This window comes from Corynebacterium sp. 11A (assembly GCF_008930935.1).
In the GTDB taxonomy this organism is placed as follows: domain Bacteria; phylum Actinomycetota; class Actinomycetes; order Mycobacteriales; family Mycobacteriaceae; genus Corynebacterium; species Corynebacterium megadyptis.
In genome coordinates, this window is the sequence record NZ_PQMR01000003.1 from 115,344 (window position 1) to 214,381 (window position 99,038).

Here is a 99,038-nt window from a genome sequence, read left to right on the forward strand (position 1 = left end):
ACGTAGAGATCGCCGGCCGGCCCGCCGCCGTGTCCGACCTCGCCCTGGCCGGCCATGCGAATGCGCATGCCGTCGGCGATGCCCTGCGGAATAGACACCACGAGATCGCGGCGCTTGCGCACCCGCCCCTCGCCCGAGCACTCCGAGCAGGGATCCTTGATGATCTCGCCGAAGCCTTGGCAAGCGCGGCAGGGGCGGGATGTCATCACATTGCCCAGGATGCTGCGCTGCACCTCTTGGATCTCGCCGCTACCATGACACGTCCCACAGGTCTCGGGCGCGGACTTGGACTCCGAACCGGTGCCCTCGCAGCGATCGCAGAGCACGGCGGTATCGACGGTGATGTCCTTCTTGACGCCGCGGAAGGCCTCCTCTAGGGAGATCTCGGTGCGCAGCAGGGCATCGTTGCCGGGCTGCACCCGCGAGCGCGGGCCGCGGGCGCCCCCGCCGGCGCCACCGAAGAAGGCTTCGAAGATATCGCCGAAGCCGCCACCGGAGAATCCACCGCCGTAGCCGCCTTGAGCGCGCTGCTCCATCGGGTCCCCGCCCATGTCCACGATGCGGCGTTTCTCGGGATCGAGCAGGACTTCTTGGGCCACCGAGATCTCGCGGAACTTCTCCGCTGCCTCCTCGGTATCGTTGACATCTGGGTGGTACTTGCGGGCCAGCTTGCGATACGCCTTTTTAATCTGCGCATCGCTTGCCGATGAGTCCACGCCCAAGATTCCGTAGTAGTCACGAGCCACGAGTCTTAATCTTTCCCCTAAGTAGTTGTATATTGACAGTGCTCAAACACCGATAGCTTAGTCTCCTCCCCTACAAGGAGAAACTTCACGGGATTATTCCCCGTGATATTCATCCGTGAGCACCCGCGACACATAACTGGCCACGGCCTGCACCTTGGACATGGTGCCGTAGTAATCCATATAGGTCGGCCCCATCACCCCCATGCCACCTAGGCGTTCGCCGGTGCCATAGCCGGTGGCCACCAGCGAGGTGTGCTTCAGCTCCGATTCCTCGTGCTCGCCGCCGATGGAGACACGCACGGAGCCGAGATCGTGGGCATTGGAGAGCAGCTTGAGCACCACCACTTGCTCCTCCAGCGCCTCGAGCACCTCGGGGAGCCCTTGAGGAAAGTCGCCACGGGCGCGGCTGAGATTGGAGGCACCGGCCAAGATGAGGCGATCGGAGGGCGCCTCCACGAGGGTCTCGATGAGCACGGTGGCGCAGGTGATCACGGGAATACGGATGTCGTGCGGCGCATGGGAGGCGAGATCCGCCAGCGCCACCGAGGCATCGGAGAGAGTGTGATTGCCCAGGGCCCGGTTAAGGGCGTGGCGCAGCTGCCCCACTTGTTCCGGCTCGATCACATCCTCGAGCTCCACATTGCGTTGCTCCACCCGGCCGGTATCGGTGATGAGCACGAGCAAGAGCCGCACGGGGCTGAGCAGCACCACCTCGCAGTGCTTGACCCGCGAGACCTGCAGCATCGGCATCTGCACCACCGCCGCTTGGCGGGTGAGTTGGGAGAGCAGCTGTACGGCGCGCCGCAGCACATCTTCAAGATCCACCCCTTCCTCCAGGAAGGAGAGGATGGCGCGCCGCTCGGGCAGCGAGAGCGGTTTGACGTCATGAATAGAGTCCACGAAGCTGCGATAGGCCTTCTCCGTGGGCACGCGCCCCGAGGAGGCGTGCGGCTGGGTGATAAAACCCTCCGATTCCAGCACCGCCATGTCATTGCGGATGGTGGCCGAGGACACCCCGAGGTTATAGCGCTCCACCAGCGACTTCGACCCCACGGGCTCCTGAGAGCTGATGTAATCGGCAACGATCGCGCGCAGCACGCGGACACGCCGCGCATCAGTGGCTGTGGACATGCATCTACCTCTCTCTTAACGCACCAGCCTAGTGCTCCTCCTCCGCGAGCAACAGATCGGCGATGATCCCATCGGCCAAGAGGCGCCCCTGATCACTCAGTCTGAGCCGGTGCTTATCGACGCTCAGTAGCTGGCGATCGACGTAGCGGTCGATCGTCTCCGCAGCAGCCGGGTCCAGCGCGCTCCGCGCTATCCCCTCGCGCATGCGCAGGCCCAGCATAATCTGCTCGGTGTGGCGGTCGCTAGCACTGAGCTGCTCCGTCTCCTGAATCGGCAACTCGGCGCGGCCGAGCCGCTCATAGTAGCGTCGCGGATGCTTGACGTTATAGAAGCGCTGGTCGCCGATATGCGAGTGCGCCCCAGGCCCAGCGCCCCACCAGTCGGCATCGCTCCAGTAGCCGATATTGTGCCGGCACTCCCCGCCCGGGCGGGCCCAATTGGACACCTCATACCAGTCGAGCCCGGCCGCTTCGAGGCCCTGGGAGATGAGCTCATAGCGGCGGGCCATCACATCATCGTCGGGTGCCGGCAGCTGCCCGGTGCGCACCAGCCGACCCATCTTGGTGTTGGGTTCCACGATCAGCGCATAGGCAGAGACGTGGTCCACCCCGGCGCCCAGGATCGTCTCCAGCGTGAGGCGCACATCATCATCCGTTTCGCCCGGGGTGCCGTAGATCATGTCGAGGTTCACGTGCTCGAAGCCGGCGGCGTGCGCCTGCTCCGCTGCCGTGGCGGCACGTCCTGGGGTGTGGGTGCGATCGAGGGTCGCCAGCACCGATTCGCTGGCGGATTGCATCCCCAAAGACACGCGGGTGAAACCGCCCGCGCGCAGCTGCTCGAAATAGCGGGCCGAGGTGGATTCCGGATTGGACTCGGTGGTGATCTCCGCATCGGGGGCGAGATCATAGTGCTGGCGGATTATGCCCAGAATGGAGACGAGTTTCTCCGCGCCGAGCAGCGAGGGCGTGCCCCCACCGATAAAGACCGTGTCCACCACGCGATGGCTGGTGGCGGCGGCCGAGAGCTCCAGCTCGATGGCCAATGCCTGGAGATAGGACTCCGGGGAGGAGGCGCTACCGAGCTCGCCCGGGGTGTAGGTATTGAAATCGCAATATCCACAGCGCGTGGCGCAAAAGGGCACGTGAATATACACGCCAAAGGTGCTCATGGCTGCTCTCATGCACCCCGGTCGCTGGCGTGCATGCGGCGACGCACCGAGGCCACCACGCCGTCGATCCACGCCCGCTCGGCGAGAAACTCGGGCGGGTGGGAGCCGCGGGCAGCCGCGGCATAGGACGGGTGGGCGCGGGCGACGGTCTCCAGCCAGCCCTCGGCGCAGGCGTGCACCAGCCGGCGGGTGCGGGTGAACATGGTGGCTAGGCTCACGCTCTCAAGGTCTGCGGCGGCGCAGGCAGTCTGGTCCAGCTCCCATTCCACAATCGCGGCGAGCTGCTGGGTGGCCAGTTCGGTGCGACCCTGCATGGCGTTGCTCAGCGCCGGCACCGACATCGGGCTGGATAGCGCGAAGGAGGTGGAGAGCAGGTGGGCGTCGACAAGCTGCGGGCGCGCATACCGCTCCGTGCGCTTGCTAGATTCCCACACGCCCATGGACCCGGCGCGCAGCCCGCTGATGAGAGCCTGGCGGATGCCGTAGAGCTCCGAGACCACCACGCGGGCGTCGTTGATGGCTTCCACCGCGATCTCGTCGAATTCGAGGAGGCATTCCTCCACGAGCTCGGCGTCCCAGTCGGTGATGGCTTCGGCGATGTGCTCGATGTATTCGGCCACTTCATCGCCGATGTTGTACATCTCTTGAGTGAGCTCTTTGAGGCGCAGCTTGGCGTCAAGTAGCTCCACGTGCTGCTCCTTTACTCGCTGGGACGGGCGGGGTGTCATCTGCGCGTACGACTTTAAGCCAGTTCTAAGAAAAAAGGGGGATGCCTCGCCGGGTGTGGCCCGATGGAGACATCCGCCCTAGGTAGTCCTGCGGCTAGTTCGTGCGGTAGAGCACGTCGATCTCTTCCGAGAAGCGCCGCACCACCACGTTGCGCTTGACCTTCAAGGTGGGAGTGAGCTCGTTTTCCTCTTCCTTGAGGTCCCGGTCCAGGATGTAGAACTTCTTGATCGCCTCGGCGTGCGAGACCATCATATTCGCGGAGTTGATCGCGTCCTGGATTTCGGCGCGGAGCATGGGATCAAGGGCCACATCCTTCACGGACTTGGAGAGCGGGATATTGCGCTGCGCCTTGAAGTGCTCGAAGGCCTCCGGCTCCAGGGTGATGAGCACGCCGACGAAGGGCTTGCCATCGCCCACCACCAGCGCCTGGGAGATCAGCGGGTGGGAACGCAGCTGATCCTCCAGCGGGCCGGGCGAGATATTCTTGCCGCCAGCGGTGACAATGAGATCCTTCTTGCGCCCGGTGATCTCGATGTGGCCGGATTCGTAGATCTCGCCGAGGTCGCCGGTGTTGAACCAGCCATCCTCGTCGAAAGACTCGCGATTGGCCTCCTCATTATTCCAGTAGCCGCGGAAGAGGGTCTGCCCCTTAAACATCACCTCGCCCTCCGAGGACAGCCGTGCGGACACGCCGCCGACAGGGCGGCCGACGGTGCCGATGATGTTGTCATCAAAGTTCACCGCGGCGGCGGCGGTGAGCTCGGTGAGACCATAGCCCTCGTACACCGTGACGCCGATGCCGCGGTAGAAGTGCAAGAGATCCCGGTCCATGGCGGCGCCGCCGGAGATGCAATAGCGCACCGAATTACCGAGGGCGGCGCGGAGCTTGGAATAGACCAGCTTGTCATAGGTGGCGTGCCGCCACTGCAGGGTCTTGCTGGGGCCTTCCTCGGTATCGAGGGCCTTGGAGTATTCGCGGGCGGTCTTTTCCGCCTTCTCAAAGATCGCATCCTTGATCGGGCCGGCCTGCTTGGCGTTGAGCGCGGCGCCGTTGCGCACCTTCTCGAACACGCGCGGCACGCCCAAGATGAGATGCGGGCGGGAGCGCTGGAACTCCACCGGCAGAGTGGAGAAATCGGACCAGTGGCTCTGGGTGGCGCCCGAGATCACCACGCCCAAAGACACAGCGCGGGAGAACACGTGGGCCAGCGGCAGGAAGGTGAGCACCCGATTGCCTGGGGCGGCCACCTGGCCGATGGGGTGCGTGAGCAAGGCATAGGCCTCGGCCAGCCAGTTGTGGTGCGTCAGCATGCAGCCCTTGGGGCGGCCGGTGGTGCCGGAGGTGTAGACCAAGGAGGCGAGATCCTCGGAGCGGGTCTCGGCGATACGCTTGTCCACCTCGGCGTCGTCCACCTCGCGGCCTTCAAACATGATGGTGTCCACGGCGGAGGCATTAATTTCTAGGATGCGGCGCAGCTTCGAAGCCGAGCCGGACAGCCGCGGCACACCATTCTCATCCACCAGCAGGTTACGCATGAGTGCGGTGTGCTCTTGGGATTCGGTAAAGGCGAATACCGCGCCGGAATCCTCAATAATCCACTGCACTTGGCTGAGCGAGGAAGAGCCATAAATCGGCACCGACACGGCGCCGGCCGCCCAAATAGCGAAATCGATGAGCGTCCACTCATAGCGGGTCTCGCAGAGCAGGGCCACGCGATCACCCTTCTGCACTCCATTGGCAATCAAGCCCTTGGCCACCGCATAGACTTCCTCCGCAAATTCCTGGCCGGTGACATTAACCCATTCAAAGTTCTGCGGCCGGGTAAACATAATGCCGTAAGGGCGGGAGCGGGCGGTCTCCAGCATGGCGCTCAGGCATGTGTCGTGCTCGCCGATGCTGTACTTCGCGGGGGTGGAGTACTCATTCACCATGCTTATTGTGGACCTTTCTATCAACCGGGCGGCAACGCCCATGCCTATTTTGAAGAAACCTTCACGTTGTAAGCTACCCGCCCCCACTGGCCGAGCGCACATAGCTCGATAACGATAGCGCGCAATTATTGCACGATCCTCAGCGGTCAATGGCACTATGGTTCCTGTGAGCTCTAGAGACGAACTTCGTAATTTAGCCAGTACCCTGAGCGTTGCTACGCACTACACCGCTAACGACGGTTCCGTGGTGGAGGTCAGCGAGGACACCCTCGTCTCCATCATTGGGGCCTTAGGTTATGAGCTGTCCGCCGACGCCTCTGAGCAGGAGTTAGCGCAGTTACGCGCCCGCGTGGAGGATGCGGAAGCCACGCGCCCTTTGCCGCGCTGCGTGGTGGCCCGGGAAGGGGATCGCCACTTCTTTAATGTGCACGTGCACGATGGTGCCGCGGCCGATGTGCGGATCCTGCTCGAAGAGGGCGGCGAGGTGCGCCCTCGCCAGGAGGATAACTGGACTCCCCCGCGCATCGTCGACGGCTGCGCCTGGGGCGAGGCTACCTTCTCTACCCCCGATGATCTCCCCTTAGGCTGGCATACGCTGCAGCTGCGTTCCGAGGATATCGAGGAGGAGTGCCAGCTGGTGGTTACCCCCACCACGCTGAGCACCACCGCCTCTTTGCGCGAGCAGCCCTGTAGCGGCGTGATGGCGCAGCTCTATTCGGTGCGTTCCGCCGACTCATGGGGGATCGGCGATTTCCATGATCTGGGTACCCTCGCCGAGGTGCTCGCGACGCATGCCGACGCCGACTACGTACTGGTCAATCCGCTGCACGCGGCCGAGCCTTTCCCGCCGGTGGAGGATTCCCCCTATCTGCCCACCACCCGGCGCTTCATGAACCCGATCTATCTGCACATCGAATCCATTCCGGAGTATCAGGCCCTCGATGCCCAAACCCAGGCCGAGATCCAGCAGCTAGCCGCGCCGCTGAAGGAGCTCAACCACTCGGGCGGGCTCATTGATCGCAATCCAATCTACGCCACCAAGCTGCAGGTACTGCGCGAGCTCTATAACACTCCGCACTCCCCCGAGCGCGAGCAACAATTCCGCGAGTATGTGGAGATGGAGGGCCAGGGCCTCATCGACTTCTCCCTGTGGTGCGCCGAACAGGATCTCGCCGCCGAGGCAGAGCACGCCGCGCAGAATGGCAACCACGCTCTGAGCGAGGAGCCGATGGAGGTGGCCGCCTTCTATGCCTGGGTGCAATGGCTCTGCGATGCCCAGATGCGTCAGGCGCATCGACGCGCCCTCGACGCCGGCATGAGCATCGGCATCATGGCGGATCTCGCCGTCGGGGTACACCCCGGTGGCGCCGATGCCCACACCCTCGCCGAGGTGCTGGCCCCGCAGGCGTCGGTGGGCGCCCCACCGGACGCCTATAACCAGCAGGGGCAGGACTGGTCCCAGCCGCCGTGGGATCCCTTCAAGCTGGCGGAGTCCGGCTATGCGGCCTGGCGCGATATGCTGCGCACGATTCTGCGCCACAGCGGCGGCATCCGCATCGATCACATTCTGGGCTTGTTCCGCCTGTGGTGGATCCCCCGCATGCAGGCGCCCACCCAGGGCACCTATGTGCGCTTCGACTACAACGCCCTGGTCGGCATCCTGGTTCTTGAGGCCGAGCGCGCCGGGGCCGTGGTGATCGGCGAGGATCTCGGCACCTTCGAGTCCTGGGTGCAGGATGTGCTCGCCGCGCGCGGCATCATGGGCACCTCTATTTTGTGGTTCGAGTCCGAGCTCGAAGGCGGCGGCCCGCGCCTGCCCGAGCACTACCGCGAGCTGTGTCTGACCTCGGTCACCACCCACGATCTGCCTCCCACCGCCGGCTATCTGGCCGGCACCCACGTGGAGCTACGGGATCAGCTGGGATTGTTCAGCCGTTCCAAGGAAGAGGAAAACGCCGAGGATCTGGCGTGGCAGAACGAGGTGCTGGAGCGCGTCCGCGAGCGGGGCTACTTCCGCGGGCACAGCCCTGTCGAAACCTTCCTGGGCGCCGAGCGCGGCGAGCGCGGACCGCTGGTGGATTTGGTGGCCGCCCTGCACCGCTATGTGGCCGCCACCCCCTCGCTTCTCACCTGCACCGCGCTGGTGGACTTGGTGGGCGATAAGGCGGTTCAGAACCAGCCGGGCACCACGAAGGAGCAGTACCCCAACTGGTGTGTGCCGCTGCGAAATGCCGCCGGCGAGCCGGTCCTTATCGAGGATCTAGCGGACGCGGAGTTCTTCCGCACCATCGCCGCAGCGGCGTCCCGTTAGAGATGGCCGAGTAGCGCCATCACCACGACGAACAGCAGCAGCGCGATGAGTGCGAGCGTGACCCGCGACTTGCCATAGGTACTGCGCGGGCGGCGACGGGGCTTATTCTTCATTCGGTGGTGGGCTCTTTCCAGGCGACGGGTTCTTGGTTCATCACGATCTTAGTACCCCGCGCCGCCGGGCCCGGCCGGACGGCCGCGCTGCCGCTGCGGGTAGTGTCCTCGGCGTGCACGCGGGCGTGAATACGCGAGCCCGCTATATCGATCAGGCGTAAGAGCACCACCGCCCCGACCCCGCAGAGAAATAGCGTGACGGTGGTGACCACGGGCGCCTGCAGCCACACGGGCAAGGAGACGATCCACTGGCCGAGCTCATTGGTGATCTCAACGTAGATCTCTCGCAGCGCATCCATGGCTATGTAGTTTAGCGGGTCGCTCCCGCCAGGCCGCGCCGCTGGAGGAGCGGCTGGATATCCTTCTCGCGGCCGCGCAGCGTGGTGAAGGCCTCAGTGAAATCGCGGGAGGCGCCGCGCGAGAGCACCAGCTCCCTAAAACGTTGCCCCGCCGCGCGCACCGAGGCGGCATCGACGCCGCTGGGGCCATCCTCGCTGCGCTCGGCATCGACGGCGGCGCCCACCTCCTTGAACCACTCGAAGCCATCGGCGTCGAGGGCCTCCGCCCAGAGATAGGAGTAGTAGCCCGCCGAGTAGCCACCGGCGAAGATGTGGTTGAAATAGCGGGTCTGATAGCGCGGGGCGAGGTGCTCCACCTCTAGCCCGGCGTCGCTCAGCGCAGCGCGCTCGAATTCGGCGACGGCCTCCGGGGTGGCGGCGATCTTTTCGGCCGCGGCGGCGCTGAGGCTGTGCCAGGCGTAATCGATAATCGCGGCGCCCAGGTATTCGCTGGTGGCAAAGCCCTGGCCGAAGGTGCGGGAGGCGTGGATCGCGGCGACGAGTTCTGCGGGAATGACCTCGCCGGTGACGTGGTGGCGGGCGTAGTTGTCCAGCACCACCGGCTCCAGCGCCCAGTTCTCGTTGATCTGGGAGGGGAACTCCACATAGTCGCGGGGCACGCTCGTGCCGGAGAAGCTGGGATAGCGCACCTGAGAGAGCAGCCCGTGCAGGCCGTGGCCAAACTCGTGGAAGAGGGTGGTCACTTCGTCCATGCTGAGCAGCGCCTCGGAGCCATCGGCCGGCTTGGTGATATTCAAAACATTGATCACCACTGGCTTGGTGCCGAGCAGCTCCGATTGCTCGACGAAGCCGGACATCCACGCCCCGCCGCGCTTGGAGGGACGGGCATAGTAGTCGGTGAGCAGCAGGCCGATGCCGGTGCCATCGCTATCGCGCACCTCCCACACCTGCACATCCTCGTGATAGCCGCGCAGGTCCTCGCGTGGGTGCACGGTGATGCCATAGAGGCGCTCGGCGGCGAAGAACACGCCCTTTTCCACCACGCTGCGCAGCGGGAAGTACTCGCGCAGCTGGGACTCGTCGAGGGCGTAGTCCTGCTCGCGCAGCTTATTTTCCCAATAGGGCCAATCGGCGGCGGTGATCTCCTCGCCGCCGGCCACATCTTGGATGCGCTTGTACTCGCCATGCGCGTTGGCTGCCGCGGCCGGAGCGAGATCCCGCAGCAGGGTCCACACCGCGGCGGTATCGGGGGCGGTTTCTTCTTCCACCACCAGCTCGGCGTGGCTGCGGTAGCCGAGCAGCTCGGCCTTGCGCGCCCGCAGCTGAGCCATGCGCACCGCCACGGGGGTGGTGGATTCCACGCCGCGGGCCAGCGAGGCCTCATAGACGCGGCGGCGCGACTCCGGCCGCTCGAGCTGCGCCTGCACAGACTGCACGCTCGGCAGGTTCAGGTGCAGCACATAGCTGCCATCCTCTTCGCGCGCCGAGGCAATCGCCGAGGCCGAAAGCCCAGCGAGCTCCTCCTCGGAGTCGAAGGTGACGGCGAGCTTCTGGGTATCGCTGAGCAGCTGGGAGCCGAAACGCTCCGAGAGCGCGGACAGCTCGCGGTTGAGCTCGGCCAGCTCCGCTTTCTTCTCCGCATCGAGGGTGGCGCCGGAGCGGGCAAAAAGCCGCAGATAGTACTCGTGCAGCCGGCGGGACTCCTCATCCTCCGGTACCTCGGCATCGCGCACCAGCTGGTAGAGCTCGGTGTTCTGGATGATGGCGTCGCGATGCGCAGCCAACTCTGGGGCCAGCTCCGCGGCTAGCTCGAGCATCTCCTCAGTGGAATCGGTATTACACAGATTGAAAAAGACCGACTCCACGCGGGCGAGATCGCGCCCCGAGGCCTCGAGCCGCTCTACCACGTCTTCCCAGCCCTCGCTGCGGAGAATCTCGCGGATCTCCTCCTCGTGCCGGCGCATGGCCTCAGCAAACGCGGGGCGAAAGTGCTCGAAACGGATGGCTGCGAAATCGGGCAGCTGATAGTCCAGAGTGGAGGGGGACAGCAGCGGATTGTACTCAGCGGTAGATGTCATAGCCGCCAATAGTAACGAAGACTATCAATAAGGAGCACGCCGGCGAGGCGGCGTCGATAGGCGCCCGCCACTGCTTTTCTTGGGGAAAACACTAGCCCCTGCGATAGCATGGACACCCATGAGTGAGAACACGATCACCGTATCGACTCCTGCGGGACAAATCCGCGGGACGGTCTACGAGGACGGGGTGGCCGAATTCTGCGGTATCCCCCACGTGCACTACGAGCAGCCCTTTGACTTCCCCGAGCGGGCCGACGCCGCCACCGACGTCATCGATGCCACCACCCCACGCCAGCGCCCGGTCGGGCTAAGCGTGATCGCCCCCGTGTCCACGATGCCGCGCGCGGACCATGAGGTGCCCGCCGATCTCCCGGTGATCGCCTATGTGCACGGCGGGCGCTACGAATCCGACCACTATGACGGCTCGTGGTATCGCTCCCACGCCTTCGCCCACTCGGGGGCCATCGTGGTCTCTATCGGCTACCGCATGCGGCTCGAGGGCTTCGCCCAGTTCCGCGCCGATGAGAGCTTTGCCTACCGCGGGGTCAGCGATGTGCAGCTGGGGCTCGACTGGATCCAGCGCTGCATCGAATCCTTCGGCGGCGACCCGACCAATGTCACCCTGGTGGGCCAGTCCGCCGGGGCCGGCATCGCATTGTGGCTGGCCCGGCGCGACCACTACACCGGCACCTTTCGCCGGCTGGTGGCGATGTCGCCCGGTTATCCGCCGCAGGATTTCTTCGCCCGCCGCGGCTGGCTGCGCAGCGCCCTTGGCGCCCCCATCACCCAGACCTCGCTGAATAACCTGGCGGCGCGCAAGCCCGAGAAGCTGGCCAAGGGCTATGCCTCGCTGCGGCGACGCTATTTTTATGGCCCCGCAGTGGGCCCCTATCCCTTCATCCCCGGCGAGCTGGCGGATGTGGATATTCTGCTCACCTACACCGAGCACGAGATGTATCTCGAGCCCAGCGCCGCATGGATGGATGAGCACGCGCCCTGGCTGGCGAAGCTCGGGATACGGCTGCTGGCCGGGCAATTCCTGCTGCATAACGCCCGCAGCTATCTGCACTGGGCGGATACGCACTACCCGAGGCAGGTGGCGCGCCGCTTCGCCTCCGATTCCTCTATTACCCGCTGGGTGCAGGCCGCGACAGAGCGCGAGTCCGGCTCCACGTGGCTGCTGCAATTCGCCGGCGATGCTGAGAACGGGGCACCGGCGCTGCACTGCGTGGATCTGCTTCTCGCCTTCGACATGCTGGAGCATTCCTCCCCCATGGCCTCCACCTTCGCCGCGGGCGCGCCGCAGCGGCTGGCCCCGCGGGCCGACCAGGTGCACCAGCTGCTGGTGGACTTCGTCCACGGCCAGCGCCCCTCCTGGCCCTGCCATGAGCCCGGCCGCGGCAACCGGGCGGCGCTGTCGCTGTCCTTAAGCGATCCCGCCGCGCCGCCGCAGGTGGTCAGCGACCCGCTCTACGGGGTACGCGTGCACTTCCGGCTACCGGTGCAGCAGCGCACAGCGGCCCGGCGCGAGGCCTGGGAATAAGCGCAGTGGCCTGCGGATACTAGCCCCGCGGGCGGCGGCAGGCTGTGGATAGAAAAACCCCTTATGCACAGCCTTGCTCGCATCCTGGCCTGCGGGCGCCCACGGCGGGACTCGGGCATTTAGTCTGCGGATACATCACTCATCCGCTTGCTAGTACACCCACCTCAGGAGATTTCCCATGGCCAGCTCACTCGACACCATCAAAGACAAAATCCAGAAAATCCTCAGCCAGGCCCGCGATCGCGCGGGCACCGAGGAAGGCGATATCTACTTCGCCAAAGCCTTCGAGCTCATGGCGCGCTACGAGCTCGACGAGCGCGACCTCGACACCGAGGATCCCAGCGATACCGTCAGCCATATGCATATCGAGTTCGGCGGCGCCTATACAGATATGCAAAGCACGCTGCTCATGGCGATTGCCCGCTCCCTGCACTGCGAGGGTTTTGTCTACTCCACCTATCGCTCGGTGAAAGTCGGCGAGGCTGTGGTCTTTGGCCGCCTCCGGCACCTCGAGCGGGTATCGACCCTCTACACCCTCATCAACCCGATCATGCTGGTGCGGGCCAGCACACTCCGCCACGATTCCCGCAGCGGCGGCTATTCCTCCACGGTGACGCTGCGCCGCAGTTTCATGCGCGGCTTCATCACCATGATCTCCAGCCGTCTTGCCGCCGCCGAGGAGCAGGCCGCCGAGTCCTCCAGCAGCTATGAGCTGGCGCTTATCGACGACGCCTCCCTGGCGCGCGCCGCCCGTGCCGAATTTATCGGCGATGCCTCCCTAAGCACCCGCAGCGCCGAGGGCCGGACCTTCGATCCCCATGCCTACTCCCGCGGCATGGACGAAGCGACGGCCACCGACATCGGCCAGCAACGCATTCGCCGACGGGCCGCCCTCGAAGCCTAAAGGGTAGCCGCTGCCGCGCGCGCCGGGAGTTTTCTCTAATCTGGTCTGTATGGCTGAAGACCCTTTGAAACTCGCACACCAGGAGCCCGCCGCTGAAACGGAAGTGGATGCGGAAGGCTATGTCGTAGAACCTTCCTCCGAGGACTATGCCACCCCGAAAATGGCCGAGAATAGCCTCGAACCGGGATGGTACAAGGAGGCCGTCTTCTACGAGGTGCTCGTCCGCGCCTTCCATGACTCCACAAATTCCGGCTCCGGTGACCTCCAGGGTCTGATCTCCAAGCTGGATTATTTGGAGTGGCTGGGCGTGGACTGCCTCTGGCTTCCGCCCTTCTATGACTCCCCGCTGCGCGATGGCGGCTACGATATCCGCAACTTCCGCGAGGTGCTGCCCGAGTTCGGCACGGTGGACGATTTCGTGGAGCTGGTGGATAAGGCCCACAAGCGCGGTATCCGCATCATTACTGATTTGGTGATGAACCACACCTCGGACCAGCACCCGTGGTTTGTGGAGTCCCGCAAGGACCCAGAAGGGCCCTATGGGGATTTCTATGTGTGGAGCGATTCCGACAAGAAATACGCCGATGCCCGCATCATCTTCGTCGACACCGAGACCTCCAACTGGAGCTGGGATCCGGAGCGCGAGCAGTATTATTGGCACCGCTTCTTCTCCCACCAGCCGGATCTCAACTACGAAAACCCCGAGGTCCAGGAAGCCATGCTGGATGTGCTGCGCTTCTGGCTCGACCTCGGCTTGGACGGATTCCGCCTCGATGCGGTGCCCTATCTCTTCGAGGAAGAGGGCACCAACTGCGAGAACCTGCCCAAAACCCACGAATTCCTCAAGCGCTGCCGCGAGGTCATCGACGAGGAGTACCCGGGCCGGGTGCTGCTCGCGGAGGCCAATCAATGGCCGGCCGATGTGGTGGAGTATTTCGGCGAGCCCGTCGAGGGCGATGAGTGCCATATGGCCTTCCACTTCCCCCTCATGCCGCGCATCTTCATGGCGGTGCGACGCGAGTCTCGTCGCCCCATTTCCGAGATCCTCCAGGACACCCCCTCCATTCCGTCCTCGGCGCAGTGGGGTATCTTCCTGCGCAACCACGACGAGCTGACGCTCGAGATGGTGACGGACGAGGAACGCGCCTTCATGTACGAGCAATTCGCCAAGGAGCCGCGCATGAAGGCGAATGTGGGTATTCGCCGCCGCCTCGCCCCGCTGCTCGAGGGCGATCGCAACCAGCTGGAACTCTTCACCGGCCTGCTGCTCTCTCTGCCCGGCTCCCCGGTGCTCTACTACGGCGATGAGATCGGCATGGGCGATAACATCTGGCTCGGCGACCGCGATGGCGTGCGCACCCCCATGCAGTGGAGCAGCGACCGCAATGGTGGTTTCTCCAAGGCCGATCCGGAGCGGCTCTATCTGCCAGTCATCCAGAACTCCCAATACGGCTACGATGCCCTCAACGTGGAGGCCCAGATGGCCGGGGAGAACTCGCTGCTGCACTGGACCCGCAATCTGATTCAGACCCGCAAGCAGCACTCCGCCTTCGGCTTCGGCGAGTTCACCGAGGTGCCCGCCAAGAACTTCGCCATCCTCAGCTATCTGCTGCGCGATGAGAAGGAAACCCTGCTGTGCGTGAACAATATGTCGCGTCGCCCGCAGGCCGTCTCCCTCGACCTCTCCGAGTTCGCCGGCCGCGTGCCGGTGGAGCTCAGCGGTGGCGAGCACTTCCCCGAGATCACCGAGCAGCCCTGGGTGGTCACCCTAGCCCCGCACGGATTCTTCTGGTTCGAACTCACCGATCCCAACGCTTAGGAGCTGATCATGGATTCCGCACTCGCAACCATGCTGGCCGCCCAGCGCTTCTATGGCGCAAAATCCGAGCCCATCACCGATATTGAGGTGGTGCATACCGCCCCGCTCACGGGCAGCGACGCGATCAGATGGGTGGTGGCACGGGTGCACCGAGCGAGCGGCTCCGATCTGTATCAGTTGCTTCTCGACGAGAACAACGCCGATGTGCTCGCCCAGCCGGCCTATGCGGCCCGCATGGGTGAGCTCATCACCAGCGACTCCCTGCCCGGCGGCGGCGCGGTCCACGCAGTGCCTGGTGCCACCCAGCCGCTGCTGCCGGCTGGGGCACTCGGCCGCGTGATCGAGGGCGAACAGTCCAATACCTCCATCATCTTCGGCGAGACGGTGATCGTGAAGTTCTTCCGCAAGCTCGCCGGCGGCATAAACCCCGATGTGGAGCTCTTGGCGGGGCTCTCGGAGCACCACTGCGGCCATATTGCCCCCCTGCGGGGCTATCTCACCCACGAGATCGAGGGCGAGACAATGATCACCGGCATGGTGCAGGACTTTGTGCACCACGCCACCGATGGCTGGGTTGATGCCCTCGCTGCGGTCCGCGAGGGCGCAGACTTCTCTGACTCCGCCCGTAACCTCGGGGTTGCCACCTCCGAGGTGCACCAGCTGCTGGCTCGTCATTTCGGCACGGAGACCGTGCCCGGTTCCCAGGTAGCACAGGCCCTCAGTAGCCGTTTGGAGGATGTGCTGGCTCAGGTTCCCGATCTTGCTCCCTTCGCCGAGAAGGCGCGTGCGGTGTATCAGCGCCTGCAGGATCTCGAGGTGCCGGTGCAGCGGGTCCACGGCGATCTCCACCTGGGACAAACCCTGAAACAGGGCGAGAACTATATTCTCATTGACTTCGAGGGCGAGCCCGCCCGGCCGCTGGCGGAACGTCGGCGCATGGACAGCCCGCTGCGGGATCTCGCGGGGCTGATCCGCTCTCTCGACTACGCCGCCAATTTCGAGCACGCCGGCACCGCGGACACCCGCCAGATGTGGTCTGATACCGCCACCGCTTCCCTGCTGGATGGCTATCACTTCGAGCCGAGCAACCAAGACAACTTCGATATTTTGGATGCTTTCGTGCTCGATAAGGCGCTCTACGAGGTGGCCTATGAGGCCAATAACCGCCCCGACTGGATGTGGCTGCCGCTGGGTGCGGTCCGTTCTATCGCCGGCTAGCTCCGGCCACTAGCAGGGACAGCCCAGTGCCTCGCGGAGCGCTCGGTGGCTGAGCTGATCCACCATCCACGGGCTGAAGGCAAAGCCGGTGGCATCCACCGCGGCCGCCAGCTCGGCTGGGGTGGCCCAGCCATAGGAATCGACCTCGGAAGGGGCGGGCTGCAGCTGGGAGGTGGCGTCGATACGCGCAATGTAGACGGGGCAGAACTCGTGCTCCACGATGCCGCTGGAATCCACCGCACGATAAGAATAGGTGGGTAATACCTGCTCGATCCCGTGCAGCCCCTCAATCCCGAGCTCATAGCGGGCGCGGCGCGCGATCGCCTCCACAGCATCCTCACCGGGTGCGGGATGCCCACAAAAACTATTGGTCCACACCCCCGGCCACGTGGCCTTGCTCAGCGCCCGACGAGTGAGCAACACCCTCCCCTGCGCATCCTGGACATAGCAGGAAAAGGCCAGATGATAGGGGGTGTCCGTGCTGTGCACCTCGGATTTCAGTGCGGTGCCGATGGGCTGATTGTGACTATCAAGCACAACCACGAGTTCGGGGGCGTTCATACTCACCCACCATAGCGGCTAGGCACACCCTGTCGTGCACATGCACAATAGAGGCCATGGTTTGTCACTTCCTCGATAATGAGACGCTGCGCCGCCGAGGCACCCGCAAGTGGAATACCTATGACTCGGCACTGCTGCCACTGTGGATCGCCGAATCTGACTTCTCTACCCACCCCGATGTGATCAATGCACTGCGGCAGGCGGTGGAGCGCGAAGCCTTCGGCTACCCCTTGCAGGTTGAGGGCGTAAAAGAAGGCATGAGCGCCTTCTATCGCCAGCGCTATGGCTGGGCGCCCGAACCGGAACAGGTGGAGGTCACCGCCGACGTGGTCCGCTCGGTGCAGCTGGCCATTGAGCTGCTCAGCTCACCCGAGGACGCCATCATCGTGCCCGTGCCGGCCTATATGCCCTTCCTCGAGCTGCCGCGGATCACCGGCCGCGAGATGCTGTGTATCGACGCAGACCCCCAACCCAGCCTGGAGCAGATTCGGCAGGCCCACGCCCGCGGTGGCCGGGTGCTCATTCTCTGCTCCCCGCATAATCCCCTAGGCGTGATCTATGAACGCGAGTACTTGGTGCAACTCACCGATCTCGCGGCGGAACTCGGCATGCTCGTGATCGTGGACGAGATCCACGCCCCCATCTGCTACGAGCGCCCCTATGTGCCGGTGGCCTCGGTGAGCGAGAACGCCCGCCGGGTGTGCGTGACTGCCACCGCCACCTCGAAGGCATGGAATATCGCTGGGCTGAAATGTGCCCAAATGTATTTCACCAACCCAGAACACCAGGCAGCCTTTCAAGCGGCGGGGCCGCTGGTCACCGACGGCTACTCCACGCTTGGCCTCGTCGGCGCCGCGGCCGCCTATACCGCCTCCACCGACTACCTCGATGAGCAGCTGGAGCTGCTCCGTCGCAACCGCGATTATCTGCTCCACGCCCTGCCGGAGGCCCTTCCTGGAATCCGAGCCAGCGCCCCCGAGGCCACCTATTTGATGTGGCTCGACTTCAGCGACACCGCTCTCGCTGTAGGGGAGCACACGGCCGCCGAGTACCTCGAACACCACTGCCGCGTGGTGCTCAACGATGGCGCCACCTTCGCCCCCGCTGCACGCTATGCGCACTGCGCCAGGTTGAACTTCGCTACCCCACCGGAGAACCTCGAGACCTTCGTGGAACTGCTGCGTCAGGCACAGTGACGTTGAGCACGCAGCACATACCGAAGAACGAGTGGTAGGACCAGTACTGCTAGGCTGCTGAGTCGATAGCTCACATTCTGTCTAGAAAGCTTTCTCCGATGTCTGACTCCGCTCGCTCGGCTGTGCAATCCACGGCAGTGTTCGCCACCCTCACCACGGCGACACTCATGCTGTTCTCGATGTTCTTTGGTGCCGGCAACCTCATTTTCCCGCCTATTCTCGGCGCCCAAGCCGGCACCCACTTCGCCCCCGCTATCCTTGGCTTCCTCGCAGCTGGGGTAGCCCTGCCTGTGGTATCCATGATCGCGGTAGTGATTTCCGGCGAGGACGTATTGGACTTGTCGCGCCAGGCGGGTCGGATTTTCGGTGTGATCTTCCCCGTGCTCATCTATCTCTCCATCGGCGCGTTTTACGCCGTGCCACGCACCGCGGTGGTGAGCTACTCCACCGCCTTCTCCCCGGTATTCGGCGTGGACTCCCGCGCCGCCACCGTGGCCTTTTCCGCGGCGTACTTCGTGGTGGTCTGGCTCATGTGTTACCGCGAAACCGGTCTGATTGATCGCATCGGCAAGTGGCTCACCCCCGTGCTCCTCATTCTGCTTGCGCTCATGGTGGTTATGGCTCTCCGCCAGCTCGACCCTACTGGCGTGGCTACCGCCGAGAAGTTCGCCGAGCATCCTGGCCCCACTGGGCTGATCGAAGGCTATCTGACCATGGACTCGGTGGCCGCTCTCGCCTTCGGTATTGTGGTGATCTCCGCGCTGCGCGAAAAGGGCCTGGGCTCCCCTGATGGCATGGGCCTGAAGCGGGGCGCGATCATCGCCGCTGTGGGCGCCGGAGTACTGCTCGGCGCGGTCTATATCGCCCTCGGAATGGTGGGCCGCGTCGTACCCAACCCCGAGCAGTACGAGGACGGTGCCGCGATCCTCACCGATATCGCCTATGTGACCATGGGGCAGCCCGGTCGCGTGATCTTCGGCATGGTGGTGCTGCTGGCGTGCATCGGTACCGCCGCCGGCCTCATCGGCTCCACCTCTGGGTTCTTTCACCGCCTGCTGCCGGCCGTGAGCTATCAGAAGTGGGTGCTGGTATTCACCCTTATCTCCTTCGCCGTGTCTACGGTGGGCCTGCAGTCCGTGTTGGCGATCGCTGGCCCCATCATCGGCTTCCTCTACCCGCCCGCTATCACCTTGGTGGCCATCACGCTGCTGGCGCCGCTGTGGAAGCATCGTCGCCTGTTCTACACCTTCCGTCTCGGTGTGTGGGGCGCGGTGGTGTGGTCGCTGCTGGCCTCCCTGTCCTCTGTGGGCGTGGCCAGCGAGAGCATCGAGCGTCTCCTCGGATGGGCGCCGATGCATGAGCAACAGCTCGGCTGGGTGCTGCCGGTCCTCGCCCTCATCATCGTGGGGCTCATCCTCGATAGCACCCTCACGCCGCGCCACCGCACGCCCGTTCCGGCCAGCGAGACGGTGGTACCCGCCTAGGCGATCTTGCCGATCTTATTCACCTCGAGCTGCGGATTATTCTCGCGGAGGCTATCCGCCAGCTCATAGGCGGTCGGCCGGCTGCCACGGGGCAGGCGCACACAATAATCACGCAAAATCGTGGGCACCTCATGGGCCAGCTGGTGTGTATCCACCCGCTGTTCGATGTGCGCCGGCACCAGCGTCATGTAGGTGGTAATCGCCCCATCGCGATTCTCCGACCAAATGTCTACGCGGCGCAGCTGATCACGGTGAAAGCTCACCCCCGAGGCGGGGATCGTGATCATGCGTCCCACGATCACTCGCCGCCGGCGGGCGTGAAAGACGAAGCGGATAAATTGCAACAGCGTGCTGACCACCCCCACGATCGGTAGAGCGGCCGCTACCCCATAGAGGGTGCGGAGAGTCTTGTGGGTTTCCGAGGCCCATGCCCCCAGCAACGCCGCCCCGATCAGGCCGAGAACAAGCACAAACACCACGCACAGCGCGGTGGTTTTCGAGCGCAGGATCGCCCCGCCACTCATCCGCACCGCAATGATGTCTCGGTCTGTGCCGCGTCGTGCCGCTGGTTGTCCTGCCTCAGTCATGGGGCTCATTCTAGGCAGGCGACCACCAGTAGCCGCGTTTCAACCCGCGCCTGCACCGATCCCCCGCATTCCTGAGAACGCCGCTCAGCCGACTAGCCTGTGCAAGTATGAATCTCCCCTCTCGCCGCTCGCGGCGCGACCGCACGGCCTCTCGGACCGCCGCGCTCGCCACGGCACTCGCCGTGGGAGTCAGCGGCTGCAGCGCCGGCTCCACCGCAGTGCAGGTGGGCCGCGTGGCTGGGGCAAACGATATCGTGGTGGCTGCCTCGGCTTCGCCTGTCTCCCTCGACTTCACCACCAACTCCGGCGCGGCCATCCCCGGCGCGCTGATGAGCAACGTGTATGAAACCTTGGTGCGCATCGACGATGACGGCCAGATTGTGCCCTGGCTGGCTACCTCCTGGGAGGTCTCGGAGGATGGGCGCAGCTACACCTTCACCCTGCGCGATGATGTCACCTTTTCCAATGGCGATGCCTTTAACGCCGAGACGGTGAAGTTTTCCATCGACCGCGTCCGCTCCGAGGCGTGGAGCAATGGGTTGAAGAAGAAGATGGACATCGTCGAATCCGTCGAGGTGCTCAGCCCCACCGAGGTCTCGGTGCAGCTGGCGGCGTCGTCGAATCAATGGCTGTGGGATATGGCCACCCTCGTGGGGGCGATGATGACGCCCTCGGCCATGGATACCCTCGCCAGCGCCCCCGTGGGCACGGGCCCCTATGAGGTGGAGAACTTTGCTATCGGCCACTCCATTTCTTTTCGGGCCCGGGATGACTACTGGGGCCCGGCCCCGCAGAACCAGGGCGCCGCGATCCGCTATTTCGCCGATGCGGTGGCGGCCATGAACGCGTTGCGCTCCGGAGACGTGGATGTGGTCTATTCCATGCAATCGCCCGAGCTGCTCCATACTTTCGACCCCACCCGCTATACGGTCGAGGTGGGCACCACCAATGGCGAAGTGCTGTTGTCGATGAACAACAACCGCGCCCCCTTCAATGATGTCCGCGTGCGCCAAGCGGTGATGTATGGCATCGACCGCCAGGCCGTGATTGACACCGCATGGGACGGCCACGGTATCGACACCGGCGGCGCCCCGGTGCCGCCCACGGATCCCTGGTATGAAGCCTCCACCCGCTATCCCTTCGACCCGGAGCGTGCGCGGCAGCTCCTCGCCGAGGCGGGGATCGATGAGAGCAATAACCACGTGGTCTTCTCCGTTCCCTCGCTGCCCTATGCGGTGGCGGCGAGTGAGATCGTGGTCTCGCAGCTGCGCGGTATTGGATTGGATGTGAGCATCCGCTCCACCGAGTTCCCAGCGGTGTGGCTAAACGAGGTGCTCAAGCAGCAGGATTATGACATGTCGCTGGTGATGCACATCGAGCCGCGCGATATTCCGCAGCTTTTTGGCAATCCCGAGTACTATTTGGGCTTTGATTCGCCCGAGGTGCGCGCCCTGCTGGAGAAGGCCGATCGCGGCACTGCCCAGGAGCAGGTGCGCTATATGAAAGAGGCGGTCGATCAGATCATGGCCGAGGCCGGCGCCGATACCCTCTTTAATTTCCCGAATATTGTGGTCACCGACCGCGCGGTCAGTGGCGTGCGCGCCGATCAGATCACCGAGGGCCTCGAGCTGGCCACGATGCACCGAGCCCCTGATGATGGGGAGTCTGGAAAGGAGCGCCGCTAATGTTTCGACTGCTCCTGCGCGCCGGCCTGCGCTTTGTGCTCACCGCGCTTGTGGCCTCCGTGGTGATTTTCGCGCTGCTGCGGCTGATCCCCGGCGATCCGGCCGCCATTGCGCTCGGCGTCAATGCCACTGATGAGCTCATCCGCCAGAAGCAGGCCGAGCTCGGCACTGATCGCCCGCTGCTGCTGCAGTATCTGACCTGGATTGGCGGGTTTTTCACCGGCCACTGGGGAGTGTCCATGCAATCGGACGAGGACATCACCCCCATCGTGTGGGACCGGCTGCAGGTGAGCCTGATCCTCATGGGCTGCTCGATGACACTGGCGCTCATGATCGCCGTGCCGCTGGGAATGTGGGCCGCTATTCGACGCCACCGCGCGGACGGAGTAGCCATCACCGCACTGAGCCAAGTGGGGGTGGCCGTGCCGAGCTTTCTCGCCGGCATCCTCTTGGTCACGATCGTCTCGGTGCGCTGGGGGCTGCTGCCCGCTAATGGTTGGGTGCCACCCAATGCCGATCCTGCGGGGTTCATCGCTCGGCTCATCCTGCCCACTATGGCGCTGGCCAGCGTGCAGGCGGCCATTATGACCCGCTATGTGCGCTCCGCCGTGCTCGATGTGCTGCACCAGGATTTCATGCGCACCGCCCTCGCCAAGGGCATGACCGTCTGGCAGGCGATGCGCGCTCATGGGCTGCGCAATGCCGCCCTGCCGGTGGTGACGGTCACCGGGCTGCAGATGGCGGCGCTGATCGTGGGCGCGGTCGTGATTGAGCGCGTTTTCGTGCTGCCCGGGGTGGGAAGCTATCTCCTCGACGCGGTCAGCGGCCGGGATCTCACTGCGGTGCAATCCGTGGTGATGGTGCTCGTGCTCATCACCCTGCTCACCACCTTTATCGTCGACCTGTCCTATAGCCTTCTCGATCCGCGCATCCGCGCCGGTCGCTAACACCGGGAGGGAAAGAAGAGATGCACACAGAATCTCCGGATGCGGGCGGCGTCCGCACGCGGCAGCGCAAGCGTCCACCGGCCAGTCTGCTCATCGGCGGCGGCATCGTGGCGGCGGTGGTGCTCACCGCGCTCATCGCGCTGGTGTGGACCCCCTTCGATCCGATCCACGCGGTGCCCGAGGAGCGGCTGCTCGGCCCCAACGCGCAGCACTGGCTGGGTACTGATCGCTATGGCCGAGACGTGGCGGCACAGCTGATGGCTGGGGCGCACATCACCCTCGCCGTGGGCGTGGTGGCGGTGGGCATCGGCATGCTCTGTGGAGTACCGCTGGGCATTATCGCCGGCATGCGCGGCGGGACGGTAGATGCGCTGGTAATGCGCGGCGCCGATCTCCTTCTCGCCTTCCCCGCGCTGCTCTTGGCCATCGTGCTCGGCGCGGTATTCGGCACCTCCACGTGGTCGGCGATGGCGGCCATTGGTATCGCCGCCATCCCTGGGTTTGCCCGCGTCGCCCGCGCCGGAACCCTCAGCGTGCTCTCTCTCGACTTCATCGCCGCCGCCCGGATGTCCCAGGCATCGGGGCGGGCGATCGCGCTGCGGCATGTGCTGCCGAATATCCTCAGCCTCGTGATCGTGCAGGCCTCGGTGGCCTTTGCGCTGGCTATTCTCGCCGAGGCGGCACTGAGCTTCCTCGGCCTCGGCACCCCACCGCCGGAGCCATCGTGGGGCCGGATGCTGCAATCGGCGCAGGCTTCGCTCTATACCGCCCCGCAGCTCGCGTTGTGGCCAGGGCTGGCGATCGCACTGACGGTACTGGGCTTCAACCTGCTCGGCGATGGGCTGCGGGATCTCCTCGACCCTAGGCTGCACTCGACACGAAAGGCCGGCCAATGAGTGAAACGGTGCTGGACGTAGACGATCTTCAGGTGCGCACCCACGATGGGCACCAGCTGCTGCGCGGGGTGAGCTTCAGCATCGCGGCCGGGGAGAAAGTCGGGATCATCGGCGAATCCGGTTCGGGTAAGTCGCTGACCGCGCTGAGCATCATGGGGCTGCACTCCCACACGCTGCACACCAGCGGCAGGATCACGCTGCGCGGCGAGCCGGGCAACCTGGTGGACTACTCCCCCGCCCGCTACGCCAGCCTGCGGGGCCGCCGGATATCCATGGTGTTTCAGGAGCCCATGACGGCACTGAATCCGCTCATGAAGATCGGACCCCAAGTACGCGAGGCCGTGCAGCTGCACCAGCAGGATCTCGATTCCGCCGCCCTGAAGCGGCGCGCCCTGGCGCTGCTGGAGGAGGTGCGCTTGCCCGATCCGGAGACCCTCTACGAGCGCTATCCGCACCAGCTCTCGGGTGGGCAGCGCCAGCGCGTGCTCATCGCCATCGCCCTGGCGAATGATCCCGAGCTCATCGTCTGCGATGAGCCCACCACCGCGCTCGACGCCACGGTGCAAGCCTCCATTCTCGCCACCCTCAACCGCCTCACTCAGCAGCGCGGTACCGCCGTTTTGTTCATCACTCACGATCTCGGCGTGATGGCGCAGATCTGCGAGCGGGTGCTGGTGATGCGCGATGGCGAGATCGTGGAATGCGGCACGACCCAGCAGGTATTGCGCGAGCCCGGCGACTACACCCGCGGACTGGTGGCCGCCTCGGATCTGGCGGCACGCGATTCCCGCGGACACTTGTACACGGTGGACAACGCCGATGAGAGTTATCGCCCAGGCCACGCCTATGCCCAGCCGGGGTTCCCCATCCCAGGCCCAGTGGTGCTGGAGGCTCAGCAGATCTCCCAAAGCTATCGCTCCCGCGGCTGGCGCGCCCGCCAGCGCCGCACCACCCAGGCCTTGGAGCCGCTATCGCTGAGCCTGCGCGCCGGCCAGCGCCTCGGGGTGGTGGGCGAATCCGGCTCGGGCAAGTCCACGCTCTTGAAGCTGCTGGCGGGGCTCGAGTCCAGCCGCAGCGGCGAGATCCTCGTCGATGGGCGTGCCGCCACAGCGCGCACGCTGCAGCAGGTTGCGCAGATCGTATTCCAGGACCCGGCTGCGTCCTTGGATCCTCGGATGCGCATCGGCGAGAGCATTGCCGAACCACTGCGGGCCGCGAGCTTCGGAGCGGCGGAGCGGGCCGCGCGGGTACAGGAGGTGCTGGCTGATGTCGGCCTCGATGCCGAGGTGGCGCAGCGTTATCCCCACGAGTTTTCCGGCGGGCAGCGCCAACGCATCTCTTTGGCGCGCGCCCTTGCCCCGCGACCGCGGATACTGCTGGCCGACGAGCCCGTCTCCGCCCTCGATGTGTCCGCTCGGGCCCAGGTGATCAACCTACTCACCGAGGTGGTGCGCGAGTACCAGCTGGCGTTGGTGTTCGTCTCCCACGATCTCGGCGTGGTGCAGGCCCTGTGCTCGGAGGTGATGGTGCTCAAGCAGGGGCAGCTGATCGAGGAGGGCGCTACCGCCGAGCTCTTCGCCCAGCCCCAGCAGAGCTATACCCGCGCCCTTATCGACGCCGTACCGCGGCTCAGCCCCTAAGCGCCCAAGAGCTGGCCGGCGAGGGCATAGGCGTGATTGGGCCAGTACTCGCGTGGTCGCGGCCGCGGCGAGGCCTCGTTCTGGTGGAAGCAATCGATCACATCCACCCAGCGCGAGGGCCAGGCGTGCATGCCATCGACCGCGCCCAGCAGCGCGCCGGTGATGGCCGCGTTGGTGTCGGTATCTCCTCCCCTGCCCACGGTGCGCACCAGCGACTCCTCGGCGCGCAGTACCGAGGCCAGCTCGTAGACCGCGTTGCCGAAGGCGATGGTGACCCACCCTTCGTGTTCGAGATACTCGGCTGGCGGCGCGTCGCGATGCGCCTCCACCAGCGCCGCTACCTCCGGATAGGATGCGGCCTCGGCCTGAAGAATCTCTAGGGCCTCGGCACGATCCGCGCCGGTGGCTATGATGCGGGCGATGGTGAGCACGTACACGCTCTGAATATCCATGCACAGCGGGTTGATGTGGGTGAGCGAGCATTCTTGACGCGCCCACTCCGCGAGCTGCTCCGCGCCCTGCGGGTCCGCTTCCAGCACCCGGGCGCCAAAGATCCCGAGTGGGCTGACGCGCATGAGGGCGCCATTGGCTTGGGACTCGGGATTCTTGTGGCCGCGATTGAGCGCCGAGGAGCACGTAATGCCGATATCGAAAGGCTCGGATTGTGCCCAGCGTCGATAAGCCGCGGCCACATCCTCGAGCACGAAGGTGCCATTCCGCACCAAGGAGGCGGCAAGGGACAACGCCATCTCGGAATCGTCGGTGGGCTGGCCGGCGCTGAGCCCATAGGTGCCGCCGTCGGCGAGCTGGCGCACCCCATTCGGGTAGTGCGCCTGAATAGACTCCGCGGAGCGGAACTCGACCAAACTACCGAGAGAATCTCCAATTAATTGCCCGTAGAGTGCGCCGCGGGCACGCTGGAGTCGTTGTGTTTTCACCATGACTATAGACCCACCTTCCTCGCAAAATCCTTGACTCTTCGCATTCTAGGACAGCACCCAGACACCAGCCCTGTCCCTCTTCGCCCGCAGCTTCGACTGCGCAGGTATCGGCTACAATCTGGGGCATGAGCATCGCTGTCGTAGGTTCTATCAATGCCGATCTCACCGTGCGCGTGACGCGGCACCCAGCCCCAGGAGAAACGCTTCTCGGGCACAGCAGTACGGTCGCCCCAGGCGGCAAAGGCGCCAATCAGGCGGTGGCCGCGGCCCGGATGGGAGCGCAGGTCCATATGATCGGCGCGGTAGGTACGGATTCCTATGCGGAACCGGCCTGCGCCATCATGCGCGAGAGCGGCATGAGTCAAGAGGGCATCACGAGCGTGGAGGGCCCCACGGGCCTAGCGGTGATCACTGTCGCCGCAGATGGGGAGAACAGCATCGTGGTGGTGCCGGGGGCGAATGCCGCGATGAGCCCAGAACTGGTGGATGACCACGAGGAGCTTATTGCCGCGGCCTCCATCCTGCTGGTGCAGGGCGAGATTCCGGCCGCCGCCATCGAGCGGGCCATCGCTGTGGCCACCCGCCATGGAGTGCGGGTGGTGGTGAATCTGGCGCCCGTGATCGAGATGGATCCCGCGGCGCTGCTGCACGCCGATCCGCTCATCGCCAATGAACACGAGGCGGGGCTGATCGCGCAGCTCTATAAGAAACAGGGCCAGGGCAGCCCAGAGGAGCTGGCGACGCAGCTGCGCGAGGCAGGCTTCGCCAGCGTCATCATCACGTTGGGGGCCGCGGGCGCGCTGGTGGCCACGGCGGAAGGAATCCAGCAGGTGCCCTCCCCACGGGTCGAGGCCGTGGATACCACCGGCTGCGGGGATGCCTGCGCGGGCGCACTCGTCGCGGCGCTGGATGAGGGCGCGGACCTGATCGAGGCCACGGCCCTCGGCTGCCGTGTCGGTGCCTTCGCCGCGACCCGCGCCGGGGCCCAAACCTCGTATCCGAGCGCCGCGGAGGAGCTTCCCTCCTAGCGCTCTAAAGCGCGGGAGTCGAGCTCCCCGTGCCGGGAGCAGTGCGCCACCCAGCCCATGGGCATAATCTGGACGACCATGCGGCGCCCGCAAATCTGGCAGAAGCGCGGCGGCTCGAGCCCGATCTTGGCGCCGCGGCTCAGCTCCGCGAGGCCCTTCTTATTGCGCTCGGCGTTCTCATCCAGCGGCTGGCCCGTATTGGGGTGATAGATCGGTTCCTCGCCGGTGAGAACCGCAATGAGCAGCTCGTCCGAATCAGATCGTCTCATTGAGGGCTCGGATCGGGAGACGCAGCTTGCCCAGCATATCGAGGTCGGTTTCGGCGGGGCGGCCGAGGGTGGTGAGGTAGTTGCCCACGATCACCGCGTTGATACCGCCCAGCAGGCCCTGCTCGGCACCGAGATCACCCAGGGTGAGCTCGCGGCCGCCGGCGAAGCGCAGCGTGGTCTTCGGCAGGGCGAGACGGAAGGCGCCGATGGAACGCAGCGCCTCATTGGCCTCCATGGGCTCCTTGTCGGCGAAGGGGGTGCCGGGGCGAGGATCGAGGAAGTTCATGGGCACCTCGGTGGGATCCACCGAGGCCAGGTTCTGGGCGAACTCGGCGCGCTGCTCGCGGGACTCACCGAGGCCCAAGATGCCACCAGTGCAGACCTCCATGCCCACCTGGCGCACGTTCTTTAGGGTATCGATGCGCTCCTCAAAGGTGTGGGTGGTCACCACCTGCGGGAAGTAGGACTCGCTGGTCTCGAGATTGTGGTTATAGCGGTGCACGCCGGCATCCTTGAGGCGCTGCGCCTGCTCGAGGGTGACCATGCCCACCGAGGCGGCGATCTCGATATCCACCTCGTCCTTGATGGCGTGGGTGGCGTCGATGAGATCATTCATCAGCCGCTCGTCCGGGCCACGCACCGCGGCAACGATGCAGAATTCGCTGGCGCCGGTCTTGCGGGTCTGCTTGGCGGACTCGATCAGCTCGGGAATATCGATGCGGGCGGCACGAACCGGGCTATTGAACATGGCCGACTGGGAGCAGAAGTGGCAATCCTCGGGGCAGCCGCCGGTCTTCAGCGACACAATGCCCTCTACCTCGACTTCGTCGCCACACCACTTCAGGCGCACCTGGTGGGCCAACTCGAGGAGTTCTTCGATCTTCTCATCGGGCAAATTCAGTACTGCGAGGGTCTCCTCATAGTTCAGTCCCTCGCCGCGCTCGAGCACCTTGGTGCGTGCGTGCTCGAGAATAGTGCTCTCATCAAGGGCGCTACCCTGGGCGTCCTGCGTAGCCGTGGTCATAGCTGTACTCCTGTGTCGTGGGCAATAGTTGTTGCATGAGATGAACATCGTTTAGCAACAGATGTGTCAACGATAACACAAGCACTCGAACACTGTTCACCGCTACGTAGCGTCGATAAGCCATGCGCACGGGGGTGAGTTCATGGCCCCGCAGCTAGGTTCACTTCTTAGCAGGCTTTAAGGTAAAAGGCGCATAATTCGCCCTTTCCAGCTTCTTTTCTGAGACAAGGAGAGACGCCACCCGTGGCCACTTCCACCTCCACCGCCGTGCAGCGCACCCATCCTGTTCATCATGTTCCCACCCCCGGCAAACTCGCGGCCCTCGGCCTGCAGCACGTGCTGGCCTTCTACGCAGGCGCGGTGATCGTTCCGCTGCTGATCGCCAGCTCGCTGAACCTAGACGCCGAAACTACCATTCACCTCATCAACGCCGATCTGCTTACCTGCGGTATCGCCACCTTGATTCAGGTGGTGGGCATCGGCAAGCACGTCGGCGTGCGCCTGCCCTTGGTGCAGGGTGTGACCACCACCGCGGTGGCGCCGATTATCGCGATCGGCTTGGGCGTCACCGATGGCGAGGGCGGGGTGGAATCCCTGCCCACCATCTACGGCGCGGTGATCGCCGCCGGCCTCTTCACCTTCTTCGTAGCCCCGCTCTTCGGGCGGCTGCTGCGCTTCTTCCCGCCGGTGGTCACCGGCACTGTGCTGCTGGTGATGGGGACATCCCTGCTGGCGGTGTCGGCCAATGACTTCACCAACTATGCCGAGGGCACGCCCGATCCCCGCGATCTGAGCTATGCCTTCGCCACCCTCGCCGTGATCGTGCTGGTGCAGCGCTTCTTCCGCGGTTTCTTGGGCACGCTCTCGGTACTCTTCGGCCTGGTGCTGGGCACCGCCGCGGCGCTGCTGCTCGGCGACGCTGATCTATCCAAGGTGGGCGACGCCGCCCCGCTGGGCATCACCACCCCCTTCTATTTCGGTATCCCCGATTTCAATGCTGCCGCGATTGTGTCGCTGCTCATCGTCATGGTGATCACCATGGTGGAAACCACCGGCGATGTCTTCGCCACCGGCGAGATCGTGCGCAAGCGCATCGGTAAACCGGATGTGGAGCGCGCCATCCGCGCCGATGGCCTCTCCACCCTGCTCGGCGGTGTGCTCAACTCCTTCCCCTATACCTGCTTCGCCCAAAATGTCGGCCTGGTGCGCATCACGGGCGTGAAATCACGCTGGGTGGCAGCGTCTGCAGCGGGCTTTATGATTCTGCTGGGCCTACTCCCCAAGGCTGGGGCGATCGTGGCCTCCATTCCCGCCCCCGTGCTCGGCGGCGCCTCCTTGGCGCTCTTCGCCAATGTGGCGTGGGTAGGCATGCAGACCATTGGCAAAGCCGATTGGAAAGATGACCGCAATGCCGTGATCGTCACCACCGCCCTCGGTTTGGCCATGCTGGTGACCTTCAAACCCGATATTGCCGAAGCCCTGCCCGAGTGGGCGCGCATCTTCGTCTCCTCCGGCATGACCATCGGCGCGATTACCGCCATCGTGCTCAATATCGTGTTCTTCCACCTCGGGGTGCAGTCCGGTTCGGATGTGGCCCGCCACGATGGCCGCAGGGTCTCGCTGAACACCATCAACGCCATGGATCGAGAGGAGTTTGTGGCCGCCCTTGCCCCACTCTTCAACGAGGAGCAGTGGCCGCTACAACGCGCGTGGGAGGCCCGCCCCTTCGAGGATGTGCAGGCCCTGCGCGAGGCAGTGCAGGTGGCGGTGCTCATGGCCGAGCCAGAAGAGCGCAGCCGCTTGATCGCCGACTACCCCGACATGGCCACTCTGGTGCTCAGCAGTACCGACTCTGAGGACGAACGCCTGAACCAGGCCCGCGGCTCGGTGGGGCTTGGCGAAGCCGATGACGTGGAGACCGAACAGCTGCAGGTGCTGGCCGAGTCCTATCGAGAGAAGTTCGGCATGCCCTGGGTGGCGTGCCTGCGCACCAACGACAGCATCGACACCATCATCGCCGATGGCGTACACCGCCTGGAAAACTCCGAGGCGCAGGAGCTGCGCCGTACCCTCAGCGAAATCGTCGAAATCGCCAACGACCGCTTCGACATGGTGCTTGCCGACGCTAATCCCACGCGTTCCGCTTGGGATCGAAAGTTCACCGACATCGACTAAACCGGCGCATCCCTAGCATGGATACTGACCCTCAGTAGAAGGAGAAGCCCCATGAGCCCGTCTACCCCCGCGCCGCTGACACCCATCAGCGTCGACCCCGCCGTTCTCACCCCGCGTCCCCACTATCGGGTGCTGCTCAGCAGCAAGCCCTCCCCGCAACAGGTGCGCGAGCACCTGCACGAGATCTTTGCTGATCGGCTGCAGACCCGACTCGAGGAGCATGCTGGGCTGGTGTGCGTGCTGGACGGGCAGGTGGAGTACGTACTGAGCGCCCAGAACGCCGCGGATCCCGCGCCCCACTCCCACGCGGTACTCGGGCCCCGCACGCCGCTGTCCAGCGCCACCACACAGCTCGAGGTGCGGGTGCATTCGGATGTGCAGCCGCTGGTGCGCACCCGCGAGTCCCTGCGGGAGCTGAACTATATGCACGCCGAACTTGCCGCCGCCCTGGCCGTGCGGGAGGACGCGGTGGCGGTGTGCCACGTGTTTCGCGGCGCCAGCCGCCCCTTCGCAGTAGATCCGCAGGTGTTTAGCGAGGCAGTGCGTCACGACGTTGTTTCCGCCTACGTCGTGGACCTGATAGTCACCCGCACCGCAGAGGGCACCCAGGGCATGAGCATCGGCATGGTGGAAGCTGGGCACCCAGAGCTGCAGCTGCGTTCGAGCGCTGACCCCAGCGAGGTGTATAACCAGCTGGCCGATGTGTGCCAGTGGGCTCTGGCCCATCAACCCATCGCGGCCGGTGATACCGTGACGGTGCACGCACAGCACTACCGCGCCGTGGACGCCGAGTGGGCGGCGGGGCATCGACCAGCGCTAGAGCTGAATCTTGAGTCGCCCAAAATCGGGGGACGTGACCCTAAACGCGGCTAAGGCCCGAGTACAGTGTGATCTATGTCAAGCTCCTATTTCACCCGCACGAGTGCCACCGAGTTCGTCGCCACGGAACTCACCGCCGGCGCGTGGAATCCCCAAGAGATTCACATAGCGCCCGCACTGGGTCTACTTACCCACATCCTGCAGGAGGATTTCGCTGCCCGGCGGCCCGGCGACACCTTGGATCTCTCCCGCATCAGCTTTGACATTCTTGGCACCGCCCCCATCGGCGAGGTGCGGGTGGATACCGAGGTGATCCGCCCCGGTCGCACCATCGAGTTGGTGCAGGCGCGGCTGATCATCGCCGAGCGCCCCGTGGTCATCGCCCGCGGCTGGTTTTCCGCTGCCTTCGATACCGGCAGCATCGAATCCACCGCATTAAAGCGCATGCCCTCCCGCTACGTCATCCCCAGCTGGAACTTTCTCGAGGCCTGGGAAGGGGCCTTTGTCGATAGCGTGGACGCCCACCGCACGGTGCTCAGCCCCGGCCACGCTCAGGGCTGGCTCTCCTCTCGCACTCCCCTGCTGGAGGGAGTGGAGGTCTCGCCGCTGGTGAAGCTGATGACGGTGATGGACATCGTCAACGGCCTTGTGCTCAAGCACAATCCGAAAGAGGTGGCCTATCCCAATATTGATCTCAGCATCCACCTCTTCCGCTCCCCCGAGGGGCACTGGTTTGGCGCGGACACCACCATGAGCATAGGGCCTGCTGGGCACGGACTCACCCACACCCATTTGCATGATGAGAAGGGCCCGATTGGGGTGTTGTCACAGACGCTGACAGTGCGGCCTTAAAATGCTTGGCTATGACTTCCTCTACGACGCCCGCATCTGGGCAGGCGGCGGAGAAAACAGCCTCCGCCGCCGCGACTCACTCCGGTGGCCCCATGCCACAACGCTCGCTGTTTCCCATCTTCGGTGCCGTGTTCGTCGCGGTCTTCCTGCTCTCTAATATCACCGCCACCAAGGGGGTGACCATCGGCCCACTGGTGACCGACGGTGCCTTCTTCCTCTTCCCCCTCGCCTATGTGATTGGCGATGTGCTCACCGAGTGCTACGGCTTCAAAAACGCCCGCCGGATGATCTTCACCGGCTTCGGCACCGCCGTACTGGCCATTGTCACCTTCTATATCGCCATCTGGCTACCGCCGGCCGACTTCTACGACAATGACGAGGCCTTTGCCACGGTTCTGGGATTGGTGCCGCAGATTGTTGTCGCCTCCCTCGCCGGCTATCTCGTGGGCCAGCTGCTCAACTCCTATGTGCTGGCCACCATGAAAAAGCGCAGCGGGCAGAAGCGGCTCTGGTCGCGCCTGCTCGGCTCCACCGTTGTTGGCGAGCTGGCCGATACCATCATTTTCTGCGCCATCGCCGCCTCCGTCATTGGCATCACCACCTGGGGCGATGCCCTCAACTACACCATTGTCGGCTTCCTGTGGAAGACCGCCATCGAGATCGTGGTCATGCCCATCACCTATGCCGTGATCGCTTGGGTCCGCAAAACCGACCCCACCAGCTGGTAGCCAGCATCCCACCGCGAAAAAACTAAGGGTGCGGGGACAGAGCCTCTGCTCTGGCCTCGCACCCTTCAACGTCGCTAGAGGGGACGCTACTTTCCCTCGTCGGTGGACAGCGCCGCCACGAAGGCTTCCTGCGGCACCGACACCGAACCGATATTCTTCATGCGCTTCTTACCGGCCTTCTGCTTCTCCAGCAGCTTGCGCTTACGCGAAATATCGCCGCCATAGCACTTCGAGAGCACGTCCTTGCGCAGCGCCCGAATATTCTCACGCGCAATCACCTTCGAGCCGATCGCCGCCTGCACCGGCACCTCGAACTGCTGGCGCGGGATCAGCTCCTTGAGCTTCACCGTCATCTTATTGCCATAGGTGCGGGCATGATCGCGGTGCACGATGGCGCTGAAGGCATCCACTGGCTCACCCTGGAGCAGAATATCCACCTTCACCAGATCGGCTTCTTGCTCGCCGGCTTCCTCATAGTTGAGGGAGGCATAGCCCTTGGTGCGGGACTTGAGGGTGTCGAAGAAATCGAAGATGATCTCGCCCAGCGGCATCGTATAGCGCAGCTCGACGCGGTCCTCGGAAAGATAGTCCATCCCGCCGAGCTGGCCGCGCTTGGACTGGCACAGCTCCATGGTGGGGCCGACGAAATCGGCGGGGATGATAATCGTGGTTTTCACGATCGGCTCCCACACCTCCCGCAGCTTGCCCGAAGGCCAATCCGAAGGGTTGTAGACGATGGACTCCTCCCCTGCCTCATCGACCACGCGATAGTTCACGCTCGGCGCGGTGGAGATCAAGTCCAGATCGAACTCGCGCTCGAGGCGATCGCGGGTGATCTCCATGTGCAGCAGGCCGAGGAAGCCGCAGCGGAAGCCGAAGCCCAGCGCCACCGAGGTCTCCGGCTCATAGGTCAACGAGGCATCGTTGAGCTGCAACTTCTCCAGGGCGTCGCGCAGGTCCGGGTATTGCTCCTGCGAGATCGGGAACAGGCCGGAATACACCATCGGCTTGGGCTCTTGATAGCCACGCAGCGGCTTCTCAGCGCCTCCGGTGGCCCAAGTGACGGTGTCACCCACCTTGGACTGACGCACATCCTTCACGCCCGTGATCAAATAGCCCACCTCGCCCGGGCCGAGGCCCTGGCACTTCTTCGCCGTCGGGCTCATCACGCCGATCTCGAGGGTTTCGTGGGTGGCGCCAGTAGACATCATCTTCAGCTTCTGGCGCGGCTCGAGGCGGCCATCAAAGACACGAATATAGGTGACCACACCCCGGTAGGTGTCATAGACCGAATCGAAAATCATGGCGCGCGCCGGCGCGGAATCCGGCATCTCGCTGGCGGGGGCGGGCACCAGCTCGCACACCCTATCCAACAGGGCCTCAACGCCCTCACCGGTCTTGCCGGAAACCCGCAGCACCTCTTCGGGTTCGCACCCAATGATGTGAGCGATTTCGAAGGCGTACTTTTCCGGGTCAGCGGCGGGAAGGTCGATCTTGTTGAGCACAGGGATGATCTCAAGATCGTTCTCCATCGCCAGATAGAGATTCGCCAAGGTTTGGGCTTCAATGCCCTGGGCGGCGTCGACAAGCAAAATTGCGCCCTCACAGGCCTCCAAAGCCCGCGAGACCTCATAGGTGAAGTCCACGTGGCCGGGAGTGTCGATCATCTGCAGCACAATGTTCTCGCCGGCATGCGCGCCGGTGCGCGGCACCCACGGCAAACGCACGTTCTGCGCCTTGATGGTGATACCGCGCTCGCGCTCAATATCCATATTGTCGAGGTACTGATCACGCATATCGCGCGCATCCACCACACCCGTCAGCTGCAGAATACGATCCGCCAGCGTGGACTTGCCGTGATCGATGTGCGCGATGATGCAGAAATTACGGATCTGCGCCGGATCCGTGAACGTAGTTTCCGCACAATTGATAGCCATATCTCAACCTTCCCTGTTTTAGCCCCTCATACCCTACCCGAGCCGTATCGACGCCCACGGCAACGGCGTATAAACTGGGCAAGCATGGGTGACAGACTCGGCGCCATCGCCTCCTCGCTGCGGGATTCGGTGTGCTATGTCGCGGAACAATTCCAGCCCCCCAGCGATGGAGACCTCGACGATACCCTCGCGACGGTACGGGAACGCCTCGGCATATCCGGCACCGAAACCACCGAAGATCTACGCCGTCTGCGCGCCGCCACCTCCGTGCTGGTGCACGACAGCCGCGTGCTTTCCCGCAATATCTACTACGCAGCCGACATGGACGGCCAAGCCGAGCCGGGCGAAGTGGTGTGGGTATGGCTGCGCACCGAACCCACCTCCGAGCCAGAAGACCGCGCCCTCGTGGTGGTGGGGCGCACCCGACAAACCATTTTAGGGCTCCTCATCTCCTCCAACCCCGAACACCAAAACGATCCCTCATGGCTTGATATCGGCTCGGGCAACTGGGATCTCGCCGGCGAGCAGTCTTGGGTGCGCATCGACCGCGTCATCGAAGCCTCCGAGCTAGGAATCCGGCGCCAAGGGGCGATTCTGCCGCGGCGGCGCTTCGGAAAAATCGCCCACCGCCTGCGCTCCGAGTTCGGCTGGAGCTAGCAACTGTTTGGTCGGGCCTTTACCGCCCTGCTAGAGTGTGTCGAGTTGTTCATTTTCGCGCGCGCGGTGCCAGCAGGCAGTATGCCCCGTGGCCGCCGCCGAGCCGGAGTGAGGCATTAGGTGTTCAGTACCTTGAGTTCACCTCCCTGCCCCACGCGTCCGCCCAGATTGGTGCGGGCACGGCTTATACCAGCGCGAACGTGGCTGACAGTGACCATACCGTTTCCGCCAACGATAAAGAGGTTCTAGACCATGGCAAACATTAAGTCTCAGAAGAAGCGCATCCTGACCAACGAGAAGGCTCGTTTGCGCAACAAGTCCGTGCGCTCCGCCGTACGCACCGAGATCCGCAAGTTCCGCGCCGCCGTCGAGTCCGGCGACAAGGCTGCCGCTGAGTCCCAGCTGCGCGTTGCTTCCCGCAAGCTGGACAAGGCTGTGTCCAAGGGCGTGTTCCACCGCAACAACGCTGCGAACAAGAAGTCCAATATGGCTCGCGCCTTCAACAAGATGGAGGGCTAAGTAGCCTTCTGCCTTACCGCGCCACCAGCACTCGCTGGTCTGGCGCGGTTTTTTCATGCCCGCCCTCGTGTGGTCTGGGGCGGGGTATTTGGCGGGGAGGGTGCTCAGCGGGCCAATTCCGCGATGCGACGCACCGCGAATTCCACGGCGTAGTTGGGTTCGAGGCCTTGGCCCTTCACCGCGGCATCGAGCTCGGCCACCACGATGACAGCCTCGCTGACATTGCGGCTGCTCCAGCGGCGGGCAGCCGCGGCCACCTTTTCCACCTTCCACGGCGGCAGGCCCACCACGCGGGCCAGCTCATTGCCGTTGATGCGCCCCCGCACCGAGTACAGCCGGGCGATAGCGCCCACCGAGTTGGCCAATGCCGCAGAGATCAGCACCGGCGACACGCCCAGCTGCAGGGCGCGGCGAGTAGAAGCCACCGCCCGCTCCACACGGCCAGCGCAGGCCAGATCCGCGATATCGAAGCCCGAGACTTCCGCCACCCCGGAATAGAAGACGCGCACCGCTTGTAAGGTGACATCGCCATTGGTGTCAGAGACCAACTGACTCACGGCGCTGGCAAGCTCACGAAGATCCGAGCCCACGCCCTCCAACACGGCCGTGACCACGTCTGGGGTGGGACGCACCCCGTGGGAGCGGAACTCTTTATTAACGAAGCTCGGCAGTTCATTGCGCTTGACCTTGTGGGCCTCGTGCACGGTGGCGATCTTCGCCAGCTTGGTGGCCATCTTTTTCTGCCGTCCGCCGCCAGAATGCACAACGATCAGCGTGATGCCCTCCGCCGGGTCCACGGCCGCCTCGAGCAGCAGCTTCGCGGCCTCCTCCCCTGCCTCATGCGCATGGGTGAACACCACCACCCGCTCCTCGGCGAAGAGGGAGGGACTGAGCAGCTCAATGAGCTCGCTCGTCGTCACCTCACCAGCGCGCAGCTTGGTCACCGGCACTGGGTGGCCGGCCTGCTCAGACACGGCATGGGTAACCGCGCGCTGGGCGCGCTCGGCGAGGAACTCCTCCTCGCCCAGAATGAGGTGCAGGGCTGGTACAGACACGCCCTCCATCATGCCACGCGCCGCCGCGCGGGCAGCAACAGCAGTATCCAGAGCGGATACGGCGGGGAGGCAAGTGAAAGAGGCGGAGGCTGAGCCTCACTACGCCTAGAATCCAACATGGACACAAACTCGCCAAAGAATGAAAACAAAGCACTGAGGCCACACAATCACCTTTGGTGCCAGAATCAACAACGGTGGAGATCGATCTAGAAACCAATTCTCTAGCCATGTACGTCATGCTCATGCAGTAAGCACACGTATAAGCAGTGCGCCCTAGTTACTACTATTGTCTCCAGCTGCGCGTTGTACAGCTGCGATTGCTGCTTACAGGCCAGTGAGAATATAAGGCATGTGACGCTTTTTATCCTCTAAATTAAGAGGTCGATTGCTGGGTACGTCGGTTCAAGACCAAGCTTTCTCTTTTCATTACCTCTAGTGACCCGCATGTGCGGGAAAACACCCCCTAGCGTACTTAGTATCGGCTACACCTGCTCACACCACGCGTGCGGGGAAAACATCCTCTTCTACCTGCTCCGCCACTGGGGGCCAGGTCCATCCCCGCGCGTGTGGGAAAAACTACTGATAGAGCACCGGCCAATCGTAAGCGGCAGGTCCACTCCCGCGCGTGCGGGAAAAACCTGGGCTCTCTCAAGGACAAGATCGTGAACGTGGGTCCACTCCCGCGCGTGCGGGAAAAACGAAAGGACCACCCGATGACTAGTCCCGCCTACGGGTCCACTCCCGCGCGTGCGGGAAAAACCTCTCGCTAGCTTGGCACGTTCACCCCGCCACGGGTCCACTCCCGCGCGTGCGGGAAAAACCGCGGCGCTCACGCTAGCGATCTATACGCATCTTGGTCCACTCCCGCGCGTGCGGGAAAAACGGCGTATCGCCCCGAATGGGGTGCCGGACGAGGGGTCCACTCCCGCGCGTGCGGGAAAAACCGCGGCGCTCACGCTAGCGATCTATACGCATCTTGGTCCACTCCCGCGCGTGCGGGAAAAACGGCGTATCGCCCCGAATGGGGCGCCGGACGAGGGGTCCACTCCCGCGCGTGCGGGAAAAACCGTACCTGCTGAAACTGGCGCTGCGGGAGCATGGGTCCACTCCCGCGCGTGCGGGAAAAACGCGTCCTGTACGTGAACAAGGGATCCTTGGTGGGGTCCACTCCCGCGCGTGCGGGAAAAACTTCGGGAACTGCACCCCCGCCGGGGTGAACGGGGGTCCACTCCCGCGCGTGCGGGAAAAACGTCGCGACGCTATATTGAATGCGCTCAAGTGGAGGTCCACTCCCGCGCGTGCGGGAAAAACCACCACGGCGTGAAGGCGGGCGATCTCGGAGGAGGTCCACTCCCGCGCGTGCGGGAAAAACCCGGTTCGGGTCTGGGGCGCTAGCCCCAGTTACGGTCCACTCCCGCGCGTGCGGGAAAAACGGCTCGCGAGTGAGCCCCGAGTTGCGGAGCATGGGTCCACTCCCGCGCGTGCGGGAAAAACCTGACACCGAGCAGCGACGGCTCTACGACACTGGGTCCACTCCCGCGCGTGCGGGAAAAACTGCCGAAAACCGCTGGTGGCTTCCCGTGGGATGGGTCCACTCCCGCGCGTGCGGGAAAAACGCTCAGCTGGGCGGTACTACAGCTGCGGATGTAGGTCCACTCCCGCGCGTGCGGGAAAAACGCCGCCGACAGCTGGGCGAAGATACCCCAAATCGGTCCACTCCCGCGCGTGCGGGAAAAACCATCAATCGTCAAACTCTGTATTCTCCTCCTCGGGTCCACTCCCGCGCGTGCGGGAAAAACTTACCGGCCCCCTGCGGAGGGGGCTTCGGTGCTTGGTCCACTCCCGCGCGTGCGGGAAAAACCAGCAGCTGCTCAACACAGGCGGGCGGCCCCCAGGTCCACTCCCGCGCGTGCGGGAAAAACCACCATCGTGTTTCAGTCATACACCTAGCCTAGGGTCCACTCCCGCGCGTGCGGGAAAAACTCTCGTGCGATTGCGCTTTCTAGCCACTCGCGGGGTCCACTCCCGCGCGTGCGGGAAAAACCTGCAATAGGCACATCACGCCGCGAACGAGCAGGGTCCACTCCCGCGCGTGCGGGAAAAACCCTCTGCGAACAGCAGGTTTAGCGAGCAAACACGGCGTATAGATTCAACTTCTATTCGCCTTGAACGAACTAAACTACGACCGGTGGAGCAACAGTCTTAAATTTCCCGCGCGTCACCTCCTCCGCCAACAGACCAGAACCACGGTGTCTCCTCGATAGAACCTCTAGAGTCCATAAACTTACTGGATATGTCGGGCGCGGAAGAAACCTCTTTCGGCCTTTGAGGTGCGCCACTCCGTGTTGGGCCAAGGGACGCCCTGACACGGCTATGCCCACGGCAATAGGTAAGTATTCTTCTACTCTTACCGTGTCGGGCGCTGTATCCGAGAGCCGGTCGAGAATATGGTCAGATGCTCCAAGCTCTGGGGAGGTCTGCCATCCTTTACTAGCGTGAAGCATCATCTCAACGCTGACAGGCGGGGCGTCCTGGATACGTTTGAATACGATGCCATTGGCGGCAAGCCACCCTCCAGATAGCTCTGTCTTACCGCCATCTAAAAGCGGCATGTTCGCTGAAAACAGATGCTTACTTACCTTGCTCAAAACCCGGTTTCCCTTGGCTGCGTTGTGGGCACATCTAACTCCATTCCTCAGGTCTGGGATGATGCACCGATGGTTTTTGGTAGTAAGCAGTCCGCTAGTCGCCGAGCGGATGTCCTCTTCCCACCGTTCAAGATCTGGCACAAAAGCCTCGGTGAACCAAGCTGCAATTGCGGGTAGGTCGGATTCTGAAACCCCGTGCAGACGAGGAGCGGCTAGGCCTTCGGGCCAGCTCAATGAAACTCGGCGCCCAGCCACTTCTTCCGCCGCGCAGGCGATTCCGACCGTCGCGTACCATGCGCCAACGCGACTACCTCCGAGTCCGGTTAGGTCAACGAAGGGCTGGGCAGGATCGTCAATATCGTGGGAGGCCTTGTCCAGCAGCGCATCGTCTATCGTCACCGGCCCCAGAGCATGGGGATCCGGTTCCGCAGATGCTTTCCAGTCCGCCAACCGGACCATTGTCTCGGCCCAGGCTAGGAACCACGGATTGTCGCCGCACAAGTCGCGGTAATTGGCCGTTCCACGGTAGCCGTGATGGGACTCAACAAGGTGCGCCACTAGGGGGTTCTCTGGGCAGTAGGCGGCGACAATGCGAGCACCATGGGCAGCATGATCGACTGGGTTAGCGATGTCGCGGGGAAGAGGATTCCGACCGGTGGATTTTGCTAATGGACAATCCCCTGATTGTGCCCCTAGGTATGCCTGAAATGAGGGGTGAGCCTTTCCGAGGTCATGCAGCCCCGCGGCTTGGACGACTGTTTCCTTCAGCTGCGAGGACTCCGCTTTCGAGGGCGCAATGAACTGCTCGGCCAGCCCCGATGTCTGACGGCAATGATCGACGAGTGTCAGAATCCCCGATGAGGTTTCGCGCCGTTTTTGTTGTTCGCGCGGCCGAGAGACCACAAACTTATCGCTAACGCAGACCACCCAACGGTCCAAATATCGTCCAATCTGCTGCGGCGTCATCTCCGCGCATTCTTCGGGAAGTGGAATGATCTCAACCTCCCCAGTGGATGCGTGAACATCCTCGACTGGGGCATCACTGACCCACACTCCCCTATCTGGGAGATATCCCCCTAGGCTGGTATGCAAAACGATCGTTGATCCAGGAGCTATATCCCATAAGGACTGGGGTATGCACCATCCCTCCGCCTTCCGGATCCGTATCTTCTCCAGTCGCTCACGTGTCGTGGTGGTGGGCTCACGCTTGGCTCGCTTGTAGCCGTTGTCAGCATCATCAGTATCGGCCATCTCTCCGTTCCAATGGCCTGCGGCAAGTCCTCGGGCGAGGTGAATCGAAAGTTCAAGCTGCTCACCGCGTGTCGGAGGAGCTGCCTCTAGGATTTCTTCATCAAGTACATCTCTCCACAACACAGCAACAGGAGCTGTCTCCTCCTCTTGGTCTAGGCCACGCAGCCAAAGAGACGTGGCGTGCGGAGCGGGAGCGACGAGCATCAGGGCTGCGTACTCTGCGTCCATCTGTCCCATACGTACTGGCTCCGGCCAAGCGGAGTTGTCACCCAGAACAGCTTCCTTCAAGGAAGGGATACCGCCTAACGAGAAGTCGGCGCCATTAGGTAGCGCCCGCAAGCCACTACAGACGTTGGCTAAGATTTCCTCACCGTAGACCGCTTGGCTTCCTTTGTCTGGGTTTTTCTTCGGCACTACAAGGATCCCCTGCGGGTGGGCTGAACCTCCATAACGGTTGAGTCGACCCATGCGCTGCACGAGCGAGGGCCACGCAGACACCTGGGTGACAAGTAGATCAACCTCAAAATCAACACCCGCCTCGAGGCATTGCGTGGACACGACAAGTTCCCCAGGTTTCGGAGCAAGGTCTTTTTCGTCACGGTCGACCATACGCACACGAGAGGTCACCAGCCGAACATTCGTCTTAGGAAGCTTCTTAGCAAGCGCCGCCGCCACATCGGAGGCTGTCTGCACGGTATTCACGAAGACAATGGAGCGTGAGGTTTCCGTATGGGCGCGCGCAGCCTGTTTTACTAATTCCCTGACGGGAGAAGACGCCGTGCTACACACGATCGAGGCTAAACGCGGTGCATTGTATCTCTCCAGTGCTCCGGAGGTCTCCTGCTCGGGAAGAAACTGGATAGTGTCCTCCGCATCGGGGTCAAGTACATCAACGAGATGGTCGGGAATGGTGGCGCCGAGACACGTCAGCGTCGTGTTTGCCATCGTCGATACTTGCCGAAGTGTGTCGACCATTACGGTCGACAGATGGGGCTCATCGACAACCCACGCAGCATCGTGGCTAATCAACCCAGTGTGAATGATCGCGGTGTTGGGAGTCACGCCGGGAGCATGACCCAATACTCGGAGCACTAGCTGGGTAACGGTGGTGGTGATAATGGTCGCACCACGGGGCCTATCCAGCCACGTCCGGTCGTCACGCCGAGATCCATGAAAACTCGTGACGCCCAGTGGCTCGGCTCCTTCAGCAGCAAGCAGCAATAAGGCATCAGAGACCATGCGAAGGGCCGGTATGGATGGCTCGAGTAATGCCCGTTGCAACTGACGAACGTGAGCGTCCGCCCCGTCGACGACCGCTCGTCGTTCAACAGCATGGACGTAGCGCTGCCCCAGCTGGTGAGGAAAATCTGCGGCCGTGGCGCGGCCAAGCGCCCACACCCAGACGTCCGCTAACGCCGTTTTTCCTAAGCCTGTAGGAACATCAATCATGAGGGGAAGTCGACCCGTGCGAACTGCGTAGTTCGCCGCTTCTTCCTGCCACCGATAAGGCGGCACCCCATGGACTCCATGGAAGAACTCCGCGAAGCTCGGAAACATCGTGGCATCTCCCATTAGTCATCATCTCCTGTGTTAGTGCCAATGTTGCCGACGGGAACAAATAGCGAGTCCGTCGTCAGCGTAGGTCGAGTTTCTGGTGTGGGTGTCTCCACGGTGACCGCGTAAGGAACAAAACCACGTGGATGAAAAGGCATACTCATCGGCGCACAGCCCTTGAGTCTGGGCGAGGTTGATTGATGGCTGAGGAGATGTACTCCCGCCTTCGACGCGTAGTGCTCAAGATAGGCTGCTGCCACTGTTCGGTCGGCGGGACCATAGATGGGTACCGCCGTACGCCAGCGCTGAGACACAGCAAAATAACTGCTCAACCGAGTCCATACTCGACGATCCGCTGGGTCATAACGCAATCCGAGGTTCTCATCCTGCAGCAACCGGTGGGCGGCTGGAATTCCGCGAACGGCTACCCCCATGAGAGCTCCGTTTCCGTGCTCCGGATCCGCGTTTACCAACGGGAAAACATCACCATCACAACCAGCGACAGATCGTACATGGTCCACCGAAGCAGAGATTCTCCTCGTGTCCTTCACCGTCCGGTTAAACGTCAGCGGTATCCACCCGTCGTTATCTGGGTTCTGCGGATCGCGATGATCTGGAAGGTAGGAAACTTGACGTGCGGGCACTGTGGGAACATGAGCTCCAAGCTGATGCTCTTCCTCGAACCTTTTATCCAGTGCTGCCCCGAACCCAGGCTGCCACGTGCGCACCTGGCCGGCTGGGCTCTCCACTCCGACCCACCTCTGGGCGTTTTCTACTGCGCCGGAATCATCGCCTTCTACGACCTTCATGATGCAGCCGTCCATCGACGTGCCGAAGTAGCCGACTGCTGCGGCAGCTTTGTCTAGCAACTCCGCGTGCTCCGAAGAAACATCTACCACGTACGTCACGCGAGTGGCGAGCACCGGTTCTGGAAGCCGGGCGGCTCTTTTCGCCTGCATTTTCGTCAATTGGCCCACAGAAGCAGACTTCCGAGGCAATCCCGAGGGCTTTTTCGCCAAGAATGCATCAGTCCAATCGGCTTCTGGGAGCCGATACTGCCCAGTAAAGATATCCGGCGAGACGCTACGCTCCACCTCTCGAAGGACCGCGCGAATAGCCTCGGTAGTGGAATCAGACAGCTGCGCGTTGTGGCAGCCCGCCACTAAAGCAGAGTAGAGCCGAGCTGGGGACGGTGGCCATTCCCTCTTCCCTTGGCGATCGGTACCGTGAAATGTCGAGTTAAAGTCGACATGGATGGTAATCATTGGCCGCCTCTACTCGTCGGTGGACGACTTCGCTGCAGTAGCCAGAAGTGCGTCTAGTACCACCTGTGCCATGCTCGACGACATACGCAGCTTGATCTTGCGCGCACCGCTGCCCTGCTCTGCCGCCGGCAAGAAGCCCGCCTTAACAGATTCCTCCAGCGCCTCTAGGGTCTCTCGGCGAAGCTCATCTACGTCCACCTCGATACGACGCGCTCCTCGCTGGCCGCGTACACGAAGCCCCCATGCCGGTGGTGCAATCTCGACGAGATCGCATTCGCTACGAATATGCCCGTCGTTTGCGACTAATTCGGTGGCCAGCATAGAGACTCCCAGTGCGGCTCGGATCACGGGTTCTTTGACCTCGTATCGATCGAGCGCTCGCAAGTCGGCTAGGGACACCGACGTCAATGATGCAATGCTCTCGCAGGTGTAGTGAATCGGAACGGAATCACCGGAAGTAATGATGGCGCCCAGACCAAAAGCTGACGGCTGCTTAGGTTTGATCCCCTTTACCTTGGAGTCGGACTCGACGACGGTGAGCTCTCCATCGTCTAGAACCAGTCGAGTACGACCGGAGGCAGGCAGTTTACCGGGCGTTTTGGTGGCGAACACGGGTGATGGTGACGCGCCGGTGCCGATGATTTGGGAGGAAATTGACCGTGCTCGTCGATGGGTGGACGTCGCTCCACTGGCCAACCAGTACCCCCAAATCACTGAGTTCAGGGAGACACCGGCGATCGTAGCGGCCTCTGAAGAAACGATCTCTCGATAGAGATCGGAGCTTGGCTGGGACCAGAGTGCCTTTCCGTTGTCCTCTGTCAAGCTGTAGCGCACCCAGCTATCGATGTGACGGTGCGACAGCTCCCACGAGGATGTCCGCAGCCGCTTCAGGACATCACCTAGCTCTGCTCGACGAGCCTGAGATTCTAGGCTGGGCATATTTTTAATCGCCCTAGCCATTGATTTTTCGACGGCTTCCTCGATGTCACTGTCGGAAGGCGCAGTGATTTCCACTGCGGGCAGCCAAGGATACAACTCAGGATCGTGGTAGATGACTGGCTCAGCACGCGTTGCCTCGCCTGCAACAGACGAGATGACAACCGATGGTGCTGTCCGTCCTGAGTTAGTGAACAAGAAGCCCTCATCATCGGGCAAGAGGACTGGCGCATTCTGGTTGATGCGATACGTGCGGCCGTCGGTGTCACTGGGGTAGACAGCCGGAGCTACCGGCGTGGCCGGTCCGGCCGCCGGCTCAAGCTGGGCGTGACGAACAAGCGAGGGAGATTCAGAACGGAGGATATCCGAAAGCAGAGACATATACAGTGCCTTTCAAGAGTGTGGTTAGTGGATGGGTTGTACGTGAGCGAGGCCCAGGCCGTAGTTGAGGCCTCGCCCGAGACCATGGCTGAGAACGTGATCGAGTTCAGCACCACCTCGGACAGTTGCGGTGATGGTCACTGCGGGAATGATTCCCGTGCGCCCAGCGGTTCGCCTGACATTGAACCTTTCGCTCACTGTCAGATCATCCGGTTCGAGGTTTCGCCGATTGAGGAGATCGAGAGCCCACTCAGGGAGTTCATCTGGAGGAACCGGTACTCTGCGCCCGCGAGGAGAATGTTGTTGGCGAACTTCTGGTGGTAGCGCTCCTCTCTGGGAGCGTGCAACCAGGGCGTTAACAGTTACTTCAAGGTGGTATCGCTGTTCTGGGTCTGTGGCTTGAAGCGTGCTGCGCTCCGCGGACAAGCCCGGTATCTGATGGTTGAGGTCGGGCCGGTGGCGCACGATGAGGTTGCGCCCAGAAACGGCAAAAAGACATCTGGCGTCTGAACGAGGCATCGCCTCGTCCAACTGCCCATCTTCAAAACCGGACATCACAATTCTGTGGAGATCTTTCCTAGTGGCGTGTCTCAGATGGGATGGAAGCCCATACTGTAAGTCCACTCCAATACTGTCTTTGTGGCTCATGGCTTAACCATAGCTAGGCCTGCGGACACGTACTCAGAACTTGAACGCTTTTTCGTATGTACGTTCGCTTTCTCGAATCGACATAAGTCTGGAAGTCCTGCGAAAGACTACCGTCGGTATGCAGGTGTATGGCTAGGACATGATGGAGCTGTTCGGGAGCTCATTGTGTGTGACTTATTTGTTTTTCCACGCGCCGCCGCGCGGGCAGCAACACGAGAAACCAACAACAGGCGAGGACCACCCCCACCACCGAATACGGCCCAGAACCGATCTCAATCACTGCCCAGGGCACGCCGGCAAAGAACTCGGCACACCAGTGAATCCACCACGTACAAGGCTCGATAATTCGCACTGCCACAGCGGCCAGCGCCTCCGCCCGCAGCGCCACTAACACCACAGCGAACAAACCGACGATCGTCACCGGCGCCACCGCTGCGGCCACACACACATTTGCCGCCACCGCCACAGCAGATACCCGCCCCACCATCAAAGCCAGCAGGGGCATAGTCACAATGTCTGCGGCAATCGCCACAGACAATGCTCGGATACACACATCGGGTATAGGCAGCCATGCCAGCCGCGGGTAGAGATACGGGTGTAAGGCCACAATCCCCGCGGTAGCAGCACAGGAGAGGGCAAATCCATAGCTCACCGCCAGATCGCTGTCCCATAGCAACAGCCCCGTTATCGCCACAGCGAGTGCATGCAAAGGTTCAGCCCGAGAGACACTCACTACCGCCACCAACCCCACCACTCCGGTTACGGCCGCTCTTTTCACCGAAGGCTCCGGCCCCACCAGCACCACAAAGGCCACCAGCGCTATGCCCGCGGCCGCGCATTGCCAGCGCGGCCCACAGCCGGCGAGCCGGCATACGATCACGCACGCGGTGGTCACTATGGCCACATTCGCCCCCGAGACCGCCGACAGATGGCTGAGTCCCGTGGCGAGATAGGCTGCGGTTTCCTCCTCGCTTTGCAGGGAGGTATCGCCAAAGACCATGCCGGGGATGAGCCCCACCGAGCGCTGCCCCACGTTCTGCTGCACAATCTCCATGAATCGTGCCCGCACGGCGTGCGCACAGTGGTCCCACCAGCTCGGCTCGCCCACAACACGGCCGTGCTGCAGCCGCGCCACCACGGCGTTCAGCCCGACGCGGGTGTCCTCGTGCAACTGCACGCTGGCGACTACCTGTTCGCCGCGGTGGGGCTGCCAGCGTTCGCACGGGTGAAAGACGGGCAGCTCGGCTGGGTAGCGGGCAAGGCGCAGGCGGGTGAGGCAGGTACTGCCGCCAGATAATTCCGTGCTGCTGACTACTCGGCCGGCAAGCTCGTAGTGGCCGCGGGCCTGGGTTATGGGGTGCTGCTGGATGAGCAGGCGCCGCAGCTGGGCGACGCCACCGTGCACCACGACCGTAGCGGCCAGCAGTAGGGCGCTTCCCGGCGCGCGATACGCCCACGCGGCGGCGACAGCGACCACTCCCAGCACCACGAGGAGCAACGGCCCGTGGTCGGTGGCCACCACCACCCATGTGGATGCCCACGCCATGCAGGCGATCGGGATAAGGCGCAGCTCGATGAAAGCAACGGGAGGGTTCACAAGGTGACCAGGTCCTTTACTGCCTCGAATTTGGCGGAGCCGATTCCTTTGACCTCCAGCAGCTGATCGACGCTCTCAAAAGGCCCGGATGCCTCGCGGTGGGCGATAATCGCTGCGGCGGTTGCTGCCCCCACCCCGGGCAGGGTCTCTAGTGCGGCACTATCGGCGCTATTGAGCGCTACCTTCCCGACCGGCGCAGCGCCCGGTGCGGCGGGGCTGAGTGGGGCTGCGCCGGCGATGGCGAGATCCTCCTCGGGGCCGGGCACATAGAGTTGCTGGCCGTCGCTGAGTTTTTGGGCCAGGTTGATTGCGCTGAGCTGCGCCTCCGGCAGCGGGGCGGCATGGCGGAGCGCATCATCGGTGCGCGCACCTGCAGGCAGGTGCTGTAGCCCGGGATTGGCGACGTGCCCGATCACGGCCACCACGATCTCCTTGGGCTGCTCAGTGGTGGTCTCGTCTTCGTACACCGCCACCGATTCGACCGGCGGCGGGGATGCACTACGGAACTGGGGCACGAGGAATACCCCGCCGAGGAGCAGCAGTACCACGGCGGCGATCAGGCCGTGGCGCGGGCTGAGCCGCAGGCGGGGGTTATCGGGATAGCGGACGTGCAGGAGGTCTTCTTCGCCGGTGGGGCGAGTCAGCTCGCGCAGGCGATCAAGCGGGGAGGCGGAAGTCATGCCCCGCAGGCTAGGTGGCGGGCGAGGTGGCGTCGATAAGCGTGTGGTGCGGGCTGTGGACTACAGCTCGTTTTCCACAGCCAGGGCCTCGATGACGGCGCTGGGGTTGCCACGAGTCACGCTCACCGCTACGGTGCCCGGCCCGGTATGGGTGGCGAGAGCCGGTTCGAGGCGATCCAGCCGCACCGTGGAATCAACGTGGATGCGCTCCACGATGTGAATAGCCAGCTGGCGGGCTGATTCCCGGGCCTCGTGGTGCAGCACCGTCACCACCGCCGGTTCCTCGCAGCAATACAGCTCCACTACCTCAGCGAGCTTCGCTAGCGCCTTGGCCTGTGTGCGGGTTTTCGCGGCGATCTCGATGCGGCCCTGTTTGAGGTGCATGAGCGGCCTGATTGCGAGCGTGGCAGAGAAGAGCACATTGGCAGCCGAGAGACGCCCAGATTTGCGCAGCTCATCGATCTTGTGCACGTAGAACCACACCTCGGAGTGCTCGAGCACCTCCAAAGCAGCGTCATAGCAGGCATCAAGATCGGCGCCCTCGCGGGCTTTGAGGGCAGCGGCAATACAGGCGATGCCAATGGTCGGCCCCAAGGATTCGGTGTCGAGCACGCGGACGCGGCTATCCTCAAATACCCCGGCGGCGGTGACGGCCGCGGACCATGTGGAGGAGATCTCCTTGGACATGTGCAGGGCGAGCACGCCCTCGTCGCCGCCGCGTTCCAGCTGGCGGGCATAGGCGGCCACCAGCTCGAGCGCGGATAGCCCCGCGGTGGTGCGGTCTTTGTCCGAGTGGGTGACATGAATATTCACCACCGTGATGCCGAGCTGCTCGGCGAGCGTGGGCGGCAGGCAGGCGGTGGAGTCGGTGACGATGCGCACCGTCATGGGTTCGTGCTTTCACACACCGTCAGCCCCGGAGTCACACCCACGTTCCATCCCTCGAGGTACCACTGGGCATTGTCCAGATTATCGGGGGTGAAGGACTGCGGCCTAGTGCAACCGGGGGCATAGTGTGGGCGGGCCTGTAGCTGCGCCCAACAGGTATTAGCCACCGTGGAGAGGCGGGAGAATTCCTCGGCTGTGGCAAAACCGAGCAGCGAGCCGGTGAGCGCGTTGATCGTGCCGCCGTGAGCCACAAACAGAATGGACTTCTCTTCCCACTCCTCTACCTCGGCCATGGCTTCATCCACCACGGCCCGAGCACGGGCGGCAACCTCAAGGCGGGTTTCCCCACCCGGCGGCGCCCACGAGACATCATGGCGCCAGCGGGCGCGCGCGCCGGGAGTGGCGGCGTCGATCTCCGCGTGGGTTTTGCCCTGCCACTCACCGAGATGGGTTTCGCGCAGCCGTTCATCGGTGATGAGGGGAACGTCCAGCAGTGTCGCGACTTCCCGCGCCGTATCGTGGGCGCGATGCAGATCAGAGCAGACCACGCGCACGAAGTTCAGCCCCGATAGATAGCGGGCGGCTTGGCGCGCCTGAATCACACCACGCTCGCTGAGCTTCGTGTCGAGCTGACCTTGCATGCGAGCGGTGGCGTTATATTCGGTCTCTCCGTGGCGTAGCAGGACGAGTCGTCGGCCCATCGCGCTAGATTTCGTTCTCGGAAGGATCCTCGCCGGCGAGCGGGATCTGTCCGATGTCGCTGACCTCGCGGATATCCACCTCGTCGCCCCAGTCCTCGGGGCGGGTGAGCGTTTCCAAACCCTCAACATCTACCAGCGGGCAGTCCGCCCAGAGACGGTCGAGGCCGTAGAACTGGCGCTCGGGCCCGCGGAAGATGTGGACCACGATGTCTTCATAATCCAGCAGCGCCCAGCGTCCCTCACGGGTACCTTCGCGGCGCGTGGGGTGGTTCCGGCCAGCCTTGGCCAGCTGGTCCTCCACCTCCTCCACGATGGCGCTGACCTGGCGCTCGTTATCGGCGCTGGCGATCACAAAACACTCAGTAATGGCGAGGCGCTCGGACACATCGATCACGGCGATCTCTTCGGCCAGCTTCTCGCTGGCAGCAAGCGCTGCGATCGACGCGTACTTAATGGCGGATTCTCGTGCTGTCACTTAATAAAACTCCTTTAAAATTCTTCTTCTACCGTAATCTATCGACTGCCCTCGGCGTGAGTTTCCGTGCCTGGGCCGCCCACGCCGCCCTCAACAGCGCCTGCGCCATCATAGGACGGCTGCGATAAACGATCCCGCCCCTCAGGCCGATAAAGCTGCCGCTTGGCTATGTATTGCACCACTCCATCCGGCACAAGGTACCAGACCGGCCGGCCGGCCCGCGCTCGGGCGCGGCAATCGGTGGAGCTGATCGCCATTGCGGGAATTTCCACGATGGACAGGTGCTCATGATCCACTTCGGGAAGAATGTCCTCCTCCAGCTCATAGCCCGGGCGGCTAACCCCCACGAAGTGCGCAAGGTTGAACATCTCCTCCCAGTCCCGCCAGGTGACGATCTTCGCCAAGGCATCCGCGCCGGTAATAAAGAAGAGCTCGGCGCGGGGAAACTGGGCCCGCAGATCATGCAGGGTGTCGATGGTATAGGTGCTCCCACCGCGGTCGATATCCACCCGCGAGGTCGCGAAGCGTGGATTGGAGGCGGTGGCGATCACCGTCATCAGGTAGCGATCCTCCGCATCAGAGACATCGCGCCCGGCTTTTTGCCAGGGCTGGCCGGTGGGCACAAAAAGCACTTGGTCCAGCTGGAAACGATCGGCCACTTCGCTGGCGGCCACGAGGTGGCCGTGGTGAATCGGGTCAAAGGTGCCGCCCATGATTCCGATACGTGCAGGGGCGCTCACGGACGGGTGTGGCCTTCCCCACGCACAATCCACTTGGTGGAGGTCAGCTCCGGCAGCCCCACGGGGCCGCGAGCGTGCAGCTTCTGGGTAGAGATTCCGATCTCCGCGCCGAAGCCGAACTGCTCGCCATCGGTAAAGGCGGTAGAGGCGTTGAGCATCACCGCTGCGGAGTCCACTTCGCGGCCGAAGCGTTCCACCACGCCGCTGTCCTGGGCGGCAATGGCCTCGGTGTGGCCTGAAGAGTGGGCGCGGATGTGCTCGATTGCCCCGGCAACACCTTCCACCACCACGGCAGTGATGTCCATGGAGAGATACTCGGTGTCTAGGTCCTCCTCTGTGGCGGCCACGGCCTCATCATTGAGATCCAGTAGCTGCTCATCGGCGTGCACGCGCACCCCAGCAGCCACAAGGGCGTCGATGATGGCACGACGGCTGGAGGTGTCGAGGGCGGCGTCGATAAGCACGGTCTCGGTTGCGTTGCACACGCTTACCCGACGGGTTTTGCCATTGAGTAGCAAGGCGATGGCCTGCTCCAGATCCGCCGAGGCATCGATATAGAGGTGGCAGTTGCCCGTGCCGGTTTCGATGGTGGGCACCGTGGCACCGGTGACCACGGCATTGATCAGGCCGGCCCCGCCACGCGGGATCACCAGATCCACCAGCCCACGAGCAGTAATAAGTTCAGTAACGCTCTCACGGCTCTCGCAGGGCACAAGCTGCGCGGCGGCACGCGGCAGATCATGCGCGGCGAGCACATCCTGCAGGATGGCCACTAGCGCCCGGTTGGACTCCACCGCGGACTTAGAGCCGCGCAGCAGCGCCACGTTGCCGGATTTCAGGCACAGGCCAAAGGCATCAACGGTGACATTCGGGCGCGCCTCATACACCATGCCAATCACTCCGAGCGGCACCCGCACTTGGCTGAGTACCAGCCCATTCGGCAGGGTGTGGCCACGGGTGATCTCCCCTACGGGATCGCTCAGTGCCGCCACCTGGCGCAGGCCATCGGCGATGCCCGTAATGCGTTCGGTGCTCAGAGCGAGGCGGTCGAGCAGCGCCTCCGAGGTGCCGGCGGCGCGTTCCCGTTCAAGGTCGCGCTCATTGGCGGCAATAATCTCCTCGGCGCGCTCTTCGAGGGCCGCGGCGGCAGCCAGCAGCACCTCATCCTTCGCTGGGGTGCGCAGCTGCGCGATGGTCGTGCTTGCCTCACGCGCGGCGCGGGCTAGTTCCAAAGTCGTTGTATCTGCGTTCATAGCTCACAACTCTAGCGTGCACTGACGCTTGACGACGCCATCTCGCAACCACAGCAGCGTGGCAGGCCACTAATAGCCCTGATCCACCGTCACCTCGGTGGGCATGGTCTCCCCCGCCTGATAGGCGGTGAAATTCTCCACGATCTGGGGCGCGATGAGCCGGCGAATCGAGTCCTTCGTATTGGCGGTGTGGGGGGTGATCACCACCTGCTCCATCGCCCACAGGGGGTGGCCATCCGGCAGCGGCTCCGGCTCCGTCACATCGAGTCCGGCGCCGGCGATCTCCCCGCGCTTTAGGGCATCCACTAGGGCATCGCTATCTACGAGCGGGCCGCGGCCAACGTTGATGAGCACCGCATGCTCGGGCATGAGCTTTAAGGTGCGCTCGTTGATCATGTGGTGGGTGTCGTCTGTGAGCGGGGCGGCGAGAATCACCGCGTCCGAGGAAGCCAGCACCTCATCGCGATGCTCCGAGGAATAGGTCTTATCGGCCCCCTCCACGGGATTGCCTGAATTATTGACCGCGAGGACAGTGCAGCCGAAGCCTTTGAGCATGGGCACCAGCTCGCGACCGATACCGCCGGCGCCGATGATGCTCACGGTGCTGTCAAAGAGCCAGCGGGTGGCGCTATCCACCTCTTTCTGGCAGCTCCACGACTGGGCGCGGGCCACCGGGGTGTGCTGGTGCAATTGGGCCAGCAAGAGCGCCACGGCGGACTCCGCCACTGGGCGGGCGAAGGTGCCGGAGCAATTAGAGTAGCGGCGCGATCCATCGATAACACCATGCGTGAAGTAGGCATCAATACCGGCGAGCCCAAACTGCACCCACTTCACGGAGTCGGGCAGCTCGGGAAAATCCTCGGCCGAACCGTTGTACACGAGCAGCTCTGCCTCGGAGAGATCGTCGGTCAATTCACCACCGACGGCAGCGAGTTGTTCTTCTACGGTGTCCCAGTGCGTAGGTCCCATTGCATATTTCATGCACCCCACCCTACGCATGTGAGGAATAGCTCGACAGGTAATCCGCGTGGATCACCGGTCGCTTCATTCCTTCCGGCAGCTCGTGGGTGTGCTTGCCCAGCATTCCATGCAGGGTCTTAGCATCATAGGAGACCTCACCGCGGGCAATGGTGGTGCCCTTGGGGTCCTGGATTTCCACGATGTCGCCGGAGCGGAACTCGCCATCCACCTCGGTTATGCCCACTGCCAAAAGCGAGGAACCGCCACGCTGCACCACGCGCGCCGCCCCCTCGTCTACGCGCACCACGCCAGAGACATCCGCGGCATAGAGCGCCCAGAAGTTCCAGGCTTTCAAGCGTCCCTGCTCAGGGTGGAACACCGTTCCCACCTGGGCGGAGGCGAGTGCCGGGCCGATGTTATCGGCGCTGGCGAGCAGGACGGGGATACCACCGCGGGAAGCGAGCCGGGCAGCCGATACCTTGGAGGCCATGCCGCCGGTACCCACCTTGCCGCCATCGCCGGCTACAACCCCGGCGAGATCCTCCGGCCCGGTGACATCGGAGACAAACTGTGCTCCGGGCTCGGTGGGGTTGCGGTCATAGAGGCCATCCACATCCGAGAGCAGCACCAGCGCATCAGCCCTGATGAGGTGGGCGACGATCGCGGCCAGGCGATCATTATCGCCGAAGCGCAGCTCGGAGGTAGCCACCGTATCGTTTTCGTTGATGATGGGCACACAGCGCAGCTGCCGCAGCCGCTCCACGGTGCGCTGAGCGTTGCGGGCGCGGGAACGCTCAGCTGCGTCGGAGGCGGTGAGCAGTACCTGGCCGGTAGTGCGGCCATAGCGGGCGAAGGAGCGACCCCACTGATAGGCCAAGTGCACCTGGCCCACCGAGGCGGCGGCCTGCTTGGTGGCCAGATCTCCCGGCCGGCTTTTTAGGCCCATGGGGGCCATGCCGGCGGCCACTGCACCGGAACTGACGATAATCACATCGGTGCCAGCCTCCATGCGGGCTTGGCAGGCATCCACGAAACGGTTGATCTTCTCCGCCGAGACCGCATAGTTCTCGTCTGTCACCGAGGAGCTGCCCAGCTTGACCACGATCTTCTTGGCCTTGGCAATCTCCCCACGCAGTCCTTCTCCAGCGGGTTCGTCGAGCACCGTCTCCGGTATCCCAGCGGGCGGAAACTCAGCCGGCGGGGTGTCCTGCAGGGCATAGGGGGTAGTGGGCAGCAGTGTATCTTCGTTCATCTATTCCTAACCCTCCCAGCGGTCGCGGGAGGCTTCTTCGTCACCAAAGTCGAACTCATCGATCAGGCCGCGGCGCGCTTGGGAGGCGCGCTTACGCTCTGCGGCGGTAGAACGGGTGGAGCGCCCAATGCGGGCATCGGTGCCACGGGCGGTAGCTGGGGAACCGGTGTCACTGACTCCAGCGGTGGTCAGCGGCTCCCACTCGAAGGTGATCTCACCAATGGTCACCTCGGCCCCCTCGCGGGCGCCCATCTTATACAAGGCATCCTCCACACCCAACTTGGCCAGACGATCCGCGAGATAGCCCACCGCCTCGTCGTTCTCGAAGTCGGTTTGCTGAATCCAGCGGCGCGGCTTCTCGCCCAGCACCTCGTAGCCGCCGGGGTTATTCGGATCGGCCACCACGCGGAAATCATCCTTCTTATGGGCGTCCACCGCAACGGGGCGCACCACGGTGCGCTGTTGGCGCTGCTTCGGATGCTTCTTCCGGTGCTCCTTCACCAGCTCCATGAGGCGATAGCGCAGCGGGTCGAGGCCCTGATGCGCCACGGCGGAGATGATAAACACCGGCCAGCCGAAGGCCTCGCAGAGATCCTCCATCACAAACTCGGCCAGCTCCCGCGCCTCGGGGATATCGGCCTTGTTCAAGATGATTACGCGGGGGCGTTCGCGCAGATCGCCCAAGCCGGTGTCATGATCGAGCACCGACTGGTAGGCGGCCAGCTCATTCTCCAGCGCCTCGATATCTGAAACCGGATCGCGCCCAGGCTCGAGCGTGGCAAGGTCCACCACATGGGCGAGCACGGCGGTGCGTTCAATATGGCGCAAAAAGTCGAGGCCAAGGCCCTTGCCCTCGGAGGCGCCCGGGATCAGCCCCGGCACATCCGCGATAGTGAAGGAATCATTGCCCATGTCTACCACCCCGAGATTGGGCTGCAGGGTGGTAAAGGGGTAATCACCAATCTTGGGCCGTGCCGCGGAGAGCACCGAGATCAACGACGACTTACCGGCAGAGGGAAAGCCCACGAGTCCCACGTCTGCCATGGACTTGAGCTCTAGGATCAGATCGCGTTGCTCCCCTGGCTCACCCTTCAGCGCAAAACCCGGGGCCTTGCGCTGCTTATTAGCCAGCGCCGCATTGCCGAGACCACCGAAGCCGCCCGAGGCGGCCACGAAGCGGGTACCCACGGCCACCAGATCCGCCAGCACCTCTCCGTCCTCATTGAGCACGACGGTGCCCGGCGGCACCTCGAGCACGAGGTCCTCACCGCGGGCGCCATTGCGGTGATCGCCAGCGCCATTGTTGCCGCGGGAAGCCTTCAGGTGGGGGCGATAGTGGAAATCGAGCAGGGTGTGGGCTTGGTCAGAGACCTCAAGGATGATGTCTCCGCCGTGCCCGCCATTGCCGCCGTCCGGCCCACCGAGAGGCTTGAACTTTTCGCGGTGCACAGAAGCACAGCCATGCCCGCCGTCACCAGCCTGCAGGTGCAGCACAACGCGGTCTACGAAACGGTTCATGTGGTCCTTTAGATCGAGGAAGATTAAGCACCTGATTGTAACTCACAGCCGCAGCAATCCACACGATCCCCGTTGCGGAGAGCACGCGCGACACCTCCAGCCTGCCCTAGCGCCGCGAGTAGCCTACCGGAGAATGATTAAAGCCGCCTGCCTCCCCGTGCGGGGAAACAAGCGGCCTAGATCTCAAGCTCTACAAGCTTTAGGCAGCTTCGGTCGGAACGATGTTCACCATGCGACGGTTGCGCTTGGTGGTGAACTCGACGGAGCCTGCTGCAAGAGCGAACAGGGTGTCGTCGCCACCGCGGCCGACGTTCTCGCCGGGGTGGAACTTGGTGCCGCGCTGACGGATGAGGATCTCGCCTGCGTTCACCTTCTGGCCGCCGAAGCGCTTCACGCCGAGGCGCTTTGCTTCGGAGTCACGACCGTTGCTGGAGCTGGATGCACCCTTCTTGTGTGCCATGACGGTTTTTCTCCTTTAAGCCTTCTCGGCCTACTTGATGCCGCTAATCTTGATAACGGTCAGGTTCTGACGGTGACCCTGACGCTTCATGTAACGGCTCTTGTTCTTGTACTTCAGGTTACGGATCTTCGGGCCCTTGACGTGCTCGATAATCTCCGCGGAAACTTCCACCTTGGCAAGCTTGTCGGCGTCGGTGGTCACATCGGCGCCGTCGACGAGAAGAACCGGGGTGAGAGCCACGGACGAACCCGGCTCACCCTCGATCTTCTCGACCTTGACGAGGTCACCTTCGGCAACCTTGTACTGCTTGCCGCCGGTCTTGACGATCGCGTACATAGGAGGGCTACCCCTTTTTCTAAAAACTCGGCTCGGGCACTCGAGGCGCCCGATTTAAGGACTTGTACTTTATTTCATGCTGAACGCACTGCGAACAGCGACTGTCCAAGACTACCTTTATCGGCTAGCAAAACACAAACCGCTACTTTTTGTTTGTGCTCCGGCGTGTCGCGCGGCGCCTCCGACCCTTGCTTGTCGACGCCGCCTGGCGCTTCTCCGGCTGTCGCTTCTCGGACTGGCGCTTCTCCGACGCCTGCTCCCGCGCGGGTGCCTGCTCCGCACGGCTGTTCTTGCGCACCACCCGGCGACGACCACGCCGCCGGCGCGGGGAGGAGTCCTCGGATTCGTCCTTATCCGCGTGCTGCTGCGACTCGGATGGGGCCGGCTCGGACTGCGGGGCGGGGCTACGGCTCTCCTCGGAGCGAGCGCCCCGAGTGGAGCTACGGCGCCTGCCGCCGCGGCTGCGCCGCGAGGACGGGCGACGGGAGCCATCACCGGAGTCGCGTGAGTCACGCGAGTCCGCTGCCTCCTCGGCCTCCTCGGCCTTATCAGCGCTAGGCTGGGTAGGCACGAAGTCCTCTCGCTTGGGCGCGTGATCCGAGCGGGAGTTCCCGCGGGTAGCACGCTTGCGGCGCGGGGAGCGTTCGAACTCCGCCATGGCCTCGTCGAAGCTGGCTGGGGTGTAGTCCGCGCCCGAGGGCTCGTCCGGGTCTTCCGCATCGGCGGTGTGGACCGCCTTGGCGGCGATGGCCTGCACATCCTCGGCGCTGCTCTCTTCGGCACGCTTCTTCTCGGAGCGCTTCTTCTTAGCAGGCTCCTCAGCCTGGGCAGAGTCCTTATTATCGGCAGAACGCTTCGTGTTCGTGCGCTTGGTGCTGCGGCGACGGCCGCGGCGCTGACGCTTCTCGGATTTCTCTTCGCGCTCAGCGTTCTCCGCCGAGTCCTCCGCGTTATCCGCTTGGGAATTGAGCGAGATGACGGCGTCGGCAAGCTCCTCGATGCTCTTCTCCGACTCCTCCTCGCGGTGCATCGCGAGGGCTGCGGGGTGCGAAGCCGGATCGTGGGAGGAGTGCTTCTTGTCTTGCTTGTCGTTCTTCTCGTTCTTCTCGCGACGCTCGGAGCGATCGGACTTATCGCCGCGGCGGCGAGGCTTGTGCGCCGGCTGCTCGCTCTGCTCGACCGGGTCGGTGTGAATAATCAGGCCACGGCCATCACAGTGCTCACACTCGGTGGCGAAGGTATCAAGCAGACCGGTACCCAGCTTCTTGCGGGTCATCTGCACCAGACCCAGCGAGGTCACCTCGGACACCTGGTGGCGGGTACGGTCCCGGCCCAGTGCCTCCTTGAGGCGGCGCAACACGAGATCCTGGTTCTCGGGCAGGACCATATCGATGAAGTCCACCACGATCATGCCGCCGAGGTCACGCAGCCGCATTTGGCGCACGATCTCCTCCGCAGCCTCGAGGTTGTTCTGGGTGACGGTTTCCTCGAGGTTGCCGCCGGTGCCGGTGAACTTTCCGGTGTTCACATCCACCACGGTCATGGCTTCGGTGCGATCGATCACTAGAGTGCCGCCAGACGGCAGCCACACCTTGCGGGAGAGGGCCTTGGAGAGCTGCTCATCCACGCGGTAGTGCTCGAAGGCATCCACCCCACCGTGCTTGTTGGGGTCATACTTTTCCATGCGGTCCTCCAGGTCGGAGGCCACGGAGTGCACATAGGCGTATACGGTGTTCCACGCCTTCGAACCATCCACCACGAGGTGGGAGAAGTCTTCATTGAAGAGGTCGCGGATCACCTTCACCAGCATGTTGGGCTCTTCATACATGGCGACTGGCTTCGCGCCCTTGGAGGACTTCTCCTTCTTGGTGCGCTCATCGATCTGCTCCCACTGGGCGTGCAGGCGGGCCACATCAGCAGCGATGGCCTCCTCGCTCACCCCTTCCGCAGCGGTGCGGATGATGGCCCCACCTTGCTCGGGAACAACGCGCTTGAGAATATCCTTCAGCCGTGCCCGTTCCGGGGCGGGCAGCTTGCGGGAAATACCTGCAGTACGACCACCCGGGACATACACCAAGAATCGACCGGCCAGCGAGATCTGGGTGGAGAGGCGTGCACCCTTGTGCCCGATCGGGTCCTTCACTACCTGCACGAGCACCTGATCGCCGCTCTTGAGAGCGTGTTCGATGGTGCGACGACGCCCGCCGAGGCCGGCGGCGCGCCAATCCACTTCACCGGCGTAGAGCACACCATTGCGGCCCTTGCCGATGTCGATGAACGCGGCCTCCATGCTGGGCAGCACATTTTGGACGCGGCCCAAATAAATATTGCCCACCATCGAGGACTGGGTATCGGAGGTCACAAAATGTTCCACCAGCATGCCGTCTTCCAGCACGCCCACCTGCGTCACCCGCCCTGGGTGATCGGTGCGCTCCTTTTCCCGCACCACCATGGTGCGCTCCACGGACTCGCGACGCGCCAAGAACTCGGCCTCGCTGACGATGTGGCGTTCATTCTTGCGCGCTTCTCGACGCTCACTCCGGCGGCGACGCTGCGCCTCCAAACGGGTCGAGCCCTTGATGGCCTTGGGTTCATCAATCGGTTCGGGATCGGCGTCCTTCTGCGGCGACTTCTTGGACTTTGCCGGCTTATCCTCGCGCTTGTCCTCATTCGACTTGCGGGACTTGCGCTCGCGCGGCTTGTCCTCGCGGCGAGGCTTCTCCTTCTCCGCAGCAGGTGCGGCCTCCTCCGGCGCAGCGGCGTCGACGGCGGGAGGGATGAACAGCGGCATGGGTGCCGCTGCGGCGGAAGGATCCTCCGGCGCTGGGGTGATCTCGGGGACGATCTCCTCAAGGAGCTCCTCGGAGGCGTAGCTCGCGAGCTGCTTGTCCACTTTTTCTTCGATCTGGCTGATCTCGTTTTTCACGTTGTTTTCCACGCGCTTACGGATCCGCACCTCCGGGGATTCCTCCCCGTTTTCTGGCTCCGGATCCGGGGTGTCGCTGCGGAGGGCCTCGAGCAGCTGGGCGGCCTCGTCCTTGGTGAGCGAGGACTGCGCCACCTTGACCAGTCCGATCTTGTCCAGCTCAATGATGAGTTCCTTGGAGCTCATGCCCAGCATCTTCGCCATGGCAAAGACTCGGGTTCGCTCCCCTAGCTGGTTGACATCAAGTTCAGTTGTGTTGGGCTTTTCGGCCACGTTCTACTCCTTTATGCGAATCCGCGAGGGAGCTCGGCTCGACCACGCGCGATTCAGATGGGGATGAAAGTTCGGTGTGAAGTTATTGCTTGGTGAAATCTCCGCCTTCCTATTGTGGCACATCCCCGACCCCACCCTTGGAGTTAGACCGACCCGGCGTTGCAGATCGCCCGAACCGAACACATGTGTGGCAGGTAACACAGCCATGGAGGTAGGGATCCTCTTCACGCCCGCGTTAATCTAAAGAGAAATTCAACAAATTGCATCAAGGTGAGGAGAAACAGCGTCATGCTGATAGGTATCCCGCGGGAGACCGATCCCGCACAGCCCCTCGTCTCCGCCACCCCTGATACCGTAGCCAAGCTCTTAAAAAAGGGCTTTGAGGTGCAGGTTCAGCGGGGCGCCGGTGTGGCCAGCGCCTATCCGGACGAGCTGTATGAGCAGGCTGGGGCACAGCTGGTGGGAGAGGACGTGTGGCATGCAGACATCGTCACGTGCCTCGATACCCCGGACCACGAATCGCTCAGCGCCCTGCGGGCGGGGGCCACGCTCATCGCCCGCATGGACCCCGCCCGCAATGAGGATGTACTCACGTATCTGAGCGAACGCGGCATCACCGCGCTCGCGATGGATGCTATTCCTCGTATCTCTCGCGCCCAGTCCATGGATGTCCTCTCCTCCATGGCCAATATTGCCGGCTATCGCGCCGTGATTGAGGCGGCCACCGCCTTTGGTCGGCTCTTCACCGGCCAAGTCACCGCCGCCGGCAAGATGCCGCCGGCCACCGTCTACGTCATCGGTGCCGGCGTGGCGGGACTTGCCGCCATCGGCACCGCCCACTCGATGGGCGCGATCGTGCGCGCTACTGATCTGCGGCCCGAAACGGCCGAGCAAGTGGAGTCTATGGGGGCCGAGTTTGTGCCCATCCCCGTGGCCGCGGAGACCTCCACGGATGGCTACGCCAAGGAGATGACCTCCGCCCAGGCCGAGGCCGCCGCCCAGCTCTACGCCCGAGAAGCCGCCGGCGCCGATATCGTTATCACCACCGCCAGCATCCCAGGCCGGCGCGCCCCGATCCTGCTGCGGGGTGAGGATGTGGCACAGATGGCCCCCGGCAGCGTGATCGTGGATATGGCCGCCGCCAGTGGCGGCAACTGCGAACTCACCCGCCCCGGAGAAGTCGTGACCACAGCGGGCGGAGTTACCATCCTGGGCTTCAAGGATCTCGCAGGCCGCCTGCCCGCGCAGGCCAGCCAGCTCTATGGCCAAAATATCGTCAATCTCCTCGGCCTGCTCTGCCCCGAACGCAACGGCCAGATTGCCTTGGATCTTGAGGATGAGATTATCCGCGCCATCACCGTCACCTACGACAACCAGATCTACTGGCCACCGCCGCCCGTGACGGTATCCCACACGCCGCAGGCGCCCGCGGCGGAAGCGACGCCGGCAGAGCATGCAGAAGAACCGAAGACGGCCTCCTCTCGCCTCTGGTATCTCCTCGGTGCCGTGGCGGCGGTGGCATTGGTACTGTCCAGTCCGCTCGCGGTGGCCTCGCACTATATCGTGCTGCTGCTCGCGATCGTGGTGGGCTTTTATGTAATTACCGCAGTCACGCACTCGCTGCACACACCACTGATGAGTGAGACCAATGCGATCTCCGGCATTGTGATTCTCGGCGCAATCCTGCAAGTGGGGTCCACGAATGTGCTGGTATCGGCCTTGTCCTTTGTGGCCATCATGGTGGCCTCGATCAATATTTTCGGCGGGTTCCGCGTAACCTCCCGCATGCTCACCATGTTCCGGCAGGAGGGGTAGACAATGGATAGCGCACTTCTTATCGATCGCATCACCCAGGTCGCGTATCTGGCGGCGGCGCTGCTCTTTATTCTCGCGCTGGCGGGACTATCGCGACAAAGCACCGCAGCCCGTGGTAATCGCTTCGGTGCCCTCGGCATGACCATCGCGGTACTTGCCACGATCGCCCAAGCATTGATGAACTCCACCGCTGACCCCGTCCACTACCGCTCTCCCCTAATTACCTTGCTGCTGGTGGTCATGGCCATGGCGCTCGGCGGGCTCATCGGCTGGGTGCGGGCGAATAAGGTGGAGATGACCGGCATGCCTGAACTCATCGCCGCCCTGCACAGTTTCGTTGGCCTCTCCGCGGTACTCATCGGATTCAATTCCTATCTGCACGCCCATGCGGTGCCCACGGACATGCTTCGCTTCCACTTGGCCGAGGTGAGCGTGGGCATCTTTATCGGTGCCGTCACTTTCACCGGCTCCATCGTGGCCTATCTCAAGCTCTCCGCACGCATGAAGGGTGCACCGCTGGAGCTGCCCGGCCGCAACATGATCAACCTGGCGATCCTAGTGCTCGCGCTGCTGGCGACGGTGGTGTTTATCCGCATCGGTGAGTCCCACTCGGTGTGGGCATGGTTAGCGCTGCTGCTGGTGACGATCCTCGCGCTCGTCCTCGGCCTGCACCTGGTGGCGGCGATCGGCGGCGGCGATATGCCCGTGGTGGTATCCATGCTCAACTCCTACTCTGGGTGGGCTGCCGCAGCCGCCGGCTTCATGCTGAGCAATAACCTGCTCATTATTGTCGGCGCGCTCGTCGGCTCCTCCGGCGCCTATCTCTCCTACATCATGTGCCAGGCGATGAATCGCTCCTTCATCTCGGTGATCCTCGGCGGTTTCGGCGCCGAATCGGCCAGCTCTGGGGCGCAGCAGGACATGGGTGCACATACGGAGACCACCCCCGAGGAGGTGGCGGAGATGCTGGCCACTGCACGCACGGTGATGATCACCCCCGGCTATGGCATGGCGGTGGCCCAAGCCCAGTACCCGGTGGCCGCGCTCACCGCCGCCCTGCGGGAGCGTGGCGTGGAGGTGCGGTTCGGCATTCACCCCGTGGCGGGGCGTCTGCCCGGGCATATGAATGTCCTCCTCGCCGAGGCCAAGGTGCCCTATGACATCGTGCTGGAGATGGACGAAGTCAATGATGACTTCGCTGATGTGGATGTGGTGTTGGTGATCGGCGCTAATGACACCGTGAATCCCATCGCCTATGAGCCGGGCTCCCCCATCGCCGGCATGCCGGTGCTCAAAGTATGGGAGGCACAACGCGTGGTGGTGTTCAAACGCTCCATGGGTGCCGGCTACGCCGGAGTGCCCAACCCGCTGTTCTACAAAGACAACACCGATATGCTGCTCGGCGATGCTCGGGCGTCCGTGGAGGCCATCCGCGCCGCCCTAGATTAGCCCACAGACGCCTACAGCCCTCCCTGCCGATCGGCGGGGAGGGCTGTACGTATGAAGCGCGGGGTTTAGAGGTTCGGGAACCAGATGGAGATCTCACGCTCGGCGGACTCGGGAGAGTCGGAACCGTGCACCACGTTCTCGGCTACCTCCAGGGCGTAGTCGCCACGGATGGAGCCCGGGGCGGCCTTGGACACCGGATCGGTGCCGCCGGCCAGCTGGCGCCATGCCTCGATGGCGCGGGGCCCCTCCACCACACCAGCGATCAGCGGTGCGGAGGTGATGAAGTCCACCAGCTCGCCGAAGAAAGGCTTATCGGAGTGCTCTGCATAGTGCTTCTCGGCGGTCTCCTTATCGGCGACGCGCAGATCCAGTGCCGCGAACTTCAGGCCTTTGCGCTCGATACGGGCGATAATCTCGCCCACCAGTCCACGGTTCACACCGTCGGGCTTAATCAGGATGAGTGTACGTTCAGTCATGGTTTCCTACTCTAATGCACCAGGATCGCGCGCGGGCAGAATCCTCCCCACCGCCGGCATGAATGCAGGTCAGAGCCCGTCGACGTAGTCGATGGCCTCCTGGAGTGTGACCCGGCGGTCATAGCGCCGCACCTGTTTGACGGCGGCCGCGGTATCCGTGGCCTTGAGCTCACGCACATGCCGACGCTGCTCCACGCCGAGTTCCACGGGGCGCGGGTTCTTCGCCCGAGTGTACTGCGACCATGAGGTGACCGCGAAGATCACCAGCAGGATAAGGCTGGCGATAAACATCCAGCCACCGAAGTTGCCGTCGATAAGCATGAGCACCACCCCGATGGCAGTGATCACCACTCCGAGGAGGCTGATCATTATTTCTTTATTCATGTCTCTCCTTATCGAGGGCGGCTTTGACCGTCTTGGCCCCGGCGCCGGGAAACCAATACGCGAGGCGGGTGGCCGCAGCAGGATCGTCGAGCTGTGCCAGCTGCTTCCGCTGCTGCCGAGACAGCCGAATGATGCCGCGTTGCTCTTCTCGGCGGTGCCGCGTCCATGCGGCGAGTATCACCGGCATGAGCACCAATAACGCCAGGGTAATGAGGGGATGCGCCCCGAGCACTGAGGCGCTTACGATCAGCGCCGATAGGCCGATGAGCTGATAGAGATCGCGTTGGGAATTACGCATAGGTCTCGACCGCTTTAGGTGTGCTGGCTGGCGAGATAGCCACGCCGCATCCGCTCAAGAATGTTCTTGCGCAGGTAGAACACATAGGCCCACACCACGATGAAGACTAGGGCCATGATGCCCATGGACACGTGCACGATGATCCCTGCGAGGGCAAAGATTTGGAGCACCCAAATGGCGGGCAGCGCCCAGCGGGCTTTCATCATGAAGGCCAGCACCATATGTGCCACGCCTACCGCGCTCACATATACCCAATTGAAGGTGGTCCAATAGGAGCCGCCATCCACGCGCAGGATCACGGTGAGCACCAGCAGCAAAGAGATGGACTCCATGCTCAAAATGCCCGCCATCACCCCGCGCAGCCCCTTCATGGGGTCTTTATCGGGGGCGTGGCCTGGACCGAGCGGACCGTATTCCACGTTCTTGCTCATGTTGGTTCCTTTCCAAACAGGGCGCGGGCCTCCCCAGCGGTAACCACCGATCCGGTAATCACTACACCGGAGCCAGAGACCATCTCCCCTACCTCGCCGGTGTCTTCGGCCAACTCGATAGCCAGCTCGACGGCGGTGGGCAGCTGCTCGGCCACATGCACGCGCTCTTCCCCGAAGATTTCGCGGGCGGTCTCCGCGAGCTCATAGACATCGCTGGCCCGCGGCGAGGTGTTCTGGGTAATGACCACCTCATCCAGCACTGGCTCCACGGCCTGCATCAGACCGCGAGCGTCCTTATCTCCGAGAATCCCGAGCACGCCGACGAGGCGGCGGAAGTTGAAGTCGCGGTCGAGCGCCTGCGCCAGCGCTGCCGCGCCATGCGGGTTGTGGGTGGCATCCACGAACACGCTCGGGGTGGAACGCACGCGCTCCAAACGACCAGGGGAACTGACCGTGCCGAAGCCCTCGCGCACCGTATTCAGATCGAGGGCGCGTCCCGGGCCGGCACCGAAGAACGCCTCCACGGCGGCTAAAGCGCAGGCGGCGTTGTGCGCCATGTGGGCACCCGATAGCGGTAGGAAAATATCCTCATAATCCCCTGCCAGGCCGCGAATGCTGATGTCTTGACCGCCCACAGCCACCGTGGAGCTGAGCACACCGCACTCGTGACCATACCGAGCCACGGCGGCATCGGATTCCACGGCGCGCTGCAGCACCACGTCCATCGCCGCAGGCTCCTGATTGCCCACAACCACCACATTGTCGGGCGAGGTGAGCAAGTCGGAGGCATCCCAGCGGGGCTTGATAATGCCGGCTTTCTCTCCGGCGATCTCCTCGAGGGTGTCGCCGAGATAGTCCGTGTGATCGATCCCGATGGGCATAATCACGGCCACATCCGCGTTGATCACGTTGGTGGCATCCCAGCGGCCGCCCATGCCCACCTCCACCACGGCGACGTCCACGGGGGCGTCGGCGAAGGCCGCATAGGCCATGGCGGTGAGCACCTCGAACTTGGACATGGGCACCTCCGAGGAGGCGTCCACCATCTCCACGTAGGGCTTGATCTCTTCCCAGGTGCGCACATAGTCGCGCGGATGGATCGGCTGGCCGTCGATGGCGATGCGCTCGGTCACCAGCTGCAGATGCGGGCTGGTCGTGCGGCCGGTACGCCGATGAAACGCACGCAGCAATGATTCAATCATCCGCACCGTGGAGGTTTTGCCATTGGTGCCCGCCACGTGAATGGTGGGATAGCTGCGCTGCGGCGAGCCCAGCAGATCCATGAGCTTTTCGATGCGCTCTAGGCTGGGATCTAGCTTGGTTTCTGGCCAGCGCAGATCCAGCTCCGCCTCACAGGCGGCGAGCGCCTGCATATCCTCAGGCGTGATCTCCTGGGATTCCGGCTGCTCTACCTCTTGGTTGACGTCGATAGGCAAACTCAACCCGGTCTCGGAGAGTTCTAGTTCTCCGAATTCTTCATGATCAGTCATGAGAGCTGCTCAAGTCGCTTGCTAATACGGTCGAACTCTTCGCGAGCCACCTGCTGGCGGGCACGAATCTTCTCCACCACGGCCTCGGGGGCCTTGGCGAGGAAGTTCTCATTGCCCAGCTTCTTCGCGGTGGTCTCGAGTTCCTTCTCGGCGTTCTTCAGATCCTTTTCCAAGCGCTTGCGCTCGGCCGCAGTGTCCACGGTACCGGAGGTGTCGAGGTCCACGCTGACGGTGGCGGCACTGAGACGTACCTCCACGCTGGCGCTGGCGTTGAAGCCCTCACCTGGGGCATCGAGACGCGCCAGGGAGGTGATAACTTCACGCTGGTTATCGAGGTCGGCACGGGCGAAGTCCACCCGGGCCGGCACCTTCTGCGAGGGCTTGACTCCTTGATCGGAGCGGAAACGACGGATCTCCGTGATGAGTTTGACCGTATCGTCGATGCGACGCTGCGCGGTCTCATCGCTGGCCTGCTCCTCGGCCTCCGGCCAAGACGCCACCACGAGGCTCTCGCCATCAGTGAGCGCGGTCCACAGCACCTCGGTGACGAAAGGCATGGTGGGGTGCAGCAGCCGCAGCACAGTATCGAGGGCGTGGCCCAGGACCCGCTGGGTGATGGCGCCACGGTGACGCTCGGCCTCGCTGGCGGTGTCGTTATCGCGCGGGATCTGCACCTTGGCGATCTCGAGGTACCAGTCGCAGAGCTCGTCCCAGGTGAAGTGGTAGAGCTCCTCATTCGCCTTCGCGAATTGATAGTCATCAAGATAGCGATTGACGGCGCCTACCACCTCGTTGAGGCGGTCGAGGATCCACCGGTCGGCGTCGCTCAGCTCGGCACGCGCGGGAAGCTCGCCCACCTCGGCGCCGTTCATCAGCGCGAAGCGGGTGGCGTTAAACAGCTTGGTGGAGAAGTTGCGGGCACTCTGTGCGGCATCCTCACCCAAGGGCAGATCCACTCCAGGGTTGGCGCCGCGGGCGAGGGCGAAGCGCAGTGCATCAGCGCCGAAGCGCTCCACCCACTCCATCGGATCGATGCCATTGCCCAAAGACTTCGACATCTTGCGGCCACGCTCATCGCGCACCAGGCCGTGCAAGTAGAGGTCGCGGAAAGGAATCTGCGGACGCCCCGCAGTCGCGGTACCCAACTTGGTTTGGGTGGCGGCGAAGGTGCCGAACATCATCATGCGCGCCACCCAGAAGAAGAGGATGTCATAGGCGGTCACCAGTACCGAGGTGGGATAGAACTTGGCCAGCATTTCGGTATCGGCGGGCCAGCCCATGGTGGAAAACGGCCACAGCGCCGAGCTGAACCAGGTGTCCAACACATCGGGGTCCTGCTCATAGCCTGCGGGGGCCTCCTCACCCAGGCCGAGACAGAGCACATCGCCCTCGGGGCCGTACCAGATGGGGATGCGGTGGCCCCACCACAGCTGGCGAGAGATACACCAATCGTGCATATTGTCGACCCACTCGAAGTAGCGCGGCTCCAAGGAGGTCGGGTGCACGACGGTATCGCCCTCGCGGATCGCATCGCCAGCCATGCGGGCCAGCTCCTCGACCTTCACCCACCACTGCTGAGAAAGGCGCGGCTCGATCGGCTCGCCGCTGCGCTCGGAGTGGCCCACGGAGTGCACATAGGGCCGGATTTCCTTGACGATGCGCCCCTCGGCGGCGAGCGCCTCGCGCACGGCCACGCGGGCCTCTTCGCGGGTCAGGCCATCGAACTGGGTGCCGGTATCGGCGATGCGGCCCTTCTTGTCCATGATGATGGGCATGTCCAGGTCGTGGCGCAGGCCCATCTCATAGTCATTGGGATCATGCGCCGGGGTGATCTTCACCGCACCGGTACCGAACTCCGGGTCCACATAATCATCTGCGATGACCTGCAAGGAGAGATCATCACGGAAGGGGTGCGGCAAGGTGGTGCCGACGAGATCGCGGTAGCGCTCATCATCGGGGTGAACGGCCACGGCGACGTCGCCGAGCATCGTCTCCACACGGGTGGTGGCCACAATGACGTGCGGCTCGGCATCGTCGAGAGAGCCATAGCGCATGGAGACGAGCTCGCCTTCCACATCCTTGTACTCGACCTCGATATCGGACACGGCTGTCTCCAGCACCGGCGACCAGTTCACCAAGCGGTTCGCACGGTAGATCATGCCAGCGTCATAGAGCTGCTTGAAGATGGTCTGTACCGCCTCGGACAGCCCTTCGTCCATGGTGAAACGTTCCTTGGACCAATCCACGGAGTCACCGATGGCACGCATCTGGCGGGTAATGGTGCCGCCGTATTGGCGCTTCCACTCCCAGACTTTGTCGACAAACTCCTCGCGGCTGTAGTCGAAGCGATCCTTACCTTCGGTTTCCTTGAGCATCGCCTCCACCTTGGTTTGGGTGGCGATGCCCGCGTGGTCCATTCCTGGCAGCCACAGCACCTCATAACCCTGCATGCGCTTGCGGCGCACGATGGAGTCCATCAGGGTGTGGTCGAGCGCGTGGCCCATGTGGAGCTGGCCGGTGACGTTCGGCGGCGGCAGCACAATAGAAAACGGCGGCTTCTCGGAGGCAGGATCCGCAGTAAAGTATCCGGCGTCTACCCACCGCTGGTAGAGCTCGGGTTCAACGGTCGATGGGTCCCATTTTTTTGGAAGCTGCTCGCTGCGGTTGGCCATACGGGTTGGCACTCCCCCTTCAAGATAGAAGTCGTTCGTATTTCTCCCATCTTAGCCCGTCGCTTATCGACGCCCACTCGAGCCTTTAAGGCATGAGTAAACGAGCCAAGTGGGCGAACTGCTCATCGCTAATGGTGTAGCGCACCCGCCGACCCTGCTGATAACGATGAATGAGCCCTACCTCGTGCAACTTCTTGAGGTGATGGCTCACTGTGGGCTGGGAAATCTCCAGAATTTCTTCCAATTGCGCCGAGGACATCGAGCTATCCGAGGCCACGAGAGAGAGCAGGCGCAGGCGGGTGGGATCACCCAAGACCTTGAAGGCTGCGGCAATGGCCGCGGACTCATGTGGGGAGAGGTGGTGGCTATTGAGCGAGCGCTCAACCGGAAGCTCACTGGTGCGCGTCGGGGCGCTCATCTTAGTCCTCCTATTTTTAGGTTTGGCTAACTTTGTTTAATGTACATCGCCGCAGGAGGGGGAAGCAAGCAAAAACCGCCAGACCCCACATAGGGGAACCTGGCGGTAGCAGAAGAACGCACCCGATGGCGCGCACGAGATGTTAGAGCAGGCCGGCATTCTCCACGGCGGCGCGCTCCCCGAGCAGCTCCTTAACGTTCGCGGCAATACGCTCAGCCTGGAACTCGGAGATGTCGAGACCCTCGACGATCTTCCATTCACCGTTTTCGCAGATGGTGGGCTGGCCGGCGAGGATACCCTCGGGCACGCCATAGGCGCCGGTGCCCGGAACGGCGGCGGAGGCCCAGCTGCTGGTGCCGTTGATCCAGTCGTGCATGTGATCAATGGCGGAAGAGGCAGCGGAGGCAGCGGAGGACTTACCGCGCACCTCGATAATTTCCGCGCCACGCTTGGCCACGCGCGGCACGAACTCGTTGACATACCACTCGTGATCCACCAGATCGGAGACCTTCTCGCCATTCACGGTGGCGTAGGTGATGTCCGGGAACTGAGTGGCGGAGTGGTTGCCCCACACAACCATGTTCTCGAAGTCGGCGGCATCCTTGTCCAGCTTGGTGGCCAGCTGCGAGATGGAACGGTTGTGATCCAGGCGCATCATGGCGTTGAAGCGCTCGTGGGGCACATCCTTGGCGGCGGACATGGCGATCAAGGCGTTGGTATTGGCCGGATTACCCACCACGAGCACGCGCACATCATCAGCGGCGTGATCGTTAATAGCCTTGCCCTGCGGGCCAAAGATCTTGCCATTGGCCTGCAGCAGCGCGGAGCGCTCCTCGCCCTTGCCGCGCGGCTTGGCGCCCACAAGGAACGCTGCATTGGCACCATCGAAGGCCACAGCGGCGTCATCGGTGATGTCGATGTTCTTCACCAGCGGGAAGGCGGAATCCAGCAGCTCCATGGCCACGCCCTCCGTGGCCTTGACGGCCTCAGGAATCTCGAGGAGCTTCAGCTCCACGGGAACATCCTTGCCGTAAACATCGCCGTTGGCGATGCGCCACAGCAGGGAGTAGGAGATCTGGCCGGCGGCACCGGTGACGACGATTTTCTTGGGGGACTGGGACATGATGTGGCCTTGCCCTTTCTTAGTAGAGTACTTTGAGCCCAGCATAGCGAGTCCGATCGCGTTTTGCTTGTTTGATTGCACACATCACATGTCTGAAATCTGGGATAATACCCACGGAAACACCACAAACTCGGAACTTTCCTGTCCGAACCCTTGTGTGTAGGCCAATAAAACGGGCATGCCGCTGGCCCCGCCGAGTGAGCATCGATAAGCGAAAAAGTACGGATCTAACACCACACGCGGGTGAGGGAATACCAACCCCTAAATGGTGTGATGAGCTTCGTACTCACGGTCGGAGGAATATGCGGGTAGTACCATAATTTGGGGTGGAAAGGACACCACCCCTGCCCGTTGTGCTTCACCGCGAGGAGCGTGAGGGCACGATTGAATAGTTGAAGGAACACCGCACGTGACGGCCGCACGACCCACCCAGAACGGACGTCAGTGGCCCGATCTCAAGGAGGATAACGCGCAATCATGACATCTGACTCCTCGCCCTATAAATACACCTCTGCGGACGCCGCGCAGTCCTCAGTGTATGCGGGAGAAGATCTCGCTCCCTTGAATTTCGAAGACGGCAGCATGCCACTACCCACCACCCCCGAGGCGGACTCCGCTGCGGCCACCGCCCCAGAGAATGAGGAGGGGGTCACTCCGGAGCATGTGGTGAAGGTAGCGCTGCGCACATTCGCCACGCACGGCTTCAAAGATTCCCGACTCAAGGCCATCGCCAGCGAGTCTGGGATGTCCAAGCGCATGATCCACTATCACTTTGGCGATAAGCGCGGGCTGTATGTGCGGGTGATCCAGCGCGCCATCGCCGATCTGCGCCCAGTCATTGATGAACAGGCCCTCGAAACCGCCGTGCCGGTGGAGGGTATGCGCTCCATGGCGGAAGCGATCTATGACCAAATCACCGCACACCCACTGGCTGCACGGCTATTGGTGATGGAATCCCAGCAGAATCAGGCCAACATGGAGCTCTCCGGCCCCTTCGCGGATCAGTCCCAGGCGATGCTGCACATGGAGAAGCTACTGATGCTCGGCCAGGATTCGGGAGCATTCCGGCCGGGGATTTCGGTGATCGATATCTACACCATCATCATCGCGCCCACGCTCATGCGCAGCACTTACTATTCCGCATACCTCAATCTCTACAACGTGAACCTGTTGTCCCAGGAGAATACCGAAGGCATGCGCCGCATGGCGGTGGATACCGTGTTGAGCTTCTTGACCTCTAATATGCAGTCCAGCGGCGGGATGAGCTATCTCAGCGCCGATGCCACCACGCATCTCAAGCACGACAATCAGGCCGGCGGCGAGGACATCTATTCCATGGAAGACAGCCTCTACGGCAGCTCTTAAGATTGGCGCTCATCGACGCCCTCCCAGCCACATCCTTTCGCAGAAAAAGGCCAGCCTCGTTGGGCTGGCCTTCCTGTATGTGCCGGTGTGACGCTTCGTCCTTAAGCAGTTTTTTCCGCACCGTCTCCTTCTGCAGAGTATTCCGGCTCCCCTTCCCCACGGGCAGCAGCGCCGGTTATGGTGACGGTGGAAACATCCTCGCGATCTGGGACCGTGTACATGATGGGTACCAAGATCTCTTCCATAATTGCACGCAGGCCGCGTGCACCGGTCTTACGCTCCAAGGCCTGATCGGCGATAGAGGCCAATGCCTCCTCCGTGAAGTGGAGGGAAACTCCATCCATCTCGAAGAGACGCTCGTACTGCTTGACGAGGGCATTTCTCGGCTCGGTAAGGACCTTCACTAGGGCCTCACGGTCGAGGTTGCCCACCGAAGCCACTACGGGCAGGCGACCAATGAACTCTGGGATTAGCCCAAACTTCACCAGATCTTCCGGGCGCACCTCGGTGAAAACATTCTCCGTGGTCTCCGGCTTGAGGGAGCGCACCTCCGCACCGAAGCCCAAGCCCTTCTTACCCCGTCGCTCCTCGATCACCTCCTCCAAACCAGAGAACGCACCGGCGACGATGAAGAGAATATTAGAGGTATCAAGCTGGATAAACTCCTGATTCGGGTGCTTGCGCCCGCCCTGCGGTGGAATAGCGGCCACAGTGCCCTCCAAGATCTTCAGCAAAGCCTGCTGCACGCCTTCACCTGAGACATCACGCGTGATGGAGGGGTTTTCAGACTTCCGAGAGATCTTGTCGATCTCATCAATGTAAATGATGCCCGTTTGAGCGCGATCTACATCAAACTCCGCGGCTTGCAGGAGCTTCAACAGAATGTTTTCCACATCCTCGCCCACATAGCCGGCCTCGGTAAGGGAAGTGGCGTCGGCGATAGCGAAGGGGACGTTGAGCAACCGAGCCAAGGTTTGAGCGAGATAGGTCTTGCCCGAACCGGTGGGTCCCAGCATGAGGATATTGGACTTGGCGATCTCCACCTCGTCCTCCCCCATGGAGAAGGAGGCGCCAACTTGGCGCATGCGCTTGTAGTGGTTATACACCGCCACAGCGAGAACCCGCTTGGCCTCGTCTTGGCCGATCACGTACTCATCGAGAAACTCCGCGATCTCGCGCGGGCGAGGCAGGCGACTATCCTCCGCCTCCTCCTGCGCGGCGGTATTGAGTTCCTCCTCGATGATCTCATTACACAGCTCGATGCACTCATCACAGATGTAGACTCCGCCACCTGCAATGAGCTTTTTCACCTGCTTCTGGCTCTTTCCACAGAAGGAGCACTTCAACAGGTCAGCGGTCTCTTGCATATGTGCCATAAGCTGGAAAAACCCTCATTTACGTCTCGTTTGTTGTGCGGCAGGAGCCGAGTGCGTCCTACCTACTCTAGCGCCTCCGCTCCCACGAGAGGCAGCAACCCCGCCGAGGACACTGCCCTTCAACCACTCTGCGCTCGGAGCTATTCCTCGCAGCCTCGCACGGCCCCACCCAGCGGAGCCGAGGAACCCCATAAGGAGAATTTTTTTAGGGAACGCAAACCTTTGCCTAGTAGAAGTTACACCTCACATTAATTGCGATTAAGGAAGATTAAAAGCAGACCTGAGGGAAATATGCCGATTGTGCACTACTCCCATAATCGTCACATATCCATAACATTCTCAGGTTTAATTTGATATCGGATCAATGAGCACTACAGTTAATACGGAAGGCCTACTGCACGGCCCATCAGCCCTGCATGGACCACTTTTCTCAACGAACCTATTTACTCAAGGAGTTTGATTATGCGTAAAACCACCCTGCGCACCGTCACCGCAATCGCTGGTTCCACCCTATTGCTCGGCCTTGCCGCTTGCTCTAGCGATGACGCCTCTGACGCCGTGTCCGATGCCACCGATTCCGTAAGCTCTGCCGCCTCTGAGGTCAGCGACGCCGCCGGTGACGCCAAGGACGATGCCGAGGATGCCGCTAGCGATGCCAAGGACAAGGCTGAGAACGCCATGGACGACGCCAAGGACGCCATGAATCACAAAGATGCCATGGACGTCGCCGAGGCTGACCTGCCCTCTGAGATCGCCGAGGCTGCTGAGTCCTACGACATGTACGGCGAAAACGCCGGAGCTTTCGTCTCCGCCTATGAGCGCGACGGCGTGACCGTTGCCGAGTACGAGAACGCTGCCTTCGTTAAGAGCGACGCCGGCACCTACCCCGTTATCGGCGGTATGTGGAAGGTATGGCAGAACGAGGGCGGCCTAGATTCTGAGATCGGCGCCCCCACCGAGGCTGAGCGCGAGGTTGACGGCGGCTGGGAGCAGACCTTCACCGGCAAGACCATTCACATCATGCCGAATGAAGACGGCACCTTCGTCGAGTCCTTCAGCTAACTAAGGATCCGCTGAGCAGCCTCGGCGGCCCAGCTCGGGTGCTAGCACCACAACTCCCCTCCTCGTCTGCTCGAGGAGGGGAGCTGTCGTCTGTGCGGTGAATGGTAGGCCACCCAGACGGCGTCACGACATAAGAACGGCGGGCGATACCCTCTCCCATGGAAGGTATCGCCCGCCGTTGCGCTCGTTCTGCAGACGGACTAGCCGTTGAGCTTGCGGTAGTCGAATACTTGGTCCACGATGCCATAGTCCTTAGCCGCCTCAGCGGTGAGGATCTTATCGCGGTCGGTATCAATGCGAATCTGTTCCGCGCTCTGACCGGTGTGACGGGCCAGCGTCTCCTCCATGAGGGTGCGCATGCGCTCGATCTCGGCGGCTTGGATCTCGAGGTCTGAGACCTGGCCCTGAATACCCTGGGTGGCGGGCTGGTGAATAAGCACGCGAGCATTCGGCAGCGCGGCACGCTTACCGGGGGCGCCGGCGGCGAGTAGCACGGCGGCTGCGGAGGCAGCTTGGCCGAGGCAGACGGTAGATACGTCGGGGCGGACGTACTGCATGGTGTCATAAATCGCCATCAGCGAGGTGAACGATCCGCCGGGGCTATTGATGTACATGGTGATATCGCGGTCTGGGTCCTGCGACTCCAGCACCAGCAACTGCGCCATGATGTCATTGGCCGAGGTGTCATCCACCTGGGCGCCGAGGAAGATGATGCGCTCCTCGAAAAGCTTGTTATAGGGATTCGACTCCTTGGTGCCATAAGCGGACTGCTCAAGGAAGGACGGCAGGATATAGCGGGACTGTGGCATCTGCATAGTGAAAGGCTCCTTAGTCGTGGGGGTGGATTAGTTATTAATAGCGCCCTTGGCGGACTCGATCACGTGATCCACGAAACCATAGTCCTTAGCCTGCTGGGCGGTGAACCAGCGGTCACGGTCGGAGTCTTTCACAATCTGCTCCACAGGCTGGCCGGTGTGCTCGGCGATGAGCTCAGCCATTTCTTTCTTGGTATAGGCGAACTGTTCCGCCTGAATAGCGATATCCGCCGCGGTGCCTCCCACTCCTGCGGATGGCTGGTGCATCATGATACGGGCGTGGGGCAAAGCGAAACGCTTGCCCTTGGTGCCGGCAGAAAGCAGGAACTGCCCCATCGATGCTGCGAGACCCATGCCATAGGTGGCAACGTCGCACGGGGCGTACTTCATGGTGTCGAAGATAGCCATGCCGGCGGTAACGGAACCGCCAGGGCTATTGATGTAGAGGGAAATGTCCCGGTTGGGATCCTCTGCCGAGAGCAACAAAATCTGGGCGCAGAGTTTGTTGGCAATCTCATCGTCCACCTGGCTTCCGAGGAAGATGATGCGCTCGCGGAGGAGGCGCTCAAAGACGGAGTCGCTCAGGTTGAGTCCTGCGGCTGCGTTTGTCATGTGTGGGGTGGTCATTGTTTCTCCTTTGAATCCCAATATCTCGTCACTTCAGGCTACCGCTGTGGCGGGAGCAGAGTCAGCTTTGTTCGCTCACAGCTTAGGGGTATCTCCCACCGTGTCACGACGTACAGCAGAAAACGAAAGGCAGCACCGCACCCATGCGGTGCGGCACTGCCTCAAGGCTTTGCGCTGCAGTCTCGAATTTACTCGGACTCAGCTTCCGACTCGGACTCCGGCTCCTCATCGCCGAAGTACTGGGCCGGATCCACCTCGTTGCCCTCGGTGTCCTTAACGCTCACCTTGCAGATAGCCTCGGCGAGAGCCTTGCCGCGGCGCACATCAGCGAAGAGCGCGCCGAGCTGACCGGACTGCTGCAGCTGGCCGAAGAACTGGGCCGGCTCCATGCCGTAGCGCTGGGCGGTGAACATGATGTGATCGGACATCTCCTGCTCGGTGACCTCAGGCTCGAGCTCCTCGGCCAGACGGTCGAGGAAGAGCTGGTTGCGCACTGCATCCTCGGCGGAGGTGCGGGCGTCCTCATCGAACTTCTCACGGCTGGTGCCCTGAGCCTCAAGGAGGGTGTCTAGGATCTTCTCGTCGCCGCCGACCTGCTGCAGCAGCTGGTCACGCTGAGCCTTTACCTGCTCCTCGACGACACCTTCCGGCAGCGGGAACTCGGACTGGGAGAGCGCTGCGGAGAGAACCTCATCGCGAATAGCGGCGGCCTGGCTGCCCTTGGCATCCTCTTCCACCTTCTTCTCGAGAGACTCGCGGAGCTCGTCGACGGTGTCGAACTCAGAGGCCATCATGGCGAACTCATCGTCCACTTCGGGAAGCTCGCGCTCCTTGACGGACTGCAGGGTGACGGTGATCTCGCCCTGCTCGCCGGCGTGCTCGCCCATGTGCAGCTCGGATTCGAAGCTGGTGGACTCGCCAACAGACAGACCGGTGAGGGCCTCGTCCAGCCCCTTAATCAGGTCGTCGGAACCGATGTTGTAGGACATGCCCTCGGTCTTGGAGTCCTCGATGACCTCGCCATCGACCTCGGCGTGGAGGTCGATGCTCACGAAGTCGCCCTCCTGAGCGGCGCGCTCCACGGTCTTGAGAGTGCCGAAACGGGAACGAAGCTCCTCGAGCTCCTTCTCCACAGCGGCATCCTCCACCTTCAGCGGCGGCACCTCAACGTTAATGTCTTCGAAGGACGGGAGGGTGATCTCGGGACGGACGTCCACCTCGGCGACGAACTCGACGAGCTCGCCGTCTTCGATCTTGGTGATGTCAATCTCGGGCTGGCCGAGCACCACGAGCTCATTTTCTTCCACGGCCTGGCTATAGCGAGACGGCAGCATGTCATTAACAACCTGCTCGATGACAGGGCCGCGGCCGAAACGAGCATCGATGAGCTGGCGCGGAGCCTTGCCCTTACGGAAACCGGGAACCTGCACCTGCTGCGCAATAGCCTTATAGGCTTGGTCAAACTCGGACGAGAGTTCCTCGAAGGGAACCTCAACCGTAACCTTAACGCGGGTGTCGTTCAGCTTTTCGACGGAACTCTTCACGAGTCACTCTCCTGAATTTTCTTACTGCGTACGATGATGATCTGCTATGTCTGAGGGCCCGTAGTAGCCGCGCTCTCTTGCGGTGTCACGTTGGTGCTTCACCGGCTGAAGCGTAGTGCCCCTACGAGCCCTCATTGTCGATATATGTGGACATCTCGCGCCGAAGCGCTCGATATCCCTCGTCGGGACGACAGGATTTGAACCTGCGACCCCCTGCTCCCAAAGCAGGTGCGCTACCAAGCTGCGCCACGTCCCGTTGTGTCGTATTAGCCCGATGCCCTCGAGCTCCTACGTAGTCTACAAGTAGCAACACTACCCGCCTCACAATAGGGTGCCCACTACGCGCATTTACCCCGCTAGGAATGCTTTTATCCCCCCCTCAAAGCGCAGCTGCTGCAACAGATAGCTGTGCCGTTTTTCTCACGCCACCCCAAGCCAGACAAGGGCTCCCGCGCACACCCCGCCCCTCACGCGCACCCAGTAGTTCCACACCGCCACCCACGTGGCTGAGATCTCACTAAGACAGCCCTAACGCCAGTCGTCCGGCGTCCCACAGAGAGAGATGGGTATCCCATGACCTTCGCCATACATGCCACCCTTTCGAGGGGGGATTCTCACACCCGGAAGCGCACAGCAGACACGCCCCACTCACCACACCTAACACGAACCAAAGCCAAGTACCCGCAGACTCTCCCTAATGCTGCCCAATACGGCCCCCATAGACGTCAGACATAAACCTCGATAGCCAACCCTCCACCGCAGAAAATGTCTTTTGGAAATATTTAGACGGTGAGCGATCGCCCCTTCCAACGCTTACGGCGGAGCAGGTTACACAAGGAGTGCCGCCACCATGGACCCACACACAACCACCCCCTAAGTTGAACTTCCCGCAAACCCTCTAAATGTGGCGGTAGTCACTTTTGTGCTAATATTTTCCTAAGATAGATCAGCGGCTGTCTAGCTTTCCCGTGGCCCCTTGAGATCGAGAGGATCCGATGTTCTGAGGGCATCACTGCAGTGGCCCAACTGCTGCTCGACACCGGCACCAAAGCGAAAACGAAGGGATGCGCCCCTATGGCGAAGTACCTACTAAAGAAGATCGCTGGTTGGTTCGCGATGATTTTTATCGCGGTCAACATCACGTTCTTCTTGGCCTCCGCATTCCTCGACCCTCGGTCGAACTACGCAGGTAGGCGTCCAGCGATTCCGGAGGAGAGGATCGACGCAATCCTCGCCCCGAAAAATCTCAACGATAAAGACCCCATCTTGGAACGGTGGTGGACCTGGCTAACGGACATCTTGTTCCACTGGAACTGGGGGTTATCCCCACTCGGAGATTCAGTCAATGATGAAATCTCCTACCGCATCTGGGTGTCCGCGCGACTCCTACTGCTTGCCACCATCCTGTCTGTTCTCGTTGGCGTAAGCATCGGCGTGTTCACGGCCTCTCGCCAGTACAAGCCGGGCGATCGGTTCTTCCAGTTCTTCTCGATCGTCACCATGAACATCCATGTTGTTGTGGCGTCGATCTTCTTTGTATGGGCGGCTGTAAAGATCAACCAGCAGGCTGGAAAAACCATCTTCTACGTCACAGGGGCCTCATCAATCGGAGTCGAAGGCTTTATCCCAAAGGTGATTGACGCAGCCCAGCACCTCGCTCTACCAACAATTTCGCTGGTAATCATCTCCTATGCGGGCTATCACTTCATGCAGCGTTCCATGCTGCTCGACAATATCGACGCCGATTATGTGCGGACAGCTCGGGCAAAGGGCATGACGCGCAACCAAGCTATTCGCCGCCATGCGCTGCGCACCTCTGCTATTCCGGTGGCAACGTCCGTGGCCTTTTCCATTACCGGTGTGTTCACCGGCGCGATCATGACCGAGACGATCTTCGCGTGGAACGGTATGGGCAAGTACTTCCTGCAGACCCTCAACAGCAATGACATCCATGGCACCGTAGCCGTGGCCGCTTTCGGAGCGCTCATGACCGCGATCGGCGCGATCCTTTCCGACATCCTGGTTGTCATTCTTGATCCTCGAGTGCGGGTGAACTAACAATGCGCAAAGAATTCCGAAACAATGGCGCTGACGACTCTGAGGATGTCAACGCCAACGCCCTCCCGACTAATGACTTCACTGCGGCGAGTTCGCCCTCGACGCAGAGCGCGATCGCCTCTGTGACCGAGCAGGAGATCGATAAGGCACAAACCCAGCTCGAGCACGATCACCTCGCTGGGGGCAAGCCGATTTCGCGCCTGAAGCTCTACGCTCGCCGATTCATGCGGAACAAAATGGCGGTTGCCGGCGCCGTGGTGTTCCTTCTTCTCGTTGTCTTTGCCACGGTGGGCCCGCTGACCGCGAAGTACGCCTATGATTTTTCCGACTTCACCGCCCTCGGCGTGCAGCCCAATTCTGAGCATTGGTTTGGCACCAGCGCCTCGGGCAATGACCTCTACGCCATGGTGATCCAGGGGTTGCGGCGCTCGCTGGTGATCGCCGTAGTCGTCTCTGTGGCCACCACCGCACTGTCCGCCCTTATCGGAACCACAGCTGCCCTTCTTGGTGGACGCCCAGAGAAAGCCATCTTGGGTGTTATTCACTTCCTACTCGTGGTGCCGACCTTTCTTATCCTCGCCCTCTTGGTCTCCGGATCTGGCGGCGACTGGAAGATCCTCATCGTCGTGTTGATCGCCTTCGGCTGGATGTTCCCCGCCCGCGTCATCTGGTCCATGACCATTTCCGTGCGGGAACGCGAGTACGTTAAGGCGGCCCGCTACATGGGCGTATCCAATGCACGCATCGTGGTGCGCCACCTCATTCCGAACATCGGCTCACTGCTGGTTATCAACCTCACGCTGGGAGTGGTCAGCGCCGTGATGAGTGAAACCGGACTCTCCTTCTTGGGGCTCGGTGTGAAGCTGCCCGACGTCTCGCTCGGCACGCTCCTCTCCTCTGGCGCATCGAGCGTTCAGGTCTCGCCATGGGAGTTCTACTTCCCCGCGGCGGTACTCACCCTTCTGACCGTGTCCATGGCGTTCATCGCCGATGGTCTTCGTGACGCCCTCGACCCCAACTCCGCCGCAGCAGGAAAGGCATAACACATGACCACGCCAGTCCTCTCAGTCAAAGACCTTCACGTCGCATTTCCCTCCGAGGCGGGAAACGTCGACGCCGTGCGCGGTGTCTCCTTCGACCTTAAGCCCGGACAGACACTCGGCATCGTTGGCGAGTCCGGCTCCGGTAAGTCCGTATCCTCCCTCGCAGTCATGGGGCTGCTCCCGGATTATGCGAAGATCACTGGCTCCGCCACACTCGGCGGGCGGGAACTCCTCGGTCTCAGCGACACAGAGATGTCCAAGGTACGAGGCAAAGAGATCGGCATGATCTTCCAAGATCCGCTCTCCGCTCTGACTCCCGTGTTTGATGTGGGAACACAAATCGTGGAGGCCATCCAGTGCCACGAGAAGATCTCGAAGGCGCGAGCATGGGACCGTGCCGTCGAGCTGCTCGATCTCGTGGGTATTCCGGATCCGAAACGGCGGGCTAAGGCGTTTCCGCACGAGTTCTCCGGCGGTATGCGGCAGCGTGTGGTGATCGCTATTGCTATCGCCAACAACCCCTCAGTCCTCATTGCCGACGAGCCCACCACGGCTCTCGATGTGACCATCCAGGCGCAAGTACTGGAGTTGATCAAGAAGGTACAGCACGAGACCAACGCGGCCACCATCATGATCACCCACGATATGGGCGTGGTCGCGGATATGGCCGATGACGTAATGGTGATGTACGCCGGCCGCCCCGTCGAGCAGGCCCCAGTCCAGGAGCTCTTCGATAATCCGAGGATGCCCTACACCGTGGGATTGTTGGGCTCTATTCCCTCGGCGGCGAAACGCGACTCCTCGTCGTTGACCTCGATCGAGGGAAATCCCCCGATCGCTATCAATCTCCCCGATCAGTGCACCTTCGCGCCGCGCTGCCCCATCGCCACCGAACAGTGCCTCGAGACCGAACCGAGTCTGCGCAGCATTGAGCCGGGACATGACGCAGCGTGTGTGCGCAGTCCAGAAATTGAGCGTGGGACGATCGACGGTGCAGACATCTTCCCTGCTCCACAGATCGCGGAGAACACCTTGGCACACATCCCCCGCGAACAGCGCGAGATAGTGCTTGATGTGCAGAACCTGCAGAAAACCTTCCCGCTGATCAAGGGGGCCTTGTTAAAGCGCAGGGTGGGCGATGTGCACGCGGTAAAAGACGTGTCCTTCACTATCCGTGAAGGAGAGTGCTTCGCCATCGTGGGCGAGTCCGGTTCCGGTAAGACCACGACCCTCTTGGAAATCATGGACTTGGCTCCAAGCGAACCAAGCAAGGTGGTCATTAGCGGCCAGGATGTAACCACTCTGAAACGAAAGGAGCGTCGCCTACTCCGCCGCGATATCCAGATTGTGTTCCAAGATCCGATGGGGTCGTTGGATCCTCGCTTGACCGTGGCGGATATCATTCGAGAGCCGCTCGACGCTTTGGAGTGGGAGGGAGATAAAAACGAGCGCATCTATGAGCTCATGAGGTTTGTTGGACTCAACCCCACCCACGTGGATCGCTTCCCCGGCCACTTCTCGGGAGGTCAGCGCCAGCGCATCTCCCTCGCCCGCGCTCTCGCGGCGGAACCGAAACTGATTGTTCTCGATGAGCCAGTCTCCGCACTCGACGTGTCCATCCAAGCTGGCATGTTGAATCTCCTGGACGATCTCAAAGCACGCCTTGGCGTGAGCTACCTTTTTGTGGCCCACGATCTGTCTGTAGTTCGCCATATTTCCGATCGAGCCGCAGTGATGTATCTAGGCGAGTTCGTGGAGAAGGGCGACACTGACGAGCTCTTCGATAACCCCCGCCACCCCTATACCCAAGCGCTTCTCTCGGCCATTCCGCTTCCCGATCCTGTTGCCCAGCGCAATCGCACACGGACGCTATTGAAGGACCACCTGCCTTCTCCCACCGAGAAAATTAGCGGCTGCCCCTTCCGCACTCGCTGTCCTCTCTACGAGGAACTCGAGGAGTCGAATCGCTCGATCTGTGAATCGACAACTCCTAATCTGCGCCCTGTAGACGGCGCCGATCACTACCAGTCATGTCTCATGCGGTAGTGCTCGGTTGCTTATAACTTCATATTGCCCTAGTTCACATTCCCTCAAGAGAGATGAGTGACACCATGAAATTACACACCCCAACCAAGAAGTTGGTGGCAGTGCTCTCTGCCTCAGCCTTGGCACTCGCTGCCTGCGGGGACGATGGCTCTGGATCCGTGTCCACTACGGATGGAGCTGGGGTCCCGGACGCCGACTTCAATGAGCAAGACCGCGACAATCTCAAGGACGGCGGTACCCTGACCACCGCTATCGGCGAGATCTCCGAGCAGCAAAACCCCTTCCACGCAGACGGCACGTTGTACTCCACCATTATGTGGTCCTGGTACAACCCGATGACCGTCCACTACTCTCCTGAGGGCGAGTGGTCGACCGACCCGAACTACATCCTCGACGTGAAGGAAGAGGAAGAGGACGGCAAGACCAAACTCACCTATGAGATCAACGAGGACGCCACCTTCAACGATGGCACCCCGATTGACTGGCGCGCGTGGGAAACCACGTGGAAGATCAATGATGGCAAGGACGAGTCCTACACTCCCAGCTCTACTGATGGATACGAGCAGATCACATCGGTGGAAAAGGGCGAGACCGATAAGGAAGCGGTGGTGACCTTCGCAGGCACCTACCCTTGGTGGCAAGGCCTGTTCAACTTCATCGCTCACCCCGAGCTGGCAAACCCAGATAACTACAACTCCTATCTGAAGGAAGTGCACCCTGAGTGGGGCGCCGGCCCGTTCAAGATTGAAGATGTGGACTTCCAGAACGGAACTGCCACCTTCGTACGCAACGAGAAGTGGTGGGGTGACACCGCGAAGCTCGACAAGCGTGTTTTCCGCCAGATGGAGTCCCAGGCAGCGATCAACGCCTTTAAGAATGGCGAGATCGACGCGGTCAGTGCCAGCTCCCGCTCTGACTATGCGGCAGTGAAGGATCTCGCCGACACCGAGATCTATGTGGGACGCGCCCCCAAGAACACCCTCTTCTTGCTCAACGGCGAGTCGGATATCCTCAAGGACATCAAGGTACGTGAAGCCTTTGCTAAGGGCCTGGATCGCGAACAGCTCGCGGATATCTGGTATCAGGGTCTGCCCGCGAAGCTGGAGAACCCCGGCTCCTTCGTCTTCTACCCCTTCCAAAACGACTACGAAGATAACTTCGAGGCTGTCGCCGGCTACCACCCCGAGGAAGCTAAGCAAATCTTGGACGAGGCTGGCTGGACCGAGGGCGCCGACGGTATCCGCGAGAAGGATGGCGAGAAACTGACTCTGCGCTACGTGCTCGTGGGCGAGTCTGACCTCGTGAAGTCCTCCGCGCAGGCTACCCAGCAGATGCTGAAGAATATCGGTATCGACATCTCGATCGACGTCCGTCCGAGCTCTGAGTTCTCCAAGACCCTGCAGAGCAAGAACTACGACATCTTCCCGATGGGCTTTAGCTCGAGCGATCCTTATGGTGTGGCGTACTTCGGCCAGACCTACCGCTCTGACTCTCAGCTGAACCGTTCCAACACCGGCACCCCGGAGCTGGACGAGAAGATCGCGGAGCTGCAGAAGCTGCCGACCCGCGAAGAGCAGATCAAGCGAAGCAATGAGCTGGAGAAGGAAGCACTTGCCCTTTATGGCATCCTTCCGATCAACACCGCTCTCGGTGTCTCCGCCGTCAAGAGCGGCCTGGCCAACGTTGGCCCCATGGCCTTCGGTGATGTGCCGATCGAGAACATCGGCTGGGTCAAGGAATAACCCACCCAGTCACTGACCTAGGTTGTGCGTAACAGCGCCGAGCACCAGCTGCTCGGCGCTGTTACTTATTGCAATGGAGACAGTCGGCCCGTGCCGGATCGGAGGGAGTGAGAATGGGACGTGCTCGTGGCGTCGATAAGCTTCTGCTTGCGTATGACGCCGCGTCAACCTCGATGCTGATAGTCGGGCGCACGCATCAGCGGCGCGCTGTGAAGATCAAGGAAAGGACGCCTGCAGATGGACGAGTTCACAATCGGTGATGTCGCCGAGCTTCTGGGGGTGAGTACGCGCACGCTGCGCTATTGGGACCAGATTGGGCTGCTTAGCCCCGCCCAGCGCACGTGGGCCGATCATCGTCTCTACACCCTGGGCGATGTGCACCGCGGCATGGCGGTCCTGATTTTTCGTGCCACTGGCATGTCTTTGCAGGCAGTGGCGGAGATTATGGACGATCCTTCCGCAGTGTGTTCTTCTTTGCGAGCGCAACGACGCCATCTCGCCGCCGATGCAGCCCAGCTGCGCGCTCGAGTGCGCGCGGTGGACAACCTAGTGGACTATTTCGTCGAGGAGGACTCAATGTCTGACACACATTCCAACCCCACTACCCGCCTGGCGCGAGACGCCGCTGCCTGGAAAGCCGAGTGGGAGCGCCATCAGGATGAAGCGGAGCAGCGCTGGTCCCACACCCCAGAATGGTCGGCCAGCCGCGCCGCTGTCGAGAGCATGGATGAGGCCGGCTGGGCGCACATGAAAAAGAGCATGGACGGCTTTGTCGAGGATCTCGTGGCGGCAGCGGAGGCGGAGGTGAGCCCGAGCTCGCCTGCAGCGGCTGCACTGGTAGATCGTCATGCTGAGCTCATCAGCCACTACTACGAGTGCACCCTAGCCAAGCAGGTGCTGCTCGCCCGCATGTACGAAGCTGATGAGCGCTTCGCCTCCTACTATCGCGGCGCCGCGCCCTTCCTGCGGGCATGCGTGGAGCAGCAGGCGACCCAGCGCGGCATTGATATCGACGCGGTGGAGTGGGAGGATACGCCTCAACCCGACGCCGAGGTATAAGCCTGCAAAGAAAAATCTCCCGCGGTATCAGTAGTAGATACCGCGGGAGATTATTTAGAGAGGGAACGACGGGAATCGAACCCGCGTCTTCAGCTTGGAAGGCTGAGGTATTAGCCACTATACGACGTTCCCTTGGTGCTGGGTTATGTTAGCGCATGGATTCCGCACAACGCAAAAAGGGGTGTTTCTTAGTTACCAGACAGAACGAGCGCACTCTGCGTATGCTGGGGGTATGCGCCCCAAAATCATTGATGAAGATACTGGACATGAATTGTGGACTGCGTCTGAATGTGCGGACTACTCCGGCACAGCCCGTGGCACGTTCACCAGTTATGCCACCCGAGGCCGCGCCCCCAAGCCGGTAACGAAGCTCCACGGCCTCACCCTCTGGGATTCCACCGTGGTGCGCGAGTGGGTCGCGGAAAGGTCCGGCTCCTCCAACTAGCCGAAGCGGCACCGCTGGCTGCACTGCCGGCACACCCACGGGAACCTCCGAGCCGTTTCCGTCGTTTTCTCCAGTGAACCCTTGTTCAAGGATGCTCTCTGCAGAAAGATTAGGTGAAAACCCAGTGTCAGCTTGGATTTTAATTGCGGTGTCGATTGTCCTCGTTGTGTTTCTCATCAACCGCGTGCAGCAAGGCCAGAACCAGAAGCTCACGCAAACGGACATGGATGATGCCGTGGCAGATGCGCGGCGCTGGATCGAAAGACTCGGCTCCCAAGTGCTGTCGCTGACTGGCTCGGACGCCGCCTCTACCCAGGCGTTGGCGGATGCCTCGGAGCGCTATAACGCCGCCAGTTCGCAGATCTCCACGGCGAATACCCCACAGCAGGCCCGCTTGGCCCGCGAATCTGCCTTGGAGGGCCTGCACTATGTCAATGCTGCCCGCGAGATCATGGATATGCCCGCAGGGCCAGAGTTGCCGCCGTTGGAGGGCCAGCGCGCCGCCGGTAAGGTGACCGAGCCGCGTACCATCCAGCATGAGAACAGCACTATTTCTGCCTCTCCGCACGCTAGCGCGGATACTCCTCACTATTACCCCGGCGGCACTGTCGCAGGCCGCCCCGTTCCAGCCGGGTGGTACTCCAGCGCGTGGTGGGGCCCTGCGCTTGCCACCGGCATGTGGACGGCCGGCTCCGTCATGATGTTCTCTGCCTTGTTCTCGGGGATGTCGGGAGTGCACTATGGCGCGGACCAGTTCGCGGATGGCACCGCGGACGGCAGCGACGACTTCGGTGACGCAGGCGACGCGGGCGACGCCGGCGATATGGGAGACGGCGCCGGTATGGGCGATGACGGCGGCTTCTTCGACGGCGGCGATGGGGGCCTCTTCGACGGCGGCGGCTTCGATTTTGATTTCTAGGCCCAGCGCCGCGCCACAGCCCTACTAAGCAGAACAACCCCGAGCATCACGCTCGGGGTTGTTCTGTGTCTTTAGGCCTCGTCTTTATGCCTCGGGGGCCACGCCGGTCTTTTCGTAGTCGGCGATGATATCGATACGCCGCTGGTGGCGATCCTCTTGGGACCATTCCTGATCGAGGAAGGCATCCACGATAGACAGGGCCTCCTCCTCGGTGTGCATACGGCCGCCGAGGCCGATGAGCTGGGCGTTATTGTGCTCGCGGGCCAAGCGGGCGGTCTCCACAGACCACGCCAGCGCGCAGCGCGCGCCCGGCACCTTATTGGCGGCGATCTGCTCGCCATTACCGGAACCACCGAGGACGATGCCGAGCGAACCCGGATCGTTCACGGTGCGCTGTGCCGCCTCGATACAGAAGGCGGGATAATCGTCAGCCGCATCGTAGGTGTGAGCACCACAGTCGATCACCTCGTGCCCCTTGGACTCGAGGTGGCTTGCAATAATGTTCTTCATGTCGAACCCAGCATGGTCCGCTCCGAGATAAACGCGCATGGCGTTCAGTGTAGACGAAAAGCGAGGTCCTCAGCCGTGAAGAAAACTCTGGCAACGCTCTGTGCCGCCCTTGTGCTCGGAGGATGTGCCACCGATACAGAGGTAGAGCGCCTCTCCACCCCCTCGACGCCCAGCTCTTCCACTACCGAGAGCACCATAGAGAGCGCACCGGCGACCACAGAAAGCACGCCAGAGTCCACCACAGCTGGCGAGCTGCCCGCCACGGCTGTCGCGGCTGCAGCACTGCTGGATGAGCTAGAGGTTAAGGGCCGCGCCCCCACTACCGGCTATAGCCGCGAGGAGTTTGGCCAGCGTTGGAGTGATGATGTGACTGTGGAGTATGGCCACAATGGCTGCGATACCCGCAACGATATTCTGCGCCGCGACCTGGTGGAGATCACTCTCAAACCGAATACCCGAGATTGCGTGGTACTACAGGGGCAGTTGTTGGATCCCTACACCGGCGAGTGGATGGATTTCGAGCGGGGCGAGCGCTCCTCCGAGATCCAGATCGATCACGTCGTGGCGCTGTCGAATGCGTGGCAGACCGGGGCGCAGCAGCTTAGTCCGGAGAGCCGGCGTAACTTTGCCAATGATCCCCGTAACCTGCTGGCTGTGAGCGGGTGGCAAAACCAGCAAAAAGGGGCTGGGGATGCTGCGACGTGGCTGCCGAAGAACTCCTCATTCCGTTGTTCTTATGTGCGCTCCCAGATCGAGGTCAAACACGCCTATGCGCTGTGGGTGACCTCGCCGGAGAAAGCAGCGATGGAGCGCATTCTCCGGCAGTGCCCTGCCAGCGATACACACCCCACATCTACTGAGCCGCCACAGTCTGCCACCCCACCGGCGCAGGACACTGCGCCGGCCCCAGCGCCCGATCCCGCACAGGTTCCCGCCGCCCCGGCCGGTGCGACGGAGTATGTGCGTAACTGTGCAGAGGCGCGGGCGCGCGGTATGGCACCGCTGCTACGCGGCGAACCTGGGTATCGCTCGGGCCTCGATGGCGATAATGACGGCATCGCCTGCGAATAACAGCCGCTTTATGAGCAGGGGCGGGACGTGTCTCAGACAGGGCCGCAGTCCTGTTGTCGTGGGGTTTCTTCCCGCTGCATACGGTGGGTAGTGTTGAGAGAGAACACATCATGTGCCGCTATGAGCAGCACAGAGGACGCAGGGAGGATTCATGTTGGCGAGCGCACACGGCCCCAGCGGGGTGCACCATGATCTGTCCTCGATGCACAATCCCGCGCATAGCCTCCCCGCCACTCAGAGTGTGCCGAGTTTTCTCGCAGACGAAAACACCCAGTTTCCCCGCGCGGCGGAGCTACGGGCTGCCGCCGAGCCGGAAGCGGACCACTCCCCCAGCCCGGCGCCCGCCGCTGCGGATAGTACCGCTGCTGGAGACGATGAGGCCCGCCCGTGGTGGCGAACCATGGCCGGCATTATCGGCATCTTCATCGTGATTAATCTGATCGCCTTAGGCTTTGGCTCGCTGTTCTTCTAAGCGCGCCGCCTACGCGCGCCCACCGCGATCGTCGAGCTGCGGCCCTTCGGTGCGGGAACGCTTGAGCTCAAAGAAGTAGGGATAGCCGGCGAGCGTGCAGGAGGCGTCGAATAGCTGTCCTGCTTCTTCGCCGCGCGGCACTCGGGTGAGCACCGGGCCGAAGAAGGCGACATCTCCGAGTTCGATGACGGGGGTGCCCACCTCCTCGCCCACCTTGTCCATGGCGCGCTGCTGATAGGCGCGGAGGGCATCATCATTGCTGTCGGTGTGGCCGGCGTCGAGCAGCTCAGCCGGAAGCCCCACCTCGGCGAGGGACGCTGCGATCACCTCGTCGGCGGCATGGTAGCCGCGAACGGTGATCTCCCCACCGTGGTGAATGCGAGTGCCCATGGCGGTGTAGAGCGCGTCGAGTTTCTCTGGGTGCTGCTCTGCCACGGCGACGAAGACGCGCGCAGGCGCCCAGGTGGCCTTCATCATCTCCTTATAGGCCGCGGGCAGCTCATCGCGGCCCTCATTGAGTACCGCCAAGCTCATGGGCTGCCAGTTGACGCTGATATCGCGGACCTGCTCGACCTCCTTGATCCAGCGGGAGGTGATCCAGCAGAAGGGACAGGTGACATCGAAATAGAAAGTAATAGAGCGCTTATCGTTCATGCCCGCCCATGCTAATGCACAACGCGCCACCGGCTCTGCGTAGCGCCCATGCAACACCCACACACCCCGCCGGCAACGCGACCTGCGTCACGCTACTACTGTGGTGCGCATGACAAGTGTGAACCTAACCAGAGATGAAGCGCGCGCCCGCGCGGCCATGCTAGAGACCGAGCACTATGACATCGCCCTCGATCTGACCACCTCCGACGAGACCTTCCGCTCCACCACCACAGTGCACTTCACGGTGAAGGAGGCGGGTGATACCTTCATCGATCTCCGCGACGCCCACATCCATTCCGCGTCCCTGGATGGCGAGGACTTCACACCGGAGTATTCCTCCGAGCACGGGCTCCAGCTGAAGCAGCTGAGCGTCGGCGAGCACACCCTCGTGGTCGATGCCGACTGCACCTACTCTCATTCCGGCCAGGGCCTGCACCGCTATGTGGACCCGGCCGATGACAAGGTGTACCTGTACTCCCAGTTCGAGACCGCCGATGCCAAGCGGGTCTATGCCTGCTTTGACCAGCCCGATCTCAAGGCAACCTATCGCCTCAGCGCCGTCACCCCGCAGGACTGGATTGTGATCACCAATGGGGAGACCACCTGCACCGAGTCCGAAGGAAAGCGCGTACACACGGCGGACTTCCCCTATCCGATCTCCACCTATATCGCTGCGGTGTGTGCCGGCCCCTATCACGAGGTACGGGAGACCTGGACGGGCACGCTCACCCACCACTCGGAAACCCCAGCCGATCAGCCCACCGATCTGGAGATCCCGATGGGCCTGTACTGTCGCGCCTCGCTGGCAGACTCGCTGGATGCTGAGCGCATCTTCACCGAGACCCGGCAGGGCTTCGATTTCTACCACCGCAACTTCGGCGTCGCCTACCCCTTTGGCAAGTACGACCAAGTGTTCGTCCCCGAGTTCAACATGGGCGCCATGGAAAACGCCGGCTGCGTGACCCACCGCGACGAGTACGTTTTTGACTCCCAGGTGACGCACTACATGTACGAGCGCCGCGCCGATACCATCCTGCACGAGATGGCCCACATGTGGTTCGGCGATCTCGTGACCATGGAATGGTGGGACGATCTGTGGCTCAACGAGTCCTTCGCTACTTGGGCCGCGGCGATCTCCCAGGCTGAGGAGACCCGCTATGACACGGCGTGGACCACCTTCGCATTTGTGGAGAAGTCCTGGGCCTATAACCAGGACCAGCTGCCCTCGACGCACCCGATCTCTACGGATGCCTCCGATATTGAGACCGTGGAGCAGAACTTCGACGGCATTACCTACGCCAAGGGCGCCTCGGTGCTGAAGCAGCTGCAGGCCTATGTGGGGCGTGAGGAGTTCTTCGCCGGAGTGCGCCGCCACTTCGCGCGCCATGCTTTCGGCAATGCCACCTTCGATGATCTGCTCGCCTCTTTGGAGGAGGCCTCGGGACGCGATCTGTCGGATTGGTCCAGCCAGTGGTTGAAGACCACCGGCATCAACTCGTTCTCGGTGGAGTCCACGAGCAGCGATGGCGTCTACGATTCCTTTGCCATCGTGCAGTCCGGAGCCACCCCCGGCGCTGGCGAGACCCGCACTCACCGCCTTGCCGTGGGCCTCTATAGCCTCCAGGATTCCGCTGTGGTGCGCACCCAGCGCATTGAGCTGGATGTGGACGGCGAGCGCACCGAGGTGACGGATCTCATCGGCGCCCCGGAGGCAGATCTGGTGCTGGTCAATGACGATGATCTCACCTACTGCCTCTACGAAGCCGATGAGCAAAGCTTGGCTTTCATTGGCGAGCATATCGACGCCATCGAGGATTCCATGGCGCGGGCACTGTGCTGGTCGGCCGCCAGCCAGGCCACGCGCGATGGTCGTATGCCGGCCCGCGACTTCCTCGCACTGGTGCAGCGCGGTATCACCTCCGAGACCGAGTTGGCCGTGCTGGAGCGCATCTTGCTGCAGGCTCGCATCACCCTGCGCTCCTACGCCGATCCGGAGTGGGCAGAGCAGGAAGGCAAGCAGGCCTTTGCCCGTACGCTTTTCGACGCCCTCTCGCAGCCCCACGACCTCGCCGCCGGCACCGATGCCCAGCTACCCTTCTTCAAGGCGCTGGCCCAGGTGGAATTCGGGGAGAACGAAGCCGCGTTCTTCCGCTCCATCCTCGAGGGCACGTGCACGGTGCCGGAGCTGGAGGTGGATAGCAATATCCGCTGGAGCGCCCTGACCGCCCTGATCGCCCGCGGCGATATCGCCGACCCTGAGGCCGCCATCGCCGCAGAGCGCGAGCGCGATGCCACCGGCTCGGGCCAGAAGTCGGCGTGGCGGGCCGCAGCGGCCATCAATACCGCGGAGAACAAGGCCCAGGTATACGAGCGCCTCAGCACCGCAGCCGGCGAGATCTCGAACCTCGAGCTGCGCCACACTCTCGAAGGCTTGCTCTTTGCGGGCTCGACGCCGAACCTGGAGCAGTTCAACGAGCGTTTCGTTGAGCTCGCCCCGCAGCTGTGGGCCGATCTGCCGAATGAGACTGCCCAGCCGCTTCTCGAGGGCATCTACCCCAGCTGGGATATCAGCGCCGCGGGCATCGAGCGCTCCACACAGCTATTGGATGCGGATATTCCGAGCGCTTTGGCCCGCTTGGTGGCAGAAAACGTCGATGCGCAGCAGCGGGCATTGCGTAACCGCGAGGTGGATGCCCGCGCTGGAGAGCAGCGATAAAACCCGCCAATCTTAGGCGCCACTAAGCAGAGGGTGGCCAATATCTCCCAGCTCAGGGGCCGTTTCTGTTGGCGCGGTCCGGCTGTGCTGTCTTAATCTGGAAGGTGCCTGTGCTTTCCGGTCGCTGACGCTGCTCGGAGGGCACGATCGCCGAAGATGAGAGGGAGCTCAGCACTGTGAAGCATCGCATGCCGGTTGTGCGCACGGTCCGCCATGACATCAACCAGAAGCCGTTCATTGTTATCTGGGAGGTCACCCGCGCCTGCGCTTTGGTGTGCAAGCATTGCCGCGCCGATGCCCAGCATCACGCCGCTCCTGGCCAGCTCACCACAGCCGAGGGCAAGGCACTGCTGGAACGCCTCGCCGCGTATGAGCATCCCCGTCCTCTAGTGGTGCTCACCGGCGGGGATCCTTTTGAGCGCGATGATCTGGTCGAGCTCACCGCCTATGGCACCTCCCTGGGGCTGAGTATCTCGCTCTCGCCCTCGGTCACCCCGAAGCTCACCCGCGAGCGTATTAGCGCGCTGCGCGAGGCGGGTGGCAAGGCCATGTCCATGTCGCTCGATGGCGCCTTCCCGGAGACGCATGACGCCTTCCGTGGCTTCTCCGGCACCTTCGAAAAGACCGTCGAGATGGCCCCCATCATTAATGAGCTGGGCTATCGCTTGCAGATTAATTCCACGCTCACGAAGTCCAATATTCACGAGGCCCCGCACCTGCTCAAGCGGGTGATCGATATGGGGGCGAAGATGTGGTACGTCTTTTTCCTCGTGCCCACTGGCCGCGGCGCCGCGCTGAACTCCCTCTCGCCCCAGGAGCGCGAAGACGCCCTGCACTGGCTGCATGATGTGTCTAATCGCATCGCCATTAAGACCACAGAGGCGCCGCAGTATCGGCGCGTGGTGCTGCAGGCCCAGCAGGCGAAAGAAGAGGGAGGCCCCGGCTATGAGGGCGGCCCGTTGTATCGCGAGCTCACCGAGCTCACCACCGAGATTCTTGGCGAGCACCCCGCTGCCCCGCGTCGTCCCCGCGCCCCGATGGCGGTGAACTCCGGCTCTGGTTTCGCTTTCGTGGACCATGTGGGCGATGTGTACCCAAGCGGATTTTTGCCCATGCACTGCGGCAATGTGAAAGAGCGCGATTTCCACGATATTTACGCCAACTCAGAAGCGTTTCAGGCATTGCGCGATCCCGACCACTGGCACGGCAAGTGCTCGGTCTGTGATTTCCACTCGGTCTGCGGCGGCTCGCGTTCTACCGCCTATGCGCTCACCGGTGACTACCGCGCCTCCGACCCCACCTGTGCCTATATTCCGCCGGCGTGGGCGGAGGAGCATCCGCACGATTGCGGCGTGGATCGGGCAGCGCTGGAAAAACTCATCGGCGCCGAGGCACTACGCAGCTACTCCCCTGCCCACGATACGGAGGCCACCGCAACGCTCGCAGCGCCCGCAATGCCCTGAGAATGGGAGAGATCTTTCTCACAGCACACCTGAGACTACATTAAAGACATCCCATGTCTCATGGGGCTATGGACTTCCTTTATGAGGAAGTCCTAAAAAAGTCACTTTTCGGTCGCTAATGGGGTCATTGTGCATTGGTCATGCTTCGTACTCTCCCGCTACAAATAGTTTCCACTAGGGTTGCCCATCCCGGGCGACCCCCGTGCCCGGAAAGGACACCATGAAGACACTCTCGCAGCGCCCGCTTTTGGCTAGCTTCGGCGTTGTTGTCATTGCCCTTCTCAGCCTCTACTTGGGAAGTGTTGTGACTGGTAAACCCGCAATTAACACCGGTCCAGCCCTCTTAGCTTATGTTATTCCACTCATCGTGGCCTGCGCCGGTCTAAGGTGGCTGAAACTCGGCAACCTCATCTCCCCAGCCGGGTTCCGCCTCACGGATTTACTGCGATTTGGCTGGCCGCTGCTTGCCGTATCGACCATGTTTTTCGCGGTGAATACCCTCTTCGGAGAGGAACCCTCCGCACAGCAAAGCGAGGGCGCGACGAAGCGGCTGATGTTCTTAGTGCTCATCATGGCTGCAACAGCCTTCTTTGAAGAAGTCATCTTCCGCGGCATCATCCTGCAGATTCTTCTCAACGGCGCCACACTCTCCCCTGCCCGTTCTGTCGTACTCACCGCTGTAGTCTTCTCCCTCATCCACTTTGCCAACTTGACTCGGACTCCCGAGATGATCATCGGCACCATCAGCCAGGTGTTCTACACCTTCGTGCTGGGGGTCTTCCTTGGCGCGCTGATGCTGCATACTCAAAACCTGTGGGTGCCTATCATCGGCCACTTAGTGTTCAATGTGCTTGGTAGCTTTACCAGCATTTACGTCCTGCCAGACACAAAGCTCGAGGATATTACGATCTTCGGCGCTATCCTGCAGCTCGTGCTGATCTCTCCCCTCCTCATTTACGGACTGCGCTGGTTGAAAAAAGCCAACAGCTAGCACCGATCAGCCACTGTGCGGAGCGCTACCCACTTGATTCTCAACCATCTGGTGTTCTGCGAACACCTCCCCTATGGTGGTTCGACGTGAATACAGAGATTACCTTCCCCGACTCTATGACCTTGCCCGCAGATACGCTCGTGCAGGCGGCGATGACGTCCACGGTGGATACCACTGTCGATACCCTCGGCTCGTGGTGGGATCAGCCCCTAGTGCAGGAGTGGCTGATCTCCAAGCCGATCCACATTGTCATCATTGTGATCGTGGCGATCGCCCTTAACTATTTCCTGCGCAAGCTCATTACTAAGGTATCCGAGAACGCTGCCGCCAGTGATAAGCGATCCAAGATCGGTTTTGGTGTCGCCCATAATGATCCCGTCGAGGAGGAAGAGGATCCGAAAAAGGCCGAGCTGCTGCGCCAACAGCTTGCCGCCCAGGATAAAGCCCGAGCGCAGCGTCGTGAAGCGCGCATGATGACTCTCGCCACGGTGGGGCGCTCGGCCGTGTCCATCGTGGTGTGGGTGTGGGCGGCGCTCGCGATCCTCGATGAGGTGGGCGTGAATGTGACCCCGCTGATCGCCTCCGCTGGTGTTGTGGGTGTGGCCCTCGGCTTCGGCGCCCAGGCACTGGTCAAGGACTTCCTCTCCGGCATCTTCATGATGATCGAGGACCAGTACGGCGTGGGCGATACCATCTCCGTCGGTGATGTCGCCGGCGATGTGGAGGATGTGTCGCTGCGTGTGACCACCGTGCGCGATGTGGACGGTGTGCTCTGGTTCGTGCGCAATGGCGAGATTCTCTCGGTGGGTAACTATTCCCAGGGCTACTCCATCGCGCGAATTGAAATCCCCGTGTCGCTGTCTGCAGATGTTGATGCCGCGCAAAAGACCATCTTCGACACTGTGCAGCGCTCTGCTGCCGCCGAGGAATACCGCGCCGATATTCTGGGCGATCCCGAGTTGGCGGGTATCTCCAAGTTCAATGTGGACCACATGGTGGTGCGCGTGAATATCAAGGTCATGCCTGCGCAGAAGTGGGCAGTGGAGCGTGCCATGACGGCCGAGATTATGAAGGCTATGAACGCCGCCGACATCCATGCCCCCTACCGCTTCGGTTATGGTTTCGGTGCACCTGGCGCCCCAGCGGGCCTCGAATAGTCACCTTGGCTCTACTCTCGCCGTGGCGTAGTGCCACGGTTTAGCAGAGAGTAGATATCCACAGCAGCAGGTCTTCATAGACCTGCTGCTTATTTGTTTCCTGCAGGATTTCGTGTCGCTTACCCGGGTACACCACGGCGCTGACGCGGTCGACTCCCGCGGCATCGTAGCGATTAGCCACTTGGGTGGCTCCGGTAGCCCCACCCACAGGGTCCTTGGCCCCAGAGACCACCAGAATGGGCAGGTCGCGAGGGGTGGCGCTAAACGTGGCGCGAGTATTCACCCGCCTATGAGCACTGAGAAAATCGGCGAAGAATTGATTAGTAGGCACAAAACCGCACAGCGGATCCGCGCGATAGCTATCCACCACTGCGGGATCGGAGCAGAGCCAGTCCACACTGGTGCGGCGTTCAAAACCCTTGTTATAGCCGGCAAAGGCCAGGGTGTTGAGCAGGTGTGCCATGCACCTCGGTTTCCTCGCGGCCAGGGCAGAAGCGAGAAGCAGGCCTAGGGAGGCATAACGCGGCCACCGGCCTGTGCCCACGAGAATGGCCCCCGCGAGGGGCTGATAGCCGCGGGTGAGGTAGTCACGGGTGGCGAAAGACCCCATGGAGTGGCCGAGCATAATCCACGGCACATCCGGGTAGGTGCGCTGGAAATGCGTGCGCACCAAGGAGATGTCCTCCACTACGCGCGACCAGCCATTCTCATCCGCGAAGTGGCCGAGCACGCCGCTGGTGACGGCCTCGGGTCCATGGCCGCGATGATCATGGGCCACGACCGCAATATCGTTGCTATTCAGAAACTGCGCCAGCTCATCGTAGCGGCCTGCGTGTTCGGCCATGCCATGCACGATCTGCACTACCTGGCGCGGCTTGGCCACCGGCCAGTGATAAGTGCGGGTTCTGATTCCATCGTGAGTGATCACACCGTTGATCATTGGGTTCTCTCGCCACACATCCTTTTGTATACACGCGTGCTGCGCTTATCGACGCCGCCCTCGAGTGTTTAAGCCTAGCCGCAGCAGCACACCTGGTGCTGCTAGCGCGGCTTAAATCACGTAGTGCACATAGCGCTGCTCCTCCAAGCGGGCGCGGAGCACGCGGCCAGGAATGGCGTGCACCAGCCTGCGGGTGAAATCGTCGGAGGGGTTCTCGAACACCTCGGCCACCGGCCCATAGTCCACTTGGCGTCCGCGTTGCATCACCGAGACCGTGGAGGAAATGGCGCGCACAACCGCCAGGTCGTGGGAAATAAAAACATAGGTCAGTCCCAGCTCCTCTTGGAGATCGTGCAAGGTGTCCAGAATCTGGGCCTGCACCGTCACATCGAGCGCGGAGACCGCCTCATCGAACACGATGAGCTCGGGGCGCACCACGAGGGCGCGGGCGATCGCGGCACGTTGCAGCTGCCCGCCGGAGAGCTCCCGCGGGCGGCGGGACGCCAAGGCGGGATCGAGGTGCACCTTGCTGAATCCCTCCTCCACATGTTCCTGCAGCTCGCGGCGACGCCGTGAGTGTCCGAAGTTTCGCAGCGGCTCCGCTACCGACTCACCTAAGCTCAACCGCGGGTCGAAGGAGGAGTAGGGGTTTTGATAGACCAGTTGGACGCGGCGGCGCAGCGTGCGCACCTGCGCCGGCGAGGCATCGCTGAGCGAGGTATCCCCGAGGAGCACCCGGCCAGCAGAGGGAGTGTGGAACATGGAGATAATGCGCCCGATCGTGGTCTTTCCCGAGCCCGACTCTCCCACCAGCCCGTGCGTGGTACCGCGGCCAACCTCGAAGGAGACATCGTCCACGGCAGTCACCCCCGGAAAGCTCTTCGAGAGCCGCTCCACACTCAGCAAAGGGGCGTTCTCTGCCGGCTCTACTGCCGCTGGCATGGTCGGGCTATTCAACGAGGGCGCATGGGAGATGAGTCTCTGGGTGTAGTCCTCCCGCGGGGCACCCATCACTCGCGCGGAGGTGCCGGACTCGACCACCTGTCCGTTATTCATCACCATGATGCGATCCGCGCGATCGCCCGCCACCGCGAGATCATGGGTAATGAGCAGCACGCCGGCCCCTAATTCACGGGTCATCTCGGCCAGTACATCCAGCACCACATCCTGCACCGTTACATCCAGCGCCGAGGTGGGTTCGTCGGCGATGATGAGCTCCGGTTCGCCGGCGATGGCGGCGGCGATGAGCGCGCGCTGGCGCAACCCACCCGAGAGCTCGTGCGGGTATTGGCCATAGCGCAGCTCGGGTCGATCCACCCCCACCTTGTCCAAGAGCTCCACCACCCGCTGCCGAGTGGCGCCGCGCGGATTATGAATGGCGATCGCCTCGGCGATCGTTTCGCCGATGGTGTGGACCGGGTTGAAGGAATTAGTGGGATCCTGCGGTACCAATCCGATGCGCCGGCCGCGGATGGTGCGGAGAAAACGCTCGTCACGTCCCACGAGTTCTTCCCCGCAGAGCGTGATCGAGCCATGGGTGATGCGGGCGTTATCCCCTAAAAGCCCCACGATGGCCTGCGCCGTGGTGGTTTTACCAGAGCCGGACTCACCCACGATGGCTAGGGTTTCGCCAGCTTGGAGGGTGGCGTCGATAAGCGAAATGGCGGGAGTGTTCCCATAGGAGACGCTGAGGCCATCGATGGAAAGAAGCGGAGTATCAGACATCTAGATCGCAACCTTTCTGTGCACGAGTCGGCTGAGCCGGGTGACGGCGAGCACCGTGAACACCACGATGAGGCCAGGAAGGACGGTGAGCCACCACGCGGTGACCACATAGTCGCGGCCATCGGCGACGAGCAGACCCCACTCGGGTGTGGGTGGGGTGGCGCCATAACCGAGGAAGCCCAGGGTGGAGATTTGGAGGATGGCGCTGCCGAATTGCAGCGCCGCCAGGGCGATCACAGGGGTGAGCGAGTTGGGCAGAACATGCCGGAGCAAGACGCGGGGAAAATTTGCCCCCGCCCCGAAGGCCGCCTCCACATAGTCGGCCTGCATCACGCTCAGCACCTGGGAACGGGCGAGGCGGGCAAACATGGCCACGGTGGTCACGCCCACCGCGATCGAGGCGTTGATCGTGCCGAAGCCCACGATAATGATGATGGACAGGCTCAACAGCAGAGCTGGGATGGCCAGCAGCACATCCACCACGCGCATGAGCACGGTTTCGACCCAGCCGCCGCGGGCGCCGGCGAGCACGCCGATAGCGGTGCCGACGATCACGCCCACGAGCACGGCGATCAACGCTCCCGCTAGGGAATGACGGGCGCCGTAGACCACGCGGGCGTAGAGATCACGGCCGGTGGCGTCGGTGCCAAACCAGTGCTCCGCCGATGGCGGCTGCAGCGACTGCAGGGTTACTGCCAGCGGGTCGGCCTGAGCGAAGATCCCCGGCAGGGCGGCCCAACTGATCATGAGCAGGAGAAAAATACCGGCAAGGGCCGTGCTGAGCGTGCTCGCACCGCGGGCCACGACGCGGGCTACGTCGGCGGTGGACGAGGACTGGCGAGGGGCAGCGGTTGAATCGGCTACGGGGTGCTGTGCGGTGATCGTCGTCATCGTGTCTCCTCTTCGGTGGCGGGGGCGGTGCCGGCCGCGACGGTGGCGGGGGCTGCGA

At 62.5% G+C, this 99,038-nt stretch carries 83 protein-coding genes, 2 tRNA genes and 1 CRISPR repeat array (1 of these 86 only partly in view); of the genes, 35 read left to right on the plus strand and 50 right to left on the minus strand.

From position 1 onward, the window contains the following. The 5 genes from dnaJ to GBB18_RS04165 form a co-directional block, all read right to left on the minus strand. Positions 1–746, minus strand: the 5' portion of a protein-coding gene (dnaJ, locus tag GBB18_RS04145; protein WP_151640847.1) for a molecular chaperone DnaJ. It extends 391 nt beyond the left edge of the window; only the first 746 of its 1,137 coding nucleotides appear in the window; its start codon is at positions 744–746; its stop codon lies off the left edge, out of view. Positions 747–839: 93 nt separating this feature from the next. Then, positions 840–1,877 carry a heat-inducible transcriptional repressor HrcA gene (gene hrcA / locus GBB18_RS04150; RefSeq protein ID WP_151640848.1) on the minus strand — a complete coding sequence of 346 codons (1,038 nt, stop codon included), beginning with the start codon at positions 1,875–1,877 and terminating at the stop codon, positions 840–842. A gap of 28 nt (positions 1,878–1,905) precedes the next feature. Further along, positions 1,906–3,045: a radical SAM family heme chaperone HemW gene (hemW, locus tag GBB18_RS04155; protein ID WP_225979145.1), complete on the minus strand. Its 1,140-nt coding sequence runs from the start codon at positions 3,043–3,045 to the stop codon at positions 1,906–1,908. Positions 3,046–3,053: 8 nt separating this feature from the next. Beyond that, on the minus strand, positions 3,054–3,734 hold the full coding sequence (locus tag GBB18_RS04160; protein WP_151549367.1) for a hypothetical protein: 681 nt from the start codon (positions 3,732–3,734) through the stop codon (positions 3,054–3,056). 133 nt (positions 3,735–3,867) lie between these two features. Then, positions 3,868–5,706 (minus strand): long-chain fatty acid--CoA ligase, encoded by a 1,839-nt coding sequence (locus GBB18_RS04165; RefSeq protein WP_151640849.1) that lies wholly within the window; start codon positions 5,704–5,706, stop codon positions 3,868–3,870. Between the two features lie 166 nt (positions 5,707–5,872). Here GBB18_RS04165 and malQ point away from each other — a divergent pair, with 166 nt between their 5' ends. Next, positions 5,873–8,017 carry a 4-alpha-glucanotransferase gene (gene malQ / locus GBB18_RS04170; protein WP_151640850.1) on the plus strand — a complete coding sequence of 715 codons (2,145 nt, stop codon included), beginning with the start codon at positions 5,873–5,875 and terminating at the stop codon, positions 8,015–8,017. Between the two features lie 109 nt (positions 8,018–8,126). Here the strand turns inward: malQ and GBB18_RS04175 are convergent, their stop codons facing one another. Next, entirely contained in the window at positions 8,127–8,429 is a 303-nt protein-coding gene (locus tag GBB18_RS04175; protein ID WP_151640851.1) for a hypothetical protein, read from the minus strand. An 11-nt stretch (positions 8,430–8,440) separates the two neighbouring features. After that, complete coding sequence (locus GBB18_RS04180) at positions 8,441–10,507, minus strand: M3 family metallopeptidase (RefSeq protein WP_151640852.1); 2,067 nt, start codon at positions 10,505–10,507, stop codon at positions 8,441–8,443. Between the two features lie 118 nt (positions 10,508–10,625). On the opposite strand from GBB18_RS04180, the gene GBB18_RS04185 reads away from it, so the two are divergent. The 4 genes from GBB18_RS04185 (at position 10,626) to GBB18_RS04200 (ending at position 15,991) form a co-directional block, all read left to right on the plus strand. Next, entirely contained in the window at positions 10,626–12,050 is a 1,425-nt protein-coding gene (locus GBB18_RS04185; protein WP_151640853.1) for a carboxylesterase family protein, read from the plus strand. A 178-nt stretch (positions 12,051–12,228) separates the two neighbouring features. Then, on the plus strand, positions 12,229–12,954 hold the full coding sequence (locus GBB18_RS04190) for a DUF2786 domain-containing protein (protein ID WP_151640854.1): 726 nt from the start codon (positions 12,229–12,231) through the stop codon (positions 12,952–12,954). Between the two features lie 49 nt (positions 12,955–13,003). Then, the gene (gene treS, locus GBB18_RS04195; RefSeq protein WP_151549288.1) at positions 13,004–14,773 is read left to right on the plus strand and encodes a maltose alpha-D-glucosyltransferase; all 1,770 of its coding nucleotides are present in this window, start codon (positions 13,004–13,006) and stop codon (positions 14,771–14,773) included. A gap of 9 nt (positions 14,774–14,782) precedes the next feature. Further along, positions 14,783–15,991, plus strand: a complete 1,209-nt coding sequence (locus GBB18_RS04200; RefSeq protein ID WP_151640855.1) for a phosphotransferase — start codon at positions 14,783–14,785, stop codon at positions 15,989–15,991. A gap of 9 nt (positions 15,992–16,000) precedes the next feature. Here the strand turns inward: GBB18_RS04200 and idi are convergent, their stop codons facing one another. Further along, positions 16,001–16,552 (minus strand): isopentenyl-diphosphate Delta-isomerase, encoded by a 552-nt coding sequence (gene idi, locus GBB18_RS04205; RefSeq protein ID WP_151640856.1) that lies wholly within the window; start codon positions 16,550–16,552, stop codon positions 16,001–16,003. 56 nt (positions 16,553–16,608) lie between these two features. On the opposite strand from idi, the gene GBB18_RS04210 reads away from it, so the two are divergent. Further along, a complete protein-coding gene (locus GBB18_RS04210) occupies positions 16,609–17,748 on the plus strand; it encodes a MalY/PatB family protein (RefSeq protein WP_151640857.1) in 1,140 nt (379 codons plus the stop codon). 98 nt (positions 17,749–17,846) lie between these two features. Next, positions 17,847–19,232, plus strand: a complete 1,386-nt coding sequence (brnQ, locus tag GBB18_RS04215) for a branched-chain amino acid transport system II carrier protein (protein WP_225979147.1) — start codon at positions 17,847–17,849, stop codon at positions 19,230–19,232. Here the strand turns inward: brnQ and GBB18_RS04220 are convergent. Next, a complete protein-coding gene (locus GBB18_RS04220) occupies positions 19,229–19,819 on the minus strand; it encodes a hypothetical protein (RefSeq protein WP_151640858.1) in 591 nt (196 codons plus the stop codon). The two genes, brnQ and GBB18_RS04220, sit on opposite strands and share 4 nt — an antisense overlap. A 107-nt stretch (positions 19,820–19,926) precedes the next feature. Here GBB18_RS04220 and GBB18_RS04225 point away from each other — a divergent pair, with 107 nt between their 5' ends. Genes GBB18_RS04225 through GBB18_RS04240 form a run of 4 tightly spaced genes read left to right on the plus strand, consistent with a single transcriptional unit; the run spans position 19,927 to position 24,987 of the window. Then, entirely contained in the window at positions 19,927–21,504 is a 1,578-nt protein-coding gene (locus tag GBB18_RS04225; protein ID WP_151640859.1) for an ABC transporter substrate-binding protein, read from the plus strand. Then, positions 21,504–22,451: an ABC transporter permease gene (locus tag GBB18_RS04230; protein ID WP_151640860.1), complete on the plus strand. Its 948-nt coding sequence runs from the start codon at positions 21,504–21,506 to the stop codon at positions 22,449–22,451. The genes GBB18_RS04225 and GBB18_RS04230 overlap by 1 nt, the downstream gene beginning before the upstream one ends. 20 nt (positions 22,452–22,471) lie before the next feature. Continuing rightward, complete coding sequence (locus tag GBB18_RS04235; RefSeq protein WP_151549295.1) at positions 22,472–23,347, plus strand: ABC transporter permease; 876 nt, start codon at positions 22,472–22,474, stop codon at positions 23,345–23,347. After that, on the plus strand, positions 23,344–24,987 hold the full coding sequence (locus tag GBB18_RS04240; protein WP_151640861.1) for an ABC transporter ATP-binding protein: 1,644 nt from the start codon (positions 23,344–23,346) through the stop codon (positions 24,985–24,987). The genes GBB18_RS04235 and GBB18_RS04240 overlap by 4 nt, the downstream gene beginning before the upstream one ends. Here GBB18_RS04240 and GBB18_RS04245 read toward each other — a convergent pair. Beyond that, positions 24,984–25,928 carry an ADP-ribosylglycohydrolase family protein gene (locus tag GBB18_RS04245; RefSeq protein WP_151640862.1) on the minus strand — a complete coding sequence of 315 codons (945 nt, stop codon included), beginning with the start codon at positions 25,926–25,928 and terminating at the stop codon, positions 24,984–24,986. The genes GBB18_RS04240 and GBB18_RS04245 overlap by 4 nt on opposite strands. A 125-nt stretch (positions 25,929–26,053) precedes the next feature. Between GBB18_RS04245 and GBB18_RS04250 the strand changes: the two genes are divergently transcribed. Then, positions 26,054–26,956 (plus strand): ribokinase, encoded by a 903-nt coding sequence (locus tag GBB18_RS04250; RefSeq protein ID WP_151640863.1) that lies wholly within the window; start codon positions 26,054–26,056, stop codon positions 26,954–26,956. Here the strand turns inward: GBB18_RS04250 and GBB18_RS04255 are convergent. Both GBB18_RS04255 and bioB read right to left on the minus strand, forming a co-directional pair. Further along, positions 26,953–27,225, minus strand: coding sequence for a hypothetical protein (locus GBB18_RS04255; RefSeq protein WP_151549299.1), 273 nt, complete (start codon positions 27,223–27,225; stop codon positions 26,953–26,955). The genes GBB18_RS04250 and GBB18_RS04255 overlap by 4 nt on opposite strands. Continuing rightward, positions 27,212–28,249 carry a biotin synthase BioB gene (gene bioB, locus GBB18_RS04260; protein ID WP_151549300.1) on the minus strand — a complete coding sequence of 346 codons (1,038 nt, stop codon included), beginning with the start codon at positions 28,247–28,249 and terminating at the stop codon, positions 27,212–27,214. The genes GBB18_RS04255 and bioB overlap by 14 nt, the downstream gene beginning before the upstream one ends. Positions 28,250–28,492: 243 nt before the next feature. Here bioB and GBB18_RS04265 point away from each other — a divergent pair, with 243 nt between their 5' ends. The 4 genes from GBB18_RS04265 to GBB18_RS04280 are packed head-to-tail and all read left to right on the plus strand — an operon-like array spanning position 28,493 to position 32,823. Continuing rightward, a complete protein-coding gene (locus GBB18_RS04265) occupies positions 28,493–30,424 on the plus strand; it encodes a solute carrier family 23 protein (protein WP_370513259.1) in 1,932 nt (643 codons plus the stop codon). A gap of 51 nt (positions 30,425–30,475) precedes the next feature. Then, a complete protein-coding gene (locus GBB18_RS04270) occupies positions 30,476–31,297 on the plus strand; it encodes a hypothetical protein (protein WP_151640864.1) in 822 nt (273 codons plus the stop codon). A 21-nt stretch (positions 31,298–31,318) separates the two neighbouring features. Then, positions 31,319–32,095 carry a thioesterase family protein gene (locus tag GBB18_RS04275; RefSeq protein WP_151640865.1) on the plus strand — a complete coding sequence of 259 codons (777 nt, stop codon included), beginning with the start codon at positions 31,319–31,321 and terminating at the stop codon, positions 32,093–32,095. 11 nt (positions 32,096–32,106) lie between these two features. Then, entirely contained in the window at positions 32,107–32,823 is a 717-nt protein-coding gene (locus GBB18_RS04280; RefSeq protein WP_151640866.1) for a queuosine precursor transporter, read from the plus strand. 86 nt (positions 32,824–32,909) lie between these two features. On the opposite strand, the gene lepA is transcribed toward GBB18_RS04280, so the two are convergent. Continuing rightward, entirely contained in the window at positions 32,910–34,760 is a 1,851-nt protein-coding gene (gene lepA, locus GBB18_RS04285) for a translation elongation factor 4 (protein ID WP_151549304.1), read from the minus strand. An 84-nt stretch (positions 34,761–34,844) separates the two neighbouring features. Here lepA and GBB18_RS04290 point away from each other — a divergent pair, with 84 nt between their 5' ends. Both GBB18_RS04290 and rpsT read left to right on the plus strand, forming a co-directional pair. Next, positions 34,845–35,417 (plus strand): type II toxin-antitoxin system PemK/MazF family toxin, encoded by a 573-nt coding sequence (locus GBB18_RS04290; protein WP_151549305.1) that lies wholly within the window; start codon positions 34,845–34,847, stop codon positions 35,415–35,417. 252 nt (positions 35,418–35,669) lie between these two features. After that, a complete protein-coding gene (gene rpsT / locus GBB18_RS04295; RefSeq protein WP_151549306.1) occupies positions 35,670–35,936 on the plus strand; it encodes a 30S ribosomal protein S20 in 267 nt (88 codons plus the stop codon). A gap of 104 nt (positions 35,937–36,040) precedes the next feature. Here rpsT and holA read toward each other — a convergent pair whose 3' ends face one another. From holA to GBB18_RS04385, 18 genes are all read right to left on the minus strand, one after another. Next, on the minus strand, positions 36,041–37,000 hold the full coding sequence (holA, locus tag GBB18_RS04300; protein ID WP_255444669.1) for a DNA polymerase III subunit delta: 960 nt from the start codon (positions 36,998–37,000) through the stop codon (positions 36,041–36,043). 540 nt (positions 37,001–37,540) lie between these two features. After that, positions 37,541–39,096: direct repeats of the CRISPR family, unit length 28 nt; unit sequence GGTCCACTCCCGCGCGTGCGGGAAAAAC. A 69-nt stretch (positions 39,097–39,165) separates the two neighbouring features. After that, complete coding sequence (locus GBB18_RS04305) at positions 39,166–42,339, minus strand: HD domain-containing protein (RefSeq protein ID WP_192795921.1); 3,174 nt, start codon at positions 42,337–42,339, stop codon at positions 39,166–39,168. Positions 42,340–42,461: 122 nt separating this feature from the next. After that, complete coding sequence (csb2, locus tag GBB18_RS04310; RefSeq protein WP_151640869.1) at positions 42,462–43,709, minus strand: type I-U CRISPR-associated protein Csb2; 1,248 nt, start codon at positions 43,707–43,709, stop codon at positions 42,462–42,464. Between the two features lie 9 nt (positions 43,710–43,718). Continuing rightward, positions 43,719–45,026: a type I-U CRISPR-associated protein Cas7 gene (locus tag GBB18_RS04315; protein ID WP_151640870.1), complete on the minus strand. Its 1,308-nt coding sequence runs from the start codon at positions 45,024–45,026 to the stop codon at positions 43,719–43,721. Between the two features lie 24 nt (positions 45,027–45,050). After that, entirely contained in the window at positions 45,051–45,674 is a 624-nt protein-coding gene (locus GBB18_RS10850) for a type I-E CRISPR-associated protein Cas6/Cse3/CasE (protein ID WP_151640871.1), read from the minus strand. A 160-nt stretch (positions 45,675–45,834) separates the two neighbouring features. Beyond that, on the minus strand, positions 45,835–47,271 hold the full coding sequence (locus GBB18_RS04325) for a ComEC/Rec2 family competence protein (protein WP_151640872.1): 1,437 nt from the start codon (positions 47,269–47,271) through the stop codon (positions 45,835–45,837). Beyond that, the gene (locus GBB18_RS04330; protein ID WP_151640873.1) at positions 47,268–47,951 is read right to left on the minus strand and encodes a ComEA family DNA-binding protein; all 684 of its coding nucleotides are present in this window, start codon (positions 47,949–47,951) and stop codon (positions 47,268–47,270) included. Before GBB18_RS04330 ends, GBB18_RS04325 begins: the two co-directional genes overlap by 4 nt. Positions 47,952–48,011: 60 nt before the next feature. Continuing rightward, positions 48,012–48,839: a DegV family protein gene (locus GBB18_RS04335; RefSeq protein WP_151640874.1), complete on the minus strand. Its 828-nt coding sequence runs from the start codon at positions 48,837–48,839 to the stop codon at positions 48,012–48,014. Next, positions 48,836–49,540 carry a histidine phosphatase family protein gene (locus GBB18_RS04340; RefSeq protein WP_151640875.1) on the minus strand — a complete coding sequence of 235 codons (705 nt, stop codon included), beginning with the start codon at positions 49,538–49,540 and terminating at the stop codon, positions 48,836–48,838. Before GBB18_RS04340 ends, GBB18_RS04335 begins: the two co-directional genes overlap by 4 nt. 4 nt (positions 49,541–49,544) lie before the next feature. Then, entirely contained in the window at positions 49,545–50,015 is a 471-nt protein-coding gene (gene rsfS / locus GBB18_RS04345) for a ribosome silencing factor (protein ID WP_151640876.1), read from the minus strand. A 38-nt stretch (positions 50,016–50,053) separates the two neighbouring features. Further along, complete coding sequence (gene nadD / locus GBB18_RS04350) at positions 50,054–50,755, minus strand: nicotinate-nucleotide adenylyltransferase (protein WP_225990232.1); 702 nt, start codon at positions 50,753–50,755, stop codon at positions 50,054–50,056. Beyond that, positions 50,752–52,008, minus strand: coding sequence for a glutamate-5-semialdehyde dehydrogenase (locus GBB18_RS04355; protein WP_151549317.1), 1,257 nt, complete (start codon positions 52,006–52,008; stop codon positions 50,752–50,754). Before GBB18_RS04355 ends, nadD begins: the two co-directional genes overlap by 4 nt. 69 nt (positions 52,009–52,077) lie before the next feature. Then, positions 52,078–52,989: a D-isomer specific 2-hydroxyacid dehydrogenase family protein gene (locus GBB18_RS04360; RefSeq protein ID WP_151549318.1), complete on the minus strand. Its 912-nt coding sequence runs from the start codon at positions 52,987–52,989 to the stop codon at positions 52,078–52,080. A 10-nt stretch (positions 52,990–52,999) separates the two neighbouring features. After that, positions 53,000–54,220, minus strand: coding sequence for a glutamate 5-kinase (gene proB, locus GBB18_RS04365; protein WP_151549319.1), 1,221 nt, complete (start codon positions 54,218–54,220; stop codon positions 53,000–53,002). Positions 54,221–54,226: 6 nt separating this feature from the next. Beyond that, positions 54,227–55,738, minus strand: a complete 1,512-nt coding sequence (gene obgE, locus GBB18_RS04370) for a GTPase ObgE (RefSeq protein WP_151640877.1) — start codon at positions 55,736–55,738, stop codon at positions 54,227–54,229. Between the two features lie 199 nt (positions 55,739–55,937). Next, positions 55,938–56,198: a 50S ribosomal protein L27 gene (rpmA, locus tag GBB18_RS04375; protein ID WP_151529119.1), complete on the minus strand. Its 261-nt coding sequence runs from the start codon at positions 56,196–56,198 to the stop codon at positions 55,938–55,940. 30 nt (positions 56,199–56,228) lie between these two features. Then, the gene (rplU, locus tag GBB18_RS04380) at positions 56,229–56,534 is read right to left on the minus strand and encodes a 50S ribosomal protein L21 (RefSeq protein WP_151549321.1); all 306 of its coding nucleotides are present in this window, start codon (positions 56,532–56,534) and stop codon (positions 56,229–56,231) included. Positions 56,535–56,676: 142 nt separating this feature from the next. Continuing rightward, positions 56,677–59,733, minus strand: coding sequence for a translation initiation factor IF-2 N-terminal domain-containing protein (locus GBB18_RS04385; RefSeq protein WP_151640878.1), 3,057 nt, complete (start codon positions 59,731–59,733; stop codon positions 56,677–56,679). Between the two features lie 288 nt (positions 59,734–60,021). Here GBB18_RS04385 and GBB18_RS04390 point away from each other — a divergent pair, with 288 nt between their 5' ends. Next, the gene (locus GBB18_RS04390) at positions 60,022–61,548 is read left to right on the plus strand and encodes a Re/Si-specific NAD(P)(+) transhydrogenase subunit alpha (protein WP_151640879.1); all 1,527 of its coding nucleotides are present in this window, start codon (positions 60,022–60,024) and stop codon (positions 61,546–61,548) included. 3 nt (positions 61,549–61,551) lie between these two features. Beyond that, positions 61,552–62,997 (plus strand): Re/Si-specific NAD(P)(+) transhydrogenase subunit beta, encoded by a 1,446-nt coding sequence (gene pntB, locus GBB18_RS04395; protein ID WP_151640880.1) that lies wholly within the window; start codon positions 61,552–61,554, stop codon positions 62,995–62,997. Between the two features lie 65 nt (positions 62,998–63,062). Here the strand turns inward: pntB and ndk are convergent, their stop codons facing one another. The 8 genes from ndk to GBB18_RS04435 form a co-directional block, all read right to left on the minus strand. Continuing rightward, a complete protein-coding gene (gene ndk, locus GBB18_RS04400; protein ID WP_151529114.1) occupies positions 63,063–63,473 on the minus strand; it encodes a nucleoside-diphosphate kinase in 411 nt (136 codons plus the stop codon). 69 nt (positions 63,474–63,542) lie between these two features. Continuing rightward, positions 63,543–63,857 (minus strand): hypothetical protein, encoded by a 315-nt coding sequence (locus GBB18_RS04405; protein ID WP_151549325.1) that lies wholly within the window; start codon positions 63,855–63,857, stop codon positions 63,543–63,545. After that, on the minus strand, positions 63,850–64,155 hold the full coding sequence (locus GBB18_RS04410) for a hypothetical protein (protein ID WP_151640881.1): 306 nt from the start codon (positions 64,153–64,155) through the stop codon (positions 63,850–63,852). The genes GBB18_RS04405 and GBB18_RS04410 overlap by 8 nt, the downstream gene beginning before the upstream one ends. A gap of 14 nt (positions 64,156–64,169) precedes the next feature. Next, positions 64,170–64,586: a DUF4233 domain-containing protein gene (locus GBB18_RS04415; RefSeq protein WP_151549327.1), complete on the minus strand. Its 417-nt coding sequence runs from the start codon at positions 64,584–64,586 to the stop codon at positions 64,170–64,172. Then, on the minus strand, positions 64,583–66,076 hold the full coding sequence (locus GBB18_RS04420) for a folylpolyglutamate synthase/dihydrofolate synthase family protein (RefSeq protein WP_151640882.1): 1,494 nt from the start codon (positions 66,074–66,076) through the stop codon (positions 64,583–64,585). The genes GBB18_RS04415 and GBB18_RS04420 overlap by 4 nt, the downstream gene beginning before the upstream one ends. Continuing rightward, on the minus strand, positions 66,073–68,748 hold the full coding sequence (locus tag GBB18_RS04425) for a valine--tRNA ligase (RefSeq protein WP_151640883.1): 2,676 nt from the start codon (positions 68,746–68,748) through the stop codon (positions 66,073–66,075). Before GBB18_RS04425 ends, GBB18_RS04420 begins: the two co-directional genes overlap by 4 nt. Before the next feature lie 85 nt (positions 68,749–68,833). Continuing rightward, complete coding sequence (locus GBB18_RS04430; RefSeq protein ID WP_151640884.1) at positions 68,834–69,166, minus strand: helix-turn-helix transcriptional regulator; 333 nt, start codon at positions 69,164–69,166, stop codon at positions 68,834–68,836. Between the two features lie 142 nt (positions 69,167–69,308). Continuing rightward, positions 69,309–70,289 (minus strand): malate dehydrogenase, encoded by a 981-nt coding sequence (locus GBB18_RS04435; protein ID WP_151549330.1) that lies wholly within the window; start codon positions 70,287–70,289, stop codon positions 69,309–69,311. 477 nt (positions 70,290–70,766) lie between these two features. Between GBB18_RS04435 and GBB18_RS04440 the strand changes: the two genes are divergently transcribed. Next, positions 70,767–71,654, plus strand: coding sequence for a TetR/AcrR family transcriptional regulator (locus GBB18_RS04440; RefSeq protein ID WP_151549331.1), 888 nt, complete (start codon positions 70,767–70,769; stop codon positions 71,652–71,654). A gap of 101 nt (positions 71,655–71,755) precedes the next feature. On the opposite strand, the gene clpX is transcribed toward GBB18_RS04440, so the two are convergent. Beyond that, the gene (clpX, locus tag GBB18_RS04445) at positions 71,756–73,030 is read right to left on the minus strand and encodes an ATP-dependent Clp protease ATP-binding subunit ClpX (protein WP_151640885.1); all 1,275 of its coding nucleotides are present in this window, start codon (positions 73,028–73,030) and stop codon (positions 71,756–71,758) included. Positions 73,031–73,492: 462 nt separating this feature from the next. Between clpX and GBB18_RS04450 the strand changes: the two genes are divergently transcribed. Continuing rightward, complete coding sequence (locus GBB18_RS04450) at positions 73,493–74,092, plus strand: YtxH domain-containing protein (protein ID WP_151640886.1); 600 nt, start codon at positions 73,493–73,495, stop codon at positions 74,090–74,092. 200 nt (positions 74,093–74,292) lie between these two features. Here GBB18_RS04450 and GBB18_RS04455 read toward each other — a convergent pair whose 3' ends face one another. From GBB18_RS04455 to GBB18_RS04470, 4 genes are all read right to left on the minus strand, one after another. Further along, a complete protein-coding gene (locus tag GBB18_RS04455; protein WP_018018933.1) occupies positions 74,293–74,907 on the minus strand; it encodes an ATP-dependent Clp protease proteolytic subunit in 615 nt (204 codons plus the stop codon). 30 nt (positions 74,908–74,937) lie between these two features. Next, complete coding sequence (locus tag GBB18_RS04460; protein WP_151529103.1) at positions 74,938–75,534, minus strand: ATP-dependent Clp protease proteolytic subunit; 597 nt, start codon at positions 75,532–75,534, stop codon at positions 74,938–74,940. A 188-nt stretch (positions 75,535–75,722) separates the two neighbouring features. Then, positions 75,723–77,078, minus strand: a complete 1,356-nt coding sequence (gene tig / locus GBB18_RS04465; RefSeq protein ID WP_151549335.1) for a trigger factor — start codon at positions 77,076–77,078, stop codon at positions 75,723–75,725. A 182-nt stretch (positions 77,079–77,260) separates the two neighbouring features. Then, positions 77,261–77,334, minus strand: a tRNA-Pro gene (locus tag GBB18_RS04470). A gap of 818 nt (positions 77,335–78,152) precedes the next feature. On the opposite strand from GBB18_RS04470, the gene GBB18_RS04475 reads away from it, so the two are divergent. From GBB18_RS04475 to GBB18_RS04495, 5 genes are all read left to right on the plus strand, one after another. Then, complete coding sequence (locus GBB18_RS04475; RefSeq protein ID WP_151549369.1) at positions 78,153–79,136, plus strand: ABC transporter permease; 984 nt, start codon at positions 78,153–78,155, stop codon at positions 79,134–79,136. Between the two features lie 2 nt (positions 79,137–79,138). After that, positions 79,139–80,179 (plus strand): ABC transporter permease, encoded by a 1,041-nt coding sequence (locus GBB18_RS04480; protein WP_151549336.1) that lies wholly within the window; start codon positions 79,139–79,141, stop codon positions 80,177–80,179. Between the two features lie 3 nt (positions 80,180–80,182). Then, positions 80,183–82,225: a dipeptide ABC transporter ATP-binding protein gene (locus tag GBB18_RS04485; RefSeq protein WP_151640887.1), complete on the plus strand. Its 2,043-nt coding sequence runs from the start codon at positions 80,183–80,185 to the stop codon at positions 82,223–82,225. Between the two features lie 65 nt (positions 82,226–82,290). Next, positions 82,291–83,967, plus strand: a complete 1,677-nt coding sequence (locus GBB18_RS04490; protein WP_151549338.1) for an ABC transporter family substrate-binding protein — start codon at positions 82,291–82,293, stop codon at positions 83,965–83,967. 237 nt (positions 83,968–84,204) lie between these two features. Further along, positions 84,205–85,026, plus strand: a complete 822-nt coding sequence (locus tag GBB18_RS04495) for a MerR family transcriptional regulator (RefSeq protein WP_151549339.1) — start codon at positions 84,205–84,207, stop codon at positions 85,024–85,026. A 60-nt stretch (positions 85,027–85,086) separates the two neighbouring features. On the opposite strand, the gene GBB18_RS04500 is transcribed toward GBB18_RS04495, so the two are convergent. After that, a tRNA-Gly gene (locus GBB18_RS04500) sits at positions 85,087–85,158 on the minus strand. A gap of 100 nt (positions 85,159–85,258) precedes the next feature. Between GBB18_RS04500 and GBB18_RS04505 the strand changes: the two genes are divergently transcribed. Both GBB18_RS04505 and GBB18_RS04510 read left to right on the plus strand, forming a co-directional pair. Beyond that, positions 85,259–85,471, plus strand: a complete 213-nt coding sequence (locus GBB18_RS04505; protein ID WP_151529096.1) for an AlpA family transcriptional regulator — start codon at positions 85,259–85,261, stop codon at positions 85,469–85,471. A 124-nt stretch (positions 85,472–85,595) separates the two neighbouring features. Next, complete coding sequence (locus tag GBB18_RS04510; RefSeq protein WP_151549340.1) at positions 85,596–86,390, plus strand: DUF1542 domain-containing protein; 795 nt, start codon at positions 85,596–85,598, stop codon at positions 86,388–86,390. A gap of 84 nt (positions 86,391–86,474) precedes the next feature. Here GBB18_RS04510 and GBB18_RS04515 read toward each other — a convergent pair whose 3' ends face one another. Further along, positions 86,475–86,939, minus strand: coding sequence for a ribose-5-phosphate isomerase (locus GBB18_RS04515; protein ID WP_151529094.1), 465 nt, complete (start codon positions 86,937–86,939; stop codon positions 86,475–86,477). A 36-nt stretch (positions 86,940–86,975) separates the two neighbouring features. Between GBB18_RS04515 and GBB18_RS04520 the strand changes: the two genes are divergently transcribed. Both GBB18_RS04520 and GBB18_RS04525 read left to right on the plus strand, forming a co-directional pair. Continuing rightward, on the plus strand, positions 86,976–87,971 hold the full coding sequence (locus GBB18_RS04520) for a DUF1524 domain-containing protein (RefSeq protein ID WP_225990233.1): 996 nt from the start codon (positions 86,976–86,978) through the stop codon (positions 87,969–87,971). Between the two features lie 151 nt (positions 87,972–88,122). Next, complete coding sequence (locus GBB18_RS04525; RefSeq protein WP_151549342.1) at positions 88,123–88,443, plus strand: hypothetical protein; 321 nt, start codon at positions 88,123–88,125, stop codon at positions 88,441–88,443. 9 nt (positions 88,444–88,452) lie between these two features. Here GBB18_RS04525 and GBB18_RS04530 read toward each other — a convergent pair whose 3' ends face one another. After that, a complete protein-coding gene (locus GBB18_RS04530; RefSeq protein ID WP_151549343.1) occupies positions 88,453–89,097 on the minus strand; it encodes a DsbA family protein in 645 nt (214 codons plus the stop codon). Between the two features lie 109 nt (positions 89,098–89,206). Between GBB18_RS04530 and pepN the strand changes: the two genes are divergently transcribed. The 4 genes from pepN (at position 89,207) to GBB18_RS04550 (ending at position 95,424) form a co-directional block, all read left to right on the plus strand. Then, a complete protein-coding gene (pepN, locus tag GBB18_RS04535; protein ID WP_151549344.1) occupies positions 89,207–91,813 on the plus strand; it encodes an aminopeptidase N in 2,607 nt (868 codons plus the stop codon). A 188-nt stretch (positions 91,814–92,001) separates the two neighbouring features. Further along, positions 92,002–93,276, plus strand: a complete 1,275-nt coding sequence (locus tag GBB18_RS04540; RefSeq protein WP_151549370.1) for a TIGR04053 family radical SAM/SPASM domain-containing protein — start codon at positions 92,002–92,004, stop codon at positions 93,274–93,276. Between the two features lie 220 nt (positions 93,277–93,496). After that, a complete protein-coding gene (locus tag GBB18_RS04545; protein ID WP_151640889.1) occupies positions 93,497–94,267 on the plus strand; it encodes a CPBP family intramembrane glutamic endopeptidase in 771 nt (256 codons plus the stop codon). A gap of 86 nt (positions 94,268–94,353) precedes the next feature. Next, positions 94,354–95,424 (plus strand): mechanosensitive ion channel family protein, encoded by a 1,071-nt coding sequence (locus tag GBB18_RS04550; RefSeq protein ID WP_225979151.1) that lies wholly within the window; start codon positions 94,354–94,356, stop codon positions 95,422–95,424. Positions 95,425–95,464: 40 nt separating this feature from the next. On the opposite strand, the gene GBB18_RS04555 is transcribed toward GBB18_RS04550, so the two are convergent. From GBB18_RS04555 to GBB18_RS04565, 3 genes are all read right to left on the minus strand, one after another. Then, on the minus strand, positions 95,465–96,382 hold the full coding sequence (locus GBB18_RS04555) for an alpha/beta hydrolase (RefSeq protein ID WP_151640890.1): 918 nt from the start codon (positions 96,380–96,382) through the stop codon (positions 95,465–95,467). A 93-nt stretch (positions 96,383–96,475) separates the two neighbouring features. Beyond that, entirely contained in the window at positions 96,476–98,089 is a 1,614-nt protein-coding gene (locus tag GBB18_RS04560) for an ABC transporter ATP-binding protein (RefSeq protein ID WP_151640891.1), read from the minus strand. Next, positions 98,090–98,980, minus strand: a complete 891-nt coding sequence (locus tag GBB18_RS04565) for an ABC transporter permease (protein WP_151640892.1) — start codon at positions 98,978–98,980, stop codon at positions 98,090–98,092. Positions 98,981–99,038 lie beyond the last annotated feature (58 nt).

What these genes read in the sequence shown, in the direction of transcription:
- GBB18_RS04410 (WP_151640881.1), bottom strand. Translation starts at nt 64,155, where the DNA reads ATGCGTAATTCCCAACGCGATCTCTATCAGCTCATCGGCCTATCGGCG.
- GBB18_RS04190 (WP_151640854.1), top strand. Translation starts at nt 12,229, where the DNA reads ATGGCCAGCTCACTCGACACCATCAAAGACAAAATCCAGAAAATCCTC.
- GBB18_RS04505 (WP_151529096.1), top strand. Translation starts at nt 85,259, where the DNA reads ATGCGCCCCAAAATCATTGATGAAGATACTGGACATGAATTGTGGACT.
- GBB18_RS04200 (WP_151640855.1), top strand. Translation starts at nt 14,783, where the DNA reads ATGGATTCCGCACTCGCAACCATGCTGGCCGCCCAGCGCTTCTATGGC.
- GBB18_RS04235 (WP_151549295.1), top strand. Translation starts at nt 22,472, where the DNA reads ATGCACACAGAATCTCCGGATGCGGGCGGCGTCCGCACGCGGCAGCGC.
- GBB18_RS04420 (WP_151640882.1), bottom strand. Translation starts at nt 66,076, where the DNA reads ATGACTGATCATGAAGAATTCGGAGAACTAGAACTCTCCGAGACCGGG.
- GBB18_RS04425 (WP_151640883.1), bottom strand. Translation starts at nt 68,748, where the DNA reads ATGGCCAACCGCAGCGAGCAGCTTCCAAAAAAATGGGACCCATCGACC.
- rplU (WP_151549321.1), bottom strand. Translation starts at nt 56,534, where the DNA reads ATGTACGCGATCGTCAAGACCGGCGGCAAGCAGTACAAGGTTGCCGAA.
- GBB18_RS04495 (WP_151549339.1), top strand. Translation starts at nt 84,205, where the DNA reads ATGGACGAGTTCACAATCGGTGATGTCGCCGAGCTTCTGGGGGTGAGT.
- GBB18_RS04165 (WP_151640849.1), bottom strand. Translation starts at nt 5,706, where the DNA reads ATGGTGAATGAGTACTCCACCCCCGCGAAGTACAGCATCGGCGAGCAC.
- GBB18_RS04455 (WP_018018933.1), bottom strand. Translation starts at nt 74,907, where the DNA reads ATGCAGATGCCACAGTCCCGCTATATCCTGCCGTCCTTCCTTGAGCAG.
- GBB18_RS04250 (WP_151640863.1), top strand. Translation starts at nt 26,054, where the DNA reads ATGAGCATCGCTGTCGTAGGTTCTATCAATGCCGATCTCACCGTGCGC.
- GBB18_RS04175 (WP_151640851.1), bottom strand. Translation starts at nt 8,429, where the DNA reads ATGGATGCGCTGCGAGAGATCTACGTTGAGATCACCAATGAGCTCGGC.
- GBB18_RS04220 (WP_151640858.1), bottom strand. Translation starts at nt 19,819, where the DNA reads ATGACTGAGGCAGGACAACCAGCGGCACGACGCGGCACAGACCGAGAC.
- GBB18_RS04270 (WP_151640864.1), top strand. Translation starts at nt 30,476, where the DNA reads ATGAGCCCGTCTACCCCCGCGCCGCTGACACCCATCAGCGTCGACCCC.
- GBB18_RS04415 (WP_151549327.1), bottom strand. Translation starts at nt 64,586, where the DNA reads ATGAGCAAGAACGTGGAATACGGTCCGCTCGGTCCAGGCCACGCCCCC.
- ndk (WP_151529114.1), bottom strand. Translation starts at nt 63,473, where the DNA reads ATGACTGAACGTACACTCATCCTGATTAAGCCCGACGGTGTGAACCGT.
- GBB18_RS04210 (WP_151640857.1), top strand. Translation starts at nt 16,609, where the DNA reads ATGGTTTGTCACTTCCTCGATAATGAGACGCTGCGCCGCCGAGGCACC.
- GBB18_RS04540 (WP_151549370.1), top strand. Translation starts at nt 92,002, where the DNA reads ATGCCGGTTGTGCGCACGGTCCGCCATGACATCAACCAGAAGCCGTTC.
- GBB18_RS04305 (WP_192795921.1), bottom strand. Translation starts at nt 42,339, where the DNA reads ATGATTGATGTTCCTACAGGCTTAGGAAAAACGGCGTTAGCGGACGTC.
- GBB18_RS04185 (WP_151640853.1), top strand. Translation starts at nt 10,626, where the DNA reads ATGAGTGAGAACACGATCACCGTATCGACTCCTGCGGGACAAATCCGC.
- pntB (WP_151640880.1), top strand. Translation starts at nt 61,552, where the DNA reads ATGGATAGCGCACTTCTTATCGATCGCATCACCCAGGTCGCGTATCTG.
- GBB18_RS04560 (WP_151640891.1), bottom strand. Translation starts at nt 98,089, where the DNA reads ATGTCTGATACTCCGCTTCTTTCCATCGATGGCCTCAGCGTCTCCTAT.
- GBB18_RS10850 (WP_151640871.1), bottom strand. Translation starts at nt 45,674, where the DNA reads ATGAGCCACAAAGACAGTATTGGAGTGGACTTACAGTATGGGCTTCCA.
- pepN (WP_151549344.1), top strand. Translation starts at nt 89,207, where the DNA reads ATGACAAGTGTGAACCTAACCAGAGATGAAGCGCGCGCCCGCGCGGCC.
- GBB18_RS04475 (WP_151549369.1), top strand. Translation starts at nt 78,153, where the DNA reads ATGGCGAAGTACCTACTAAAGAAGATCGCTGGTTGGTTCGCGATGATT.
- GBB18_RS04480 (WP_151549336.1), top strand. Translation starts at nt 79,139, where the DNA reads ATGCGCAAAGAATTCCGAAACAATGGCGCTGACGACTCTGAGGATGTC.
- GBB18_RS04405 (WP_151549325.1), bottom strand. Translation starts at nt 63,857, where the DNA reads ATGAATAAAGAAATAATGATCAGCCTCCTCGGAGTGGTGATCACTGCC.
- GBB18_RS04335 (WP_151640874.1), bottom strand. Translation starts at nt 48,839, where the DNA reads ATGACGGTGCGCATCGTCACCGACTCCACCGCCTGCCTGCCGCCCACG.
- GBB18_RS04565 (WP_151640892.1), bottom strand. Translation starts at nt 98,980, where the DNA reads ATGACGACGATCACCGCACAGCACCCCGTAGCCGATTCAACCGCTGCC.
- GBB18_RS04440 (WP_151549331.1), top strand. Translation starts at nt 70,767, where the DNA reads ATGACATCTGACTCCTCGCCCTATAAATACACCTCTGCGGACGCCGCG.
- GBB18_RS04515 (WP_151529094.1), bottom strand. Translation starts at nt 86,939, where the DNA reads ATGCGCGTTTATCTCGGAGCGGACCATGCTGGGTTCGACATGAAGAAC.
- brnQ (WP_225979147.1), top strand. Translation starts at nt 17,847, where the DNA reads ATGTCTGACTCCGCTCGCTCGGCTGTGCAATCCACGGCAGTGTTCGCC.
- csb2 (WP_151640869.1), bottom strand. Translation starts at nt 43,709, where the DNA reads ATGATTACCATCCATGTCGACTTTAACTCGACATTTCACGGTACCGAT.
- GBB18_RS04355 (WP_151549317.1), bottom strand. Translation starts at nt 52,008, where the DNA reads ATGAACGCAGATACAACGACTTTGGAACTAGCCCGCGCCGCGCGTGAG.
- GBB18_RS04280 (WP_151640866.1), top strand. Translation starts at nt 32,107, where the DNA reads ATGACTTCCTCTACGACGCCCGCATCTGGGCAGGCGGCGGAGAAAACA.
- GBB18_RS04485 (WP_151640887.1), top strand. Translation starts at nt 80,183, where the DNA reads ATGACCACGCCAGTCCTCTCAGTCAAAGACCTTCACGTCGCATTTCCC.
- hrcA (WP_151640848.1), bottom strand. Translation starts at nt 1,877, where the DNA reads ATGTCCACAGCCACTGATGCGCGGCGTGTCCGCGTGCTGCGCGCGATC.
- rpsT (WP_151549306.1), top strand. Translation starts at nt 35,670, where the DNA reads ATGGCAAACATTAAGTCTCAGAAGAAGCGCATCCTGACCAACGAGAAG.
- GBB18_RS04290 (WP_151549305.1), top strand. Translation starts at nt 34,845, where the DNA reads ATGGGTGACAGACTCGGCGCCATCGCCTCCTCGCTGCGGGATTCGGTG.
- GBB18_RS04255 (WP_151549299.1), bottom strand. Translation starts at nt 27,225, where the DNA reads ATGAGACGATCTGATTCGGACGAGCTGCTCATTGCGGTTCTCACCGGC.
- GBB18_RS04315 (WP_151640870.1), bottom strand. Translation starts at nt 45,026, where the DNA reads ATGTCTCTGCTTTCGGATATCCTCCGTTCTGAATCTCCCTCGCTTGTT.
- GBB18_RS04245 (WP_151640862.1), bottom strand. Translation starts at nt 25,928, where the DNA reads ATGGTGAAAACACAACGACTCCAGCGTGCCCGCGGCGCACTCTACGGG.
- treS (WP_151549288.1), top strand. Translation starts at nt 13,004, where the DNA reads ATGGCTGAAGACCCTTTGAAACTCGCACACCAGGAGCCCGCCGCTGAA.
- lepA (WP_151549304.1), bottom strand. Translation starts at nt 34,760, where the DNA reads ATGGCTATCAATTGTGCGGAAACTACGTTCACGGATCCGGCGCAGATC.
- proB (WP_151549319.1), bottom strand. Translation starts at nt 54,220, where the DNA reads ATGAACGAAGATACACTGCTGCCCACTACCCCCTATGCCCTGCAGGAC.
- GBB18_RS04275 (WP_151640865.1), top strand. Translation starts at nt 31,319, where the DNA reads ATGTCAAGCTCCTATTTCACCCGCACGAGTGCCACCGAGTTCGTCGCC.
- GBB18_RS04530 (WP_151549343.1), bottom strand. Translation starts at nt 89,097, where the DNA reads ATGAACGATAAGCGCTCTATTACTTTCTATTTCGATGTCACCTGTCCC.
- hemW (WP_225979145.1), bottom strand. Translation starts at nt 3,045, where the DNA reads ATGAGCACCTTTGGCGTGTATATTCACGTGCCCTTTTGCGCCACGCGC.
- clpX (WP_151640885.1), bottom strand. Translation starts at nt 73,030, where the DNA reads ATGGCACATATGCAAGAGACCGCTGACCTGTTGAAGTGCTCCTTCTGT.
- GBB18_RS04340 (WP_151640875.1), bottom strand. Translation starts at nt 49,540, where the DNA reads ATGGGCCGACGACTCGTCCTGCTACGCCACGGAGAGACCGAATATAAC.
- GBB18_RS04490 (WP_151549338.1), top strand. Translation starts at nt 82,291, where the DNA reads ATGAAATTACACACCCCAACCAAGAAGTTGGTGGCAGTGCTCTCTGCC.
- GBB18_RS04230 (WP_151640860.1), top strand. Translation starts at nt 21,504, where the DNA reads ATGTTTCGACTGCTCCTGCGCGCCGGCCTGCGCTTTGTGCTCACCGCG.
- GBB18_RS04460 (WP_151529103.1), bottom strand. Translation starts at nt 75,534, where the DNA reads ATGACCACCCCACACATGACAAACGCAGCCGCAGGACTCAACCTGAGC.
- idi (WP_151640856.1), bottom strand. Translation starts at nt 16,552, where the DNA reads ATGAACGCCCCCGAACTCGTGGTTGTGCTTGATAGTCACAATCAGCCC.
- GBB18_RS04240 (WP_151640861.1), top strand. Translation starts at nt 23,344, where the DNA reads ATGAGTGAAACGGTGCTGGACGTAGACGATCTTCAGGTGCGCACCCAC.
- GBB18_RS04180 (WP_151640852.1), bottom strand. Translation starts at nt 10,507, where the DNA reads ATGACATCTACCGCTGAGTACAATCCGCTGCTGTCCCCCTCCACTCTG.
- GBB18_RS04435 (WP_151549330.1), bottom strand. Translation starts at nt 70,289, where the DNA reads ATGTCCCAGTCCCCCAAGAAAATCGTCGTCACCGGTGCCGCCGGCCAG.
- GBB18_RS04430 (WP_151640884.1), bottom strand. Translation starts at nt 69,166, where the DNA reads ATGAGCGCCCCGACGCGCACCAGTGAGCTTCCGGTTGAGCGCTCGCTC.
- GBB18_RS04525 (WP_151549342.1), top strand. Translation starts at nt 88,123, where the DNA reads ATGTTGGCGAGCGCACACGGCCCCAGCGGGGTGCACCATGATCTGTCC.
- bioB (WP_151549300.1), bottom strand. Translation starts at nt 28,249, where the DNA reads ATGACCACGGCTACGCAGGACGCCCAGGGTAGCGCCCTTGATGAGAGC.
- GBB18_RS04225 (WP_151640859.1), top strand. Translation starts at nt 19,927, where the DNA reads ATGAATCTCCCCTCTCGCCGCTCGCGGCGCGACCGCACGGCCTCTCGG.
- GBB18_RS04330 (WP_151640873.1), bottom strand. Translation starts at nt 47,951, where the DNA reads ATGACTTCCGCCTCCCCGCTTGATCGCCTGCGCGAGCTGACTCGCCCC.
- holA (WP_255444669.1), bottom strand. Translation starts at nt 37,000, where the DNA reads ATGGAGGGCGTGTCTGTACCAGCCCTGCACCTCATTCTGGGCGAGGAG.
- GBB18_RS04360 (WP_151549318.1), bottom strand. Translation starts at nt 52,989, where the DNA reads ATGAAATATGCAATGGGACCTACGCACTGGGACACCGTAGAAGAACAA.
- rpmA (WP_151529119.1), bottom strand. Translation starts at nt 56,198, where the DNA reads ATGGCACACAAGAAGGGTGCATCCAGCTCCAGCAACGGTCGTGACTCC.
- GBB18_RS04545 (WP_151640889.1), top strand. Translation starts at nt 93,497, where the DNA reads ATGAAGACACTCTCGCAGCGCCCGCTTTTGGCTAGCTTCGGCGTTGTT.
- obgE (WP_151640877.1), bottom strand. Translation starts at nt 55,738, where the DNA reads ATGAACCGTTTCGTAGACCGCGTTGTGCTGCACCTGCAGGCTGGTGAC.
- GBB18_RS04390 (WP_151640879.1), top strand. Translation starts at nt 60,022, where the DNA reads ATGCTGATAGGTATCCCGCGGGAGACCGATCCCGCACAGCCCCTCGTC.
- GBB18_RS04450 (WP_151640886.1), top strand. Translation starts at nt 73,493, where the DNA reads ATGCGTAAAACCACCCTGCGCACCGTCACCGCAATCGCTGGTTCCACC.